The sequence below is a fragment of the Roseateles sp. T103 genome (assembly GCF_057219915.1).
Genome location: NZ_JBXVVS010000003.1, coordinates 383,496 through 464,991, shown reverse-complemented (window position 1 = coordinate 464,991; position 81,496 = coordinate 383,496). Strand labels below are relative to the sequence as shown.

General features: G+C 68.4%; 73 protein-coding genes and 1 tRNA gene. 36 read left to right on the top strand and 38 right to left on the bottom strand.

Annotation, left to right across the window (positions count from 1 at the left end; genetic code table 11):
- Positions 1 to 283, top strand: a 283-nt coding sequence (locus AC2EBS_RS12515) for an ExbD/TolR family protein (protein WP_484728740.1), incomplete at its 5' end; no start/stop codon positions are given.
- A 57-nt stretch (positions 284 to 340) separates the two neighbouring features.
- Here the strand turns inward: AC2EBS_RS12515 and AC2EBS_RS12510 are convergent.
- Positions 341 to 1,204 (bottom strand): amidohydrolase family protein, encoded by an 864-nt coding sequence (locus tag AC2EBS_RS12510; protein WP_484728739.1) that lies wholly within the window; start codon positions 1,202 to 1,204, stop codon positions 341 to 343.
- Positions 1,205 to 1,373: 169 nt separating this feature from the next.
- On the opposite strand from AC2EBS_RS12510, the gene AC2EBS_RS12505 reads away from it, so the two are divergent.
- The 9 genes from AC2EBS_RS12505 to AC2EBS_RS12465 all read left to right on the top strand — a co-directional run bounded on the left by AC2EBS_RS12505 (position 1,374) and on the right by AC2EBS_RS12465 (position 12,244).
- On the top strand, positions 1,374 to 2,183 hold the full coding sequence (locus tag AC2EBS_RS12505) for a crotonase/enoyl-CoA hydratase family protein (protein ID WP_484728738.1): 810 nt from the start codon (positions 1,374 to 1,376) through the stop codon (positions 2,181 to 2,183).
- Between the two features lie 29 nt (positions 2,184 to 2,212).
- A complete protein-coding gene (locus tag AC2EBS_RS12500; RefSeq protein WP_484728737.1) occupies positions 2,213 to 4,084 on the top strand; it encodes a feruloyl-CoA synthase in 1,872 nt (623 codons plus the stop codon).
- A 42-nt stretch (positions 4,085 to 4,126) separates the two neighbouring features.
- On the top strand, positions 4,127 to 4,906 hold the full coding sequence (locus AC2EBS_RS12495; protein ID WP_484728736.1) for an SDR family NAD(P)-dependent oxidoreductase: 780 nt from the start codon (positions 4,127 to 4,129) through the stop codon (positions 4,904 to 4,906).
- A 127-nt stretch (positions 4,907 to 5,033) separates the two neighbouring features.
- The gene (locus tag AC2EBS_RS12490; RefSeq protein ID WP_484728735.1) at positions 5,034 to 6,176 is read left to right on the top strand and encodes an ABC transporter substrate-binding protein; all 1,143 of its coding nucleotides are present in this window, start codon (positions 5,034 to 5,036) and stop codon (positions 6,174 to 6,176) included.
- 131 nt (positions 6,177 to 6,307) lie between these two features.
- Positions 6,308 to 7,345, top strand: a complete 1,038-nt coding sequence (locus AC2EBS_RS12485) for a branched-chain amino acid ABC transporter permease (protein ID WP_484728734.1) — start codon at positions 6,308 to 6,310, stop codon at positions 7,343 to 7,345.
- Positions 7,346 to 7,349: 4 nt separating this feature from the next.
- Positions 7,350 to 9,122 carry a branched-chain amino acid ABC transporter ATP-binding protein/permease gene (locus AC2EBS_RS12480; RefSeq protein WP_484728733.1) on the top strand — a complete coding sequence of 591 codons (1,773 nt, stop codon included), beginning with the start codon at positions 7,350 to 7,352 and terminating at the stop codon, positions 9,120 to 9,122.
- Positions 9,123 to 9,130: 8 nt separating this feature from the next.
- Positions 9,131 to 9,880 carry an ABC transporter ATP-binding protein gene (locus AC2EBS_RS12475; RefSeq protein ID WP_484728732.1) on the top strand — a complete coding sequence of 250 codons (750 nt, stop codon included), beginning with the start codon at positions 9,131 to 9,133 and terminating at the stop codon, positions 9,878 to 9,880.
- A 40-nt stretch (positions 9,881 to 9,920) separates the two neighbouring features.
- A complete protein-coding gene (locus AC2EBS_RS12470; RefSeq protein WP_484728731.1) occupies positions 9,921 to 11,738 on the top strand; it encodes an acyl-CoA dehydrogenase family protein in 1,818 nt (605 codons plus the stop codon).
- Positions 11,735 to 12,244, top strand: coding sequence for a MarR family winged helix-turn-helix transcriptional regulator (locus AC2EBS_RS12465; protein ID WP_484728730.1), 510 nt, complete (start codon positions 11,735 to 11,737; stop codon positions 12,242 to 12,244). Before AC2EBS_RS12470 ends, AC2EBS_RS12465 begins: the two co-directional genes overlap by 4 nt.
- Positions 12,245 to 12,272: 28 nt before the next feature.
- On the opposite strand, the gene AC2EBS_RS12460 is transcribed toward AC2EBS_RS12465, so the two are convergent.
- The 5 genes from AC2EBS_RS12460 to AC2EBS_RS12440 all read right to left on the bottom strand — a co-directional run bounded on the left by AC2EBS_RS12460 (position 12,273) and on the right by AC2EBS_RS12440 (position 17,899).
- Positions 12,273 to 13,685 (bottom strand): gamma-aminobutyraldehyde dehydrogenase, encoded by a 1,413-nt coding sequence (locus AC2EBS_RS12460; RefSeq protein ID WP_484728757.1) that lies wholly within the window; start codon positions 13,683 to 13,685, stop codon positions 12,273 to 12,275.
- 102 nt (positions 13,686 to 13,787) lie between these two features.
- A complete protein-coding gene (locus AC2EBS_RS12455; protein WP_484728729.1) occupies positions 13,788 to 14,621 on the bottom strand; it encodes an ABC transporter permease in 834 nt (277 codons plus the stop codon).
- On the bottom strand, positions 14,611 to 15,576 hold the full coding sequence (locus AC2EBS_RS12450) for an ABC transporter permease (RefSeq protein ID WP_484728728.1): 966 nt from the start codon (positions 15,574 to 15,576) through the stop codon (positions 14,611 to 14,613). The genes AC2EBS_RS12455 and AC2EBS_RS12450 overlap by 11 nt, the downstream gene beginning before the upstream one ends.
- Positions 15,573 to 16,631: an ABC transporter ATP-binding protein gene (locus tag AC2EBS_RS12445; protein ID WP_484728727.1), complete on the bottom strand. Its 1,059-nt coding sequence runs from the start codon at positions 16,629 to 16,631 to the stop codon at positions 15,573 to 15,575. Before AC2EBS_RS12445 ends, AC2EBS_RS12450 begins: the two co-directional genes overlap by 4 nt.
- A gap of 92 nt (positions 16,632 to 16,723) precedes the next feature.
- Positions 16,724 to 17,899 carry an ABC transporter substrate-binding protein gene (locus AC2EBS_RS12440; protein WP_484728726.1) on the bottom strand — a complete coding sequence of 392 codons (1,176 nt, stop codon included), beginning with the start codon at positions 17,897 to 17,899 and terminating at the stop codon, positions 16,724 to 16,726.
- Positions 17,900 to 18,076: 177 nt separating this feature from the next.
- Between AC2EBS_RS12440 and AC2EBS_RS12435 the strand changes: the two genes are divergently transcribed.
- The 4 genes from AC2EBS_RS12435 (at position 18,077) to AC2EBS_RS12420 (ending at position 22,876) form a co-directional block, all read left to right on the top strand.
- Positions 18,077 to 18,994, top strand: coding sequence for a LysR family transcriptional regulator (locus AC2EBS_RS12435; RefSeq protein ID WP_484728725.1), 918 nt, complete (start codon positions 18,077 to 18,079; stop codon positions 18,992 to 18,994).
- 330 nt (positions 18,995 to 19,324) lie between these two features.
- A complete protein-coding gene (locus AC2EBS_RS12430; protein WP_484728724.1) occupies positions 19,325 to 21,103 on the top strand; it encodes a serine hydrolase domain-containing protein in 1,779 nt (592 codons plus the stop codon).
- Positions 21,104 to 21,135: 32 nt separating this feature from the next.
- A complete protein-coding gene (locus AC2EBS_RS12425; protein ID WP_484728723.1) occupies positions 21,136 to 22,458 on the top strand; it encodes an NAD(P)/FAD-dependent oxidoreductase in 1,323 nt (440 codons plus the stop codon).
- Positions 22,459 to 22,495: 37 nt separating this feature from the next.
- Positions 22,496 to 22,876 (top strand): cupin domain-containing protein, encoded by a 381-nt coding sequence (locus tag AC2EBS_RS12420; RefSeq protein ID WP_484728722.1) that lies wholly within the window; start codon positions 22,496 to 22,498, stop codon positions 22,874 to 22,876.
- Between the two features lie 19 nt (positions 22,877 to 22,895).
- Here the strand turns inward: AC2EBS_RS12420 and AC2EBS_RS12415 are convergent, their stop codons facing one another.
- Positions 22,896 to 23,753 carry a carbon-nitrogen hydrolase family protein gene (locus tag AC2EBS_RS12415; protein WP_484728721.1) on the bottom strand — a complete coding sequence of 286 codons (858 nt, stop codon included), beginning with the start codon at positions 23,751 to 23,753 and terminating at the stop codon, positions 22,896 to 22,898.
- A gap of 134 nt (positions 23,754 to 23,887) precedes the next feature.
- On the opposite strand from AC2EBS_RS12415, the gene AC2EBS_RS12410 reads away from it, so the two are divergent.
- On the top strand, positions 23,888 to 25,444 hold the full coding sequence (locus AC2EBS_RS12410) for an ABC transporter substrate-binding protein (RefSeq protein WP_484728720.1): 1,557 nt from the start codon (positions 23,888 to 23,890) through the stop codon (positions 25,442 to 25,444).
- A gap of 24 nt (positions 25,445 to 25,468) precedes the next feature.
- Here AC2EBS_RS12410 and AC2EBS_RS12405 read toward each other — a convergent pair whose 3' ends face one another.
- Both AC2EBS_RS12405 and katG read right to left on the bottom strand, forming a co-directional pair.
- The gene (locus tag AC2EBS_RS12405) at positions 25,469 to 25,909 is read right to left on the bottom strand and encodes a hypothetical protein (protein ID WP_484728719.1); all 441 of its coding nucleotides are present in this window, start codon (positions 25,907 to 25,909) and stop codon (positions 25,469 to 25,471) included.
- Positions 25,909 to 28,116, bottom strand: coding sequence for a catalase/peroxidase HPI (gene katG, locus AC2EBS_RS12400; protein ID WP_484728756.1), 2,208 nt, complete (start codon positions 28,114 to 28,116; stop codon positions 25,909 to 25,911). Before katG ends, AC2EBS_RS12405 begins: the two co-directional genes overlap by 1 nt.
- A gap of 143 nt (positions 28,117 to 28,259) precedes the next feature.
- On the opposite strand from katG, the gene AC2EBS_RS12395 reads away from it, so the two are divergent.
- Complete coding sequence (locus tag AC2EBS_RS12395; protein WP_484728718.1) at positions 28,260 to 28,922, top strand: response regulator transcription factor; 663 nt, start codon at positions 28,260 to 28,262, stop codon at positions 28,920 to 28,922.
- A gap of 21 nt (positions 28,923 to 28,943) precedes the next feature.
- On the opposite strand, the gene AC2EBS_RS12390 is transcribed toward AC2EBS_RS12395, so the two are convergent.
- Both AC2EBS_RS12390 and AC2EBS_RS12385 read right to left on the bottom strand, forming a co-directional pair.
- A complete protein-coding gene (locus tag AC2EBS_RS12390) occupies positions 28,944 to 30,224 on the bottom strand; it encodes an FAD-dependent oxidoreductase (protein WP_484728717.1) in 1,281 nt (426 codons plus the stop codon).
- A 31-nt stretch (positions 30,225 to 30,255) separates the two neighbouring features.
- On the bottom strand, positions 30,256 to 30,600 hold the full coding sequence (locus AC2EBS_RS12385; RefSeq protein WP_484728716.1) for a c-type cytochrome: 345 nt from the start codon (positions 30,598 to 30,600) through the stop codon (positions 30,256 to 30,258).
- A 189-nt stretch (positions 30,601 to 30,789) separates the two neighbouring features.
- Between AC2EBS_RS12385 and AC2EBS_RS12380 the strand changes: the two genes are divergently transcribed.
- The 5 genes from AC2EBS_RS12380 (at position 30,790) to AC2EBS_RS12360 (ending at position 35,745) form a co-directional block, all read left to right on the top strand.
- Positions 30,790 to 31,251, top strand: coding sequence for a SixA phosphatase family protein (locus AC2EBS_RS12380; protein WP_484728715.1), 462 nt, complete (start codon positions 30,790 to 30,792; stop codon positions 31,249 to 31,251).
- Entirely contained in the window at positions 31,248 to 33,161 is a 1,914-nt protein-coding gene (locus tag AC2EBS_RS12375) for an NAD(P)-binding protein (RefSeq protein WP_484728714.1), read from the top strand. Before AC2EBS_RS12380 ends, AC2EBS_RS12375 begins: the two co-directional genes overlap by 4 nt.
- Before the next feature lie 200 nt (positions 33,162 to 33,361).
- Complete coding sequence (locus AC2EBS_RS12370) at positions 33,362 to 34,468, top strand: GGDEF domain-containing protein (RefSeq protein WP_484728713.1); 1,107 nt, start codon at positions 33,362 to 33,364, stop codon at positions 34,466 to 34,468.
- Positions 34,469 to 34,500: 32 nt separating this feature from the next.
- The gene (locus tag AC2EBS_RS12365; RefSeq protein WP_484728712.1) at positions 34,501 to 35,019 is read left to right on the top strand and encodes a GNAT family N-acetyltransferase; all 519 of its coding nucleotides are present in this window, start codon (positions 34,501 to 34,503) and stop codon (positions 35,017 to 35,019) included.
- Positions 35,020 to 35,100: 81 nt separating this feature from the next.
- Positions 35,101 to 35,745, top strand: a complete 645-nt coding sequence (locus tag AC2EBS_RS12360) for a GNAT family N-acetyltransferase (protein WP_484728711.1) — start codon at positions 35,101 to 35,103, stop codon at positions 35,743 to 35,745.
- A gap of 196 nt (positions 35,746 to 35,941) precedes the next feature.
- Here the strand turns inward: AC2EBS_RS12360 and AC2EBS_RS12355 are convergent, their stop codons facing one another.
- The 8 genes from AC2EBS_RS12355 to AC2EBS_RS12320 all read right to left on the bottom strand — a co-directional run bounded on the left by AC2EBS_RS12355 (position 35,942) and on the right by AC2EBS_RS12320 (position 48,899).
- Entirely contained in the window at positions 35,942 to 37,540 is a 1,599-nt protein-coding gene (locus tag AC2EBS_RS12355; RefSeq protein ID WP_484728710.1) for a DegQ family serine endoprotease, read from the bottom strand.
- A gap of 151 nt (positions 37,541 to 37,691) precedes the next feature.
- On the bottom strand, positions 37,692 to 38,396 hold the full coding sequence (gene urtE, locus AC2EBS_RS12350; RefSeq protein ID WP_484728709.1) for an urea ABC transporter ATP-binding subunit UrtE: 705 nt from the start codon (positions 38,394 to 38,396) through the stop codon (positions 37,692 to 37,694).
- 306 nt (positions 38,397 to 38,702) lie between these two features.
- Positions 38,703 to 39,593, bottom strand: coding sequence for an urea ABC transporter ATP-binding protein UrtD (gene urtD / locus AC2EBS_RS12345; protein WP_484728708.1), 891 nt, complete (start codon positions 39,591 to 39,593; stop codon positions 38,703 to 38,705).
- A complete protein-coding gene (urtC, locus tag AC2EBS_RS12340) occupies positions 39,590 to 40,771 on the bottom strand; it encodes an urea ABC transporter permease subunit UrtC (protein ID WP_484728707.1) in 1,182 nt (393 codons plus the stop codon). The genes urtD and urtC overlap by 4 nt, the downstream gene beginning before the upstream one ends.
- A gap of 112 nt (positions 40,772 to 40,883) precedes the next feature.
- Positions 40,884 to 42,467: an urea ABC transporter permease subunit UrtB gene (gene urtB / locus AC2EBS_RS12335; RefSeq protein WP_484728706.1), complete on the bottom strand. Its 1,584-nt coding sequence runs from the start codon at positions 42,465 to 42,467 to the stop codon at positions 40,884 to 40,886.
- A 33-nt stretch (positions 42,468 to 42,500) separates the two neighbouring features.
- Positions 42,501 to 43,787, bottom strand: a complete 1,287-nt coding sequence (gene urtA, locus AC2EBS_RS12330) for an urea ABC transporter substrate-binding protein (protein ID WP_484728705.1) — start codon at positions 43,785 to 43,787, stop codon at positions 42,501 to 42,503.
- 523 nt (positions 43,788 to 44,310) lie between these two features.
- Positions 44,311 to 45,333, bottom strand: a complete 1,023-nt coding sequence (locus AC2EBS_RS12325) for a response regulator (protein WP_484728704.1) — start codon at positions 45,331 to 45,333, stop codon at positions 44,311 to 44,313.
- A gap of 8 nt (positions 45,334 to 45,341) precedes the next feature.
- Positions 45,342 to 48,899: a hybrid sensor histidine kinase/response regulator gene (locus AC2EBS_RS12320; RefSeq protein WP_484728703.1), complete on the bottom strand. Its 3,558-nt coding sequence runs from the start codon at positions 48,897 to 48,899 to the stop codon at positions 45,342 to 45,344.
- A 121-nt stretch (positions 48,900 to 49,020) separates the two neighbouring features.
- On the opposite strand from AC2EBS_RS12320, the gene AC2EBS_RS12315 reads away from it, so the two are divergent.
- From AC2EBS_RS12315 to AC2EBS_RS12280, 8 genes are read left to right on the top strand one after another with little or no spacing between them, the layout of a single operon-like run.
- Positions 49,021 to 49,323 carry an urease subunit gamma gene (locus tag AC2EBS_RS12315; protein ID WP_484728702.1) on the top strand — a complete coding sequence of 101 codons (303 nt, stop codon included), beginning with the start codon at positions 49,021 to 49,023 and terminating at the stop codon, positions 49,321 to 49,323.
- 13 nt (positions 49,324 to 49,336) lie between these two features.
- Positions 49,337 to 49,948: a HupE/UreJ family protein gene (locus AC2EBS_RS12310; RefSeq protein ID WP_484728701.1), complete on the top strand. Its 612-nt coding sequence runs from the start codon at positions 49,337 to 49,339 to the stop codon at positions 49,946 to 49,948.
- Positions 49,945 to 50,250: an urease subunit beta gene (locus AC2EBS_RS12305; RefSeq protein WP_484728700.1), complete on the top strand. Its 306-nt coding sequence runs from the start codon at positions 49,945 to 49,947 to the stop codon at positions 50,248 to 50,250. Before AC2EBS_RS12310 ends, AC2EBS_RS12305 begins: the two co-directional genes overlap by 4 nt.
- Positions 50,250 to 52,010 (top strand): urease subunit alpha, encoded by a 1,761-nt coding sequence (gene ureC / locus AC2EBS_RS12300; protein ID WP_484728699.1) that lies wholly within the window; start codon positions 50,250 to 50,252, stop codon positions 52,008 to 52,010. Before AC2EBS_RS12305 ends, ureC begins: the two co-directional genes overlap by 1 nt.
- 50 nt (positions 52,011 to 52,060) lie before the next feature.
- A complete protein-coding gene (gene ureE / locus AC2EBS_RS12295) occupies positions 52,061 to 52,675 on the top strand; it encodes an urease accessory protein UreE (RefSeq protein ID WP_484728755.1) in 615 nt (204 codons plus the stop codon).
- Positions 52,641 to 53,396: an urease accessory protein UreF gene (locus tag AC2EBS_RS12290; RefSeq protein ID WP_484728698.1), complete on the top strand. Its 756-nt coding sequence runs from the start codon at positions 52,641 to 52,643 to the stop codon at positions 53,394 to 53,396. Before ureE ends, AC2EBS_RS12290 begins: the two co-directional genes overlap by 35 nt.
- Before the next feature lie 23 nt (positions 53,397 to 53,419).
- Positions 53,420 to 54,070: an urease accessory protein UreG gene (ureG, locus tag AC2EBS_RS12285; protein ID WP_484728697.1), complete on the top strand. Its 651-nt coding sequence runs from the start codon at positions 53,420 to 53,422 to the stop codon at positions 54,068 to 54,070.
- An 18-nt stretch (positions 54,071 to 54,088) separates the two neighbouring features.
- Entirely contained in the window at positions 54,089 to 54,988 is a 900-nt protein-coding gene (locus AC2EBS_RS12280; protein ID WP_484728696.1) for an urease accessory protein UreD, read from the top strand.
- Between the two features lie 417 nt (positions 54,989 to 55,405).
- Here the strand turns inward: AC2EBS_RS12280 and AC2EBS_RS12275 are convergent, their stop codons facing one another.
- The 8 genes from AC2EBS_RS12275 to def all read right to left on the bottom strand — a co-directional run bounded on the left by AC2EBS_RS12275 (position 55,406) and on the right by def (position 61,597).
- Complete coding sequence (locus tag AC2EBS_RS12275) at positions 55,406 to 56,599, bottom strand: phosphoglycerate kinase (protein WP_484728695.1); 1,194 nt, start codon at positions 56,597 to 56,599, stop codon at positions 55,406 to 55,408.
- Between the two features lie 74 nt (positions 56,600 to 56,673).
- Positions 56,674 to 57,003: an AzlD domain-containing protein gene (locus AC2EBS_RS12270; RefSeq protein ID WP_484728694.1), complete on the bottom strand. Its 330-nt coding sequence runs from the start codon at positions 57,001 to 57,003 to the stop codon at positions 56,674 to 56,676.
- Entirely contained in the window at positions 57,000 to 57,683 is a 684-nt protein-coding gene (locus AC2EBS_RS12265; RefSeq protein ID WP_484728754.1) for an AzlC family ABC transporter permease, read from the bottom strand. The genes AC2EBS_RS12270 and AC2EBS_RS12265 overlap by 4 nt, the downstream gene beginning before the upstream one ends.
- Before the next feature lie 173 nt (positions 57,684 to 57,856).
- Positions 57,857 to 58,633, bottom strand: a complete 777-nt coding sequence (locus AC2EBS_RS12260) for a head GIN domain-containing protein (RefSeq protein ID WP_484728693.1) — start codon at positions 58,631 to 58,633, stop codon at positions 57,857 to 57,859.
- Positions 58,634 to 58,765: 132 nt separating this feature from the next.
- Positions 58,766 to 59,134, bottom strand: a complete 369-nt coding sequence (locus AC2EBS_RS12255; protein ID WP_484728692.1) for a hypothetical protein — start codon at positions 59,132 to 59,134, stop codon at positions 58,766 to 58,768.
- 44 nt (positions 59,135 to 59,178) lie between these two features.
- A complete protein-coding gene (gene htpX / locus AC2EBS_RS12250; RefSeq protein WP_484728691.1) occupies positions 59,179 to 60,027 on the bottom strand; it encodes a zinc metalloprotease HtpX in 849 nt (282 codons plus the stop codon).
- Positions 60,028 to 60,098: 71 nt separating this feature from the next.
- Positions 60,099 to 61,061 carry a methionyl-tRNA formyltransferase gene (gene fmt, locus AC2EBS_RS12245; RefSeq protein WP_484728753.1) on the bottom strand — a complete coding sequence of 321 codons (963 nt, stop codon included), beginning with the start codon at positions 61,059 to 61,061 and terminating at the stop codon, positions 60,099 to 60,101.
- Positions 61,062 to 61,069: 8 nt separating this feature from the next.
- Positions 61,070 to 61,597 (bottom strand): peptide deformylase, encoded by a 528-nt coding sequence (def, locus tag AC2EBS_RS12240; protein ID WP_484728690.1) that lies wholly within the window; start codon positions 61,595 to 61,597, stop codon positions 61,070 to 61,072.
- Positions 61,598 to 61,903: 306 nt separating this feature from the next.
- Here def and AC2EBS_RS12235 point away from each other — a divergent pair, with 306 nt between their 5' ends.
- From AC2EBS_RS12235 to AC2EBS_RS12225, 3 genes are all read left to right on the top strand, one after another.
- Positions 61,904 to 63,076, top strand: coding sequence for a LysM peptidoglycan-binding domain-containing protein (locus AC2EBS_RS12235; RefSeq protein ID WP_484728689.1), 1,173 nt, complete (start codon positions 61,904 to 61,906; stop codon positions 63,074 to 63,076).
- A gap of 38 nt (positions 63,077 to 63,114) precedes the next feature.
- On the top strand, positions 63,115 to 64,239 hold the full coding sequence (gene dprA, locus AC2EBS_RS12230; protein WP_484728688.1) for a DNA-processing protein DprA: 1,125 nt from the start codon (positions 63,115 to 63,117) through the stop codon (positions 64,237 to 64,239).
- 88 nt (positions 64,240 to 64,327) lie between these two features.
- The gene (locus AC2EBS_RS12225; protein WP_484728687.1) at positions 64,328 to 64,780 is read left to right on the top strand and encodes a Smg family protein; all 453 of its coding nucleotides are present in this window, start codon (positions 64,328 to 64,330) and stop codon (positions 64,778 to 64,780) included.
- A 118-nt stretch (positions 64,781 to 64,898) separates the two neighbouring features.
- On the opposite strand, the gene AC2EBS_RS12220 is transcribed toward AC2EBS_RS12225, so the two are convergent.
- The 8 genes from AC2EBS_RS12220 to AC2EBS_RS12185 all read right to left on the bottom strand — a co-directional run bounded on the left by AC2EBS_RS12220 (position 64,899) and on the right by AC2EBS_RS12185 (position 75,813).
- Positions 64,899 to 67,256, bottom strand: coding sequence for a DUF1631 family protein (locus AC2EBS_RS12220; RefSeq protein WP_484728686.1), 2,358 nt, complete (start codon positions 67,254 to 67,256; stop codon positions 64,899 to 64,901).
- A 49-nt stretch (positions 67,257 to 67,305) separates the two neighbouring features.
- Positions 67,306 to 68,340 (bottom strand): protein translocase subunit SecF, encoded by a 1,035-nt coding sequence (gene secF, locus AC2EBS_RS12215; protein ID WP_484728685.1) that lies wholly within the window; start codon positions 68,338 to 68,340, stop codon positions 67,306 to 67,308.
- Positions 68,341 to 68,375: 35 nt separating this feature from the next.
- Positions 68,376 to 70,259: a protein translocase subunit SecD gene (gene secD / locus AC2EBS_RS12210; protein WP_484728684.1), complete on the bottom strand. Its 1,884-nt coding sequence runs from the start codon at positions 70,257 to 70,259 to the stop codon at positions 68,376 to 68,378.
- Positions 70,260 to 70,426: 167 nt separating this feature from the next.
- The gene (gene yajC, locus AC2EBS_RS12205; protein ID WP_484728683.1) at positions 70,427 to 70,753 is read right to left on the bottom strand and encodes a preprotein translocase subunit YajC; all 327 of its coding nucleotides are present in this window, start codon (positions 70,751 to 70,753) and stop codon (positions 70,427 to 70,429) included.
- A 163-nt stretch (positions 70,754 to 70,916) separates the two neighbouring features.
- A complete protein-coding gene (locus AC2EBS_RS12200) occupies positions 70,917 to 72,113 on the bottom strand; it encodes a rhodanese-like domain-containing protein (RefSeq protein ID WP_484728682.1) in 1,197 nt (398 codons plus the stop codon).
- 108 nt (positions 72,114 to 72,221) lie between these two features.
- Positions 72,222 to 72,977, bottom strand: a complete 756-nt coding sequence (locus AC2EBS_RS12195) for an ABC transporter ATP-binding protein (protein ID WP_484728681.1) — start codon at positions 72,975 to 72,977, stop codon at positions 72,222 to 72,224.
- 3 nt (positions 72,978 to 72,980) lie between these two features.
- Complete coding sequence (locus tag AC2EBS_RS12190) at positions 72,981 to 74,768, bottom strand: branched-chain amino acid ABC transporter ATP-binding protein/permease (RefSeq protein ID WP_484728680.1); 1,788 nt, start codon at positions 74,766 to 74,768, stop codon at positions 72,981 to 72,983.
- Positions 74,769 to 74,775: 7 nt separating this feature from the next.
- The gene (locus AC2EBS_RS12185; protein WP_484728679.1) at positions 74,776 to 75,813 is read right to left on the bottom strand and encodes a branched-chain amino acid ABC transporter permease; all 1,038 of its coding nucleotides are present in this window, start codon (positions 75,811 to 75,813) and stop codon (positions 74,776 to 74,778) included.
- 231 nt (positions 75,814 to 76,044) lie between these two features.
- On the opposite strand from AC2EBS_RS12185, the gene AC2EBS_RS12180 reads away from it, so the two are divergent.
- Both AC2EBS_RS12180 and AC2EBS_RS12175 read left to right on the top strand, forming a co-directional pair.
- Positions 76,045 to 76,803, top strand: coding sequence for an enoyl-CoA hydratase/isomerase family protein (locus tag AC2EBS_RS12180; RefSeq protein ID WP_484728678.1), 759 nt, complete (start codon positions 76,045 to 76,047; stop codon positions 76,801 to 76,803).
- Between the two features lie 179 nt (positions 76,804 to 76,982).
- A complete protein-coding gene (locus AC2EBS_RS12175) occupies positions 76,983 to 77,222 on the top strand; it encodes a hypothetical protein (protein WP_484728677.1) in 240 nt (79 codons plus the stop codon).
- An 80-nt stretch (positions 77,223 to 77,302) separates the two neighbouring features.
- Here AC2EBS_RS12175 and AC2EBS_RS12170 read toward each other — a convergent pair whose 3' ends face one another.
- Positions 77,303 to 77,863, bottom strand: coding sequence for a thymidine kinase (locus AC2EBS_RS12170; RefSeq protein ID WP_484728752.1), 561 nt, complete (start codon positions 77,861 to 77,863; stop codon positions 77,303 to 77,305).
- A gap of 228 nt (positions 77,864 to 78,091) precedes the next feature.
- Between AC2EBS_RS12170 and AC2EBS_RS12165 the strand changes: the two genes are divergently transcribed.
- Complete coding sequence (locus AC2EBS_RS12165) at positions 78,092 to 78,295, top strand: hypothetical protein (RefSeq protein WP_484728676.1); 204 nt, start codon at positions 78,092 to 78,094, stop codon at positions 78,293 to 78,295.
- Between the two features lie 64 nt (positions 78,296 to 78,359).
- Complete coding sequence (locus AC2EBS_RS12160; protein WP_484728675.1) at positions 78,360 to 79,007, top strand: ProQ/FINO family protein; 648 nt, start codon at positions 78,360 to 78,362, stop codon at positions 79,005 to 79,007.
- A 4-nt stretch (positions 79,008 to 79,011) separates the two neighbouring features.
- Here the strand turns inward: AC2EBS_RS12160 and AC2EBS_RS12155 are convergent, their stop codons facing one another.
- Positions 79,012 to 81,129, bottom strand: coding sequence for a protein-disulfide reductase DsbD family protein (locus tag AC2EBS_RS12155; protein WP_484728674.1), 2,118 nt, complete (start codon positions 81,127 to 81,129; stop codon positions 79,012 to 79,014).
- Between the two features lie 182 nt (positions 81,130 to 81,311).
- Positions 81,312 to 81,388 (bottom strand) — tRNA-Met (locus tag AC2EBS_RS12150).
- Positions 81,389 to 81,496 lie beyond the last annotated feature (108 nt).

Below are 81,496 nucleotides of genomic sequence, written 5' to 3'. Positions count from 1 at the left end.
CCTGCCGGCGGGCAACCCGCCGCCGCCGACCAAGGAGCCGGTGGTGCACGAGGTCTTCATCGACTTCGACGGCACGGTGTTCTGGGACGGCACCGCGCTGCCCAACCACCAGGCGGTGGAGGCCAAGCTGGCCGAGGTGGCAGCCGAGCCCGATCAGAGCGAGGTGCACATCAAGCCCAACAAGCTGGTCGAGTACGGCAATGTCGCTGCGGTGATGGCCGCGGCCCAGCGCCTGGGCGTCAAGAAGATGGGCATGATCGGCAACGAGCAGTTCGTCAACTGACGAACTGCCCGTCGGCTCATCCACCTATGAACCGCGGCCCTGGCGCCGCGGCGCGCCTCACCCGAGCTTGAGCAGCCGCTTCGCGTTTTCCTTCAGGATCAGCGGCTGCACCTTCTCCTTGAAGCCGGCCTCCTTGAAGTCCGCCATCCAGCGCTCGGGCGTGATCAGCGGATAGTCGCTGCCGAAGAGCATGCGGTCCTTCAGCAGCGTGTTGGCGTACTGCACCAGCTGTGGCGGAAAGTACTTGGGGCTCCAGCCCGACAGGTCGATCCAGATATTGGGCTTGTGCAGCGCCAGCGACAGCGCCTCGTCCTGCCAGGGCCAGCTCGGGTGGGCGATGACGATCTCGATGTCGGGGAAGTCGATCGCCACATCCTCCAGCAGCATGGGGTTGCTGTTCTGCAGGCGCAGGCCGCCGCCGCAGCGCATGCCGCTGCCGATGCCGCTGTGGCCGCTGTGGAAGATGGCGGGCAGCTTGTACTCGGCGATCACCTCGTAGATCGGCCAGGCCATCTTGTCGTAGGGCAGGAAGTCCTGCACCGTGGGATGGAACTTGAAGCCCTTGACGCCGTGCTCCTCGATCAGCCGGCGCGCCTCGCGCGCACCCATCTTGCCCTTGTGCGGGTCGATGGAGGCGAAGGCGATCATCATGTCGCTGTTGGCCTTGGCGGCCTCGCAGATCTCCTCGTTGGGGATGCGGCGGCGGCCCAGCTTGGCCTCGCTGTCCACGGTGAACATCACCAGGCCGATCTTCTTCTCGCGGTAGTAGGCCACCGTCTCGGCAATCGTCGGCCGGCGGTTGGAGCCGAAGTACTTATCCGCGGCACGGTCGTACTCCTCGCCGTAGTTGTCCCAGGGGTTCCAGCAGGACACCTCGGCATGGGTGTGGATGTCGATCGCTATGAGCTCGTCGGTGTTCATCGTTTGCGCCTTTATTGTTTCAGCGAAATAACTACCTCTGACTTGCAGGGCAGGCGTTTTCGGCGATTCTGAGCCCTTGCTCGCCGCTTTTCCTCCGGGTTTCCACCAGTATTTAATTTCAATGTCTGAACTATCTTCTCGCCAGTTCTTGCGACGAGACCGAGAAGACATGAGCACTGATTTCGCGCCCGCCACCGGGCTGCTGGCCACGCTGGACCTGCTGCAGATCTCGCAGTCCGATGCCGTGATGCATGTGCGGCTGAACCGCCCCGCCAAGCGCAACGCGATCAGCGACACGCTGATCCAGCAGCTGCACACCTGCTTCATCAACCTGCCCGAGGCGGTGCGCGCCGTGGTCGTCAGCGGCGAGGGCGCGCACTTCTGCGCCGGCCTGGACCTGGCCGAGCTGGTGGAGCGCGACATCCACGGCGCGGTGCTGCACTCGCGCATGTGGCATGCGGCCTTCGACGCCATCCAGTTCGGCCGCGTGCCGGTGGTGGCGGTGCTGCATGGCGCCGTCGTCGGCGGCGGCCTGGAGCTGGCCTCGTCCTGTCATATCCGCGTCGCCGAGGACAGCGCCTACTTCGGCCTGCCCGAGGGCCAGCGCGGCATCTTCGTCGGCGGCGGCGGCTCGGCGCGCATCCCGCGCCTGATCGGCTTCTCGCGCATGAGCGACCTGATGCTGACCGGCCGCGTCTACGACGCCGACGAGGGCCAGGCCGTGGGCCTGTCGCACTACCGCGTCGGCGAAGGCGAAGGCCTGGCCAAGGCCATCGAGCTGGCACGCAAGATGGCCGGCAATGCGCCGATGTCCAACTTCGCGGTGATGCACGCGCTGCCGCGCATCGCCGACCAGTCGCAATCCGAGGGCCTGTTCACCGAGGCGCTGATGGCCGCGGTGGCCGAGAGCACGCCCGAGGCGCAGACCCGCCTGCGCGCCTTCCTCGAAGGCCGCGCCGGCAAGGTCGTGAAGAGCTGAACCGGCCAAAGAGCGCGGAGCGAGGAGACATGAGTCACAACCCATCAGACAACGAGGCCAGGTTCCGGGTCGCCAGCGTGGGCGGCTGCCTGGAAGCCGCCGTCGAGCAGCGCGCCGACGGCACGGTGCTGCTGCGCTCCACCGAGGCGCTGCGCTGGTTTCCGGACCGCCTGACCGACAGCCTGGAGCAGTGGGCGGCCGAGGCGCCCGAGCGCACCTTCGTCGCGCGCCGCGACCATGGCGGCGACTGGATACGCATCAGCTATGCGCAGATGCTGGAGCGCGCGCAGCGCATAGCCCAGGCCCTGCTGGATCAGGGCCTGTCGGTGGAGCGGCCGCTGGCCATCCTCTCCGAGAACGATCTCGAGCACCTCAGCATCGCGCTGGGCGCGATGTGGGCCGGCATTCCCTATGTGCCGGTGTCGCCGGCCTATTCGCTGATCTCGCAGGACTACGGCAAGCTGCGCCACATCCTCGACACGGTGACGCCGGGTCTGGTGTTCGCCAGCAGTGCCGCCTATGGCAAGGCCATCGCCGCGGTGGTGCCGGCCGACGTGCCGGTGGTGCTGAGCGAAGGTGAGCTGGATGACCGCAAGGCCATCCCCTTCGCCGCGCTTCTGCAGGCCACGCCCGGCGCGGCCGTGGCCGAGGCGCATGCCCAGGTGGGTCCGGACACGATCGCCAAGTTCCTCTTCACCTCGGGCTCGACCAAGGCGCCCAAGGGCGTGATCAACACGCACCGCATGCTCTGCGCCAACCAGCAGATGCTGCGCCAGTGCCTGGCCTTCCTCGCCGAAGAGCCGCCGGTGCTGGTTGACTGGCTGCCGTGGAACCATACCTTCGGCGGCAACCACAACGTCGGCATCACGCTCTACAACGGCGGCACGCTCTACATCGACGATGGCAAGCCCACGCCGGCCGGCATCAAGGAGACGCTGCGCAATCTGCGCGAGATCTCGCCGACGGTGTACTTCAACGTGCCCAAGGGCTTCGAGGAAATCGCCCGCGCGATGGACAGCGACACGCAGCTGCGCGACAAGCTGTTCGCGCGCTGCAAGGCCTTCATGTTCGCCGGCGCCGGCCTGTCGCAGGCGGTGTGGGACAAGCTCTACCAGCATGGCGAGGCCGCGGTGGGCGAGCGCGTGCGCGTGATGACCGGCCTGGGCATGACCGAGACCGCGCCCTCGTGCACCTTCGCCGTCGGCACCGATGTGCGCTCGGGCCATATCGGCCTGCCGGTGCCCGGCGTCGATGTGAAGCTGGTGCCGGTGGACGGCAAGACCGAGATCCGCTTCCGCGGGCCCAATGTGATGCCCGGCTACTGGCGCGCGCCCGAGCAGACCCGCGAGGCCTTCGACGAGGAAGGCTTCTACCGCACCGGCGACGCGGTGAAGTGGGTGGACCCCGCGCATCCGAACCGCGGCCTGCTCTTCGACGGCCGCACCGCCGAGGACTTCAAGCTCTCCACCGGCACCTTCGTCAGTGTGGGCCCGCTGCGCGCCAAGATCATCCTGGCCGGCGACCCCTGCGTGCAGGACGCGGTGATCACCGGGCTGAACCAGGACGAGGTGGGCGCGCTGATCTTTCCGCGCCCCGACGAATGCCGCCGCCTGGCCGGGCTGGACGCCGGCGTGCCCTTGCCCGAGGTGCTGCACCACCCGACGCTGCGCGCCTTCTTCCAGGCGCTGGCCGACAAGCTGTGGCGCGACTCGACCGGCAGCGCCAACCGCGTGGCGCGCATGCATGTGCTGGCCGAGCCGCCGTCCATCGACAAGGGCGAGGTCACCGACAAGGGCTCGATCAACCAGCGCGCGGTGCTGAGCCACCGCGCCGCGCTGGTCGAGGCCCTCTATGAAGGCGCCAGCGCCGACCCCTTCCTGATCCTGCCCGACAAGGGCTGAGTGGCACAGGACAGCACAGAACTACAGGAGCGAGGAGAAACCATGCAGATCGAGAACCAGATCGCACTGGTCACAGGCGGAGGCTCAGGCCTCGGCGAGGCGGTGGCCCGCGCGCTGGCAGCAGCCGGCGCGCGCGTCGTCATCGCCGACATCAACGAAGCGGGCGCGCAGCGTGTCGCGGCGGACACCGGCACCGACAAGGCCCTGGCCTGCCGCTGCGACATCACCGACAGCGCCTCCGTCACCGCGACGCTGGACGCTGCGGCTGCCGCCTTCGGTGGCGCGCCGCGCATCGTGATGAACATCGCCGGCATCGGCACCGCCAAGCGCATCATCGGCAAGGACGGCGCGCCCGCGCCGCTCGAGGATTTCGAGCGTGTCGTGAAGATCAACCTGATCGGCAGCTACAACGTCGCCCGCCTGGCGGCCGCGCGCATCGCCGCGCTGGAGCCGGTGACGGATTCGGGCGAGCGCGGCGTGATGATGTTTACCGCCTCGGTGGCGGCCTTCGACGGACAGGTCGGCCAGGAGGCCTACTCGGCCAGCAAGGGCGGCATCGTCGGCATGACGCTGCCGCTGGCGCGCGACCTGTCGCAGTTCGGCATCCGCGTCTGTACGGTGGCGCCGGGCATCTTCGCCACGCCGCTGCTGCTGGAGCTGCCCGAGGCGGTGCAGCAGTCGCTGGCCGCGTCCATCCCCTTCCCCAAGCGCCTGGGCCAGCCGGCCGAGTTCGCATCGCTGGCGCTGGAGATCGTGCGCAACGGCCACCTCAACGGCGAGGTGATCCGGCTGGACGGCGCGCTGCGCATGGCGCCGCGCTGAGGCGCGAACGATCGCAACCGAGCAAACCTGCATGGACGGCTTGGCATCCGGCCCATGCGAGCAAGCAAGCAGTAAAAGAAGCCGCCCGGACCACAAGTCCACCCACTGCTCAACAGGAGACAACGCAATGACGAAGCTGAAGATCAAGACCCTCGTCGCAGCCGCCGCCGCGCTGCTGGCCAGCGCGCAGGCGCTGGCCGACATCACGGTGGGCGTCTCGCTGCCGCTGACCGGTCCGGCCTCCGGCCTGGGCATCCCGCTGCAGAACCAGTTCAAGCTCTGGCCGCAGACCATCGCCGGCGAGAAGCTCAAGCTGATCGTGCTGGACGACGCCACCGATCCGACCAAGGGCGTGCAGAACGCGCGCCGTTTCGTCACCGAGGACAAGGCCGACATCATCATCGGCTCGGCCGCCACGCCGGTGGCCATCCCGATGGCCGAGGTCGCCGCCGAATCCGGCACCGTGCAGCTGGCGGCCTCCCCGGCCGGCCTGCCGCCCGGCAAGGACGCCTGGACCTTCCGCCTGCCGCAAAGCAATGGCGTGATGGCCCATGCCGTCGCCAATCTGATGAAGAAGCAGGGCGTGAAGACCGTGGGCTTCCTCGGCTACACCGACGCCTACGGCGAGCTGTGGCTGAAGGCGATCACCGAAGAGGCCGCCAAGGCCGGCTTCAGGATCGTCGCCACCGAGCGCTTCGCACGCACTGACACCAGCGTCACCGCGCAGGCGCTGAAGCTCTCCGCCGCCAACCCGGACGCGATCCTGATCGTCGCCTCGGGCTCGGGCGCGGCGATGCCGCAGATGGCCATCGTCGAGCGCGGCTACAAGGGCAAGATCTACCAGACCCATGCCGCGGCCTCGCGCGACCTGATGCGCGTCGGCGGCAAGGCCGTCGAAGGCACCTTCGTGGTCTCGGGCCCGGCCGTGGTCGGCGAGCTGCTGCCGGCCAGCCATCCCAGCAAGGCGCTGGCGATCGACTTCGCCACCAAGTACGAGAAGGCCTACGGCGCGGGCTCGCGCAACCAGTTCGCTGCCCACGCCTATGACGCGCTGATCGTGCTGGAAAAGGCGGTGCCGGTCGCGCTGAAGAAGGGCAAGCCGGGCACCCCCGAGTTCCGCGCCGCGCTGCGCGACGCGATGGAGACCATGGGCCGCACCGTGTTCGCGCACGGCGTGATGAACTGGACCAAGGACGACCACTGGGGCTACACCAACGAGACCGGCGTGATGCTCCAGGTGAAGAACGGCGACTGGGCGCTGGCCGACTGAAGGCCGCCCGCGGCCGCTGTCCTGACGGGGCAAGCCGCCAGGGAGGACAGGGCGCCACGGCGCCCTGTCCCTCCTCAAGCAGTACTAATGATTGAACTACGCGGCCCGACGGGCTGCCCAACGGGGCCTCCATGGACCTCACCATCGCAAGCATCCTCGCGCTAGACGGCGCGACCAACGGCGCGGTCTACGCGCTGCTGGCCTTGGCCACCGTGCTGATCTTCGCCGTCACCCGCATCATCTTCATTCCCCAGGGCGAGTACGTCGCCTTCGGCGCGCTGACGCTGGCGCTGCTGCAGATGGGCAAGGTGCCCGGCACCGTGTGGTTCCTGCTCGTGCTGGCCGCAGCCGTCGCTGTGCTCGAACTGGGCGAAGGCCTGCTGCACAAGCGCAGCGCCGCACGCATCGCCCGCACGCTGGCCGGCACACTGGCCTATCCGGTGGCGATCTCGCTGTTCACGATCTGGGCCGCGCCGCAGAAATTCCCGATGGCGGTGCAGGCGCTGCTGACGCTGGCGCTGGTGACGCCCTTCGGCTCGCTGATCTACCGCCTCGCCTACCGCTCGCTGGCCGATGCCAGCGTGCTCTCGCTACTGATCGTCTCGGTGGGCGTGCATTTCGCGCTGACCGGCCTGGGCCTGTTCTTCTTCGGCGCCGAGGGCTTCCGCAACCCCAGCTTCTGGGATGAGCGCTTCAGCGTTGGCCCGCTGACGCTGAGCGGCCAGGCGGTGATCATCTTCGCCGTCTCGATCGCGCTGATCGTCGGCCTGTGGCTGTTCTTCGAACGCGCGCTCTACGGCAAGGCGCTGCGCGCCACCGCGGTGAACCGCCTGGGCGCGCGGCTGATGGGCATCTCCTCCGAAGGCGCCGGGCGCCTGTCGTTCACGCTGGCGGCCTTCATCGGCGCGCTGTCGGGCCTGCTGATCGGCCCGACCACCACGGTGTTCTACGACTCGGGCTTCCTGATCGGCCTGAAGGGCTTCGTCGCCGCGGTGGTAGCGGGCCTGTCCAGCTATCCGCAGGCCCTGCTCGGCGCGATGGCCGTGGGCCTGCTGGAGAGCTTCAGCTCCTTCTGGGCCAGCGCGCTGAAGGAAGTGATCGTGTTCGGCTCCATCGTGCCGGTGCTCTTGTGGCGCTCCTTGCGCGACCCTCATGGCGAGGAGCATTGAAGAAATGTTGTCCAAGATGCAGCGATTCGTCTTTCCCGTCTTCGCAGTCTTCATGCTGCTGCTGCCGGCACTGCCGGTGCCCGAGTTCTGGATCACCCAGCTCAACTACATCGGCCTGTATGCGATGGTCTCGCTGGGTCTGGTGCTGCTGACCGGCGTCGCCGGCCTGACCTCCTTCGGCCAGGCCGCCTTCGTCGGCGTGGGCGCCTATACCGCTGCCTATCTGGCGGTGACGATGCAGGTCTCGCCCTGGCTGACGCTGTTCGTCGGCGTGGGCCTGAGCGTGCTGGTGGCGCTGCTGCTCGGCGCCATCACGCTGCGCATGTCGGGCCACTACCTGCCGCTGGCGACCATCTCCTGGGGCCTGGCGCTGAACTACACGATGGCCAATATGGATTTCCTCGGCAAGTACGACGGCATCCTGGGCATCCCGCCGCTGAACCTGTTCGGCATCGACCTCACCTCCGGCCGCGCCATCTATGTGCTGATCTGGATCTTTGCGCTGGTCGCTGCCGTCGCGGTGACGCGGCTGCTGGACTCGCGCCCCGGCCGCGCGATCCGCTCGCTGAAGAGCGGCACGATGATGGCCGAAGCGATGGGCATCTCGACCTTCCAGTACAAGCTGCTGATCTTCGTGATCGCCGCGATCCTCGCCGCGGTGTCGGGCTGGCTGTTCGCGCACTTCCAGCGTACGGTGAACCCCTCGCCCTTCGGCCTGCACAAGGGCATCGAGTACCTGTTCATGGCGGTGCTCGGCGGCGTGGGCCATGTCTGGGGCGCCTTCCTCGGCGCCGGCGTGGTGAAGATCGTCGAGGACCAGCTGCAGGTGCTGCTGCCCAAGCTGATCGGCACCAGCGGCAACTTCGAGATCATCGTCTTCGGCGTCGTGCTGATCGCGGTGCTGAAGTACGCGCCGGACGGCCTGTGGCCCTTTGTCGCCAAGCTGATGCCGGCGCGCCAGCGCGAGCGCGACTGGGCCGATGCCGCCGCGCTGGCCGCGCGCGACAAGCCCGCCACTGGCGAGCTGCTGCTGGACGTGCAGGCGGTGCGCAAGGAGTTCGGCGGCCTGGTCGCCGTCAACGACGTCTCCTTCCAGATCCGCGCCGGCGAGATCGTCGGCCTGATCGGCCCCAACGGCGCCGGCAAGTCCACCACCTTCAACCTGATCACCGGCGTGCTCGCGCTGACCCGTGGCGGCGTGGTCTTCCGCGGCCAGCCGGTGGGCGGCCTGCCCTCGCGGGAGATCGCGCGTCGCGGCATGTCGCGCACCTTCCAGCACGTGAAGATGATCCCCGACATGACGGTGCTGGAGAACGTCGCGCTGGGCGGCTATCTGCGCTCGTCCAGCGGCACGGCCAAGGCCATGCTGCGCCTGGACCGCGACGAAGAGAAGCGCCTGTTCAAGGAGGCGGAAACCCAGCTCGCGCGCATCGGCATGGCCGACAAGATGCACGAGCTGGCCGGCAACCTGGCGCTGGGGCCGCAGCGGCTGATGGAGATCGCCCGCGCGCTGTGCACCGACCCGGCGCTGTTGCTGCTGGACGAGCCAGCGGCCGGCCTGCGCCACAAGGAGAAGCAGGCGCTGGCCGAGGTGCTGCGCCAGCTCAAGAGCGAAGGCATGAGCATCCTGCTGGTGGAGCACGACATGGAGTTCGTGATGGGCCTGACCGACCGCATCGTGGTGATGGAGTTCGGCACCAAGCTGATCGAGGGCACGCCGGAAGTGGTGCAGGCCAGCCCCGAGGTCCGCGCCGCCTATCTGGGCACTGAACACTGAGCAAGATCATGAGCGAACTTCTGCAAGTCAAGGGCCTGCGCGCCGGCTACGGCCGCGCCGAAGTGCTGAGCGGCATTGATTTCAAGCTGGCCAAGGGTCAGGTCGTGACCGTGATCGGCCCCAACGGCGCCGGCAAGAGCACGACGCTGAACGCGCTGATGGGCGTGCTGCCGTCCAAGGGCCAGGTGCTCTTCGACGGCCAGGACCTCGCCGAGCTCACGCTGGAAGAGCGCGTGATGCGCGGCATGGCCCTGGTGCCCGAGAAGCGCGAGCTGTTCGGCACCATGCCCGTGGAGGACAACCTGGTGCTCGGCGGCTTCCGCGCGATGAAGCTGGGCGTGCCGAACTGGAAGAGCGAGCTGGAGCGCGTCTACACGCTGTTCCCGCGGCTGAAGGAACGCCGCGCGCAGCTGGCCGGCACACTGTCGGGCGGCGAGCGGCAGATGCTGGCGGTGGGCCGCGCCTTGATGGCGAGGCCCAAGCTGCTGATGTTGGACGAGCCCAGCCTGGGTCTGGCACCGCTGATCGTGGCCGAGATCTTCCGCATCATCGAGCGGCTGCGCAGCGACGGCGTGTCCATCCTCTTGATCGAGCAGAACGCCCGCGCGGCGCTGGAAGTGGCCGACTACGGCTATGTGATGGAGACCGGCGCGATCGCGCTGGAAGGCCCGGCCGCGCAGCTGGGCAGCGACCCGCGCGTGATCGAGACCTATCTCGGCGCCACCAAGAAGAAGCCGCAGGACGCCCAGCCGGCCTGAGCGCAGCAGCACCCGTCAACCTCGAAGGGCATCGACAGCGATGTGGCAGTACCAGGCCCCGGTGGCCGACATGATGCACCTGCTGACCCTGGTGCTGGACGCGCCGGCGAGCTGGGCGCAGCAGCCCGGCGCCAGCTACGCCGATCTCGACGCCGACACCGCGCGCGAGGTGCTGGAGCAGGCCGCGCGCTTCACGGCCGAGGTGCTGGCGCCGACCAATGCCAGCGGCGATCTGCAGGGCTGCCACTGGACGCCCGATGGTGTCAGCACGCCCGCCGGCTACCGCGAAGCCTACGCAGCCTTTGTCGAAGGCGGCTGGCCGGCACTGGCCTGCGCGCCCGATGCCGGCGGCCAGGGCCTGCCGCAGCTGCTCAACGCGGCGCTGTTCGAGATGCTGGCCGCGGCCAACCATGGCTGGACCATGTATCCGGGCCTGCTGCACGGCGCCTACGAGGTGATCCACGCCCATGCGACGCCGGCGCTGAAGGCGCTTTATCTGGCCAAGGTGACCAGCGGCGAATGGCTGGCCACGATGTGCCTGACCGAGCCGCAGGCCGGCAGCGATCTGGGCCTGGTGCGCAGCAAGGCCGAGCTGGTGGATGCAAGCAGCGCGCCGGCCAACGGCGTGCCGCTGCGCGTCTCGGGCAGCAAGATCTTCATTTCCGGCGGCGACAGCGACTTGACCGACAACCTCGTGCACCTGGTGCTCTGCCGTCTTCCGGACGCACCGACCGGCAGCAAGGGCCTGTCGCTGGCGCTGGTGCCCAAGATCTTGCCGGACGGCCGCCGCAACAGCGTCTTCTGCGACGGCATTGAAAAGAAGATGGGCATCAAGGGCAGCGCGACCTGCCAGATGCGCTTCGAGTCCGCCGAGGGCTGGCTGATCGGCGAGCCGCACCGCGGCCTCGCGGCGATGTTTCTGATGATGAACGCCGCGCGCCTGCATGTGGCGATGCAGGGCCTGGGCCATCTGGAGGCGGCGACGCAGAACGCCTGGCGCTATGCCGCCGAGCGCCGCCAGATGCGCGCCGCGCTGCGCCCGGCAGGCGCGGAAAGCACGGCGGCCGACCCGATCGCCTGGCACCCGGCGATGCGCCGCCTGCTGTGGACGCTGCAGGCGCGCACCGACGCCTGCCGCACGATCGCTTACTGGTGCGCGCTGCTGCTCGACGAGAGCGAGCAGCATCCCGATGCGGCACGCCGCAAGCAGGCGGGCGACTTCGTCGCACTGCTGACGCCGCTGGCCAAGAGCTGGTTCACCGAGCTGGGCCACCGCAGCGCCGACGAGGCGCTGCAGGCCTGGGGCGGCTATGGCTTCGTGCACGAGTACGGCATCGAGCAGACGGTGCGCGACAGTCGCATCGCGATGATCTACGAGGGCACCAACGAGATCCAGGCCATCGACCTGGTGCAGCGCAAGCTGCTCGACGATGGCGGCGCACGCGCCGCGGCCTTGCGCGAGGAGCTGGCCGCGGAAATCGCCCACTGCCGCGCCGGCGATGCGAGCCTGGCGCCCTTTGCCGACGCGCTCGCCGCGCAGCTCGACGCCTGGTCTGCCGCGCAGCAGGCGCTGCTCGCCGCACGCACGGCAGGCAACGACGTCGAAGCGCCGCTACGCGTCGCCGATGACATGCTGGCCGGCATCGCCCATGCGCTGATGGCCTGGGCCTGGGCACGCATTGCGCGCTGCACGCTGGGCAGCAGCGCTGCGACCGGCGGTCGCGATGCGGGACAATGGCTGGCCTCGGCCCGCTTCGGCATCGACTGGCTGTTGCCGCAGGCCGAGTTTCATTGGACACGGGTGCGCCTCGGACTGAGTTCCTCGCAAGTGCTGCCCCACTGCCCTGCCAACGCATGACTACCGCTCAGAAGACCGCTGCTGCCCGCACCGTCCGTTCCGGCAGCGCCGACACGCCGCCAGGCCCCGCCACCGCCAGCTTGAGCCTGGGCGCGCTGTCCGACATCGTCGGCTATCACATTGCGCAGGCGGCGGTGGTCACGGTCGACTCCTTCGAGCGCCATGTCGGCCGGCCCTTTGATCTGCGCAAGGTCGAGTACTCGCTGCTGCTGCTGCTGCAGGCCAACGGACCGCTGAGCCCCAAGCGCCTGGGTCAGGCGCTGAAGCTTTCGCCGCCGATGCTGACGCTGCTGCTCGACCGCCTGCAGGAACGCGGCCTGCTCAAGCGCGAACGCAGCGAGAGCGACCGCCGCTCGCAGAACATCGTGCTCACCGCGGCGGGCAGCCGCGTCGCCGAAGACAGCGCCGCCGCCGCAGGGCCGATGGAGCGCGAACTGCTCGACCGCCTGAGCCCGGCCGAGCGCATGATGCTGATCGAGCTGCTGCGCAAGGTAGCTGGCAACTGAAGCCAGCGGCCCTGCCGGGCCACTGGCATCAGTGTTTGATCATCACGTGCCGCGCCACCGTGTAGTCCTCCAGCGCGTACATCGACATGTCCTTGCCGTAGCCGGATGACTTCAGGCCGCCGTGCGGCATCTCGTTGACCAGCATGAAGTGCGTGTTGACCCAGGTACAGCCGTATTGCAGCTGCTTGGATACGCGCATGGCGCGGCCCACGTCCTGCGTCCACACGCTGGAGGCGAGGCCGTACTCGGAATCGTTGGCCCAGGCGAGGACCTGTTCCTCGTCGCTGAAGCGCGTCACCGAGACCACCGGGCCGAAGACCTCGCGCTGCACGATCTCGTCGTCCTGGCGCGCACCGGCGATCACCGTGGGCTCGTAGAAGAAGCCGGCGCCGGGGCGCAGCTTGCCGCCGGTGGTGATCTCGACATGGCCGCTCATCTGCGCGCGCTCGACGAAGCTGGCCACGCGGTTGCGCTGGCGGTCGGAGATCAGCGGGCCGAGCTCGACGCCCTCCTCGTCCTGCGTGCCCATCTTCAGCGTCGCCACCGCGGCACTGAGGTCGGCAACCAGCTTGTCGTGGATCTTCGGCGCGGCGTAGATGCGGCAGGCCGCGGTGCAGTCCTGGCCGGCGTTGTAGTAGCCGAAGGTGCGCACGCCCTCGACCACCGCAGCGAGGTCGGCATCGTCGAACACGATCACCGGCGCCTTGCCGCCCAGCTCCAGATGCGTGCGCTTGAGCGAACCCGAGGCGGCCTGCAGGATCTTGCGGCCGGTGGAGACGTCACCGGTCACCGAGACCATGCGCACGTTCGGGTTCTCCACCAGCGGCTGGCCCACGCTGCCGCCGCGGCCGCAGACCACGTTCAGCACGCCCTTGGGCAGGATCTCGGCGGCGATGCGCGCGAACAGCAGCGTGGTCAGCGGCGTCTGCTCGCTGGGCTTGAGCACCACGGTGTTGCCGGCGGCCAGCGCCGGTGCGGTCTTCCAGGCCGCCATCATCAGCGGGTAGTTCCAGGGCGCGATCGAGGCCACCACGCCGATCGGATCGCGGCGGATCATGCTGGTGTGGCCGGCCAGGTATTCGCCGGCCAGCGCGCCGGTCTGCGCGCGCGCGGCGCCAGCGAAGAAGCGGAAGCAGTCGGCGATCGCCGGGATCTCGTCACCCAAGGCGCGGGCATAGGGCTTGCCGCAGTTCAGCGACTCCAGCCGCGCGAACTGCTCGGCGTTCTGCTCGATCGCATCGGCCAGCTTCAGCAGCAGGCCGGCGCGCTCGGCCGGCGTGGTCTGCGACCAGCTGGCGAAGGCGCGATGCGCGGCCGAGACCGCGCGCGTCAGCTGCTCGGGCGAGGCCTCGTGCACCTCGCAGAGCTGCTCGCCAGTGGAGGGGTTGAGGATGGCCTCGGCCGGGCCCTCGCCGCGCTGCAGCTGGTTGTCGATCAGCAGCTCGAGGGGAAACTGGATGTCGCTTGCGGGGTTGGCCATGACGGACTCCTGATCGCGTGGGGGTGTCGGGTGAAGGGATGAAAAAGGTCTGATGCAGTGCCGTCAGCGGCGCTGGCTGTCCTCGTCGGCACGGGTCAGCCAGTAGGCGGCAACGATGGGCACGAAGGTGAGCAGGATCATGAACACCGCCACCACATTGGTCACCGGGCGCTGGCGCGGGCGGATCAGCTCCTGCAGCATCCAGATCGGCAGCGTGGTCTGCTGGCCGGCGGTGAAGGTGGTGACGATGACCTCGTCGAAACTCAGCGCGAAGGCCAGCAGTCCGCCCGCCAGCAGCGCACTGCCCAGCTGCGGCAGGATCACGTAGCGGAAGGTCTGCAGGCCGTTCGCGCCCAGGTCCAGCGAGGCCTCGATCAGCGAGGGGCTGATGCGCCGCAGCCGCGCCACCGCGTTGTTGTAGACCACCACCACGCAGAAGGTGCCGTGGCCGATGACGATGGTCCAGAACGAGAACGGGATCTCCATTGCGTGATAGGCCGAGCGCAGCGCCATGCCGGTGAGCACGCCGGGCAGCGCGATCGGCAGGATCAGCAGCAGATTGATCGCCTCGCGGCCGAAGAACTGCGTGCGCGCCAGCGCTGCCGCCGCCAGCGTGCCCAGAATCACCGCGACGCCGGTGGACAGCAGCGCCACCTCCGCGGACAGGCGCATCGCAGCCCACACGTCCTCGCGCTGCAGCGCGACGCCGAACCACTGCGTGGTCAGCGCCGGCGGCGGGAAGACATAGCTCTTGTCCTCGGCGCTGAAGGCATAGAGCACGATCAGCGCCAACGGCAGGTGCAGGAAGAGCAGCCCGCCCCAGGCGGCGAGGCGCAGACCGGCGGAGGCGCCGGCGCGCTGCGGCTTGTTGTTGTTGCGGGCAAGGTCAGAGCGCATCGAAAGCCCCCTTGCGCTTGGCGAACCACAGATAGGCCACGATCACCACGATGGGCACCAGGGAGAAGGCCGCGGCAAACGGCAGGTTGCCGGCCACGCCCTGCTGGCGGTAGACCACCTGGCCGATGTAGAGCGTCGAGTTGCCGATGACCTGCGGGATGATGTAGTCGCCCAAAGTGAGCGAGAAGGTGAAGATCGAGCCCGCCGCCACGCCCGGCATCGCCAGCGGCAGGATCACCTGGCGAAAGGTCTGGCGCGGCGAGGCGCCGAGGTCGCCGGAGGCTTCCAGCAGCGAGGGCGGGATACGCTCGATCGCCGCCATGATGGGCAGGATCATGAAGGGCAGCCACATATAGACGAAGACGATGAAGGTGCCCAGCGGCGAGAAGCTCAGCGAATTGCCGCCCACCACCGGCAGCGCCAGCAGCGCATCCAGCACGCCCTGCACGCCCAGCGCCTGCGCCACCCAGGAGATCGCGCCTTCCTTGGCCAGCAGCAGCTTCCAGGCATACAGGCGCACCAGATAGCTGGACCACAGCGGCAGCATCACCGCCACATAGAACAGCGCCTTGGTCGCGCCGCGCGCATGGCGCGCCATGTAGAAGGCGATCGGGAAAGCGATCGCGGTGCAGGCCAGTGTGACGAGGACCGCCATCAGGATGGTGCGCCAGGCCACATCCAGATTGGTCGGCGAGAAGATCTCGACGAAGTTGGAGAAGCCGACCTCGTAGACGATCAGGCCGGAGAAGTCGTCGAGGCGGAAGAAGCTGTGCGCCAGCAGGCTCAGCAGCGAGCCCAGATAGATGATGCCGAACCACAGCAGCGGCGGCAGCAGCAAGGCGGCCAGCCACAGGCCGCGGCGGCGGTAGAGCAGCGCCGAAAGCGCATCGGCCCAGTGCGCGCGGCGCGCCGGCAGGGCTGCAGCGTCCAGGCGGCTCGCGGTGGCCAGGCTCATGCGGCAGCTCCGGCCTCGGCCAGCGCCGATTCGTTGTCTTCGATCACATGCACCGCGTCGGCGCCCCAGTGCAGCTGCACCGTGTCGCCAGTGGCCGGAGGCTCGGCCTGGCTGCCGACCGGCAGGTCGGCGAGCAGGCGCGTGGCGCTGCCGTCGACCTCTCCATGGATCTCGACATGCACGCGCCAGAAGGCGCCGAAGAACTGCGTCTCGACCACGCGGCCCTGGGTGCGCGCGCCGTCCGTGCCACCCAGGCGCACGCGCTCGGGGCGGATCATCACGGCCGCCGCACCATCGCCGAAGCGTCGCGCCAGCTCGCCATGCAGCACATTGGCCGAGCCGACGAACTCGGCGACGAAGCGCGTGCTCGGGCTGGCATACAGCGCGGTCGGCGTGGCCACCTGTTCGAGCCGGCCCTTGTGGAACACGCCGATGCGGTCGCTCATCGACAGCGCCTCATGCTGGTCGTGGGTGACGAAGACGAAGGTGATGCCCAGCTGGCGCTGCAGGCGCTTGAGCTCGCTCTGCATCTGCTCGCGCAGCTTCAGGTCCAGCGCGCCCAGCGGCTCGTCGAGCAGCAGCACCTTGGGCTCGTTGATCAGCGCGCGCGCCAGCGCGACGCGCTGCCGCTGTCCGCCGGAGAGCTGCACCGGCTTGCGCGCGCCGATCTCGGGCAGCTGCACCAGTTCCAGCATCGCCTGGGCGCGCTTGATGCGCGTGGCGCGATCCACGCCGCGCACCATCAGGCCGTAGGCGACGTTGTCCAGGATGCTCATGTGCGGAAAGAGCGCGTAGTCCTGGAACACCGTATTCACCGGCCGCAGAAAGGGTGGGCGCTGCGAGACGTCCTCGCCCTCGATGCGGATCAGCCCGCTGCTGGGCAGCTGGAAGCCGCCGATCATGCGCAGGCAAGTGGTCTTGCCCGAGCCCGAAGGCCCCAGCAGCGTGAAGAACTCGCCGCGTTCGATCTGCAGATCGACGCGATCGACCGCATGCACGGTCTTGCCCGCGGTCTCGAAGACGCAGGACACCTGTTGAAGCTCGACGGCGGGCATGAACTGGAAATTCAGAGAGGGAGATTGCTTGTACGGCGCAGAGCGCCCGCGGACGCCGCCGCAGCGGCCGCCCGCAGGCCTATCGCATCAGCTCAGCGTCCGCCGAGCACGGCGATGTAGTCGGACACCCACTTGTGATACGGCACACACTGGTCGTTCTGCGTCTTGCAGCGGGTGGTCGGCGTCTTCCAGAAGGCGATCTTGTCGAAGCTGCCCAGACCCTGGCGCTCGCAGCCGCCGTCGCCCAGCAGCGGGTTGCCCTTGCAGGCGTCCAGCACCACCGGCACCGAGCCGAACCAGGCCGCCAGGTCGCCCTGCAGCTTCTTGTTCAGCGAGTGCTCCAGCCACATATAGGCGCAGTTGGGGTGCTTGGCCTCGGCATGCATCATCGTCGTGTCGGCCCAGCCGGTGGCGCCTTCCACCGGCACGGTGGTGGCGATCGGCGCCTTCTTGCTGCCCAGGATATTGGCCTGGAACTGCCAGCTGCTCGACGCGGCCACGCCTTCGTTGCTGAAGTCGTCGATCTGCACGAAGGCGTCGTGCCAGTACTTGCCGACCAGCTTGCGCTGGCCGCGCAGCAGGTCCAGCGCCGCCTTGTACTGCGTCTCGTTGAGCTCGTAGGGGTCCTTGATGCCGAGCTCGGGCTTCTTCTTCATCAGGTAGAGCGCGGCGTCGGCGATGTAGATCGGGCCGTCGAAGGCCTGCACGCGGCCCTTGTTGCTCTTGCCGTCGGGCAGGTTCTGCTCCTCGAACACCACGCTCCAGGAGGTGGGCTTCTTGTCGCCGAAGACCTTGGTGTTGTACATCAGCACGTTCCAGCCCCACTGGTAGGGCACGCCGTAGTGCTGGCCGTTCACAAAGTGCCAGGGCGCCTTCTGCAGCCGTGGATCGATCTTGCCGTAGCTGGGCACCAGGGCCACATTGATGGGCTGCACCTTGCGGCCAGCGATCAGGCGCATCGAGGCATCGCCCGACGCGGTGACGAGGTCGAAGCCGCCCTCGTTCATCAGCGCGACCATCTCGTCCGAGGTGCCGGCGGTCTTCACATTGACCTTGCAGGAGGTCTTCTTCTCGAACTCGGTGACCCAGTCGAAGTTCTTGTCGGTGGCGCCGCGCTCGATATAGCCGGCCCAGGCAACGATGTCGACCTGGCCCTCGCCCTTGCCGACGGACTTGCGGGCCTGCGTGGCCTGTGCCGCGGCGGTGCTGGCCAGCACGGCGGCGCTGAGCAGGGTAACGGCCTGCAGAGCTAGGGTGTTCTTCTTCATTCCGGGATCTCCATGGGGTGACGGTCAAGGAGCCCCAGCCTCGCCATGAAGGCGCCTGCCGGAGCGACGGAACTGCAGCGCTAGAAAGTGCTGCGGATTCTTCTCATTGACCCCGGGCTTGAATAGTTCAATATTCGCAGCCCGCCCGTTCTAAAAACCAGATATCCGGGTCAACCCTTGCAACGCCACTTCACGCTCAAGCAGTTCCGCTACTTCCTCGCCGTCTCGGAGGCGGCCTCGGTGGCTGGCGCCGCGCGCATGCTGAACATCGCGCAGTCGGCAGTGACCAAGAGCATCCAGGAGCTCGAGGACACGCTGGGCCTGGCGCTGTTCGAGCGCAGCGCGCGCGGCATGGTGCTCACCGAGCCGGGCCACCGCTTCCAGGCCAGCGCGCGCAAGGTGCTGGCCGCAGTGGCCGAGGCCGGCATGGTGGACCGCGAGCGCACCGAGACCCTGTCGGGCAACCTCACCATCGGCGTGACCAGCCTGGTGGCCGGCTACTACCTGGCCGAGCTGTTCGCGCGCTTCTCGCGCTCGCATCCCTCGGTGCAGATCCAGGTGGTGGAGGACACACCGCCCTTTCTGGAGCACCTGCTGATCAACGGCGAGCTGGACCTGGCCATCATGGTGACAAATGCGCTGGGCGACCCGCAGGCCCTGGTGGTGGAGGAGCTGACGCGCTCGCAGAACCGTGTCTGGATGGCCTCGGGCCACCCGTTGGCCGGGCGCGGCGAACCCAGCCTGGCCGAGTGCGCGCAGCACCAGCAGATCGTGCTGGAGGCCGATCGCATCGAGGCGGTGATGCGCAGCGTCTGGTCGCGCCATCAGCTGCAGCCGCGCGTGATGATGCGCACCAGCTCGCTGGAGGCGGCGCGTTCGCTGATCGGCACCGGCGCGGCGATCGCGGTGCTGCCCGACTTCCTCTACCGCCCCTGGACCCTGGACGCCGACCACATCGAGGTGCGCAATCTGCGCGACGCGGTGCCCAGCATCGACGTGGGCCTGGTGTGGCGGCGCGGCTCGCGCACGCGCGAGGTGGTCGAGGAGTTCATCGAGATCGCGCGCGAGCAGTCGCGCTCGCGGCGCGGCCGTTGAGACAAACGGGGCCGGACCGACCGCCCCCACGGTGGCAGTCCAGGCTCGGCAGCAAGCGCCCATGCCCCTCTGACGGCAACCCTGCAGGGTTGCGGGATAACCCGTCGCGCCTGGGCCTCGCGCCCCTGCCGCGCCGACCTGCGCTTCGGCAGCCCGGCCGCGCCCCCTCTGCGGGCTAGCCACCGCGGGGAATAGCGCAGCGCACGGCGACTGGCCACACTGCCCATCGCGCGTCAGGCCGGTCAGGTCCACAGGCAGTCGAACGAGAGAACCGGTCGCCACGCCAGGGAGTCGCAGTACCCGTCGTCCACCCTCGACCAGGAGTTCTTCGTGAAACCCTTTGCCCATCTTCGCCTTGCGGTCGGCACCGCGCTGGCCCTCGTGACCCTCGGTGCCCAGGCCGACAACTTCGACCCGCTCAGCGGCAGCGGCGCGGTCACGCGCAGCCAGCTCGGCTACACCTACCTCACCAGCACTGCGACCGACCCCGGCTCGCTGATCGACTTCTCGGCCTATGCGCTGCCGGCAGCCGCCGCGCACCCGACCAATTTCCTGCAGGGCACGGTGACGCTGAACAACACCGCCACCAGCGGTGGCTTCCAGGAGGTGGTGGACACCAACGGCTACACCGGCGCCGCCGACACCACGCGCAAGCACCTGCCGCCGTTTGCCTTCCAGTTCATCCAGACCGGCAGCCACATCTTCCCGCTGGAGCGCGGCGCGATCGCCAGCACGCATCCCGAATGGGAATACGTGCTCGCCCCCGGACGCGTGTGGAACGAGAACGGCGACAGCGGCTACAGCCGCGTGGCTCTGCCTTTCGCGCTGATGCAGAAGAACCAGAACTGCGTGCACAACGGCGTGATGAGCTTTCTCTTCAAGGCCGACGGCAGCATCTCCAAGGTGGTCTACCAGATCGCCTCCGAGACCTGCGCCTACTTCAAGGTGAACATGTGGGGCGTGCTGAGCGCCAGCTACACGCCGCAGACCATCGCCGACGCCGCCGCGCGCATCAGCGCCTATCAGGCCGAGGTGGGCGCAAGCATGCCGGTCAAGCCGATGTCCGCGCTGAGCACCGACTACCCCGGCGCCGGCATCGATGTGGCCAAGCTGCTCACCCCCTCGACCACCGACCCGGCGCACATCAGCACCGTGGGCTTCATCAGCGACGGCGTGCACTACCGCGGTGGCTGCACCACCCGCTACGGCAGCTACCCCTACTGCGAGCAGCTGATCCTGCCCAGCTACTCCACCGCCAAGAGCACCTTCGGCGGGCTGGCGCTGATGAGGCTGGAGAAGAAGTACCCCGGAGCGAAGAGCCAGCTGGTCAAGAACCTGGTCTCTTCCTGCAACCTGACGAAGTGGAACAACGTCACCATCGAGCATGCGCTGGACATGGCCACCGGCAACTACACCTCGGGCAACTACGAGGTGGACGAGGGCAGCGCGGCGATGAGCAACAACTTCTTCCTCAAGCTGCTGCACAGCGAGAAGATCAACTTCGCCTGCAACCAGTACCCGCGCAAGGTGAATCCGGGCACCAAGTGGGTCTATCACACCTCCGACACCTATCTGGCCGGCACGGCGATGAACGCCTATCTGAAGAGCGTCGAGGGCTCGACCAAGGACATCTACGCCGACACCGTGGCCAGCGAGCTGTGGACTCCGATCAACGCCAGCCCGACCGCGAAGTACACCCGGCGCAGCTATGACACCACGGCCCAGCCCTTCGCCGGCTATGGCCTGGCCTACCTGCCGGACGATATCGCCAAGATCGGCGCCTTCATCGGCATCGCTCAAGGCGTGGCCGGCGGCACCGCGCTGCTGGACAGCGCGCTGCTGAACGCCGCGCTGCAGAAGACCCCGGCCGACCCCGGCCTCGTGCCCGCCACCGACACCCGCTACAACAACGGCTTCTGGGCCTACAACGTGAAGACCTCGCTGGGCTGCGCCAGCGACAAGTACGTGCCCTTCATGTCGGGCTATGGCGGCATCACCGTCGCACTGATGCCCAACAACACCGTGTACTACATGTTCAACGACAACAGCCAGTTCCTCTGGGTGGATGCGGTGAAGGAGTCGGCCAAGATCCGTGCGATCTGCAGCTGAACGCGGCAGCGCAGCGACTTCGCCCAGCAACGATGAAACTGAACGAGCAATCGCTGATGCCGCCTCAGGCATCGCTGTGGCAGGCCAGCGCCGGCGTCATCCGGCGCTACGCACCGCCGGTCGAAGTGCAGCGCGTCGATGCCGTCGTGATCGGCGCCGGCTACTGCGGGCTGAGCGCCGCCATCGCCTTGCGCGATGCCGGCGCCAGCGTCGCGGTGGTCGATGCCGGCCAACCCGGCAACGGCGGATCGGGCCGCAATGGCGGCCAGGTCTGGCCGGGCTTGAAGATGCTGCCTGCGGAAATGCGCCGCCGCTTCGGTCAAGAAGCCGGCGAGCGCATGGCAAGGCTGACGGCAAGAGCCGCCGACAGCGTCTTCGATCTGGTCGAACGCTTCGGCATCGATTGCGATGCACAGCGCGCCGGCGTAATCCGTGCGGCGCACAGCGCCTCGGCCCTTCGGGCCATGGCGCGCGAGGCCGAGCAATGGCGCGCCGCCGGTGACGCGATCGAGCTGCTCGACGCCGCCGGGCTGCAGCGCGCCGTCGGTTCGCCGCGCTATGTCGGCGGCCTGTGGCACAAGCGCGGCGGCGCCGTTCATCCGCTGCGTTATGCCGCCGGCCTGGCCGAAGCGGCGCAGCGCCAGGGTGCGCGCATCCATGGCGACGCGCTGGTGACCGGCATGCATCGCGAGGGGCCGCGCTGGACGCTGCACTTCGAGCGCACGCCGGGCCGGCCGCAGATCCAGGCCGAACAGGTGCTGATCGCCACCGATGCCTACACGCCGGACGGCTTGCTGCCGGGCCTGGCGCAGAGCCTGATCCCGCTGTTCAGCTTCCAGGTCGCGACACGGCCGTTGAGCGACAGCGAATGGGCCGGCGTCTGCCCCGGCGGCCAGCCGGTGTCCGACTCGCAGCGTCTGCTGCGCTATTTCCGTCGCGGCCCCGGTCAGCGCCTGTTGATGGGCGGCCGCGCCCCGTTCAAGGAACAGCCGCAGCTGGCCGATGCGCCGCGGCTGCGCGCCTATCTGGGCGAGGTCTTCCCCGCACTGGCCGGCATCGAGCTGGACTACTGCTGGGGCGGCCGCGTCGGCATGACGACCGACCATATCCCGCGCCTGACGCAGCCCGCGCCCGGCGTGGTCGCCGCGCTGGGCTACAACGGCTTCGGCGTCGCGATGGCCACGCTGATGGGCCAGCAGGCCGCCGGCCTGATGCGGCGCGAAACGCCGTCCGACGCGCTGCGCTGCAGCTACCCGCCGACCGCGCCCGCCCCCATTCCCATGCATGAGCTGCACCTGCTGCCGGTACGCGCGCTGATCGCGCTGTACACGCTGCAGGAAACGCTCAGTCTCTGAGGCCGCTGGCCTCGACCAAACCCAGGATTCCCTCGCCGTGCCGCCCGCCTCCATCGTCAAGCTCACCCTCAGCGCCCAACTGCCCAGCGCCTCGCTGGGCCCTGCCATCCCGGTGGCCGCGCCGCTGGGCGCACCCGTCGCGCAGACGCGCAATCTGCCGGCGCCGCCCGCGGACGCGCACGCCAGCTGCGGCGTCTGGGAATGCAGCCCGGGACGCTGGCGCCGTCAGGTACTGAAGGCCGAGTTCAGCCACATCCTGTCCGGCCGCTGCCGCTTCGTGCCCGATGTGGGCGAGCCGGTGGTGCTGCGCGGCGGCGACAGCGTGTACTTCCCGCCCGACAGCCACGGCGTCTGGGAGATCGAGCAGACGCTGCGCAAGGTCTATGTGGTCTTCGACGCCGCCGCGCCGGCCGCCTGAGGCCGGCGCTCGCGCTCCTTCAGCTGCCGCGGCGCCGCAGTTCGAGCGGACCCAGCGCATCCAGCGCCGCCGAGCGCGGCGCCTCGGGCTCGCTGTAGCAGGGATAACGCATCGGCGTGTCGCGGAAGGACTTCAGCGCCTGCGCCATGTTCAGCGTGCCATGTCGGCGCACCTGGCGCACATGGCCCAGGTCCAGCGTCAGCGGGATGTACTCCTGCGACTCGGCCGACTGGTGCAGCACCTCGCCTTCCGGACCGACGACGATGGAGCGGCCGTTGCCGAGCTGGCCCACGTCGTTGATGCAGACGAAGTAGACCTGGTTCATCAGCGCATTGGCCTGCGAGATGATCAGCTCCTTGTTGCGGTCGATGGTGCTGGTGGCGATCGGGTGGATGATGACCTCGGCGCCCTTCCAGGCCATCGCGCGGGCGATCTCCGGGAACCACTGGTCGTAGCAGATCGACACGCCGAAGCGGCCCACCTCGGGAATGTCGAAGACGACGATCTCGCTGCCGCTGGCCACGCCGGCCTCGTAGGGCAGCCAGGGGTAGATCTTGCGGTAGCGCGTCACCAGCTCGCCCGCCGGGCTCAGCACCGGCGCGGTGTTGAACACCTGGCCGTCGCGCGCCTCGTACAGCGAGCCGGGAACGATCCACACGCCCAGCTCGCGCGCCAGTTCGGCGTAGAACGTTTCCGCCTCGTCGTAGCGCACGGCATGGACCAGGTCGGTGCCGAAGGTGGCCAGCTCGGCCAGGATGACCATCTGCGTGAACGGGAAGCGCGCCACCGCGGCACGCATCTCCGCGGCGATGCGCTTGCGGTTGTCCGCATTGGGCAGATCGAGTTGCAGGCCGAGAATGGAGAAGTAAGGGTTCATGGGCGTAGGCAGGGCAGCGGTTCTTCGAGCGCCCGATCTGACCAGAGGCATCGTCGACCAACCAGCCCCCAATGGGGTCGCCACCAAAGTGGCAGCTGCCCGCGTCGCAAGCAGCCCTTCGATAGAAAGCAACCATGAAACGCAGACAAGCCCAGGCCCTGATCGCCTCGCTGGCACTGACGCCGTCGCTGCGCGCCTTCGCGCAGACGAGTGCAAGCACCGCCGCCAATCCGGCCCTGGTCTACGCGATGTGGTCCGACTTCAAGGACTGGGACCCGGCGATCGCCTCCTCGGCCGAGGTGCTGATGCTGGCCAATGTCTACGAGACCCTGGTCGAGTACCGCTACGAGAACGGCCAGGGCCAGCTCAAGCCCGCGCTGGCCACCCACTGGAGCGCCAGCAAGGACGGGCGCGAGTGGCGCTTCACGCTGCGCCGAGGCGTGCGCTTCCACGACGGCGAGCGCTTCACTGCAGCCGCGGCGAAGGCTTCGATCGAGCGGACCCGCGCGCTGGGCAAGGGCGCCGCCTACATCTGGGATGCGGTGACCTCGGTGTCAGCCCCGGACGAGCACACGCTGGTGATTCGCACCAAGACCCCCGCGCCGGTGGACCTGATCGCGTCGGCGCAGTACGCCGCCTATATGGTCTCGCCCAAGGCCATGGCCGCCGGCACCGACTGGTTCAACCAGGGCCAGGCCGCCGGCACCGGCCCCTACCGCGTGCGCCAGTGGCGGCGCGGCCAGGCGGTGGTGCTGGAGAAGTTCGACGACTACTGGCAGGGCTGGAAGCCCGGCCAGTTCGAGCAGGTGCAGCTGAAGGTCGTGCAGGAGGCTTCGACGCAGGCGCAGATGATCCGCTCGGGCGAAGCCGGCTTCGTCTCGCTGCCCTCGGTGGACGTGGTGCGCGTGCTGGCGCGCGATCCGGCGATCCAGGTGCTGGGCGGGCCGTCGTGGAAGAACCTGGTCGTGGTGATGAACTCGCGCAAGCCGCCCACCGACAATCTGGCCTTCCGCCGCGCGCTGGCCCATGCCTGGGACTACGCCGGCGTGGTTGACAAGGTCTTCGAAGGCGGCGGCCGCGTCGCCAGCGGCCCGATCCCGGCCGGCATGTGGGGCCACGACCCCAAGCTGAACAAGCCCGGCTTCGACCTGGCCAAGGCCAGGCAACTGCTCGAGGCCTCGGGCGTGCCCGCCGAGCAGCGCCGCATCACGATCGCCTACATCGCCACCAGCGAGGAGTACCGCAACTCGCTGCTGCTCTTCAAGGCCAATCTGGAAAAGCTCGGCGTCGCCGTGGAGCTGCGCCCCGGGCCCTGGGGCAAGCTCTGGGACGATGCCAAGCGCCTGGAGACGGCGCCGCACCTGATGCCGATGACCTGGTGGCCGACCTATGCGACGCCGTCGGACTGGCTGGTCGGACTGTTCCGCAGCGAGGACCCGCCGGTCTTCAATCTCGGCTACTACGCCAACCCCGCCTACGACGCGCTGGTCAACAAGGGCCTGGCGCTGGAGGCGATCGACCGCCCTGCCGCCGCCGCCCTGTACAGCCAGGCCCAGCAGCTGTTGATCGACGACGCGGCCGCGATCTTCGCCGCCGATTTCCGCGGCCGCATCATCCACCGACGCCGCATCAAGGGCGTCAGCATCAACCCGGCGCAGGAGGCGGTGCGCTTCTACGAGCTCAGCCGCTGAGGGGTGATGGCGGCCGGCGGCGCCTCACTGCGCGCGGCTGATCGCCTCGGCCTGCGCCGCGTGGACGCGGCAGCGGCCGCTCAGCCAGCGATACAGCAAAGTGCCGCGTCGCGGCGCCTGCATCAGCAGCAGCTGTTCATAGGTCGCTGCCAGCTCGTGCAGATCGCGCCCCAGATCGTCGCGCAGCACCAGCTCGCGAGCCCGGCCAAGCACCTGCTCGGCCGGCGGCGTGAACCCGGCGATCGCGGCCATGCGGCTCGCATCGGCGTACTCACGCGCCAGCTGCACTGCCGCAGTGCCGGTGCGACGCACACCGAAGACACGCAGGCGCCGCACCGCGGCGGGCCGGGAGCATTCCTGCTCGGCGTGCGACAGGCGGGCCAGCAACTCGACCCACAGCGCCTGCAGGGCCGCCCGGTCCGCCGCGGCACCGCCCGATGCCGCGGCGACAGGCGTGCTCGCCATCACTGCTTCAGGTCGAAGCGGTCCAGGTTCATCACCTTGGTCCAGGCGGCGACGAAGTCCCGGGCGAACTTGGCCTGGTTGTCGTCCTGAGCGTAGACCTCGGCGATGGCGCGCAGCTGCGAGTTGGAGCCGAAGGCCAGGTCCACGCGGGTGGCCGTCCACTTCAGCGCGCCGGTCTTGCGGTCCTTACCCTCGTAGGCGTTGTCGCCCGTCGGCTTCCAAGCCGTGCCCATATCCACCAGGTTGACGAAGAAGTCGTTCGTCAGCTGGCCCGGACGCTGCGTGAAGACACCGGCCTTGGACCCGCCGACATTGGCACCGAGCACGCGCAGGCCGCCGACCAGCACGGTCATCTCGGGCGCCGACAGCGTCAGCAGCTGCGCCTTGTCGACCAGCATCTCCTCGGGCGAGACGCTGTAGGCCTTCTTCCGGTAGTTGCGGAAGCCATCGGCCAGCGGCTCGAGCACCGCGAAGGACTCGACATCGGTCTGCTCCTGGCTGGCGTCCATGCGGCCCGGCGTGAAGGGCACGTCCACCGCATGGCCTGCAGCCTTGGCGGCGGCCTCGACACCGGCGCAGCCCGCCAGCACGATCAGGTCGGCCAGCGACACCTTCTTGTCGCCGGTCTGCGCTGCGTTGAAGGCCTTCTGGATGCCTTCCAGCACCGACAGCACCTTGGCCAGTTGGGCCGGCTGGTTGGCTTCCCAATCCTTCTGCGGCGCCAGGCGGATGCGTGCGCCGTTGGCGCCGCCGCGGCGGTCGGAGCCGCGATAGGTGGAGGCGGAAGCCCAGGCAGTCGACACCAGCTCGGCGACCGACAGGCCCGAAGCCAGCACCTTGGCCTTCAGCTCGGCGATGTCCTTCGCATCGATCACCGGATGGTTCAGCGCCGGGATCGGGTCCTGCCAGATCAGGTCTTCGGCCGGCACCTCGGGGCCCAGGTACAGGCTCTTCGGCCCCATGTCGCGGTGGGTCAGCTTGAACCAGGCGCGGGCATAGGCATCGGCGAATTCGTCCGGATGGGCCAGGAAGTGGCTAGCGATCTTCTCGTAGGCCGGGTCGAACTTCAGCGACAGGTCGGCCGTGGTCATGTGCGGTGGGTGCTTCTTGCTCGGGTCATGCGCGTCGACGATCATGTCCTCGGGCGCAACGTTCTTGGCGCGCCACTGGATCGCGCCGGCAGCGGTGGTGACCTGCTCGAAGTCGTACTTGAACAGCACCTTCAGGTAGCCCATGTCCCAGGTCGTCGGATTCGGCTTCCATGCGCCTTCGAAGCCGCTGGTCGTGGTGTCGCCGCCCTTGCCCGTGCCGTGCTTGTTGATCCAGCCGAAGCCCATCTCCTCCATCGGAGCGGCTTCGGGCTCGGGACCGACCAGCGCCGCATCGCCGGCGCCGTGCATCTTGCCGAAGGTGTGGCCGCCGGCGACCAGCGCCACGGTCTCGTAGTCGTTCATCGCCATGCGCGCGAAGGTTTCGCGCACGTCGCGGCCCGAGGCCACCGGGTCGGGCTTGCCGTCCGGGCCTTGCGGATTCACATAGATCAGGCCCATCTGCACGGCGGCCAGCGGGTTCTCGAGCTGGCGCTCGCCGCTGTAGCGGCTGTTGGCCTTGTCGCTGGTGGCCAGCCACTCCTTCTCGGCGCCCCAGTAGATGTCCTCCTCGGGCGCCCAGATGTCGGGACGGCCGCCGCCGAAGCCGAAGGTCTTGAAGCCCATCGTTTCCATCGCGACGTTACCGGCCAGTATGAAGAGGTCGGCCCAGGAAATGGCGTTGCCGTACTTCTGCTTGACCGGCCACAGCAGACGGCGGGCCTTGTCCAGATTGCCGTTGTCGGGCCAGCTGTTCAGCGGCGCGAAGCGCTGGTTGCCGGTGTTGGCACCGCCGCGGCCGTCGGCCGTGCGGTAGGTGCCGGCCGCGTGCCAGGCCATGCGGATCATCAGGCCGCCATAGTGGCCATAGTCAGCCGGCCACCAGTCCTGGCTCTGCGTCATCAATGCAGCCAGGTCCTGCTTCAGCGCCTTGTAGTCCAGCTTCTTGAAGGCCTCGGCATAGTCGAAGTCCGGGTCCATCGGGTTGGACACCGGCTGGTGCTGGTGCAGGATGGACAGGTTCAGCTGGTTGGGCCACCAGTCGGCATTGGACTGCGCACCGTGCGTGGCGCGGGCGCCGCCAGCGGCGTGGAAGGGGCACTTGGCTTCGGACATGATGGTTCTCTCCTTGCTCTCTCTGCTGTTGTCTGAACGGGAGCCGCTAGTCTTCCGCAAGGGGCCCGATCGATCCATTTGTCATTCCTAATGCCGGAGATAGCCGAGCTTGATGGTGCACTGCGCAAAAGCAAGACAATGCGCGCATGCGCCTGCTGCTTCTCGAAGACGACGCCACGCTGGGCGAAGGCCTGCGCGACTTCCTGCGCAGCGATGGCCATCTGGTGGACTGGGTGACGACGCTGGCACAGGCGCGCAGCCTGCTGCTGGGCGGAGAGCCCTATGACGCACTGCTGGTGGACTGGCAGCTACCCGATGGCTCGGGACTGGACTGGGTGCAGCGCCTGCGCAGCCAGGGCCATGCGCAGCCGGTGCTGATGCTCACCGCGCGCGACCAGCTGAGCGACCGCATCCGCGGTCTGGACAGCGGCGCCGATGACTACCTGATCAAGCCTTTCGAGCCCGAGGAACTGAGCGCGCGGCTGCGCGCGGTGACGCGGCGCAGCGCCGGCAGCGCCAGCGCGCTGCGCCGCCTGGGCGACGAGGTGGAGCTGGACCTGGCAGCCAAGACCGCCACGCGCGCCGGCCAGCGCGTGGAGCTGACCGCACGCGAATGGCGCGTGCTGGAAGCCTTGCTGCAGCGCAGCGGCCGGGTTGTGACGAAGAACGAGCTCGAAGCCCTGGTGCTGGGCTTCGAAGGTGAGGTCTCCAGCAATGTGCTGGAGGTCCATGTCTCCAACCTGCGCCGCAAGCTCGGCGCGGCGCTGATCGAGACGGTGCGCGGCCTGGGCTACCGGCTGGTTGCCTGAGGCCTCGCCCCGCCGGCTTCGTCAGGCGAAGGTGTCGGACATCAAGGCCTTGAACCAGATCTCCATATCCTCGAAGTTGTCCTTGTTCCAGCCGCTGGACGCGGCGCCGGCGGCAGCCACCGGCTTCATCGTCGCGCTGAGCGCGTCGTACTGGAACACCGCGTTCAGCCACGAGGCCTGGGTGCGCGTGATCGTCGAGAAGCAGGCCGAGTTGGTCACCGGCGCCGGATCGGGCGCGGCCCCGGCGAAGTAGCGCAGCAGCGCATCGGCGCAGACCTTGGCCTCCTGGTTGGCGATATGGCCGGCCTTGGGCTGCGTGGTGGCGCTGGAGTCGCCGATCACGTGGATGCGCGAGGCCGCGGTGCTCTGGTAGCTCAGCACGTCCACCGGCGCGAAGCGGCCGCCGGTGGCGGTGGCCAGGCCCAGCTGCTCGACGATCTTGCCGGCGCGCTGCGGCGGGATCAGGTTGATCACATCGCCATGCACCGCACCCTGGTTGGTGTAGAGCATCATCTGCGCCTCGTCCACCGACGAGATCTCCACGCCGGCGTGGTACTCCAGCACGCTGGCATGCAGGCCGAAGAAGGCCTGCGAGAAGTTGTCCTTCTCGACGACGATGTCGGGGTTGGCATCGAGCACGAGGATCTTGCTGCCCGGCTTCTTGGCCTTGAGCCAGTCGGCCAGCAGGCAGGCACGCTCGTAGGGTCCGGGTGGGCAGCGGTAGGGCACCTTGGGGATGGTCAGCAGCACGGTGCCGCCGGCCGGCATCGCCGCCAGCTGCTTGGCCAGCACTTCAGTCTGCACGCCGGCCTGCCAGGCATGCGGCATGCGCAGCGGGTCGCTCTGCCCCGGCAGCGCGTCGAAACGCATGCCCGGCGCGAGCACGATCTTGTCGGCCGCCAGCGACTTGCCCGACGCCAGGCTGAGCAGGCCGCTGACCGGATCGATGCCGCTGACTTCATCGGTCAGCACCTGCACGCCGTACTTGCTCTTCAGTGCGTCGTAGCTGTAGCGCAGGCTCGAAAGCGTGCGCTGGCCGCTGAGCACCAGGCTGCTCATGATGTTGGACATATAGGCCGCGTTGCGGTCCACCAGGGTCACCGCGATGGCGCCCTTGCTCCACAGGCGCAGGTACTTGGCCACCGTCGCGCCGGCCATGCCGCCGCCGACCACGACGACGCAGCCGCTGGTCGCGCCGCGTGCCGACATCGGCAGCGCCGACACGGCTGCGGCGCCGAATGCGGCCTGGACGAGGCGACGCCGCTGGAGGCTGCTGATGCTGTTCTTGCTGATGATCTTCATGGCTGGTCCTTGCTCTTCGTGCTTCCGGTGCTCAGCGCTGGGTGGACAGCCACTGCGAGATGGCGCGCAGCTGGGCATCGCTGTAGCCCATCGCGTGCTTGGTCATCAGGCCCTGGCCTTCCTTGCCCGCCTGCATCTCACGGAGATCCTTGTAGATCTCGTCGACGGACTTGCCGTTGATCTGCTCGAAGCCGGGGCCCTTGCCATTGGTGCCATGGCACTGGAAGCAGTTGGAGGCCAGCAGCCGCCCGTTCGGCGGCACGCTGACCTGCGCCTGCACGGCGGCGCTGCCGCACAGGCCGGCCAGCAGCAGCGCCAGCGGTGCGACGACGGCGCGGCGGCGCCTATGGTTTGTCTCGTGATCTTGTCTGGACATGGCGGACCTCTTGCGTTGTTGTGAACGGTCCCAGGTGTACCTTGCTGCGCCGCCCCGAGCCAGCGCTTCTCACCTCCGGTTACGCCTGAAACCGGGGTGACTTGGCCTGCGTCAATTCACCAGCCGGTCACGGTGGAATGCGATGATCTGGCGAAGCCAGACTGCTTGAGACGCGAAGGGGCGAGGAGCATGGACTTGATTCTTTGGCGGCATGCCGAGGCCGTCGAGGCGGCCGACGGCGGCGACGACCTGCAGCGCGCGCTGACGCCCAAGGGCGAGCGCCAGGCCAAGCGCATGGCCGCCTGGCTGAACCGCCATCTCAGCGCCGGCACGCGGGTGCTGGTCAGCCCGGCGCGGCGCACGCGCCAGACCGCCGACGCGCTGGGGCGCGACTTCCGCGTCGTGCCCGCGCTGGCCCCCGAGGCCGAGCCGCAGGCGCTGCTGCATGCCGCCAACTGGCCCGGCGCGCGCGCCCCAGCGCTGATCGTCGGCCACCAGCCGACGCTGGGCATGACCGCGGCGCTGCTGCTCACCGGCACGCCCGAGCCTTGGCCGCTGCGCAAGGGCGCGCTGATCTGGCTGCGCCGTCGCCATCGTGACGGCGAGGCGCAGGCCGTGCTGCACGCGCTGATCGGCCCCGACCTGGTATGAGCGGCCGCCCCGCGAAGGACGGCGTCACGCGCCGCGACCTGCTGGCCGGCGCGGCATTCGCCGCCCTGACGCCGGCCGCAACGGCGGCCGCTGAGGAGCGCGCGTCACCGCAGCTCACGCTGGCCGGCCAGCGCCTTGAGAGCGCCGCACTGCTGCACAGCGGCGAGCTGCCGGCCGCCCCGCCCTTCGACACCAGCAGCGGCGAGCACTACGACCTGGTCGTTGTCGGCGCGGGCATCAGCGGCCTGGCCGCGGCCTGGTGGTATCGCAAGCATGCGGGCCGGCCGGTGCGCATCCTGCTGCTCGATGCGCTGCCCGAGCTGGGCGGCCACGCGGTGCGCAACGAGTTCGTCGCGCGCAACGGCCGACGCCTGATCGGCTATGGCGGCTCGCAATCGCTGGACTCGCCCAGCCAGTGGTCGCCGGCAGCGCGCAGCCTGCTGCGCGAGCTGGACATCGATCTTGCGCCCTTCGAATCCTGGTACGACCAGGGCTGGTCGGCGCGCCATGGCCTGAACAAGAGCGCGACGCTGTTCACGCAGGAGGCCTGGGGACAGACCCGGCTGGTGCTGCGCGACAAGAACACGCCGACGGCCGCGCTGGTCGCGCAGCTGCCGATCGGCGAAGCCGCACAGCGCGATCTGCTGCGGCTGTGGACGCAAGCCCCCGATCCCTTCGCCGACCTGGCGCCGCACGCCAAGCGCGCCAAGCTGGCGTCGATCAGCTACGCGCAGCTGCTGCGCGAGCATATGGGCATGGACGCACAGGTGCTGCGTTACCTCGCCGACCGAAGCAAGGACTATCTGGGCGCCGGCATCGAAGCGGTCAACGCGCTCGATGCCTATGCGCTGGGCCTGCCCGGCTTCGGGGCGATGCAGCTCGGCACCGCCGTCGACCCGCTGATGAGCCCCAGCGCGCGGCAGATCATGCGCGGCAGCGACGACTACATCTATCACTTCCCCGACGGCAATGCGGGCCTGGTGCGCGCGCTGCTGCGCGGACTGATCCCGGCAGCACTGCCGGGCAGCGGCGCCGAGTCGCTGGTGCTCGCCGCGCGCGACGATGCGCAGCTCGATCGCGACGGGCAGAACGTGCGCATCCGCCTGGCCGCGCCGGTGTTCAGCGTGCGCCACGTCGGCGGGCCAGGTCGCAGCCGCGCGGTGGACATCGCCTACCAGCGCCTGGCCGACGGCAGCCTGCACACGGTGCGCGCGCGCCATGTGGTGCTGGCTTGCTTCCATCGCGTGATCCCGCGCCTCTGCCCCGAGCTGCCCGCCGCGCAGCGCGAGGCACTGATGGACCAGGTGAAGGTCCCGCTGGTCTATGCGAACGTGCTGCTGTCCGACTGGCGGGCCTTCGCGCGCGCCGGCATCGCCGGCTTCTCGGCGCCGGGCCATTTCTGGCAGCGCGCCTCGCTGGACTTCCCGGTCAGCGTGGGCCGCTACCGCTTCGCCGACAGCCCCGACGATCCCATCCTGCTGCACCTCAGCGCCGTGGTGCTCGACGGTCCGGAGAGCAGCCCGGCCCGCGAGCAGGCCGCTGCCGGACGCCGCAAGCTGCTGGCGATGCCCTTCGAGGAACTGGAGGGCAGCATCCGCTCGCTGCTGCGTCAGGCGATGGGGCCCTTCGGCTTCGACGAAGCGCGCCAGATCGAAGCGATCACCATCAACCGCTGGCCGCATGGCTATGCCTATGAATACATGCGCCCCTGGGACCGCTACTGGCCGCAGGGGCCGCTGCCGATAGCGACGGCCCGGCGGCGCTTCGGACGCATCGCGATCGCCAATGCCGATGCGGGCGCGTTCGCCTATGCGCACAGTGCGATCGACCAGGCCGCGCGCGCCGTGAAGGAGTTGTTGCCGCACGCGGATTTGCCGCGCTGGGCCCGTCAGCCCGGGCCTGCCACATGAAACAATGGTCGCCAGCACCACCCTGTTGCAGCATGCCAGCTTCGGCGCCGCTGGCATGGTGACGCAGCATGAAAAGCAAGCCAACAGAAGAACAAGCCAAGCCGCAGGCACCGTCCGCGCAAGACTTTGAGCCGCCGAGCGACGCGAGATCCTCGCCGGGCGACGGCAAGTCAGCCCCAGGGCCCCACTGGGTCGTGCGCATGAACTACCGCAACCGCAGCGTGTCCTGGCTGCTGGTGGCGCTGATCCTGGGCATCCACTTCCATCAGCAGGGGCTGAGCCTCACGCATTGGCTGTTCATGGGCCTGCAGTTCCTGGTCTATCCGCATCTGGTCTTCCTGCGTGCGCGTCAGGCGCGCGACCCGCTGAAGGCCGAGCTGCAGAACATGCTGCTGGACAACTTCTGCTTCGGCGTCTGGGGCGCACTGCTGGGCTTCCCGCTGTGGATCTTCTTCGCGCTGATCGTCGCCGGCGCGATCAATCTTTCGGCCTTCGCTGCCGGCCGCGGCGCCTTGCAGGCGATGGCGGCGGTGGCGGCCGGCGCCGCGCTGGTGCACCTGCTCGGCGCAGCGCGCGCCTTCTCGCCCGACACCAGCCTGCTCGTCAGCCTGCTGAGCATGGCTGCGCTGGGCTTCTATCTCTACCTCTTCGCGCGCGGCGCGCACCAGCGCACCATCGTGTTGCATGAGACACGCCTGAAGCTGCGCCAGAGCGAGACCGCACTGCAGGGCCAGCTGCAGGAGATCCGCTCGCTGCAGGCCCGCTTGACCGAGCAGGCCACGCGCGACCCGCTCACCGGCTTGTACAACCGCCGCTATCTGGACGACTCGCTGCAGCGCGAACTCGACCGCTGCGCGCGCGACGGCCAGCCGCTGAGCCTGCTGCTGATCGATCTGGACCACTTCAAGCAGATCAACGACCGCCACGGCCATGGCGCCGGCGACGAGGTGCTGCGCCAGATCTCCGCACTGCTGCTGCGCCAGATGCGCTCCAGCGACATCTGCTGCCGCTATGGCGGCGAGGAGTTCCTGCTCGTGCTGCCCGGTGTGGACGAGCACGCAGCCATCGAACGCGCCGAGCTGTGCCGCCGCCAGGTGGCCGGGCCGCAGAGCGCGAGCAAGCCCGGCAAGCCCGGCGAGGCCGGCCTGCCCTTCGCGGTGACGCTGTCCATCGGCGTGGCCTGCTCGCCCGACGCACGCCAGCTGCCCGCCAAGCTGATCGAGCGAGCCGACCGCGCGCTCTACCGCGCCAAGGCCGAGGGGCGCAACCGCGTCTGCGTAGCCGGCACTGGCATGGTCTCGGCCTGACCCGAACGCAAGGACATGAAGGCACGCAGCAGATGATCGAAATCCGCAAGGAAGCACCCGGCGACTGCGATGCGGTGCACCAGCTGAACCTGGCCGCTTTCGACAAGGGCCCAGAAGCCGTGCTGGTCGACCGGCTGCGCGAGCACTGCGCCGAAGCGGACTACCTCGCCTTCGTCGCCGTCGAGGACGGCGTCGTCGTCGGACACATCCTCTTCACGCCGGTGACGCTGGCCCCCGAAGGCGACGCGGTCGGCATGGGCCTGGCGCCGCTGGCGGTGCTGCCTTCGCACCAGAACCGCGGCATCGGCGGACTGCTGGTCAGGCATGGCCTGGAGGCGCTGCGCGCCGCGGCCTGTCCCTTCGTCATCGTGCTCGGCCACGCGAACTACTACCCGCGCTTCGGCTTCGAGCCTGCCTCACGCCACGGGCTGCGCTGCCAATGGCCGGGCGTGCCGGACGAGGCCTTCATGGCGCGGGTCTTCGATGCTCGCGCCCTGCCCGCCGAGGGCGGCGTTGCGCGCTACCGCGACGAGTTCGACGCGGCGATGTGAGCGCGGCCTGAGGCTAACAGCGACCTAGCGCAAACCCGGTCACGCCGCCGCAGAGCGGAGCCGACACTCATCGGTGCTGCCATGACACTGACTGTCCTGCCCCTCACCCCGGCGCGCATGCCCGACCTGGATGCCGTCTTCCAGGCGCGCGGCTGCTCGGTCGCCAAGCCTTGCTACTGCATGTACTACCGGCTCAGCGGCGCGGACGTGATGGCTGGCGGCAATGCCGCGGCGATGAAGCGCAACCGCGCGGCCATCGCCGCGCTGGCGCGCCGTGCCGAAGCGGACGGCGGACCGCCGCCAGGGCTGATCGGCTACGACCAGAGCGGCACGCCGGTCGGCTGGGTCTCGCTGGGACCGCGCGAGGACTTCGCGCGACTGGCGCGCTCGCGCACGATGAAGCGGGTCGACGAGCAGCCGGTCTGGTCCATCATCTGCTTCGTCGTGCCCTCGGCCTATCGCCGCCAGGGCGTGGCGCATGCGCTGCTCGCCGGCGCGGTGGACTGGGCGCGCGAGCGCGGCGTGCGCCTGCTCGAAGCCTATCCGGTGGACCGTCGGGCCGACGCCGCGCCGGACGCCTCATGGTTCGGCTCCTGCTCGATGTTCGAGAAGGCCGGCTTCGCCGAGGTGGCGCGCCACACGCCGGCGCGGCCCATCGTGCGCCTGGCGCTGGCCCCTGCCGACCCGGCGCCTGCGTCGAAACGAAAGAAAGGCGCCAGCTGCTGAGTGAGGACCCAGCCGGCCTGGGTAGCAGCTGGATCCGTCTCGGCTGTGCGTGCCGGGTCCTTAGTCCGGCGTCGGCCAGTGCATTGGCACTGGCCTCGGTCCGGTCTCAGCCCTGCGGGCCGCACCCGGCATGCGGGACATGCCGGGCCCTTCGGCCGGCGTCGGCCAGTGCATTGGCACTGGCCTCGGTCCGGTCTCAGCCCAGCTTCACCGGCACGAAGATCTGCTGGCCGCCGCGCAGGATGAGCAGGGCCACCGACTTGCTCGCCTTGGCGACGATCTCGCGCACCTGATCCACGTCCTTCACCGGCGTGCCATTGACGGCCAGCAGCACGTCGCCACGCTGCACGCCGGCCATCGCGGCGGCGCCGCGCGCGTCCTCGACCAGCAGCCCCCCGTCGACATTGCCCTGGCGGCGCTCCTGCGGCTGCAGCGGGCGCAGCGCCAGGCCCAGGCGGCCTCGCGGACCTGCCGCATCGTCGGCCTTGGCCTGCTGCGTGGCCTTGCGGTCGGCCGCGTCGCCCAGCTTGGCACTGAGCGTTTCGCGCTTGCCCTGGCGCCAGATCTCCAGCCTGACCTCGCTGCCCGGCGCCATCTGGCCGATCAGCGAGGGCAGATCGCCGGAGGACTCGATCGCCTGGCCGTCGACCTTGAGGATCACGTCGCCCGACTTCAGCCCGGCCTTGTCGGCCGCGCTGCCGCTGTCAACGCTGGAGACCAGCGCGCCCATCGGCTTGTCCAGGCCGAAGGAGTCGGCCAGCGTCTGGTTGACCTCCTGGATGGCCACGCCCAGGCGCGCATGGCGCACCTTGCCGTGCGTGACGATCTGGTCCTTGATCTTCAGCGCGCTGTCGATCGGGATCGCGAAGGACAGGCCCTGGTAGCCGCCGGTGCGGCTGAAGATCTGCGAGTTGATGCCCACCACCTCGCCGCGCGTGTTGAACAGCGGGCCGCCCGAGTTGCCGGGGTTGATCGCCACGTCAGTCTGGATGAAGGGCACCATGCTGTCGTCAGGCAGCGAGCGGCCCTTGGCGCTGACCACGCCGGCGGTGACGCTGTTCTCGAAGCCGAAGGGCGAGCCGATCGCCAGCACCCATTCGCCCACCTTCAGGTCGCGCGTGCTGCCCAGCGGCACCGTGGGCAGCTTGGTCTTGGCCTCGATCTTCAGCACCGCGACATCGGTCTTGGGGTCGCTGCCCAGCACCTTGGCCTCGAACTCGCGGCGGTCGGTCAGCTTGACGGTGACGTTCTTGGCGTCGCGCACCACATGCGCATTGGTGAGGATCAGGCCGTCGTCGCTGATGATGAAGCCCGAGCCCTGGCCGCGCACCGGCACGTCGCGCGGCATCACGCCGCCAGGCTGGCCAGGGATCTGGAAGCGGCGGAAGAACTCGTAGAAGGGATCGTTGGGGTCCAGGCCCGGGAAGCCGCGTCGCTGCTGCGGCGGCGTGGGCTGCGCGTTGCCGCCATCGCCGTCCTCGTCGTCGGTCTCCTCGCCGGAGGACGCGCCGCGCGCCTTGCGCACGCCGGTGACGCTGATGTTCACCACCGCCGGGCCGTGGCGCGCGGCGATCGAGGAAAAGTCGGGCAGGCTCATGCCCACCGTAGCCGGCGCGGCACCCGGCGCCGTCGCGGCGGGGGCTACGGCAGCAGGCGTGCCGGCCTGCGCGGCGGCCGGCGCATGAGAAGCCGAGAACAGCGACGCGCCCGCGCCGCCGATCGCTCCGGCGGCAAGCAGGGCAATGAACAGTCGCGAAGGCGTGAGGGACTGTGCAAAGGACTTCGTCATGATCATCGTTGACAGGCTCCGTGGCGGAGCAGTGCGTGGTTGAACACGCCGCCACTGTCCGGCCAAACACTTAGGCCAGACTTAAGCTTTGTTTCCGCACGGTGTCGTCGATGATCAGCGGCGCCGGCACATCAGCGCCGCTAGGCTGACCGGTCACTCAGACCGACATGCGCTCGCGCACGCGGTCGGCCGCCATGTCCGCACCACGGCCGCGCGCAATGATCTCGCCGCGTTCCATCAGCAGGTACTGGTCGGCCAGCTCGGCGGCGAAGTCGTAGTACTGCTCGACCAGCACGATGGCCATGCGCTGGCCGTCCAGGCCCTCGTCGGCTAGTTGGCGGATCACGCGGCCGATGTCCTTGATGATGCTGGGCTGTATGCCCTCGGTCGGCTCGTCGAGGATCAGCAGGCGCGGCCCCGCGGCCAATGCGCGTGCGATGGCAAGCTGTTGTTGCTGTCCGCCGGAGAGGTCGCCGCCGCGGCGCGAGAGCATCTGCTGCAGCACCGGGAAGAGCTTGAAGAGCTGCGGCGGGATCTTCGCGCTGCCGGGCTTCACCGCCAGGCCCATGCGCAGGTTTTCTTCCACCGTCAGCCGGCCGAAGATTTCGCGCCCCTGCGGCACATAGCCCATACCCAGCCGCACGCGCTCGAAGGGCGTCAGCCTGGTGATGTCCTTGCCGTCCAGCGTGATCTGCCCGGTCTTCACCGGCACCACACCCATCAGACTCTTCAGCAGCGTGGTCTTGCCCACGCCATTGCGGCCCAGCACCACCGTCACCTCGCCGAGCTTGGCCTCGAAGCCAAGGTTGCGCAGGATGTGGCTGCCGCCGTAGTACTGGTTGATGCCTTCGACGTTCAGCATGTGCGAGCTTTCCTTCGACCTGTAGCGCGTGCCGACGCCGGCAGGCATTCGTCTGACTCCGTGTCCTCCGAGCCTTCGGCTCTCCCCCTTTTACCTACGTCATCCGAACGCCTACCGTCGTCGGCGCACATGCACCAAGGTGTGCGCAAGAGGTTCGACGCAGTCCGCGGTGCTGGTCGGTCGGCAGTGGGTGCCTGCTGGCCGCAACTTAAGGAGGAGGGCCGCAGGCCCGGGGGAGATGGAGGCCAGCAGGTACCCGCTGGCGGCCGACCAGCGAAGTCCTCCAACACAACGAGCGAGAACCAACTAACGCCCAAGGTACACCTCCACCACCTTCTCGTTCGCCTGCACCTCGGCCAGCAGCCCCTCAGCCAGCACCGAGCCTTCGTGCAGCACGGTGACCTTCTTGCGTCCCTCGGTCAGCTGGTCGACGAACTTCATGTCGTGCTCCACCACCACCAGCGAATGCTTGCCCTCCAGACTCAGGAACAGCTCGGCGGTGCGCTCGGTCTCCTCGTCGGTCATGCCGGCCACCGGCTCGTCGAGCAGCAGCAGCTTGGGGTCCTGCATCAGCAGCATGCCAATCTCCAGCCACTGCTTCTGCCCGTGGCTCAAGAGCCCGGCCTGACGCGTCGCCTGCTCGCGCAGATGAATCGTCTGCAGCGTCTGCGCGATGCGGTCCAGCTGCTCGCCACCGGTGCGGCCGAACAGCGCGGCGCGCACGCCGCGGTCGCCGGCCAGCGCGAGCTCGAGGTTCTCGAACACGCTGAGCTCTTCATAGACCGTCGGCTTCTGGAACTTGCGGCCGATGCCGATCTGCGCGATCTCGGGCTCCGACAGACGCAGCAGATCGATCGTCGAGCCGAACGAGACGCGCCCGCTGTCGGGCCGGGTCTTGCCGGTGATGCAGTCCATCATCGTCGTCTTGCCCGCGCCATTGGGGCCGATGATGCAGCGCAGCTCGCCCACGTCCACCGTCAGGCTCAGCTTGTTCAGCGCCTTGAACCCGTCGAACGAAACGCTGATCTCGTCCAGGTAGAGCGCCACGCCCTGCGTGAAATCCGGCTCGCCTGCCTTCACCACGCGGCTGAACGCCGCGGAGCGTCCGCCGCTCTCAGTGCGGCCGGTTGCAGTGGCGGCGCGTGCCTCGTGCGCCGCGCGCAGCTCGCGACCCTGTTGCTGCAGATCGGGCGTCATGCCTGGCCCTCCTTCTGTGCGTCTTCGTCGCTCTTGCGCTTGGCGAACAGGCCGACGATGCCCCCCGGCCTGTTGAACAGGCCGGCTATGCCATTCGGCAGGAACAAGGTCACCGCGATGAACAGCGCGCCGAGAAAGTACAGCCAGAACTCCGGGAAGGCCACAGTGAACCAGCTCTTCGCGCCGTTGACGAAGAAGGCACCGACGATGGGGCCGATCAGCGAGGCGCGCCCGCCCACCGCCGCCCAGATCGCGATCTCGATCGACGCCGCCGGGCTCATCTCGCTGGGGTTGATGATGCCGACCTGCGGCACATAGAGCGCGCCGGCGATGGCGCACATCACCGCGCTGAGCGTCCAGATGCTGAGCTTGTAGACGAGCGGGTTGTAGCCGGTGAACATCACGCGGCTCTCGGCGTCGCGGATCGCCTGCAGCACGCGGCCGTACTTGCTGGTGACGATCCAGCGCGCGAGCAGGAAGCAGGCGATCAGCACCAGGCCGGTGATCACGAACAGCGCCATGCGCGTGCTCTGCTGCGCGATCGGGATGCCGAGGATGCGCTTGAAGTCAGTGAAACCGTTGTTGCCGCCGAAGCCGGTCTCGTTGCGGAAGAACAGCAGCATCGCAGCGAATGTCATCGCCTGCGTGATGATCGAGAAGTACACGCCCTTGATGCGGCTGCGGAAGGCGAAGAAGCCGAACACCAACGCCAGCAGGCCCGGCACCAGCAGCACCATCGCCAGCTGGAAGGCGAATGAATCGCTGAAGCTCCAGTGCCAGGGCAGCGCCTTCCAGTCGAGGAAGACCATGAAGTCCGGCAGATCGCTCTGGTACTGGCCCTCGCGGCCGATCTGGCGCATCAGGTACATGCCCATCGCATAGCCGCCTAAAGCGAAGAACAGGCCATGGCCCAGCGAGAGGATGCCGGTGTAGCCCCAGATCAGGTCCATCGCCAGCGCGCAGATCGCGTAGCACATGATCTTGCCGATCAGGCCGACCAGATAGTCGCTCAGATGCAGCGCATGGCCCTCGGGCACCCACAGGTTCAGCGCCGGCGCCAGCACGGCTATCAGCAGCGTGGCCAGCAGCACCGCGGTCCAGCCGCGCGGCGAGAGCAGGCGCGGCCGGCCGGGCAGCGGCGTGGCACTATGGTCTTGAAGGGGGGCTGATGTTGTCATGTCAGTCACAAATTCGTCGCGTAGAGCGGCCGAGCGAACACCGCTGATCCGGCTCTGCCGGGCAGCCGGTGTTGCCCCCTCGAGGGGGCGCGCGAAGCGCGTAGGGGGTGGGTCATATCTCTCGTCCGCGCATCGCGAACAGACCCTGTGGCCGCTTCTGGATGAAGACGACGATGAAGACCAGCACCATGATCTTGGCCAGCACCGCGCCGGCCACGCCTTCGAGCATCTTGTTCAGCACGCCCAGGCCCAGCGCCGCGATCACCGTGCCGGCCAGCTGGCCCACGCCGCCCAGCACCACCACCATGAAGCTGTCGACGATGTAGCTCTGGCCCAGGTCCGGACCCACATTGCCGACCTGGCTGAGCGCGCAGCCCGCGAGGCCGGCGATGCCCGCACCCAGCGAGAAGGCGTACGTGTCGATGCGCGCCGTGTTGATGCCCACGCAAGCGGCCATGCGGCGGTTCTGCGTGACGCCGCGCACGAACAGGCCCAGCCGCGTTCTGGCGATCAGCAGCGCCACGCCGCCCAGCACCAGCAGTGCGAAGGCGATGATGGCCAGGCGGTTGTAGGGCAGCACCAGATTGGGCAGCACCTGCAGGCCGCCGGACAGCCAGGCCGGGTTCTCCACCGGCACGTTCTGCGCGCCGAACAGCGAGCGCACCGCCTGCATCAGCACCAGCGAGATGCCCCAGGTGGCCAGCAGCGTTTCCAGCGGCCGGCCGTAGAGCCAGCGGATCACGCTGCGCTCCAGCACCACGCCGACCAGCGCGGCGGCGAGGAAGGACGCCGGAATCGCCGCCAGCACGTAGTAGTCGAAGGCGCCGGGCAGATAGCTGCGGAACAGGTTCTGCACCACATAGGTCGCATAGGCGCCGACCATCATCAGCTCGCCATGCGCCATATTGATCACGCCCATCAGCCCGTAGGTGATGGCCAGGCCCAGCGCGACCAGCAGCAGGATCGAGCCCAGGCTGATGCCGGTGAACACCAGGCCGGCGCGCTCGCCCCAGGCCAGGCGCGATTCGATCGCATCGATCGCGCGGCGCAGCGCGCTGCGCACATCGGCATCGGTCTCGGCAGTCAGGCGCTCAGCCAGCAGGGCCTTCACCGTGGGCTCGCTGCTGGAGGCCAGCAGCTGCACCGCTTCCAGGCGCTTGGCACGGTCGCTGGATCCGACCAACAGGCCGGCGCGCAGCTGCGTCAGCCGCGCCTTCACCGCAGCATCGCTCTCTGCCGCCAGCGCCTTGTCCAGCAGCGGCAGCTGCGATTCGTCCATGCCCTGCTTGGCCAGGGCTTCGACCGCATCGCGCCGCGTGGCGAGCTCGGTCGAGAAGAGCTGCAGCGCCGCCTGCGCGGCCTGCAGCGCACCGCGCATGCGGTTGTTGTTCAGTACGTCTTCGGCGTCTTCCGGCAGCGTCGCCGCCTGGCCCGTGGCGACATCGCGCACCGCCGTGCCGTCGACCACCAGCACCTGCTTGGGCGTCAGCTTGACCGCATCGTCGAGCAGCGCCTGCACGAAGGCCGGCAAGCCAGCATCGCCCGCCGCCACCGCGGCATTCAGCGCCTCGATGCGCGCATCGGTCTCGCCCGCGGCGATGGCGCGGGCCTGGTCGGGGGTCAGGGCTTGCGCCTGGCCACTGCTCAAGCAAAGCAGCAGCCAGGCGCCCGCCGCGATAAGCAGGCGCTGGATCATGGTCAAAGGCAATGAGCTGTCAGTCAGGCCGGCTTACTTGGCGACAGGCTCATCTTTTTTGCCCTTGTTCTCAGGGATGTAAGGGCTCCAGGGCTGGGCCTTGATCGGGCCCGGCGTCTTCCACACCACGTTGAACTGGCCGTCGGCCTTCACTTCGCCGATGAACACCGGCTTGTGCAGGTGGTGGTTCTTGGCGTCCATCGTGCTGGTGAAGCCGCCCGGCGCCTTGAAGGTCTGGCCGGCCATCGCGGCGATCACCTTGTCGGTGTCGGTGCTCTTGGCCTTGGTGACCGCCTGCGCCCACATGTTCACGCCGATGTAGGTGGCTTCCATCGGGTCGTTGGTCAGCGGCTTGTCCTTGTGGCCGGCGATCCCCTTGGCCTTGGCGTAGTCGCTCCACTTCTTGACGAACTCGGCATTGGCCGGGTTCTTGATGCTCATGAAGTAGTTCCAGGCGGCGAGGTGGCCGACCAGCGGCTTCGTATCGACGCCGCGCAGCTCTTCCTCACCCACCGAGAAGGCCACCACCGGCACGTCGGTCGCCTTCAGACCCTGGTTGCCCAGTTCCTTGTAGAAGGGCACGTTGGAGTCGCCGTTGATCGTCGACACCACCGCGGTCTTCTTGCCCTCGGAGGCGAACTTCTTGATCTTGGCGATGATGCCCTGGTAGTCGGAATGGCCGAAGGGGGTGTACTCCTCCATGATGTCGGCATCGGCCACGCCCTTGCTCTTCAGGAAGGCGCGCAGGATCTTGTTGGTGGTGCGCGGGTACACATAGTCGGTGCCCAGCAGCACGAAGCGCTTGGCCGAGCCTCCGTCCTTGCTCATCAGGTATTCGACCGCAGGGATGGCCTGCTGGTTGGGCGCGGCGCCGGTGTAGAACACGTTCTTGGAGAGCTCCTCGCCTTCGTACTGCACCGGGTAGAAGAGCAGCGAGTTCAGTTCTTCAAAGACCGGCAGCACCGACTTGCGCGACACCGAGGTCCAGCAGCCGAAGACCACGGCCACCTTGTCCTTGCTGATCAGCTGCTTGGCCTTCTCGGCGAACAGCGGCCAGTTGGACGCCGGGTCCACCACCACCGGCTCGAGCTTCTTGCCCAGCAGGCCGCCCTTGGCATTGATCTCGTCGATGGCCATCAGCACCGTGTCCTTGAGCACGGTCTCCGAGATGGCCATGGTGCCGGACAGCGAGTGCAGCACGCCGACCTTGATGGTGTCGGCGGCGAAGCTGTTCAGCGAGGTCAGCCCCAGACCGGCCAGTGCGCTGGCGGCGGCGAGGGTTTTCAGGGCATTGCGACGGGGCAGCAGGTGCTTGGGCATGGACGGGCTCCTTGTGGCTTTGGATGCGTGGGTGAGTGAGTCAGTGAGAACGCAGGGCCATGCTAGGAATCGCCCCGTTTGGCGGATATACGGCGGATGGCGTATGAGGGGCGTATCTCGATGACCGAGTTTTGGCGAGGTCAGGGATTGGCTGCCTGCGCTAGTCGGGCGCCAACGGGTACCTGCCGGCCTCCATCTCCTCCGGGCCTGCGGCCCTCCCCCTTAAGTTGCGGCCAACAGGCACCCGCCGCCGCCCGACCGATGCGGCGGACTGCGTCGCGCAGCAATGCAGGGCTCGGTCTCACTGCGCCGCCGGCAGTGGGCGTCCGGATGACGTAGGTAAAGGAGGAGCCTTCGGTCGGGACGACCGGAGGCGGGGGAGCGAGCTCGGACACGAACAGTCCGGTGGACTGTTCGTGCCTAGCGAGCGCCAGGGCGTCCTCGCCCTGGCATGGAGTCAGACGGATGCGCGCTGGCGTCGGCACGCTCAGGCCGTGGCAGTAGCTCAAGGAATCAACGCTACCTACCCACCCCACCCAGGATGCAGCTGCCTAAGACGCTGCAGCGCCATCGCAGCAGCGGCGGTGCGGGTCTCGACGCCCAGCTTGGCGTGGATGCGCTCGAGGTGCTTCTTCACGGTGGCGGCGCTGGCGCCGAGGATGTCGCCGATGTCGCGGTTGATCTTGCCCTGGATCACCCAGTACAGCACCTCGGCCTCGCGCGCCGTCAGGCCGAAGCTGGCCGCCAGCGAGTCGATCACCACGGTGCTGTCCGAACTCTGGCGCATCACGATCAGCCAGTCGTTGGCTTCGGCCTCGTCCTCGTCGGCGCTGATGCGCTGGTGCAGCGCGAAGCTCAGGCGCTGCGCGCCGCGCTCCAGCACATAGCGCGGCGGTTCCGCGCCTCCGGGCAGCGCGCCGGCGGCGATGCAGCGGCGCAGCCAGTCCAGCAGCGGCGGCGGCGCCAGCGGGCCGTCGCTGCCGAAATGCCCGCGCAGCAGCTCGCGCGCCAGCGGCGTCTGCCAGAGCAGGCGGCCGCTCTTGGCATTGATCACGATGCTGGCGTAGCCGAAGGCATCGAGCGCCTGTCGTGCCTGGCGGCGCTCGCGCGCACCGCGCAGGTGCACCTGCATGCGCGCCAGCACCGCACGCGGGTCGATGGGCTTGGTCACATAGTCCACGCCGCCCGCTTCCAGCGCGGCGACCAGGTGCTCGGTCTCGGTCAGCCCGGTCATGAAGACGATGGGGATGTGCGCGGTGGCCGGCTCGGCCTTGAGCCGGCGCGCGACCTCGAAGCCGTCCATGCCCGGCATCATCGCGTCCAGCAGCACGATGTCGGGCCGCGCCTGCAGCGCACGCGTCAGCGCTGCCTCGCCGCTGGTCGCGGCCAGCACCGTGTAGCCGGCTTCGTCCAGCGCGTCGTTGAGCAGCGCGATGTTGTCCGGCACATCGTCCACCACCAGCACGCGCTCACCGTCCATGCCGGCGAGCAGCGAGTCGGTGGCGGCCTGCATCGGACGCGAGGGGATGAAGTCGCTGGGGCTCATGGCGTCAGTCATTTCGCGGCACTAAGGTCCGTATTGCTGCTGCCGTCCAGCAGCTTCAGCATGGTCTCGAACTGGAACTGCTGGGCCAGCTCGCGCTGCACCGTGCAGAAGGCCGCGTAGGCCGGATCGGCCGCGGCGATCGCGTCGAGCTGGCGCAGCACGCCGCGCGTCCAGCCGAGCGCTGCTGCTTCGCGCAGCCCGGCCAGCAGGGCCTCGGGCGGGCGCTGCGGCGGCGCGGCGGCCGGCGCCGGGGCAGGGTCAGGTCTTGCCGGCGCCGCCGCCAGCGGTGCTGCGGTCGGCTCTTCCTGCCACTGCAGCCCCAGGCGCTGGCCCAGCCAGTCGAGCAGTTCCGCGTGGCGCACCGGCTTGAGCAGAAAATCCTGCGCCGCAATGCCGGCATCGTTGTCCTGCCCGCGCTCGAAGGCATTGGCCGAGACGACCGCAATCGCTGGCTCGGCGACCCCGGCCTCGTGCAGCATCGCGCGCAGCCGCCGTATCGTCTCCCAGCCGTCGATGCCCGGCATCGCCAGGTCCATCAGCACCGCGTCGGGTCGCAGGCCGGTGGCGATCAGGTCCAGCGCGTCATGGCCGTTGGCCGCCTCGCGCAGCGCAAAGCCCAGCGGCTCCAGCAGCTCGACGAGCAGCGCGCGGTCGGCCTCCTCGTTGTCGACGATCAGCAGGCTGCGGCGCGAGCCGGCATAGCCCAGGCGCTGGCGTGCCGGCTCGCGCCGTGGCAGCGCGATGCCCTGCGGCGCATGGATCGCCGGCAGGAACAGCCGCACGCGAAAGCACGCGCCCTCGCCCGGCGTGCTGCTCGCGCTGAGCTCGCCGCCCATCAGCTCGGTGAGCATCTTGGCGATGGTCAGGCCCAGGCCGGCGCCCGCCCCCACGCTGCTGCCGCGCGAGAAGGGCTCGAAGATGCGCTCGAGCTCAGCGGGCGCGATGCCCGGCCCAGTGTCCTGCACCTCGATCTGCGCCATCTCGCGCGCATGGCGCACGCGCAGCGTCACGCTGCCGGTGGCGGTGAACTTCAGCGCATTGCCCAGCAGGTTGATGAGGATCTGGCGCACGCGCTTCTCGTCGCCGCGCACCCAGTCGGGCAGGCGGCCCTGCGGATCGAAGACGAAGCGCAAGCCCTTGGCTCCCGCCTGCGGCTCGAACATCTGCGCCAGCTCGGCCAGCAGGTCGGCAAAGCGCAGCGGCGCGGCCTCCAGGCTCATGCGCCCGGCCTCGATGCGTGCGATATCCAGCGTGCCGTCGATCAGCTGCAGCAGGTGCTCGCCACTGCGCTTGATCACCTGCACCGCCTGGCGGCGCTGCGTGGGCAGCTCGCGGTCCTGCGCCATCAGCTGCGCATAGCCCAGGATGCTGTTCAGCGGCGTGCGCAACTCGTGGCTGATGGTGCCGATGTAGCGGCTCTTGGCCTGGTTGGCCGCCTCGGCTGCGGCCTGGGCGCGCTCAGCCTGCGCGCGGGCGTCCTGCAGCGCCTGGTCGGTGCGCTTGTGCGAATCGATCTCGCGCAACAGCGCCTGCGTCTGGCGGCGCGACTCCTCCTGCGCCACCTCGCGGCTCTCATGCGCCAGCACCAGCCACCAGGCCACCGTGCCGGCCACCAGCAGCAGCGCGAAGAAGCCCTTCAGCAGCGCCAGGTAGAGGCTCTCGCGCAGCGCCTCGACGGCCGCTGCGTCGAGCGCCGGCAGCTGCTGCAGCTGCTGGAAGTAGAGTAGGCCGAACACCGCACCGAGCAGCGGCGTGATCACCGCCATCAGCAGCAGGTAGTGGCCCAGGCCGGTGTCGAGGTAGGGCTGCAGCCGCTGCGGCAACAGGCGCTGCAGCAGCACCGACCATTGCGCCGAGAGCCGTGCCTGCGGCTTGCACAAGTCGCCGCAGCGCGCGTCCAGCGTGCAGCACAGCGAGCAGATCGGCCCCTGGTAGGCGGGGCAGTGCGACATGTCCGGGCCCTCGTACTCGCGCTCGCAGATCACGCAGCGCAGGCTCTGCAGTCGGCCGTAGCGGCCCTGCGCGTCGTCCGGTCGCGCCAGGTAGTAGCGGCCGCGCGTGGCCCAGGCGATCAGCGGGCTGGCGATGAGCGCAGTGATCATCGCGATCACCGCCGAGAAGGCCTGTGCCAGCGCGCCGAACAAGCCCAGGTGCGCGGCCACCGACAGCAGCGAGGCCAGCGCCATCGCGCCCACGCCCACCGGGTTGACGTCGTAGAGATTGGCGCGCTTGAACTCGATGCCGCGCGGCGACAGGCCCAGCGGCTTGTTGATCACCAGATCCGCCACCACGGCCATGATCCACGCGATGGCGATGTTCGAGTACAGGCCCAGCACATGGCCCAAGGCCTCGAAGACCTTCATCTCCATCAGCATGAAGGCGATCAGCGTGTTGAACACCACCCAGACCACGCGGCCGGGGTGGCTGTGCGTCAAGCGCGAGAAGAAGTTGCTCCAGGCCAGCGAGCCGGCATAGGCATTGGTGACGTTGATCTTCAGCTGCGACACGACGACGAAGATCGCCGTCACCGCCACCGCCCAGCCGTAGTTCGGAAAGACGTACTCGTAGGCGGCCAGGTACATCTGGTTGGGGTCCACCGCCCGCTCGGCCGGCACCATGTGCGACAGCGCCAGCCAGGCCAGCAGCGCGCCGCCCAGCATTTTGGCCACGCCCAGCAGTACCCAGCCCGGCCCACCCAGCAGCACCGCCGCCCACCAGCGGCCGGCGCGGCCCGGCTGCGCCGGCGGCATGAAACGCAGGTAGTCGGCCTGCTCGCCCATCTGCGTGATCAGCGCCACACCCACGGTGAGCGCAGCACCAAAGCCGTGCAGCGTGAAGCCGGCCGTGCCGGTCTGCGCACCCGCCTGGTTCACGATGCCAGCAAACGCCTCCGGATGGTGCGCCCACACCCAGGCGAAGGGCAGCACCAGCAGCGCCAGCCACAGCGGCTGGGTCCACAGCTGCAGCTTGCTGATCGCCGAGATGCCGTGGGTCACCAGCGGCACCACCACCAGCGCGCAGATCAGGTAGCCCCAGGTCGGCGGGATGTCCAGCGCCAGCTCCAGCGCATAGGCCATCACCGCCGCTTCGAGCGCGAAGAAGATGAAGGTGAAGCTCGCGTAGATCAGCGAGGTCAGCGTGGAGCCGATGTAGCCGAAGCCGGCGCCGCGGGTGAGCAGGTCCATGTCCAGGCCATGGCGCGCCGCGTAGACGCTGATCGGCAGGCCGGCCAGGAAGATCACCAGCCCGGTGGCGAGGATGGACCACAGCGCATTGGTCCAGCCGTACTGCAGCAGCAGCGTCGCGCCCACCGCCTCCAGCACCAGGAAGGACGCGGCGCCGAAGGCCGTCTGCGCCACCCGCATCGCCGACCAGCGGCGGAAGCGCAGCGGCGTGTAGCGCAGCGCATAGTCCTCCAGCGTCTCGCTGGCCACCCAGCTGTTGTAGTCGCGGCGGCGCTTGATGATGATCTGCTGCGGCACGGGCGCAGGCGGGCCGACCGCGGCGTCGCCGGGCGGCTGCGCTTCGATCGGAGTCTGTGGGGTGACGCGGTTGGCGGGGTTCATGGACGGTGCGCTGGCACCTCGGCGGTGCAGGTTCCGTGCCCGCGCCGTGGCGGACTTCACGCCATCCGGCATGCCGCTTGCTATTCACCGTTCACAAGACGTCCACGAGACCCCGACGACCATGGAACTGTCCCCCCGCGAGAAAGACAAGCTGCTGATCTTCACCGCCGCGCTGCTGGCCGAGCGGCGCAAGGCCCGCGGCCTGAAGCTCAATTACCCCGAGGCAGTGGCCTTCATCAGCGCCGCCATCATGGAAGGCGCCCGCGACGGCCGCAGCGTGGCCGAGCTGATGAGCAGCGGCCGCCAGCTGCTCACGCGCGACGACGTGATGGACGGTGTGCCCGAGATGATTCCCGACATCCAGGTCGAGGCCACCTTCCCCGACGGCAGCAAGCTCGTCACCGTGCACCAACCCATTGCCTGATCAAAAGCCCGCCATGAGCAACAAGCCCGCGCAGCAGAAGCGCACGCCCTACCTCTTCGTCATCCTTGGCGCCGCCGCCCTGCTTGCCAGCGACGGCGCGCAAGCCCATGCCGGGCACGACAGCATCTCCGGATTCGTGGCCGGATTCGCCCACCCGCTGACCGGGCTGGACCACCTGGCCGCGATGCTGGCCGTGGGCCTGTGGAGCGCGCTGGCCTTTGCCGACAAGACACGTGTCTGGCGCGCGCCGCTGCAATTTGCCGCACTGATGCTGACCGGCGCGGTGACGGCGATGCAGCTGGGCTGGACGCTGCCGGGCTTCGAGCTGGGCATCACGCTGTCTCTGATGGTGCTGGGCCTGCTGCTGGCCGGCCGCACGCCGCTGGCCGCAGTCACCGGGCTGGCGCTGATCGCCGCCTTCGCGTTGAGCCACGGCGCGGCGCATGGCGCCGAGCTGCAGGGCGGTTGGGCGCTGGCCGGCATGCTGGCCGCGACGCTGGCGCTGCATGGCGCCGGCCTGGCGGTGGGCACGCGGCTGCGCGCCCTGTCGGCGCGCTGGAGCCAGGCACTGGGTGCCGGCCTGGTGCTCTTCGGCATCGCCCGTCTGACTGGGGTGGCCGCATGATCCCCGGCGAGCTGATCTGCGCCGACGGCGAGCATGAGCTCAACCCCGGTCGCCCAACGCTGACGCTGCGCGTCTCCAACACCGGCGACCGCCCCATCCAGGTCGGCTCGCACTACCACTTCGCCGAGACCAATGGCGCGCTGAGCTTCGACCGCGAAGCCGCGCGCGGCATGCGGCTGAACATCGCCAGCGGCACCGCGGTGCGCTTCGAGCCTGGGCAGAGCCGCACCGTCGAGCTGGTGGCGCTGGCTGGCGATCGGCGCATCTTCGGCTTCCGCGGCCTGGTGAACGGAGATCTGTGATGGCGAAGACGATTGGAAGGCGCGCCTACGCCGAGATGTACGGTCCCACCGTGGGCGACAAGCTGCGCCTGGCCGACACCGCGCTCGTCATCGAGGTGGAGCAGGACCTGACGCTGCGCGCTGGCGGCTATGGTGAAGAGGTGAAGTTCGGCGGCGGCAAGACCATACGCGACGGCATGGGCCAGAGCCAGCGCCCCAACGGGCCCGGCGCCGGCGACGCGGTGGACACGGTGATCACCAATGCGCTGATCCTCGACCACTGGGGCATCGTCAAGGCCGATATCGGCATCCGCGGCTGCCGCATCGCGGCGATCGGCAAGGCCGGCAATCCGGATGTGCAGCCCGGCGTCGACATCGTCATCGGCCCCGGCACCGAGATCATCGCCGGCGAGGGCATGATCGTCACGCCCGGCGCGATCGACACCCACATCCACTTCATCTGCCCGCAACAGATCGAGGAGGCGCTGGCCAGCGGCGTCACCACGATGATGGGCGGCGGCACCGGCCCGGCCACTGGCACGCTGGCCACCACCTGCACGCCCGGGCCGGCGCATATCGCGCAGATGCTGCGCGCGGCCGAGGCCTTCCCAATGAACCTGGGCTTCCTGGGCAAGGGCAATGCATCGCAGCCTGCGGCGCTGATGCAGCAGGTCGAGGCCGGCGTCGTGGGCATGAAGCTGCACGAGGACTGGGGCACCACACCGGCGGCGATCGACTGCTGCCTGTCGGTGGCCGAGGCCACCGACACGCAGGTGGCCATCCACACCGACACGCTCAACGAAAGCGGCTTCGTCGAGGACAGCATCGCCGCCTTCAAGGGCCGCACCATCCACAGCTTCCACACCGAAGGCGCCGGCGGCGGCCATGCGCCCGACATCATGAAGGTGGTCGGCGAGGCCAATGTGCTGCCCTCGTCCACCAACCCCACACGGCCGTTCACCGTCAACACGCTGGACGAGCACCTGGACATGCTGATGGTCTGCCATCACCTGGACGCGGGCATCGCCGAGGACCTGGCCTTCGCCGAGAGCCGTATCCGCCGCGAGACCATCGCCGCCGAGGACGTGCTGCACGACCTCGGCGCGATCAGCATGTTCTCCAGCGACAGCCAGGCGATGGGTCGCGTCGGCGAGGTCTCGCTGCGCTGCTGGCAGACCGCGCACAAGATGAAGCTGCAGCGCGGCGCCATGGCTTCGAGCTCGCAGCCTGGTGGGCTGCTCGGTGGCGACGGCCCCGGCAACGACAACGCCCGCGTCAAGCGCTACCTGGCCAAGCTGGCCATCAACCCGGCGCTGACGCACGGTATCGCGCACGAGGTGGGCAGCATCGAGGTCGGCAAGTGGGCCGACCTGGTGCTGTGGAAGCCCATGCTCTTCGGCGTCAAGCCCAGCCTGGTGCTCAAGGGCGGCTTCATCGCGCTGGCCGCGATGGGCGACCCCAATGCCAGCATCCCGACGCCGCAGCCGGTGCACTACCGGCCGATGTTCGGCGCCTTCGGCGGCGCGCTGGCGCAGGGCTCGCTGACCTTCGTCAGCCAGGCCGGGCTGGACAGCGGCGCGGTGCAGCGCCTGGGCCTGGCCAAGACCACCGCCGCGGTGCGCGGCTGCCGCACGGTGAAGAAGGCCGACATGGTGCACAACGGCTACACGCCGACAATGGAGATCGATGCGCAGACCTACGAGGTACGCGCCGATGGCCAGCTGCTCACTTGCGAGCCGGCCGCGGAGCTGCCGATGGCGCAGCGCTACTTCCTCTTCTGATCCTGTTGGACCTTTCTGTCTTGAGCACCACGTCCTCTACATCCGCACCGCTGCTGATCGCCAACCGCCGCCTGCCGCAAGGCGGCGGCCTGGCCCCCGCGCTGCTGCGCCGCGCGCCCACGCTGACGCTGGACTGGGACCAGCGCCAGCGCAGCCGCTTCGAGGCCGAGGACAGCACGGGCCGACGCATCGCGGTGTTCCTGCCGCGCGGCCAGATTCTGCGTGGCGGCGACGCGCTGCTGACCGAGGGCGGCGAGCTGCTCAAGGTCGTCGCCGCGCCACAGCCGGTGCTGCAGGTTCGTTATTGCAGCGCGCACGGCACGCCCTTCGACCTGATGCGCGCCGCCTACCACCTGGGCAACCGCCATGTGCCGCTGGAGCTGCAGACCGAGTTGCTGCAGCTGGAACCCGATCCGGTGCTGGCCGAGATGCTGCGCCGCCAGCACATGATCGTCAGCGAGGCGATGGCGCCCTTCGAGCCCGAGGGCGGCGCCTATGGCGCCGAGGCGGCGGGTGGCGGGCACCACCACCATGGCCATGAGCACGCGCATGGACATGAGCATGGGCATGACCACGCCCACGGCCCGGACTGCGCGCACGAGCACTGCGACCATGATCACGAGCACGGCCATGAGCATGGACACAAGCACCACCACGGCCATTGAGCCGGCCGGCGGTTCGGCGATGTCTTCTTCATCGTCGTCATCGCCGCTGCTGCACCTGCTGTGGCTGGCCTCGCCGGCCTTGCCGGTGGGCGGCTTCAGCTATTCAGAAGGGCAGGAGGCTGCCGTCGATGCCGGCGTGGTGCATGACGAGCACAGCGCCGGCGACTGGCTGCTGAACCAGCTGGAGCTGGTGCAGTCGCGCGCCGAGCTGCCGGCGCTGGCCGGCGCCTACCGCGCCGCCTGCGCGTCCGACGAAGCGGCGATCCGCGCGCTCAACGACTGGGTACTGCAGACCCGCGAAGCCGCCGAGCCGCTGCTGCAGACCCAGCAGATGGGCCGCAGCCTGCTGGCCTGGCTGAAGGGCATGCAAAGCGAAGGCGACGCACCCTGCCCCACGCTGGCGCTGCTGCAATCGCTGAGCCCGGCGCCGAGCTGGCCGGTGGTGATGGGCTGCGTGGCCGCCTGGCGCGGCACGCCGCTCGAATCCACGCTGCAGACCTTTGCCTTCGGCTGGGCTGAGAACTTGATGCAGGCCGCGGTGCGCTGCGTGCCGCTGGGCCAGAGCGCCGGCCAGCGCCTGCTGGCGCGCCTGGTGGCTGCGATTCCCGGCGCCGTGCAGCGCGCCTTGCAGGCCGAGCAGGAGCCGCTGGCCTTCGCGCCGCTGCTGGGCATCCATTGCGCGCGGCACGAGACACAGTACTCGCGCCTGTTCCGTTCCTGATCTTCCCGACCATCGAGACTCCCATGAGCAGCTCCCTCTTGCACAACATCCCCGGCCGCACGAAGAAACTCCCGCCGCTGCGCGTCGGCGTCGGCGGCCCGGTGGGCTCCGGCAAGACCACGCTGCTGGAGATGCTCTGCAAGACCATGCGCGAGCGCTGGGATCTGGTGGCGATCACCAACGACATCTACACCAAGGAAGACCAGCGCCTGCTGACGATCTCCGGCGCGCTGCCGGCGGAGCGCATCATGGGTGTGGAGACCGGCGGCTGCCCGCATACCGCGATCCGCGAGGACTGCTCGATCAATCTCGAGGCGGTGGACCGCATGCTGGAGAAGTTCCCCGAGGCCGACATCGTCTTCGTCGAGAGCGGCGGCGACAACCTGGCCGCCACCTTCAGCCCCGAGCTCAGCGACCTGACCATCTACGTGATCGACGTCGCCGCCGGCGAGAAGATCCCGCGCAAGGGCGGCCCCGGCATCACCAAGAGCGATCTCTTCGTGATCAACAAGACCGACCTCGCGCCGCATGTGGGCGCCAATCTGGACGTGATGCGCAGCGACACGCAGCGCATGCGACCGACCAAGCCTTTCGTGATGACCAATCTGAAGACGCAGGAAGGCTTGAACGAGGTGGTGCGCTACATCGAAGAGCGCGGCCTGCTGGTGGGCTGATCCCGAGCCCCGGTCTCGATGATGAAGCGCGACGCCCTGCCCGTCAGCGACAGCCCAGCCAGCAGCGACACGGTCCGCTGGCCGGGCTCGCTCGCGCTGCAGGCCACACGCGACGCAAGCGGCGCGACGCGCGTGCACTCGCGCCACGAAGGCCCGCTGCGCCTGCTGAAGACGCTCTATCCCGAAGGCCCCGGCATTGCGCACGCGGTGCTGGTGCATCCACCCGGCGGCCTGGTCGGCGGCGACCGGCTGGACGTGCAGGTGGACGTGGCCGCAGGCGCGCACCTGCTGCTGACCAACCCGGCCGCCACGCGTTTCTATCGCAGCCTGGGCCTGCCGGCAGTGCAGCAGGTACAGGCGCGCGTCGCGCCCGGCGCAAGGCTGGAGTGGCTGCCGCAGGAAACGCTGGCCTACGACGGCTGCAAGGGCGCCAACGAAGTGCGCCTGCGTCTGGAGGGCGAGGACTCATCGCTGATGGCCAGCGAGCTGCTCGCACTGGGCCTGCCCGAAGCCGGCAAGCCCTTCACCCAGGGCAGCCTGCTGCAGCATCTGGAGATCGAAGGCCTGTGGCGCGACCGCGGCCGCATAGCTGCGCAGGACGATGCCCTGCTGCACGGCCCCTGCGGCCTGGGCGGCCGCCGCGTGCTGGGCACACTGCTGTTCGCTCAGGGCCGCACGCTCGATGCCACAGCGTTGGAGCCGCTGGTCGACGCGAGCCGCGCCTTGCTGGCCGAGGCTGCTGCCGGACATCCTTCCTTGATCGGCGGCGTCACGCTGCTGCAAGGACGCCTGCTGCTCACTCGCTTGCTGGCCGACGACGTGGAGTCGGCGCAGGCGGTGCTGCGGCGGGTGCGCGCGTTGTGGCGCAAGGCGCTGTGGGATCTGGAGCCGGTTGAGCCGAGGATCTGGGCGACCTGAATCTGTTGGGTTCTTGGTTCGTGCCTGCGTGGCGCGGGGAGCGCTGCGACGGGCTTGCTTTGCTCCATGCCTGGGCCAGAGGCCCAGTCCTTCGCCAGGCTCAATCAGTCCACCGGACTGATTGAGTCCGGGCTCAGTCCCCCGGCCCCGCTGCGCGCGGCCTCCTCCTTAAGCTGCGCAAAGCAAGCCCATCACACCGCTCCCGATGCTTTGGTGGCGGGGCACCATGGGCATGCCACCGCTGATGTGGCAGCGGTGGGCTGGGGCGATTTGCGCAGCTTAAGGAGGAGCCGCCCATCAGGCGGCGGGGGAGACGGAGCAAATCGCCCCAGCCCGACGCTGCCTCGCACCTTCCGTGGCACGAACAAAAACAAAGGGCCCCGCAGGGCCCTTCGTCGTCGAAGTCAGCTGAAAAAATCAGCCGTTCGCCCGCTTCGCCAGGATTTCAAATGCCGGCAGCGTCTTGCCCTCCAGCACCTCCAGGAAGGCGCCGCCGCCAGTAGAGATGTAGCCCACCTCCTTCTCAATGCCGTACTTGGCAATCGCGGCCAGCGTGTCACCGCCGCCAGCGATGGAGAAGGCGCTGCTCTCAGCGATCGCGCGGGCCACGGTCTCGGTGCCCTTGGCGAAGGCATCGAACTCGAACACGCCCACCGGGCCGTTCCAGACGATGGTGCCGGCGGCCTTCAACTTGTCGGCCAGGATGGCCGCGGTCTTAGGGCCGATGTCCAGGATCAGGTCGTCGTCGGCCACCTCGGTGGCGGCCTTCACGGTGGCTGGCGCATCGGCGGCGAAGGTCTTGGCGCAGACCACGTCCACCGGGATCGGCACCTCGGCGCCGCGGGCCTTCATCGCCTCGATCACAGCCTTTGCATCAGCCAGCAGGTCCGGCTCGGCCAGCGACTTGCCGATCTTCAGACCGGCGGCCAGCATGAAGGTGTTGGCGATGCCGCCGCCGACGATCAGGCCGTCGACGTTCTTGGACAGGCTCTGCAGGATGGTCAGCTTGGTCGAGACCTTGGAGCCGGCGACGATGGCCACCAACGGGCGCTTCGGCTGGGCCAGCGCCTTGCTGATCGCGTCGATCTCGGCGGCCAGCAGCGGGCCGGCGCAGGCGATCTTGGCGAACTGCGCGATGCCGTAGGTCGTGCCCTCGGCGCGGTGCGCGGTGCCGAAGGCATCGTTGACGTAGATGTCGCACAGCGCGGCCATCTTCTTCGCCAGCTCTTCGTTGTTCTTCTTCTCGCCCTTGTTGACGCGGCAGTTCTCCAGCAGCACCACCTGGCCGGGCGCGACGCTCACGCCATCGACCCAGTTGGCCACCAGCGGCACCTCACGGCCCAGCAGCTCGGACAGGCGCTTGGCCACCGGGGCCAGCGAATCCTCGGGCTTGAACTCGCCCTCGGTGGGGCGGCCCAGGTGCGAGGTCACCATCACCGCGGCGCCGGCCTTCAAGGCCTGCTCGATGCAGGGCACCGAGGCGCGCACGCGGGTGTCTTCGGTGATGTTGCCGGCATCGTCCTGCGGCACGTTGAGGTCGGCACGGATGAAGACGCGCTGGCCGGCCACCTTGCCGGCAGCCACCAGGTCGGAAAAACGCAGAACGTTCATGGGAGGATGTCTCGATTGGTTTGGGAAAGCGGCGGCGCGCCGAAAAGGCGCGCCCTGCCCCCGACTTTACAAGCTCACCAGCCCAGGCCTATGCGCAGCGTCAGCATGACAGCCGTGCCGCTGACGATGGTGCCGAGGATGCCGCGCTTCCAGAAGAAGTAGGCGGTCGCCGCCGCCGCGGCGAACAGGCGCGCGTCGCGCCAGGTGGAGATCAGCTCACCGTTGCTCATCACGATCTCGGGCACCACCACCGCGGCCAGCGCGGCCAGCGGCGCATAACGCAGTGCCTCCTTGGCCCAGTCGGGCATCGGCACTTCGCGGTCGGAGATCATGAAGAAGGAACGCGTCAGCATGGTGATCAGGCCCATGCCGACGATGCCCAGCGCCACCAGCCAATCGCTCATCGCGCGGCCTCCTTCTTGCGTGCAGCGGGCGGCAGCCAGTGGTCGAGCAGCAGGCCCACCGTCACCGCCACCGCGATGGCCACAACGATGTTCAGCCGCAGCGGCAAGGCATAGGCGGCCACCGCCGCGCAGCCAGCGACCGCGGCGCTGACCCAGCTGCGCAGATCGGACAGCAGCGAATAGCTCAGCCCCAGCAACGCCAGCACGCCGGCGAAGCCCAGGCCCCACTGCGTGGGCACGCGATCGGCCAGCACGATGCCGGCCACGGCCGGCACCTGCCAGGCCGTCCAGTTGGCAGCCACCGTGCCCCAGAAGTAGGGCAGCTGCTGCGGCTCGGGCCGCGGCTCGGGGAACTTGCGCATGAACAGCACATAGTTCAGGTCAGCCGCGAAATAACCCAGCGTGAGGCGCTGCCGGCGCGGCAGATGCCCGAAGTAATAACGCCACTGCGCGCTGAAGATCACGAAGCGCAGGTTCACGCAGAACGCCGTCGCCCACAGCACCCACAGCGGCGCGCCGGCGGCCAGCAGCGGCAGTGCAGCCAGCTGCGAGCTGCCGGCGAAGACGACGAAGCTCATCAGCAGCGCCATCGGCAGCGACAGCCCGCTCTTGACCATCGCCACACCGGTCACCAGCCCCCAGGCCGAGATGCCCAGCGTGATGCCAGCCATGTCGCGCATGCCGCGACGGAATTCGGGGTGGCGCCAGACGGCGCCGGCGTCGGCGCCTGGTGGGACGCCCGCGGGCTGTGCCGCAGGCCGCTGTTCTTCCTGCATGGCTGCATTGTCGTCGCAGCCCTGCCCCTCGGCCTTGCGCTACAGCGCCGCGCCAGGCGCTGCTCGCACAGCCTGAGTTAGGGCGTGGCCAAGCGCTTGACCGAGCCGCTGCCGGCGATGGAGCTCTCGATACTGGGAGAGCCAACATAGCGCACATCGCCGGAGCCGGCGACGCTGACCTTGAGCAGCCTGAGCGCATGGACCTGCGCATCGCCGCTGCCCGCCACGCTGACCTTGACCTCGTCGGCCTGCAGCTTGGCCGCCTTCACATCGCCGCTGCCGGCGATCGCGATGCTCAGCGCCTCGGCACGACCGCTGGCCAGCACATCGCCGCTGCCCGACACCTTGATGCCCACGCGGGGCACCTGCAGCTCGGTCAGCACGATGTCGCCAGAACCGGCCACACTGGCGTCGAACTGCTCGGCCTTCAGCGACTCGAGCTTCACATCGCCCGAGCCCGCCAGGGCCAGCGAGCGCAGCGTCTTCACGTCGATGGTCAGCACCGGCGTGCTCACGCTGTGCAGGGAGTAGCCGCGCTTGACGCCCACCTCCAGCACTCGGCCCTTGCTGTTGTCGACCACCCTGGTCTCGATCAGCGGCAGCACGTTCTTGTCCGCCTTGAGCTCGACAGCCTCGCTGCCGCTCTGACGCACCAGCACCTTGAAGTTGCCGGCCAGCGAGATGGCCTCGAAGCTGCCAGGGTTGCGTGTCTCGCTGACGATCTCGCCGGAGCCCTGCACGCGCTCGCCGGAGCCGAAGCTCCAGCTCCAGGCCTGGGCCGCACCGGCGGCAGTGACGAGGCTGGCGGCAGCGAATGCGCCGACGAGGCGGCGGCGGGGACGGCTTTCGATCATGGCGCTCTCCTGTGTGGACATGGCCAGCATCGTGCCGATGCCGCCACCGGCCCGCCAACAGCGGCGCGACCAGTTGCAGGATGGAGGCGCCGAGATGCCGCAGCGTACGACGAAGACGCCGCGCGCGACGCCTCAGGCGCCCTTGACGCCTGTCTTGGACTTGGGCGCCGGCGCTTCCTCTTCCTCGTCGGCCTTGAGCTTCTTGGCGTCGGGGCGCGGTACGACAGGCGCGACGCCCTCGAGCTTGTTCTCGCGCATGTACTCGTCCATCTCGCGCCAGCCGGCGTGCACTGCGGCCTTCTGCGCCTTTGGATTGAGCGTGTAGCAATCCTCGATGGCACGCATCGCATGGCGGCAGGCACTGCCTATGGCCTTGCCCTCGGCCTCCTTGGCGGCCGCGACCTTGGCCGGATCTTCGATGCCCAACTGCTCGCAGCCGCCCAGCAGGGCGGCACAAGCGACGAGCAGGCAGAGCCTGGGCGATGGAAGGCGCATCTTCATGCCTAGGGCTATCGGCGCGTCGGGGCCAAGCTTGAGCGCCACGCTCAGCGCTGGCGCGTCATCTCCATCAGGCGGGCGATGCGCTCCTCGGTGGCCGGATGGGTGCTGAACAGACCCTTGAGCCCGCCGCCAGACAGCGGGTTCATGATCATCATCTGCGCGGTTTCCGGGTGGCGCTCCGTGGCCTGCAGCGGGATGCCCTGGGCATAGCGGTGGATCTTGTCCAGCGCCGAGGCCAGCGCGGCCGGGTCGCCGGAGATCTCGGCGCCGCCACGGTCAGCCTCGAACTCCCGCGCACGGCTGATCGCCATCTGGATCAGGCTGGCAGCGATCGGCGCCAGGATCATCACCAGCAGGCCGACGATGGGGTTGGCCGGCCGGCCCTCGCTGTCGCGCCCGCTGAACAGCATCGCGAAATTGGCCAGCATCGAGATCGCGCCGGCCATGGTGGCGCTGATCGTGCTGATCAGGATGTCGCGATGCTTCACATGGGCCAGCTCATGCGCCATCACGCCACGAAGCTCGCGCTCGGACAGCACGCGCAGGATGCCGGTGGTTGCAGCGACTGCCGCATGCTCGGGGTTGCGGCCGGTGGCGAAGGCATTCGGTGCGTCTTCCTGGATCAGGTAGACCTTGGGCATGGGCAGCTGCGCCCGCTCGGCCAGTTCTCGCACCATGCGGTAGAACTGCGGCGCGGAGCTCTCGTCGACCTCCTGCGCGTTGTACATCTTCAGCACCATCTTGTCGGAGAACCAGTAGCTGAAGAAGTTCATGCCCAGCGCCACGAGCAGCGCAATCACCATGCCCTGCTGACCGCCCAGCACCGAGCCTATCGCCATGAACAGCGCGGTGATGGCTGCCATCAGGATGGCGGTCTTCATCAGATTGAACATGGTCGCTTCACTCCAGAAACGGTGACGGAGGCAATTCTCCACCGGCCCAGATGGGGGCCGGCAGGCACAGTTCAAGTGGGGGCCGCTGCGCCGAAGCGCATACCCGCGCCAATCGGTCTGGCCTGGACGAAGGCCTTGGCCGGCAGGCGCTTGCCGCCGGCACGCTGCAGTTCGGTGATCCGCAAGGCCCCCTGGCCGCAGGCGACCAGCACGCCGGCCTCATCCACCGCCAGCACCTCGCCGGGCTCGCCCTGGCCGGCGGCAGCCTCGCCGCGCCAGACCTTGATCGCCTCGCCGTCAAGCTGGGCCAGACCGCCCGGGAAAGGATCGAAGGCGCGCAGGCGCCGCGCCAGCACTTCAGCCGGCTGCGTCCAGTCCAGCGCCGCCTCGCTCTTCTCGATCTTGTGGGCGTAGCAGACGCCGGCCTCGGGTTGCGGCGTGCGCGTCAGCCCGCCGCAGGCGGCCAGCTCCAGCGCCTCGACGATCAGCCGGCCGCCCAGCGTCGCCAGACGGTCATGCAGGCTCGCCGTGCTGTCGTCCGGCCGAATCGACAGCGTCTCAACCAGCAGCATGTCGCCGGTATCCAGGCCCGCGTCCATCTGCATGATGGTGATGCCGGTCTCGGCATCACCCGCCTCGATCGCACGGTGGATGGGCGCCGCCCCCCGCCAGCGCGGCAGCAGCGAGGCGTGGATGTTCAAGCAGCCCAGGCGCGGCAGGTCCAGCACCCACTGCGGCAGGATCAGGCCATAGGCCGCAACCACCATCACATCGGGCCGCGCCGCCAGCAGCGCCTCGCGGGCGGCAGCGGCGTCGTCGGGATACTTGCCGTCCAGGCGCAGGCTGCGCGGCTGGCTCACGGCCATGCCCTGGGTCAGCGCATAATGCTTCACCGGCGAGGCCTGCAGCTTCATGCCGCGGCCGGCGGGCCGATCGGGCTGGGTCAGCACCAGCGGCACGCTGAAGCCCGCCTCGTGCAGGCGCTGCAGCGCCACCTGGGCGAATTCCGGCGTGCCGGCGAAGACGACGCGCAGGCCGGCCATCAGCGGCGACGCGCGCTGAGCTGCTCGTCCTCGCGCTGCTTCTTGACCAGCTTGGTCTTGATGCGGTCGCGCTTGAGCGGACTGAGGTACTCGACGAAGACCTTGCCCATCAGATGATCCATCTCGTGCTGCACGCACACCGCCAGCAGGCCGTCCGCGTCGAACTCGTAGGGCTGACCGTCGCGACCCAGCGCACGCACGGTGACGCGGGCATGGCGCTTGACCTTGTCGTAGATGGTCGGCACCGACAGGCAGCCTTCTTCGCCATCGCGCAACTCCTCGCTGGTGGCGATCAGCTCCGGGTTGATCAGCACGCGCGGCTCGTTGCGCCCCTCCGAGGTGTCGATCACGACGACGCGCTCGTGCACGTCCACCTGCGTGGCGGCCAGGCCCACGCCTTCGGCGGCATACATGGTCTCCAGCATGTCGTCGACCAGCTTGCGGATGCGCTCGTCGACCTCTGCGACCGGCTTGGCCACGGTGTGCAGACGCGGATCGGGATACTTCAGGATGTTCAGCAGGGCCATGGGTCTCGTCATCGGAAAGGGCCGTCGGCGACGGCCGGCGCTGTAGACTGCGCACAACGCATGTTTGTAAGCGCTTGCAAGAGCCAACTTGCTCACGCGTCATCGATTGCGACGGCCCGGCTTTTACGGGCAGAATCGTTTCGGTTTCCGGGGGATTTTCGCCGATCTTGAGATGCAGCCGTCCGCCATGGCCTTGATGCCCCTTCTGCGGCCGGCCCATCCCGCGACGAAGTCAACCGCCCAGACCAGCAGCAAATTGCCTAGCCCAACGACAACAAGCGCGTGCCAGGCGCGGGAGAGTACTTGATGACCCACAGGCGGCCCCTTTCTTCCCCCTTGGTGCCGAGCGTGCTGCTCGCCCTGAGCCTGGGCTGCACAGCGGCCTGGTCGAGCAACTACCCGATCACCGCCGAGCAGCGCCAGACGGCAGAGCGCGTGGCCCAGGCCGGCGTGCCGCTGGAGGCGCTGGCACCCGACGCGCCGGACAGCTACACCGTCAAGCGCGGTGACACGCTCTGGGCCATCTCGTCCGTCTTCCTCAAGACGCCCTGGCGCTGGCCGGAGCTCTGGGGCATGAACCGCGACCAAATCGCCAACCCGCACCTGATCTACCCGGATCAGACGCTGGTGCTGGTCAAGCGCGACGGACGAGCCACGCTGCAGCTGGCCCAGGCCGGCGGTGCAGGCGCGGCCGCCGGCCTGCCCACCGAGAAGCGCTCGCCGCAGATGCGCAGCAGCCTGCTCAACACCGACCCGATCACCGCGATCCCGCAGCACCTGATCGAGCCCTTCCTCACCGAGGCGGTCGTGTTGGACAGCGACGAACTCGCAACCGCGCCGCGCATCGTCGCCGCCCAGGAGGGGCGCGTGCTGCTGACCGCCGGCGATCTGGCCTATGCGCGCGGCAATCTCAGCCAGGCCAGCGACTATCGCGTCTTCCGCCAGGCCCGGCCGCTGCGTGACCCGGCCAGCGGCGAGGTGCTCGGCTACGAGGCGCCCTATCTGGGCACCGCCGAGCTGATCCGCGCCGCCGAAGAGCGCAAGCTGGCAGACGGCAAGGTGGACATCGTGCCGGCCACGCTCACGGTGCGCACCGTGCGCAAGGAGATCGGCGTCGGCGACCGTCTCGCGCCGGTGCCGCAGCGCAGCTTCGCGCGCTATGTGCCGCATGCGCCGGCGCAGCCCATAGCCGGCCAGATCATCTCGATCTACGGCGAGGCGCTGACCGGCGGTCAAAACCAGATCGTCGCGCTGAACCGCGGTGCCAAGGACGGCATGGAGCGCGGTCACGTGCTGGCGCTGTGGCAGGCGGGCCGTCGCATGGTCGACCGCAGCGGCGGCGGCGCCGAGGACATCAAGCTGCCGGACGAGCGCCATGGCGTGCTCTTCGTCTTCCAGGTGTATTCGCGCGTGTCGTATGCGCTGATCATCTCGGTCAAGAACCCGGTATCGCCGGGCGACCGCTTCAGCCAGCCCTGAGGGCGTGCCCCGCTGGCGTCGCAACAGCAGGCCCGGCGATGGCGCTCGACGAGCTCGCCGCATGGCTGCGCCTGCTGCAGACGCCGGGCATAGGCCTGGAGACCGCGCGGCGACTGCTCGCCGCCTTTGCCTCCCCCGAGGGCGTGTTCGCCGCCAGCCCGGCAGCGCGGGCCTCGGTGGTCGGCCCCAGCCTGGCGAGCGCACTCGATGAAGCGCCGCCAGGCCTGGCCGAGCTGCTGGACAGGACCCGCGCCTGGCTGGAAGAGGATCCCCGGCACGACATCCTGCTGCTCGGCGACCCGGACTACCCAGCGCCGCTGCTGAACACCGCCGACCCGCCGCTGCTGCTCTACCTGCAGGGACGCCGCGAGCTGCTCGGCCAGCCGGCGCTGGCCATCGTCGGCAGCCGCAACCCGACAGCGCAAGGACGCGAGAACGCGCAGGCTTTCGCCGAGGCGCTGGGCGCTGCCGGGCTGTGCATCGTTTCCGGGCTGGCGCAGGGCATTGACGCGGCGGCGCACCAGGGCGCCCTCAAGGCGGGCGCGCCGACGCTGGCGGTGGTCGGCACGGGCCTGGATCAGGTCTATCCGCCGCGCAACACCGCGCTCGCGGCGCAGATCCGCCAGCACGGCCTGATCGTCAGCGAGTACGCACTCGGCACGCCGCCGCTCGGCGCCAACTTTCCGCGCCGCAATCGCATCATCGCCGGCCTGGCGCAGGGCTGTCTGGTGGTCGAGGCGGCGTTGCGGTCGGGCTCGCTGATCACCGCGAGGCTGGCCTCGGAGGCGGGCCGCGAGGTCTTTGCCATCCCGGGCTCCATCCACTCGCCGCAGAGCCACGGCTGCCATGCCCTGATCCGCCAGGGCGCCAAGCTGGTGGAGAACGCGGACGATGTGCTGGAGGAACTGCAGCGGCCCGGTGCCGTGATGCCAGGCGCCGCGCCGTCTGACGGGCCAGCCGAGGATGTGGCAGTTGCCGACATTCCCGACCGCGCCGCCGCCGTGCTGGAGGCGATGGGCTTCGAGCCGGTGGGGCTGGACGCGCTGCAGGCCCGCGGCGGTTGGCCCACAGGCGAACTCAGTGCCCTGCTGCTGGAGCTGGAGTTGGCCGGCATGGTCGCCCGGCTGCCGGGCTCGCTGTTCCAGCGCCGCCGGCCGACCTGATCTGGCTCGCGCGCCAGAGCCTGCAGCACCGACAAGGGCGGCTTTTTCGAGGCATAGGCGCTTTCACCCCCTCGGGTATCATGAAGCCATGTTCGACGTGCTCGTCTATCTCTACGAAACCTACTGGCGGCCGGACGCCTGCCCGGGCCACGCCCAGCTGACGCGCAAACTGTCGGCGGTCGGCTTCGAAAGCGACGAGATCCGCGATGCGCTGTCCTGGCTAGATGGTCTCGCGGAGGCCGCCCAGTCCCATCACGGACAGCAGAGCGCAAGCGCGCTGCGCGTCTATTCGTCCGATGAGCTGGAGCATCTGGGCGAGGCATCGATCGGCTTCATCAGCTTTCTGGCGTCGGCCGGCGTGCTGCCGCCGCCGATGCGCGAGATGGTCATCGACCGCGCCATGGCCATTCCTGGCGCCCCGATGGATCTCGAGGACCTGAAGATCATCGTGTTGATGGTGTTCTGGAGCCTGGGCGAAGAGCCCGATGCGCTGATCCTCGACGAGCTGTTCGTCGCCCCGGAAGACCGCCTCATTCACTAGCGAGAGGCATTCGCGAGCGGAGCCCGTGGATCCGGTTTTGCCAGGCCACTAGGCTCGCCCCTTGAGGGGGCATTGCTAGGCTCAACCCTCCGTGGCTTGGCGCGCGCAGCGCGTGGGCCTATCCCAACAGCCGCGTCGGATCGGCGTCCAGCTTGGCCAGGGCGTCGCGCGTGGCTTTGACCGTCAGCGTCTCGTCCTGCGCCGGCAGCAGCAGGCCCGCCTGCAGGAAGGCCGCGAGCCGGTTCAGCTGGAAGAGCACGCCGCGCCCACCAGGAGTGACAAACAGCGTCAGCTGATGGCGCATGCCGCGCCAGGCCAGTTGCACCGGCTCGTTGCGGCCACGGTAGTCCAGCATGTACCAGCCGCCCACCTGCAGCTCGCGCGCCCACGCGAGCATGGCCGGCGTCGGGGCGGCGCCGCCTTCGGCGACCACCTCCAGGTCTTCGCTCTCGTGGCCGGAGAGGTCGCGCACCAGGGACTCGTTGATCTCCAGCACGCCCGCCTCCGGCAGCATGGCCTCCAGCGCCTGCAGCTGCGACATCAGGTCTTCCAGGCGCTCGCGCGGGATGCTTGCGGTCTTGGCAGTGAAGGCGGCAGCGAGCGCGCTGTTCAAGGTGCGGATCTGCTCGTCCTGCTTCGCCGCCGACAGGCCCGCATGGCCCATGCCATCGCGCAAGGTCTTGAGCAGCAAGGGCAGCTTGCGGATCACCTCGGCACGCTCCTCGCGCGAGGTCTTGGCGCTGGCCGACCAGATCAGGTCGGCCGCAGCACGCTTCATCTGTCGCGTCACCTCGGACTGTGCGCCGCTGCGCACCGCCGTGACGGCCAGCACGTCGGCCCAGACCTGGAAGAGGAAGTCGCGCACGCCGTCCTCCACCGGCACCTCGGCGAGCATCTTGCGCAGCTCGATGGTGAACTGGATCGCCATCGTCTCGCGCTGCTCGACCTGCTGCGCCAGCGAGACGCCACGCACACTGGCCTGGTTCTCGTTCTGGAAATAGTGGGCAAGGAACTTCTCGAACTCGCCAAGCACGGTCTGGAAGACGCGGCGGCCGGTATCCGGATAGGCCTCGACCACCTGCACGATGCGCTTGATCTCGCGCTCCAGCGCCTCGCCGCCGCCAGGCGGAGAAGAGGAGCTGCTGCTGTTGAAACCCATCACGCAGGCGCCCATGCGGTCGATCAGGTCGCGCGCCGGATGGTCGGCCGAGGCGAAGAAGTCCGGCTCGCCGATCGCCACGCGCAGCACCGGCATCTGCAGGCGTGCGAACCATACGCGCACCGAGGCCGGAATGCGCTCTTCCTGCAGGATGCTCTGGAACAGCAGCGCGACGATCTCGATGGTGGCGCGCTCAGCCGGGCTGTCGGCCGCCTGCTTGAGCACCTGCTTGAGCGCCTGGTTGCGCGAGCGGATCTCGTCGAGCTGGGCCGGTGCCGGCGGCAGCTCGATGTCCGGCGTCACGCTGCGCGTCGCGGTGCTGCGGTGCTGCATCGCATCCTGCACCCGGCTGATCGCCGCATCGAGCCGGGCCGAGGGCGGATGGTAGCCGCCGCCGGGCTGGCTGGGCGGCGGCGCGCTGCCGGCTGCGGCAGGCGCAGCGGCAGCCCCCACGAAGCCGGGCACCTGACGACCGATGACGCGCTGCAGCTGGCGCAGCACTTCGTCGGCCTGGGCGCTCTGCCGGCTCAGCGGCATCGCCTGCGTGGCCGACACCTGGCGCGGCATGAAGCGCGTCTCTTCATGCCAGCCCTCGGTGCCGCCGCGCGAGCTCGGCGGGCTGGCGGGCAGCGTCGGGCCGGCAGCGCGGCGGATGAAGGGCCGCAAATCCACCTCGGGCATCACGCCGTGACGCACCAGCCAGTGATTGGTCTCGTGATAGGCCTCGCCGAGCAGCTGAGCGAACTCGGCATGCAGGGTTGGCTGCAGCATCTGCCACTCGGACGCGCCCAGACCGGCGCGATACCAGGCGTCCAGCGCCAGCTTGGCGACCACTGGCGCACGCAGCACATCGTCCACCGGCAGCTCGTCGCGCTGCTCCAGCAGATGGATGCGCGTGCGCAGATCGGTGAACTCCCAGCTGGCCTGGTCCATCATCGCCAGCGCCAGGCGCGAGCTGGTGATTTCGCGCTCGATGGTGTCGTCGTCCACCAGGCTCAGCGGCGCCGGGCGGCTGTGAGCGTGCCGATCGGCCTTGCCCAGCGCACCGGGCAGCGAGGCGCCAGGCATCTCGACGCCATGCTCGGCGGCGTGGCGCAATGCGGCGATGAAGCCGGCCTGCCAACCCGGACCTCGCAGCTGCCAGGCCTGCACGCCATCGCGGCGCGCCACCATCACCGGGTACTCGGCCGGCGCAAGCAACAGCTGCTGCGCCGCCTCGCCGATCGCCGCGCCCAGCGGCGCGAGGCCGCGCACCAGAGCATCGAGATAGGCCCGCCGCGCCTTGTGAGCCAAGTCTCTGTTGCGTTCAGCGGTCATGTCGGCGCGCGGCAGGCTAATGCTAGTGTCGGCAGGGCTTGGCCCGAATCTACACCACCGCCCCGGCGTTGGGGTCGTCCGGATCTTCCTTGTTGATCGGGGCCTTCACCAGATCCTCGCGCTTGACGCCCAGCCACATCGCGATGGCGGCAGCAACGAACACCGAGGAGTAGATGCCGAACAGGATGCCGATGGTCAGCGCCACGGCGAAGTAGTGCAGCGTCGGGCCGCCGAAGATCAGCATCGAGACCACCATCAGCTGCGTGGAGCCGTGGGTGATCACCGTGCGGCTCATCGTGCTGGTGATGGCGTGGTCGATGACCTCTTGGGTGTTGAGCTTGCGGTACTTGCGGAAGGCCTCGCGCACGCGGTCGAAGATCACCACCGACTCGTTCACCGAGTAGCCCAGCACCGCGAGCACCGCCGCCAGCACCGCCAGCGAGAACTCCCACTGGAAGAAGGCGAAGAAGCCCAGGATGATGACCACGTCGTGCAGGTTGGCGATGATGCCCGCGACGGCGAACTTCCACTCGAAGCGGAAGGCCAGGTAGATCATGATGCCGACCACCGTGAAGGCCAGCGCCTTGGCTGCGTCAGACGCCAGCTCGGCGCCGACCGCCGGGCCGACCACCTCGCTGCGCGAGAGCTTGACGGGCTCGACATCGGCCGCCGTCACGCAAACCTGCTTGCTGATCGCCTCGCCCTTGTCGGTGACGATCTCGCGCTGCACGACCGTGCCGGACTCGGCCTTGCACAGCTCGGCGAAGACGCGACCGACCAGCTCGGTCTGCTTGATGTCGCCGCGCAGCGGCAGGCGGATCATCACATCGCGCGAGGTGCCGAACTTCTGCACCTGAACCTCGCCGAAGCCCATCTTCTCGACCACCTCGCGGGTCTTGTTGATGTCGGCGGGCTGTGCGTACTCGACCTCGACCACCGTTCCGCCGGTGAACTCGATGGAGAAGTGCAGGCCACGCGTGGCAAGGAAGAACACCGCCAGCGCGAAAGTGATGAAGGAGATCGCGTTGAGCACCAACGCGTGCCTCATGAACGGGATGTCCCGTTTGATGCGGAAGAGTTCCATGACTTGTCTTGCTTCCTATGTCGTCGTGGCGCGGCTCAGGTCTTGGGGGTCTCGGTCGACTGGACCGGCTCAACAGCCGGCTTCCAGATCTGGCCGATGGACAGCGACTTGAGCTTCTTCTGGCGGCCGTACCAGAGGTTGACCAGGGCGCGCGAGAACATCACCGACGAGAACATCGAGGTCAGGATGCCCAGACAGTGCACCACGGCGAAGCCCTTCACCGGACCCGAGCCGAAGGCCAGCAGCGCGATACCGGCGATCAGCGTGGTGATGTTGGAGTCCAGGATGGTGGCGAAAGCGCGCTCGTAGCCGATATTGATCGCCACCTGAGGCGAGGCGCCGCCGCGCAGTTCCTCGCGGATGCGCTCGTTGATCAGCACGTTGGAGTCGATGGCCATACCGAGCACCAGCGCGATCGCCGCCATGCCGGGCAGGCTCAACGTGGCCTGCAGCATCGACAGCACCGCCACCAGCAGCAGCAGGTTGAAGGCCAGTGCCAGCGAGGAGAACACGCCGAACAGCAGGTAGTACACGCACATGAAGGCGGCCACCGCGACGAAGCCCCAGATCACCGATGCGAAGCCCTTGCTGATGTTCTCGGCGCCCAGGCTCGGGCCGATGGTGCGCTCTTCGATGATCTCCATCGGCGCTGCCAGCGAACCGGCGCGCAGCAGCAGCGCGGTGTCGTTGGCCTCCTGCGTGGTCATCGCACCGGAAATCTGGAAACGGTTGCCGAGCTCGCCGCGGATGGCCGGCGCGGTGACCACCTCGCCCTTGCCCTTCTCGAACAGGATGATGGCCATGCGCTTGCCGATGTTCTCGCGCGACACGTCCTTCATGATGCGCGCACCCTTGGCATCGACCGTCAGGTGCACCGCGGGCTGCTGCTTGTCGTCGAAACCGGCCTGCGCGTCGATCAGGTTGTCGCCCGAGATGATGACCTGGCGCTTGACGATGATGGGGCCGTAGCCGCGGTCGATGAAGCGCTCGGTACCGAAGGGCACCGGGCCGGAACCGGCGATCGCCGCCTGCGCCTCGGCGCTGTCGTCCACCATGCGCAGTTCCAGCGTGGCGGTGCGACCGATGATGTCCTTGGCCTTGGCGGTGTCCTGCACGCCCGGCAGCTGCACGACCACGCGGTCCAGGCCCTGCTGCTGGATCACAGGCTCAGCCACGCCCAGCTCGTTAACGCGGTTGTGCAGCGTGGTGATGTTCTGCTTGAGTGCCGCCTCCTGGGCCTGCACGAGCGCCTGGGGCTTGAGCGCGCCGACCAGGCGCAGCTCGCCACCGGCTGCAGGCGTCCACTGCACATCGGGCATCTGGTCGCGCAGCAGGTTCTGCGCATTCGCCATCAGCTCGGCCTCGCGGAAGGCCACGACGACGCTGTTGCCATCGCGGCTGATGCCGGCATGGCGGATGTTCTTGTCGCGCAGCAGGGTGCGCACGTCACCGGTCAGCGACTCGACCTTCTTGGTCAGCGCCGACTTCATGTCCACCTGCATCAGGAAGTGCACGCCGCCGCGCAGATCCAGGCCCAGGTACATCGGGAATGCATGCAGGCTGGTCAGCCACTGCGGCGAACGCGACACCAGGTTCAGCGCGACGATGTAGGACGGGTCGGCAGGATCAGTGTTCAGCGCCTTGGCGATCGCATCCTTGGCCTTGATCTGTGTGTCGGTGTCGCCGAAGCGAGCCCTCACCGAGTTGCCCTCGAGCTGCACGAAGTCGGCCTTGATGCCGGCCTCCGCGATGACCTGCTCGACGCGCTCGCGAAGCGGCGCATCCACCTTGATGGTGGCCTTGCCGCTGGACACCTGCACCGCCGGCGCCTCGCCGAAGAAATTCGGCAGCGTGTAGATCAGCCCGATAAGCAGCGCGACCAGCAGGGTCAGGTACTTCCAGAGCGGGTAACGATTCATGATGAAGACTTCCTCCGGGGCTGCCGGCCCACCGCATGCCGCGGCGCCTCAACCCACAAAGGCCCGGCACACCATCTCCGTGGGCCGGGCCTGCTTCGTGCTGCGGCGGCGCGCCACAGGCGCGCACCGCAACGGCGGACTCGTGGTCGGTCTGCCTGCTTGTTGGCTTACTTGATGGTGCCCTTGGGCAGCACCTGCACGATGGCACCGCGCTGCACCTGCACCTCGACGCCGGGAGCCACTTCGAGCGACAGCGTGCTGTCGCCCAGCTTGGTGATCTTGCCCAGCATGCCGCCGCCGACGACCACTTCGTCGCCCTTGGCCAGAGCTTCGATCATCGCCTTGTGTTCCTTCTGCCGCTTCATCTGCGGCCGGATCATCACGAAGTACAGCACCACGAACATCAGCACCAGCGGCAGCATGCTCATCAGGCTGCTCTCGGTGCTGGCGCCGGCAGCGGGCGCCGCCTGGGCAAAAGCGTTGGAAATAAACACGTCGGAGTCCCTTTGGTAACAACCGCCCCATGCGAGCGGACGAAGAACGCCGGATTGTATGCGGGCGCCCCAGGCGGCAGATGCGCGCAAACACCGGGGCCGGGCCGGGGCAATCACCGGCTCGGTCCCCGGTCGATGCCAGGGGCTCAGCGTGACTGCGGGCTCAGGACTGGGTCTGCACCGGCAAGCCGGCGGCGCGCCACTCAGGGAAGCCGCCGCGGAACCAGTTCACCTTCGTGTACCCGGCCTTGAGCGCGGCACGGCTGGCCTTGAAGCTCTTCCAGCATTCGGCGCCGTTGCAGGCGAACACCAGCGGGGTGGCCTTGTCGGCGGGCAGCTTGGCGAGATCGAACTGGTCGTCCTCGGCACGGTAGTCGGCGTCCTTGGCGCTCTTCTCCACATAGGGCAGCAGCTTGGCTCCCGGCACATGACCGGCCTTGAACTCGGCCTCGCTGCGGGTATCGATGTACTGGGCGCCGCCCTTGGCGAGCAGTTGCTGCACCGCCGGGGCATCAACCACGGTTGCGCCCGGCAGGCTGCGCGGCGTGAAGTAGCCCAGGGTGGCGACGTAGTCGAAGGCATCCGGCGCCAGCGCCACCAGCTTCTGGCCGCCGACGCCCGGGCTGGCAAGCAAGGCAGCACGCAGGCCCTCAGCGCTCAGGCTGGCGCCAGGCTTCAGCGCCACCGCCAGGCCCGGCACGGCCTTGCTCTGCATGACAGGCTTGAGCGCTTCGCCTGCTGCGACCCAGCGCTCGTAGACCACGCGCTCCACCGCCACCACGTCGCAACGCTTGATCTGCAGACAGACCAGCAGCGCATCCTGATAGCGGCTCTCGAACACCGAGGCGAAGTGCCGGCGCAGCGTGGTATTGGCCGCATTGAGCTCACCGCGCACGAGATAGGTCACGATGCTGTCCTGCAGCGGCACGCCGATGCGCTTGCCGGCCGCATCGGCCAGGGAATTGATCGCGCTGGCCTGCGGTGCAACCAACACCGCCTGCACCGGCTTGTCCAGACCGGCCACCGGCTGATAGCCGTAGCGCACCGCGCTGCCGATCACATGGGCTGGCGCCACGTAGACGTCATGCATGCGCGAGCGCGTCGTCGCCAGATCGGCGCTGGCATCGCCCGACTGCGCCAGCTTCGCCGCCTGCGCCCGCTCGCGCCGCAGCGCCGGCTCGAGCACAGACTTCCAGTCGTTGAAGACGGCGAAGCGCGATTGCTCCCACTGATCGCCTGGGTTGACCAGCACGCTGGTGGATTGCGCCATGGCGCCGGCCGGCAGCAATGCGGCAGAGAGGACCAGGGCAGCGGACAGCGCGGTGCGAAGAAGTACGGGGCAGCGATTGCGAAGCGTCATGCCCGTCAGTCTAGAGAGGCCGCCGCCCCTTTCGCCTGACAGCAAACGTAAGCAGCGTGCGCGTCGTGAACTCGATCACGCCTCGATCACGCTCAGCCCCCGAGGCATTCACGCGCGCGTCTCGCCCGACTGCTTCTTGGCCGCACCAAGATAGGTCTCGATCACGCGCGGGTCGCTGGCCAACTGGTCGGCAGGCCCTTCCAGGCCGATCTCGCCGGTCTCCAGCACATAGCCATAGTCGGCAACTTCCAGTGCGGCGCGCGCGTTCTGCTCGATCAGCAGGATGGACACGCCAGTCTCGCGCAGCCGCGCGACGATGCGGAAGATCTCCTTGACGATCAGCGGCGCGAGCCCCAGGCTGGGCTCGTCGAGCATCAGCACCTTGGGCCGCGCCATCAGCGCACGACCGACGGCCAGCATCTGGCGCTCGCCACCCGACAGCGTGCCGGCCAGCTGGGTGCGGCGCTCCTTCAGGCGCGGGAACAGCTCGAAGACCTTGTCCAGGCCGTCTCGCCAGTCGCGCTGCCCCAGGCGCATCGGCCGGTATCCGCCCAGCACCAGGTTGTCTTCCACGCTCATGGTCGTGAACAGCTCGCGCTTCTCCGGCACCAAGGCCAGACCGCGCATCACGCGTTCTTCCAGCGTCAGACTGGCGATGTCCTCGCCGTCGAAGACGATGCGACCCTTGGCCGGCAGCACGCCCATCAGCGCGTTCAGCGTCGTGCTCTTGCCGGCGCCATTGGGGCCGATCACGGTGACCACGCTGCCGCGCGGCAGCTCCAGGTTCAGGCCCGACAGCACCTCGGCACGGCCGTAGCCGGCCTGCAGGCCGCTGACTTGCAGCAATAGGTCTTTGTCAGCCATGGCTCAGTGCTCCGTTCCCAGGTAGGCGGCGCGGACCTCGGGGCTGGCCTGCACCACCTCAGGCGTGCCCTCGATCAGCTTGGTGCCGAACTCCATCACCACGATGCGGTCGGTCAGGCCCATCACGAACTCCATGTCGTGCTCCACCAGCAGGATGCTCATGCCTTCGCGTTTCAGCTGGCGCAGCACCTCGGCCAGCGCCTGCTTCTCCTTGTGGCGCAGGCCGGCCGCTGGCTCGTCCAGCAGCAGCAGCGCCGGGTCGGTGCACAGCGCGCGGGCGATCTCCATCAGCCGCTGCGGCCCCAGCGCCAGGTTGCCGGCCAGCTCGTGCATCTTGTCGGCCATGCCGATGCGCGCCAGCTGGGCTTCCGCCTCCTTGAACAGACGCTTCTCTTCGTCGCGGTCCAGGCGCAGCATGGCCTTGGCCGTGCCGCTGGACGAGCGCAGATAGCCGCCCAGCGCGACGTTCTCCAGCACCGTCATGTCGGGGATCATCTTCACGTGCTGGAAGGTGCGCGACATGCCGCGACGCGCTATTTCTCGGGAGGGCAGGCCGCCCACCGGCTGGCCGCGGAAGACCACGCCGCCGCGGGACAGCGCGAGCACGCCGGTGATCAGGTTGAAGGTGGTGGACTTGCCGGCACCGTTGGGGCCGATCAGGCCGACGATCTCGCCGGCGCGGATCTGGAAGGAGACGTCGTTGACGGCGACCAGGCCGCCGAACTCCTTGCGCACTGCCTGCACGTCCAGCAGCAGCTCGCCAGTGGCGGGCTTGTCGCGTGCGGCCAGCGCTGCGGCATCGGCCCAGTCGCGCTCGCGCTGGCGCGCCGGCCACCAACGGGTCAAGACAGCGTTCAGATAGGGCCACAGCCCCTTGGGCGCGTACTTGAGCATCAGCACGAGCACCAAGCCGAGCACGATGATCTCGAAGTTGCCGCTGCTGCCCAGCAAGGCAGGCAGCAACTCCTTCAGCTGGTCTTCGATCACCTTGACCACGCCGGCACCGACGAAAGCGCCCCAGACGCCGCCGATGCCGCCGACCACTGCCATGAACAGGTACTCGATGCCCATCTTCAGCGCGAATGGGCTGGGGTTGACCGTGCGCTGGAAGTGCGCAAAGAGCCAGCCCGACACCGAGGCCAGCAGTGCCGCGAGCACAAAGATCGCCACCTTGTAGCGGAAGGTCGAGACGCCCATGGCCTCGGCCATCGTCGTCGCGCCATTGAGCGCTCGAATCGCCCGGCCGGGGCGCGAGTCGAGCAGATTGCGCACACCCAGCGCGGCGAGTATGGCGATCGCCCAGATCAGGTAATACAGCGAGCGTCCATCCTGCAGGCTGATGCCGAACAGGCTCAACGCCGGCACGCCGAGCAGGCCGTCGTACTTGCCGAGGAACTCCATGTTCGCGATCAGGTAGTTCAGGCTCAATGCCCACGCGATGGTGGCCAGCGGCAGGTAGTGCCCCGACATGCGTAGCGTCAGCCAGGACAGCAGCAGCGCAACGCCGGCGGTGAGCATCAAGCCGACGATGAGGCCCAGCCAGGGTGAGATGCCGTAACGCGTGCTCAGCAAGGCGGTGGTGTAGGCGCCCAGGCCGACGAAGGCCGCCTGGCCAAAGGATGTAAGTCCGCCGACGCCGGTCAGCAACACCAGCCCCAACGACACCATCGCATACATGCCGATGTAATTGAGCTGGGTGATCCAGAACTCGGGCACCGGCAGCAGCGGCAGCATGAACAGCAGGACCAGGCCCGCGAGCGGAATCAGTGTGCGCGAAGACGCTTGTCGCATGGTGGCTTTACTCCTCATCCTTGTGCGGGTCGCGCAGCGAGCGCCACAGCAGCACGGGCAGGATGGAGGTGAACACGATCACTTCCTTGAAGGCACTGGCCCAGAAGGAGCTGAAGGACTCCAGCAGACCCACCAGCAGCGCGCCCAGCGCCGCCAGCGGGTAGCTGGACAGGCCGGCAAAAACGGCCGCGACGAAACCCTTCAGGCCGATGAGGAAGCCACTGTCGTAGTTGATCGTCGTGGTCGGGCTGATCAGCAGGCCCGACAGCGCGCCGATGAAAGCCGCCATCGAGAAGGACAGCCGCCCCGCTCCGGTGCTGGAGATCCCCATCAACTGGGCGCCCAAGCGATTCACCGCAGTGGCTCGCAGCGCCTTGCCGTAAAGGCTGCGCTCGAAGAACAGCCACAGCATGATGATCAGTGCCGCCGCGCACATCAGGATGATCAGGGTCTGGCCGCTGAACATCAGCGGGCCGAGGTTGAAGCTGGCCTGCCAGAAGCTCGGGTTGGTCGAACCCTCAGGACCGAAAAACACCAGTCCCAGGCCGGTCAGCGCGAAATGCACGCCCACCGAGACGATCAGCAGCACCAGCACGGTGGCGTCCGCCAGCGACTGATAGGCCAGTCGGTAGATCAGTCCGCCCATGGGTGTCACCACCGCCAGCGTCAGCAGCGCCTGGCCCACCAGCGGTAGCTGCTGCGGCGCAGCCCATAGGCCGAACAAGGCAATGCCCACCGGCAGGGCCGCGCCGAGCAGCACGCCGCGCACAAGGCCAGGCAGGGGCTTGCCCGCACGCCATCCAGCCCACAAGTCCAGCGCCGCGACCGCGATGGCCAGCACCAGCAGGAACCAGATGGTCAGAGGCGTCTGTCCGAGCTGCAGCGAGGCCATCGTCAGCGCGCCGTACGCAACAAACTCCCCCTGCGGGATGAAGATGATGCGCGTGACGGCGAATACCAGCACGAGGCTCAGGGCGAGCAGCGCGTAGACCGCACCGTTCATGACCCCGTCCAGCATCAGGATGCTTGCGATCGTGAAATCCATGAGAGGAACCCCGCCACCGCACCTCGGTGGCCGAGCGTGGACTCTAAACAAAAACCCTTAGTTCGCCCCTAGTGCCAGGCCGCATTGACAAAGCGCAAATTCATCCGACCGTTCGGTCGAAATTGCCGCCAGACCTGTCGGGGGCGGCGCCCGGAGCCTCGCAGGTCCTGGGCTGACGGATAGCGCAGGGCTAGACTGACGCCCAAGCGCAACAGCGAAATCCCCTCCCCCATGCCGCAGTCTGCCCCCTGTCTTGATATCGAAGGCCATCTGGCGACGGTCACTCTGCGCCGCCCCCAACAGGCCAACCGCCTCGATCCCGATGACCTGGAGGCCCTGCTGGACCATCTCGACGCGGTGCAAGCCAGGCCTGAGGTGCGCGTGCTGCTGCTGCGAGCGCAGGGCAAGCATTTCTGCAGCGGCTTCAATATCAGGGCGGCGGCGGGCGTCGATGCCGGAGCCCTGTTCGAGCGGCTGACCAATGCCTGGGCCAACGCCCGGCCGGTGACGGTGGCCGCCATCCAAGGTGGGGTGTACGGCGGCGCCACGGATCTGGCCCTGGCCTGCGACTTCCGGCTCGGCACGCCTGCCTGCGAGATGTTTGTGCCGGCAGCCCGCCTGGGCCTGCACTTCTACCGCGGCGGCATAGAGCGCTATGTCTCCCGGCTCGGGATTTCGGCTGCCAAGCGCGTGCTGCTGGGCTGTGAAACGCTGGATGCTCAGGACATGCTGGCCTGCGGCTTCCTCGATCGACTGCTGCCGGACACCCAAGCGCTGACAGCTGCATGCGATGAGCTGTGCCAGCGCCTGGCCGGCCTGGCTCCGCTGGCACTGCTGCCGATGAAGCAGCATTTGAACGCCATCGCTGAAGGCCGGATCGACGCGAGCGCCCTGCAACGGGACATCGATAAAGCCAACGCCTCTGCAGACCTGGCCGAGGGGCTGCGCGCCTGGGAGGAGAAGCGCTTGCCGCACTTCGTCGGGCGCTAAATGAAGCCGCAGCGGACCTCAAGAGACCGAGGCTGGCGACAGGACGCGGGCGGTCGGTGCGGCAGCAAGGGCCAACATGGTGGAAAATAGAGCCCTTGCGGTTGCGTCATCGCAACAGGCCCACCGGGGCCGGTTTCGCCGCTGACGCCGACGTTCCCCCTTCAGCACCCAGGACAAGCGTGGCCAAAGACAGTACCAAGACAACCATCGAAGCGGATGGTCTGCGTTACCGCTCTAAAGCTCCGGGGTCGCCATTTGCGGCGACTTCCTCATTCGGCGCGGCCACGATGTCGTGCTTCCTTTGCGGCAAGCACCGCCCGCGCGCGATGCTGAAGTCCAAGAAGCTGCTTGGAAAGTCACAGCCGGTGTGCGCGCCCTCCTGCAAGGAGCTTGAGGCGCAACTCGCCAGCAAGGCCTGATAGTCCTGCCTGCCGGGCCAGTCTGGCCTGGCCTGCAAACGTTGACGATCTGGTCCTAGCTTGCGTCTGCAGCAAATGCATCAGGCATGGCGGAAGCAGCGCCCGCACACCGCGCGATAGCGCGCGTTGCCACCGATCTCGACCTGCGCCCCCTCGGTGACCTTGCGGTTGTCAGCGTCGACACGCATGTTCATCGTCGCCTTGCGCCCGCAGTCGCAGATCGTCTTCATCTCGTCCATCTCGTCGGCCAAACCCAGAAGCGTGGCCGAACCGGGGAAGAGTTCACCGCGAAAGTCGGTACGCAAACCGTAGCAGATCACCGGCACGTTCGCCGTGTGCGCCAGTTCATGCAGCGCCCAGACCTGGGGCTTGGTCAGGAACTGCGCCTCGTCCACCAGGATGCAGGCCGTGCCCTCGGTCGGCACGATCAGCGCGCGGAAGTCGCTCGTCGCATCGAACACCTCCGCCTGCCGCTGCGGCCCCAGCCGTGATGTGATCAACCCAACGCCATAGCGGTCATCAACTCGCGCCGTGAACAGGCGCACGCGATGGCCGCGCTCCTCGTAGTTGTGCGCCACCTGCAGCAAGGCAGTCGACTTGCCGGCATTCATCGCGGCATAGCGGAAGAAGAGTTTGGCCATTTCAGTTTGGGCGTCCGAGACCGGCGCCAACGCCGATCGCGGCGCCATTGTGCCGCCTGCGACAGAAGCGGGAACCCGCGCCCTCACCCGGCCTTTTCGCAACAACTGGGACAAGCGAGCAGTAAAACGTCGCACCAGTGGCCTAGCATCTGCACCAGGAGTGAAGCGCAACCCGCCCTGACCCTGAGCAGGACGTGTACCGCGCTCAATGGAGGAGTCGGTACGCATATGAGCAAAGACACCCACACCGCCGTCAGTCCGGACGGGCTGCGTTACGAGTCCAAGGTGGGCGGCTCGCCGTTCTTGGGCAGCGGCCACACTCGCTCCTGCTTCAAGTGCGGCCGCCACAGGACACCGAACAATCTGCAGTCCAAGCGCGTGCTGGGGCGAACCGAGCTGGTTTGCAAGCCCGCCTGCCAACCCAAGACCTGAGCCGCAGCGCGGCCCATGGTGACGCGCCCTCGCCTGGCGCCTTACCAGCCCTGCCGCCTGCCTTTTGCCTCAGGCCGCTTGCGCGTCGATCGACGGTCTGTGCAAAATCCGCCCCTTTGCCTCGAATCGCCGCACCATGTCCTCCACGCCTGCGCAGCCCGCCCCGAGCCCTGAATCGGCTGCGGCCGTCATCCAGCAACTCAAGAGCTTGTTCCCGGCGCTGTTCGCCGGAGGCCCCAAGCCGTTGAAGCTGCGCATTCAAGCCGACATCCAGGAACGCGCCCCTGGGCAGTTCACCAAGCCGCAGCTGTCCTCAGCGCTGCGCAAGCTCACCGGCAGCACGGCCTACCTCATCGCACTGAGCAAGGCGAGCCACCGCCTCGACCTCGATGGCCAGCAAGCGGGAGAACTGACCGAGGATCATCGCCAAGCCGCAGTGACGGAACTCGCCCGCCGTCGCAAGCTGCAGCAGGAGCGACTGCAACTGGAGCAGGAGCAACGCCGGCAACGGGCGAGCTTGCTGCGCGACTACAGCCGTACCACCCTGACACGAGCGAATTTCTGTGCGCTCAAGGGTATTGCAGAGAGCGAACTCGATGGCCTGCTGGCCCAGGCGAGCACCGAGGCCGAAGAAGACCGTCAGGCGCCACGCGCTGCACCGAACAACCGGCGCCCAGTGCCACGCAACAAGACTGATCGTCGAGGCGCTTGAGCGCTCAGAGCCCTGCCAACGCCTCACGGACGATGGCCGGGCTCAGCAGCTCTGGCAGCAGACGAGGCTCGCGCCCTGGCGCCTGCAGCAGGTAGACAGGCACGCCGCTGCGGCCGAGCCGAGACAGTTCCTGACTGATCAGCGGATCCCGCCGTGTCCAGTCGGCCCGCATGAGCACGACGCCCCGAGCACGAAAGTCGGCCAGCACGGACTCATCGGCCAGCGCGCCACGTTTGTTGAACTGACAGGTGACACACCATGCGGCAGTGAAGTCAACGAACACAGGGCGCCCTTCAGCCTGAGCCTGCAACACCGCCTGCGGTGACCAGGCCACCCACCCATCCACGCTGGTCTCACTGGACAGTACGGGGCTGCCACTGCGCTCCTGCAACGCCGGAAGCGCCCACGCAGCCGTGAGACCGCACACCACCAGGGCCAAGCCGCGAAGTACCCAGCGAGAGCGCGGCCCGAAATCGGGCGTGCCGAAAACCCATGCCACCAGTGCGACGGCAAGCAGCAAGCCCAGCAGCGCGGCCACCCCATCAATGCCAACCTGCTGCCCCAGCACCCAGAGCAACCAGACGACCGTGGCAAGCATCGGGAAGGCCATGGCGATCTTGAAGTGCTGCATCCAGACGCCAGGGCGGGGGAGTAAGTGGCTCAACGCCGGCCACCAGGTAATCAGCAGGTAGGGCGCGGACATGCCCAGGCCGAGGCTGGCGAATACGGCCAGGGCCTGCCACACCGGCAAGGTCAGCGCAGCCCCTAGAGCGACGCCCATGAATGGCGCGGTGCACGGCGAGGCGACGGCAACTGCCAGCACCCCCGTCAGAAAGCTGTCCACGGCCGGATGCGCTGCCCGCAGCCCAGCCAGATTTCCGGGCAGGACGGTACGGAACTCGAAGACACCCAACAGATTCAGGCCAATGATCGTGAACAGCAGGGCCAATGCAGCAACGAACTCTGGTGACTGAAGCTGGAAGCCCCAACCCAATTGGGCCCCGCCAGCACGAAGACCCAGCAACAAGCCCGCCAAAAGCACGAAGCTCAGCACCACCCCAAGGGTGTAAGCCAGCCCGCTCAGTCGCAGCCCGCGATGCTCATGTGCGTGGTCGGTGAGCCCAACGACCTTCAAGGACAACACCGGGAAGACACAGGGCATCAGGTTCAGAAGGATGCCGCCGACAAAGGCCAAGCCGATCGCGAGCCAAGCCGAGGTGCTTGCAGCCGCAGCCGTTGTCGGAGCGACAGCGCCAGCCTGCATCGGCGCCGGGGCCGTAGAGACGCTGCCAACTTCGGGCCAAGAGCCATCCAGGCTCAAGGCCACGCGTACAGTAGGCGCATCACGGCCCTCCCCGTCCGGACGGAGCACGACATGCATCGTCGACGGGCTCTCCGCACGCTGCGTCGAAATCGGCAGCCTGAGCTGCAGCTTGGCACCGCTCCAGATCGTCTGCGCAGGCGCGGCGTGATCGAACACTGCTTCGTTCTCAGGAAATGCCTGCAGTTGGCGCCCCTGCCAATTCGAAGGCAGCCCAGTGATCTCAGCAACCAGCGCAGCCCCCTCGGGCCGAGCCTTGAACGAACCTTCTTGGGGAGCTGGGATGCTTCGTCGCGCAGCCTCGAACTCCGCCGCATGCTTCACAACCACGGAATTCGCCTCGAGCCTCAGGGCAAAGGATCCGCTCTCTGGAATACAGACCTCTTTGCAGACCAGCCAGTCGGCCTTGAGCTCAATCGCAAGATCCTTACCCACCAACGAAGAATCCAGGCTCAACGGGCTGGCCAGCAGCACCTCGCCCTCATAGCCGTAGTTGATCATCGGCCCGATAGGTAATCTCTGCGGCGCAGGCCAGGCAACTTCGCCAACCTGGGCGCCCGCAGGCACTTGCCAGTCAAATCGAGTAGGCAGGCCGGAGTCCCCCGGATTCCTCCAGTAGGTATGCCAGTGAGGCTTGTGCCTGAGCAATAGCCCCAACCATACCGGCTTTCCTGGTGCAACGCCGTCAGGAGCATGTACGACCAGCTCGGCCCGCACCTGGTCGGTATCGACGCGATGGTTCTGAGCAAGAACGGGGAACGACAGGGCGACAAGTAGCCAGCCAAGCAGGAGTTTTCGCATGCGATGAATCGATTCAGGATGGCCCGGCCAAGCGCCGAGCTGCGCGACCCACACTCTAGTGGCAATCGATCGCACTCGGGCGCGCGGGCCCAATATGCCCGCCGACACACAACACCGGAGCGCAGATGCAAAAAACCGCTGATGCGACGAGCACATCAGCGGTTCCGGTCTTGCGACTAATTTGGTTGCGGGGGCTGGATTTGAACCAACGACCTTTGGGTTATGAGCCCAACGAGCTACCAGACTGCTCCACCCCGCGACTGAAGCTAAAAGTATAACAGGAATCTCGAACTGCGCGCAAGCTCTAGACTGGATCACATCGCGCCTGAGCCAGAAACGACAAAGCCGCCCTAGGGGGGGCGGCTTT

What these genes read in the sequence shown, in the direction of transcription:
- AC2EBS_RS12510 (WP_484728739.1), bottom strand. Translation starts at nt 1,204, where the DNA reads ATGAACACCGACGAGCTCATAGCGATCGACATCCACACCCATGCCGAG.
- AC2EBS_RS12505 (WP_484728738.1), top strand. Translation starts at nt 1,374, where the DNA reads ATGAGCACTGATTTCGCGCCCGCCACCGGGCTGCTGGCCACGCTGGAC.
- AC2EBS_RS12500 (WP_484728737.1), top strand. Translation starts at nt 2,213, where the DNA reads ATGAGTCACAACCCATCAGACAACGAGGCCAGGTTCCGGGTCGCCAGC.
- AC2EBS_RS12495 (WP_484728736.1), top strand. Translation starts at nt 4,127, where the DNA reads ATGCAGATCGAGAACCAGATCGCACTGGTCACAGGCGGAGGCTCAGGC.
- AC2EBS_RS12490 (WP_484728735.1), top strand. Translation starts at nt 5,034, where the DNA reads ATGACGAAGCTGAAGATCAAGACCCTCGTCGCAGCCGCCGCCGCGCTG.
- AC2EBS_RS12485 (WP_484728734.1), top strand. Translation starts at nt 6,308, where the DNA reads ATGGACCTCACCATCGCAAGCATCCTCGCGCTAGACGGCGCGACCAAC.
- AC2EBS_RS12480 (WP_484728733.1), top strand. Translation starts at nt 7,350, where the DNA reads ATGTTGTCCAAGATGCAGCGATTCGTCTTTCCCGTCTTCGCAGTCTTC.
- AC2EBS_RS12475 (WP_484728732.1), top strand. Translation starts at nt 9,131, where the DNA reads ATGAGCGAACTTCTGCAAGTCAAGGGCCTGCGCGCCGGCTACGGCCGC.
- AC2EBS_RS12470 (WP_484728731.1), top strand. Translation starts at nt 9,921, where the DNA reads ATGTGGCAGTACCAGGCCCCGGTGGCCGACATGATGCACCTGCTGACC.
- AC2EBS_RS12465 (WP_484728730.1), top strand. Translation starts at nt 11,735, where the DNA reads ATGACTACCGCTCAGAAGACCGCTGCTGCCCGCACCGTCCGTTCCGGC.
- AC2EBS_RS12455 (WP_484728729.1), bottom strand. Translation starts at nt 14,621, where the DNA reads ATGCGCTCTGACCTTGCCCGCAACAACAACAAGCCGCAGCGCGCCGGC.
- AC2EBS_RS12450 (WP_484728728.1), bottom strand. Translation starts at nt 15,576, where the DNA reads ATGAGCCTGGCCACCGCGAGCCGCCTGGACGCTGCAGCCCTGCCGGCG.
- AC2EBS_RS12445 (WP_484728727.1), bottom strand. Translation starts at nt 16,631, where the DNA reads ATGCCCGCCGTCGAGCTTCAACAGGTGTCCTGCGTCTTCGAGACCGCG.
- AC2EBS_RS12440 (WP_484728726.1), bottom strand. Translation starts at nt 17,899, where the DNA reads ATGAAGAAGAACACCCTAGCTCTGCAGGCCGTTACCCTGCTCAGCGCC.
- AC2EBS_RS12425 (WP_484728723.1), top strand. Translation starts at nt 21,136, where the DNA reads ATGAAACTGAACGAGCAATCGCTGATGCCGCCTCAGGCATCGCTGTGG.
- AC2EBS_RS12415 (WP_484728721.1), bottom strand. Translation starts at nt 23,753, where the DNA reads ATGAACCCTTACTTCTCCATTCTCGGCCTGCAACTCGATCTGCCCAAT.
- AC2EBS_RS12410 (WP_484728720.1), top strand. Translation starts at nt 23,888, where the DNA reads ATGAAACGCAGACAAGCCCAGGCCCTGATCGCCTCGCTGGCACTGACG.
- AC2EBS_RS12405 (WP_484728719.1), bottom strand. Translation starts at nt 25,909, where the DNA reads ATGGCGAGCACGCCTGTCGCCGCGGCATCGGGCGGTGCCGCGGCGGAC.
- AC2EBS_RS12395 (WP_484728718.1), top strand. Translation starts at nt 28,260, where the DNA reads ATGCGCCTGCTGCTTCTCGAAGACGACGCCACGCTGGGCGAAGGCCTG.
- AC2EBS_RS12390 (WP_484728717.1), bottom strand. Translation starts at nt 30,224, where the DNA reads ATGAAGATCATCAGCAAGAACAGCATCAGCAGCCTCCAGCGGCGTCGC.
- AC2EBS_RS12385 (WP_484728716.1), bottom strand. Translation starts at nt 30,600, where the DNA reads ATGTCCAGACAAGATCACGAGACAAACCATAGGCGCCGCCGCGCCGTC.
- AC2EBS_RS12380 (WP_484728715.1), top strand. Translation starts at nt 30,790, where the DNA reads ATGGACTTGATTCTTTGGCGGCATGCCGAGGCCGTCGAGGCGGCCGAC.
- AC2EBS_RS12375 (WP_484728714.1), top strand. Translation starts at nt 31,248, where the DNA reads ATGAGCGGCCGCCCCGCGAAGGACGGCGTCACGCGCCGCGACCTGCTG.
- AC2EBS_RS12370 (WP_484728713.1), top strand. Translation starts at nt 33,362, where the DNA reads ATGAACTACCGCAACCGCAGCGTGTCCTGGCTGCTGGTGGCGCTGATC.
- AC2EBS_RS12365 (WP_484728712.1), top strand. Translation starts at nt 34,501, where the DNA reads ATGATCGAAATCCGCAAGGAAGCACCCGGCGACTGCGATGCGGTGCAC.
- AC2EBS_RS12360 (WP_484728711.1), top strand. Translation starts at nt 35,101, where the DNA reads ATGACACTGACTGTCCTGCCCCTCACCCCGGCGCGCATGCCCGACCTG.
- AC2EBS_RS12355 (WP_484728710.1), bottom strand. Translation starts at nt 37,540, where the DNA reads ATGATCATGACGAAGTCCTTTGCACAGTCCCTCACGCCTTCGCGACTG.
- urtE (WP_484728709.1), bottom strand. Translation starts at nt 38,396, where the DNA reads ATGCTGAACGTCGAAGGCATCAACCAGTACTACGGCGGCAGCCACATC.
- urtD (WP_484728708.1), bottom strand. Translation starts at nt 39,593, where the DNA reads ATGACGCCCGATCTGCAGCAACAGGGTCGCGAGCTGCGCGCGGCGCAC.
- urtC (WP_484728707.1), bottom strand. Translation starts at nt 40,771, where the DNA reads ATGACAACATCAGCCCCCCTTCAAGACCATAGTGCCACGCCGCTGCCC.
- urtB (WP_484728706.1), bottom strand. Translation starts at nt 42,467, where the DNA reads ATGATCCAGCGCCTGCTTATCGCGGCGGGCGCCTGGCTGCTGCTTTGC.
- urtA (WP_484728705.1), bottom strand. Translation starts at nt 43,787, where the DNA reads ATGCCCAAGCACCTGCTGCCCCGTCGCAATGCCCTGAAAACCCTCGCC.
- AC2EBS_RS12325 (WP_484728704.1), bottom strand. Translation starts at nt 45,333, where the DNA reads ATGAGCCCCAGCGACTTCATCCCCTCGCGTCCGATGCAGGCCGCCACC.
- AC2EBS_RS12320 (WP_484728703.1), bottom strand. Translation starts at nt 48,899, where the DNA reads ATGAACCCCGCCAACCGCGTCACCCCACAGACTCCGATCGAAGCGCAG.
- AC2EBS_RS12315 (WP_484728702.1), top strand. Translation starts at nt 49,021, where the DNA reads ATGGAACTGTCCCCCCGCGAGAAAGACAAGCTGCTGATCTTCACCGCC.
- AC2EBS_RS12310 (WP_484728701.1), top strand. Translation starts at nt 49,337, where the DNA reads ATGAGCAACAAGCCCGCGCAGCAGAAGCGCACGCCCTACCTCTTCGTC.
- AC2EBS_RS12305 (WP_484728700.1), top strand. Translation starts at nt 49,945, where the DNA reads ATGATCCCCGGCGAGCTGATCTGCGCCGACGGCGAGCATGAGCTCAAC.
- ureC (WP_484728699.1), top strand. Translation starts at nt 50,250, where the DNA reads ATGGCGAAGACGATTGGAAGGCGCGCCTACGCCGAGATGTACGGTCCC.
- AC2EBS_RS12290 (WP_484728698.1), top strand. Translation starts at nt 52,641, where the DNA reads ATGAGCATGGACACAAGCACCACCACGGCCATTGAGCCGGCCGGCGGT.
- ureG (WP_484728697.1), top strand. Translation starts at nt 53,420, where the DNA reads ATGAGCAGCTCCCTCTTGCACAACATCCCCGGCCGCACGAAGAAACTC.
- AC2EBS_RS12280 (WP_484728696.1), top strand. Translation starts at nt 54,089, where the DNA reads ATGATGAAGCGCGACGCCCTGCCCGTCAGCGACAGCCCAGCCAGCAGC.
- AC2EBS_RS12275 (WP_484728695.1), bottom strand. Translation starts at nt 56,599, where the DNA reads ATGAACGTTCTGCGTTTTTCCGACCTGGTGGCTGCCGGCAAGGTGGCC.
- AC2EBS_RS12270 (WP_484728694.1), bottom strand. Translation starts at nt 57,003, where the DNA reads ATGAGCGATTGGCTGGTGGCGCTGGGCATCGTCGGCATGGGCCTGATC.
- AC2EBS_RS12265 (WP_484728754.1), bottom strand. Translation starts at nt 57,683, where the DNA reads ATGCGCGACATGGCTGGCATCACGCTGGGCATCTCGGCCTGGGGGCTG.
- AC2EBS_RS12260 (WP_484728693.1), bottom strand. Translation starts at nt 58,633, where the DNA reads ATGATCGAAAGCCGTCCCCGCCGCCGCCTCGTCGGCGCATTCGCTGCC.
- AC2EBS_RS12255 (WP_484728692.1), bottom strand. Translation starts at nt 59,134, where the DNA reads ATGAAGATGCGCCTTCCATCGCCCAGGCTCTGCCTGCTCGTCGCTTGT.
- htpX (WP_484728691.1), bottom strand. Translation starts at nt 60,027, where the DNA reads ATGTTCAATCTGATGAAGACCGCCATCCTGATGGCAGCCATCACCGCG.
- def (WP_484728690.1), bottom strand. Translation starts at nt 61,597, where the DNA reads ATGGCCCTGCTGAACATCCTGAAGTATCCCGATCCGCGTCTGCACACC.
- AC2EBS_RS12235 (WP_484728689.1), top strand. Translation starts at nt 61,904, where the DNA reads ATGACCCACAGGCGGCCCCTTTCTTCCCCCTTGGTGCCGAGCGTGCTG.
- dprA (WP_484728688.1), top strand. Translation starts at nt 63,115, where the DNA reads ATGGCGCTCGACGAGCTCGCCGCATGGCTGCGCCTGCTGCAGACGCCG.
- AC2EBS_RS12225 (WP_484728687.1), top strand. Translation starts at nt 64,328, where the DNA reads ATGTTCGACGTGCTCGTCTATCTCTACGAAACCTACTGGCGGCCGGAC.
- AC2EBS_RS12220 (WP_484728686.1), bottom strand. Translation starts at nt 67,256, where the DNA reads ATGACCGCTGAACGCAACAGAGACTTGGCTCACAAGGCGCGGCGGGCC.
- secF (WP_484728685.1), bottom strand. Translation starts at nt 68,340, where the DNA reads ATGGAACTCTTCCGCATCAAACGGGACATCCCGTTCATGAGGCACGCG.
- secD (WP_484728684.1), bottom strand. Translation starts at nt 70,259, where the DNA reads ATGAATCGTTACCCGCTCTGGAAGTACCTGACCCTGCTGGTCGCGCTG.
- AC2EBS_RS12200 (WP_484728682.1), bottom strand. Translation starts at nt 72,113, where the DNA reads ATGACGCTTCGCAATCGCTGCCCCGTACTTCTTCGCACCGCGCTGTCC.
- AC2EBS_RS12195 (WP_484728681.1), bottom strand. Translation starts at nt 72,977, where the DNA reads ATGGCTGACAAAGACCTATTGCTGCAAGTCAGCGGCCTGCAGGCCGGC.
- AC2EBS_RS12190 (WP_484728680.1), bottom strand. Translation starts at nt 74,768, where the DNA reads ATGCGACAAGCGTCTTCGCGCACACTGATTCCGCTCGCGGGCCTGGTC.
- AC2EBS_RS12185 (WP_484728679.1), bottom strand. Translation starts at nt 75,813, where the DNA reads ATGGATTTCACGATCGCAAGCATCCTGATGCTGGACGGGGTCATGAAC.
- AC2EBS_RS12180 (WP_484728678.1), top strand. Translation starts at nt 76,045, where the DNA reads ATGCCGCAGTCTGCCCCCTGTCTTGATATCGAAGGCCATCTGGCGACG.
- AC2EBS_RS12170 (WP_484728752.1), bottom strand. Translation starts at nt 77,863, where the DNA reads ATGGCCAAACTCTTCTTCCGCTATGCCGCGATGAATGCCGGCAAGTCG.
- AC2EBS_RS12165 (WP_484728676.1), top strand. Translation starts at nt 78,092, where the DNA reads ATGAGCAAAGACACCCACACCGCCGTCAGTCCGGACGGGCTGCGTTAC.
- AC2EBS_RS12155 (WP_484728674.1), bottom strand. Translation starts at nt 81,129, where the DNA reads ATGCGAAAACTCCTGCTTGGCTGGCTACTTGTCGCCCTGTCGTTCCCC.